Raw genomic sequence first — 114,364 nt, forward strand, 5'->3', positions numbered from 1 at the left:
GCCATCAGGGTGTCGAAGCTGAAGGCGACGTCCTGCGCGGTGACCGTCGTGCCGTCGTGGAACTTCACATCCGGGCGCAGGGTGAAGGTCCAGGTGTTCTTGCCGCTCTCCTCCCAGGACTTCGCGATCCGGGGCTGGGGCTCGTCGTCGTCGGCGAAGACCCGCACCAGGGAGTCGTACACGTTGAACTGGAGGGTGGAGTACTGCTCGTCCAGCGGGTTCATCGACCCGGCGGTGGCGGCGGTGCCCACGGTGATCAGATCGACGGCGGTGCCGCCCTCGGCGGACGAACTGCTGCCGCCCGGACCGCCGCAAGCGGCCAGCGTGGCGAAACCGGCTGCAATGGCACCGAACTGGAGGATACCTCGACGGGACATCTGAATCTGGGCAGGACGGAACGAATCGGGGGACACGGGGGCTCCTGGGGCAGGGAGTGAAAAGGGTGAAGACGCGGGGCAGGGTGGGGCGACGAGTGACTTCAGCGCTGAAGTGCGGCGGCGACCCGGTCGTCGGAGGGCAGCAGTGCCCCCATCACGCGGGCGACCAGAGCTTCGCGCTCACGTCGTAGGACAGCGGCCAGCTCGGCGGCGGGCCGGACATCATCGATCTCGCCCTCCGCCAGGACGCCCTTGGTCGCGAGCAGGTTCTCCAGGACGAGGTTCCGGTCTTTCAGGATCCAGACCTCGGAGGTGAGTTCCAGGACCATCCGGGCCAGGTCGTCGATCCGGGCCTCACCGGTCAGATAGGTGGGACGGGAGGGGACTTCCGGGGCGGTCATGATTTTCCTCTTCCAGGCCGGTGACGTCAGGCCAGTGGTTTACGGGCGCGGGTGATCCACGGGTGAACTCCGTCGAGACCGTAGGACTCGATCTGGGTGAAGCCCGCCGCACGCAGCATCGACACGGCGTCCATGGACATGGCCTCGCGGGCGAAGGGCTCGCCGCGGTTCTCGGTCTCCCAATCCAGGACGACCGCACGGAACGCCGAATGCTGATCAGTGGGTGCGATCTCACCGATCAGGAGATCCCCTCCCGGCTCCAGCAGACGGAACGCCTCGGCGAAGATCTGCCGGCTGGCGGCCACCGGCACCTCGTGGATGAGTGTGTACATCGCCACCAGGTCGAAGGAACCGGCGGGCAGGCCGGTGTCCTCGGCCGGGGCCTGCACGAGCCGGGCCGGGACGCCCTGCTCGGTCAGGAAGGCGCGGCCGTGACGCAGCGCGCTGGCCGACAGCTCCACCGAGGTGATCTGCGCCTCGGGGTAGACCTGGTGCAGCCGGACGGTGAACCGGCCCGTGCTCGAACCCAGTTCGGCGATGTTCCGGTACGAGTCCCGGGAAGCTCCCCGGGCCGCCTTGGTCCGCTGGTCGTTCAGGTTCTGCCCGGTGCGCACGGCCCCCACCCCGCCCGGGGTCAGCACATAGGCGAAGACCAGTTCGTGGATGGCTGTGCCCATCAGATCGTGACCGTCCCAGCCACCCGGCGTGAGGTGGAACCCCTTCTCCCAGTAGGCCGGCGGCTCCAGATCGGGGTTCAGCTCCAGAACGACGGGCGAATCGGTGACCTCCAGCCACTTCTCCACCCGTGGCCGGATCTCCTCGACGGCCGGCAGGGCACGCACGTAGATCTCCTCCGCCACCCACCGGGTGACCAGCCGGTCCATCTGCCAGAGCGCGCTGTCGGCCAGAACGGACTCCACCGACTCCCGCCGGGAGTCCAGATCCGCCGGCGGCTCGGGAACCGCCTTCTCGTACACGGCGGCGGCCGCGGGCTGCAGGGTGCCACCGGCGTAGGCCTGGGCCGAACCCAGGAACTGAAGAGCAGCCCGCGAGCGCTGGCCAAGTGCGACGTCCATCAATACCTCTCCCAGACGATTCCCACATTATGGGAACGCACATTCATATAATGCGAAACTAAAGAGTGCCGCCGGAGCCCGTCAAGCGGGTGCGGCAATGATTAATGAACTGGAAACACGCTCCTGCACAGGGCGTTGCCAGGGGAAACGGTCGACAGCGACCCAAGCCGGACATCTACCCGCCGGGTATTCCACAATTCCCAGATGGTGCGAACAAACGGCCGAACTATCGTGAGTACCGGCGCAGGCTCTCGGTGATCTCCTGGGCCGCCTCGACCATGCACCGGGTCACCTCGGCGCGACGATCGGGCGGAAGCCGGTGCACCGGCCCCGCGGTGCCGATGACCGCGGACACCGCGCCGGAGGGAGCGCGCACGACCGCCGCCGTGCCCCAGATGCCTTCGTCGATCTCCTCGCTGCTGACGGCGAACCCGTCCCTGGCCACCTTGGCCAGTTCCTCCTCGGTGATCTGGGCCGCCTGGGCCGGCGTGAGGGTCGGCTCGATCCGCGCGAGGTATCGCCGACGCTCGGGAGGCGGCATGTGGGACAGCAGCAATCGCGCCATCGACCCCAGGTGCAAGGCCATCGCCTCACCGCGCTGGAACTGCAGCCGCACCGGGTGGCGCGATTCCACCCGGTCGACGCAGTATGCGTACTCCCCGCCGCGGCGGGCGATCAGGACGGTCTCGTCGATCTGGTCGCGGACCCTGAGCATGATCGGCATGGCCACGTCGCGCAGGGCCGACGTGCCGGCGTCCAGCGCCCCCTGGAGCGAGGAGACCTTCTCGGTGACCTGGTACGAGCCCACCGGCCCGGCGGCGTCCAGCAGTCCCATCTCCCGTAGGACCCCCACGTAGCGATACGCCGTGGAGGCCGTCAGCCCGTGCTCGGCCGCCAGTTCGGGAACCGTCCAGACCGGGCGCTCGGAATCGAACGACCAGAGCACCGCGACGAGCTTGCGCCCGCTCTCGATACCTCCGAGACGCCGGGGTGTCGCCTCGCCCACCGCCCCATTGACCACGCCACCGTCTACCATTCCCACATCATGGCATCAGCTTTCGCCAAGGATGCGAATGGGTCGAGGAGATTTCGTCCACGTCAACTTTGAGGTCGGGCCCGCCTGGCCGACCGTGGCACTTCTTGACCGCGAGATTGAATGACCTTACGGTCTTCGCATCTGGTGAGTGAGACATTCCCACCATATGCGAATTCATCTCTTGCGAGGTCTTCCCATGGCGCCCCAGCCCTCTTCTGCGGTCCCCGGAACCATCCGGGTCGCCGCAGCGCAGTTCTTCTCCGGTACCGATGTGCGGGCCAATCTGGAGCTGTGCGCCGGCTACCTGCGCGAGGCCGCGGCAGCCGGTGCCCAGATCCTGGTCACCCCCGAGAACTCCAACCGGGTGCGGGACTTCACCACGCGCGAGGGCGCCTGGGAGCATGCCGAGACCCTGGACGGCGAGTTCGTCACCGGGCTGCGGGCCGTCTGCGCCGAACTCGGGATGTACGCCGTGGTCGGTGTCGACCTGCGCGGGGAGCAGGCCCCTGACGTCCACATCGGGCAGCTCCTCGTCGGCCCCGACGGATCGATCCTGAAAGTGCACCGCAAGCACATCTTCTGGGACTACGAGTACACGCTGTTCGTACCCGGGGACGAACCGATCGAGGTGGTCGACACCGCGATCGGCCGGATCGGGCTGCTGATGTGTGCCGACGGGATCGTTCCCGAGGTCCCCCGGCTGCTCGGGCTGGCCGGCGCGCAGATCCTCTGCAACTCGCTCAACAGCCGTGGTCCCGATGAACTGCGCACCCATGTTCCGTTGCGGGCCATGGAGAACCGGGTCTGGCACATCTCGGCCAACACCGTCGGTGGCCCGGCCGACGCCTACCCCTGGATGGGCGGTTCACAGGTCGTCTCTCCCGGTGGTGAGGTCGTGGCCGTGGCCGGTGAGGCCGGGAACATGATGATCTGGGCCGATATCCAGCCGGTGGAGGCCGACGACAAGTGGGCCTCGTTCGGCGCCGACGTGATCACCTGGCGCCGTCCGGACCTGTACGGTGACCTGGTCCGGCCCGTCGCCGACCTGCCGGTCGCCGCGATGTACGGCCCGGCCGGCGACACACCGTCGAAGCCACTGACCGTTGCCCCGCTGCAGGTGTCCTGGTTCCACAACCAGGACTGGACCGTCACCCGGGCGCTCGGCCAGATCAGCTACGCGGCGACCCGGGGTATCCAGCTCGGCGTCCTTCCGGAACTGTTCTGCTTCGAACGCGACGAGGTGGCCGCCGACCCCGCAGCCGCGGCCAGGATCAGCCTCGATGTGCTCGCCCGCATCGTCGGCGCTGTCGCCGGCGGTTCGCTGCGGGTCGTGGTGAGCCTCGTCGAAGAGTCTGCCGGCCAGTACTTCTCGACGGCCTGGCTGGTCGGGCCGGAGGGGGTCGAAGGCAGTTACCGCAAGGCTCATCTGTCCGGCGCCGAGCGCCGGTGGGCCACCGCCGGTGACCACCTGAGCGTCCTGGACACCCCGATCGGGCGCATCGGGTTCATGATCGGCACCGAGGTCTGGCTGCCGGAGGTGGCCCGGGTCCTGACCGTGCGCGGGGCCGAGGTCATCGTGCACCCCACCGACGCCGACCGCGCCCAGGCCCTGACCGTCGCGGCCGTCGAACGCGCGGAGGAGAACCGCGTACACCTGATCTCCAGCAACCGCCTGGACTCGCCCTCCGGACTCGGCAGCCAGGTGGTCCAGGCCGACGAGTTCGTCCCCGGCCAGCCGATCGCGCTGATGCGGTTCCCCACCGCCTGGACCTGCCGCGGCGGGTTCGAGGAACAGATGCGGGTGGAACTGGACCTGCGCGAATCGCACAGCAAGGTGATGGGACTGCACCTCGACCCGGTGGCCACCCGTCAGCCGCACATCTACTCCCCCTTCGTCACCCTCACCACGGAGCTGTCCGCATGAACGCCCCACTCCCCCATACCGTCACCTCCGAGGTGATCGTGGTCGGTGCCGGTCCGGTCGGCATGGTGGCCGCGCTCGCCCTGGCCCAGCAGGGCGTACAGGTCCTGGTCCTGGAGGCCGGCGAGGATCTGGCGGCCGAGTCCCGGGCCTCCACCTTCCACCCGCCGACGCTGGAGATCCTGCACCGCCTGGGGGTCGGGAAGGAGCTGCACGAGCTCGGGCTGGTGGCCCCGAACTTCCAGTACCGCGACCGGCACGGAACGGTTTTCGCCGACCTTGACCTGGGGTTGCTCTCGGACGACACACCGTTCTCCTACCGCCTGCAGTGCGAGCAGAACAAGCTCACCGAGTTGATCGCCGCGAAGCTTCCCTCCCAGCCCACCGCGACCTTGCGTTTCGGGGCCCGGGTCGAGCGGGTGGAACGTAACGCCGACTCGGTGTCGGTCTACCTGCCCGGCGACGGACGGGATCCCTCCTACCGCGCCGACTGGGTGATCGCCACCGACGGTGCCTCCTCGACCGTGCGCAAGAGCCTGGGTGTGGCCTTCGAGGGGTTCACCCTGCCCGAGCGTTTCCTGGTCGCCTCCACCACGTTCGACCTGACCGAGGCCTTCCCCGGTCTGGCCCTGGTCTCGTACGTCTCCGACCCGGACGAGTGGGGTGTGCTGCTGCGCACCCCCCGGCACTGGCGGGTTCTCATGCCGGTGTCACCGGAAACCCCCGACGACGAAGCCCTCTCGCCCGAGGTGATCGAGAGCCGCCTGCAGAGGCTGTCGGCCCGGCCCGAGCCCTACCCGCTGGACCACGCGTCGATCTACGCCGTGCACCAGCGTGTGGCCGCCACCTTCGCCTCCGGTCGCGTCCTCATCGCCGGTGACGCCGCGCACGCGAACAACCCGCTCGGCGGGATGGGCATGAACTCCGGCATCCACGACGCCGAGGCCGCCGTCGAGGCGATCCTCGCCGCCCGCGCCGGAGCCGACCCCGATGCCTGCGCCGCGGCCTACAGCGACGCCCGGCGCACCGCCACGATCGCTCATGTCCAGGCCACCACGAAGAAGAACTACGCCGACCTGAGCGAGACCGACAGCGCAGCCCGGCACCGGCGCACCGAGGCCCTGGCCGCGCTGGCCGAGGACCCGGTCAAGGCCCGCGCCTACCTGCTCGGCAGCTCGATGATCAGGTCACTGGCCGAGAGCCGGGACCGTCTGCGCGCCGGTCTGCGGGCGGCCCGGGCGGTGCGTCCCGCCTCGGGCCGCCGCCTGGCCGACCTTCTCGGCGCCACCCCCGTGATCGCCCCGGGATGCCATGACGCGATCTCCGCCCGGCTGCTGGAGCAGGCCGGGTTCCGGGCCGGCTATCTCTCCGGGGCCGCGAGTTCCGCGACCGTCCTGGGGGCACCCGACCTCGGCTTCGTCGGGCTGGCGGAGATGACGGAGCAGATTCGCCGCACGGCGGACAACGGGTTTCCCCTGATCGCCGACGGGGACGGCGGCTACGGCGGACCGTTACAGGTGGCACGCACCGTGCGAGCCTACGAGCGGGCCGGGGCCGCCGCCATCCAGCTGGAGGACCAGGAGCACCCCAAACGCACCGCCGGCCAGGCCGGGGTCCGGCTGGTCCCGGTGGAGGACATGGTCGCCAAGGTGCGCGCCGCGGTGGACGCCCGGGAGCAGATGCTGGTGATCGCCCGCACGGACGCGCTGCGGGCGCAGGGCCAGGACGCCGCCCTGGAGCGTGCCCAGGCCTATGCCGAGGCCGGAGCCGACCTGCTGATGGTGGAAAACCTCACCGACCCCAAACTGCTCACCCACCTCAACCGGGGAACCGGGAAGCGTCTGGTGCTGAACCTCTCGGAGGCTCACGGCCAGATCATGGCACCCGACCTGGCCCTGCTCGGCGACTGTGGTGTCGCACTGATCATCTACCCGGTGTCCGGGCTGCTCGCCGCCTCCGGCGCGATGCGTGACATCTACGCGGCGATCGCCGCCGGCCAGATCCCGGCCGGTTCCGGCCCGGCCGTCACCTGGAACGACCTCACTGACCTGCTCGACCTGCCTGCCCAGCTCGCCCTGCTCGGGCAGGAGCAGCACACCACCCCCGCTGAGTCCCGGAGGACCGCATGACCACCGTCACCTCACCGCGCGCCGTGCTGGGCGTCGTCCTCCCCTCGACCAACACCGTGGTCGAGGCCGAGTACAACGACATGCGCCCGCCCGGGGTCTCCTTCCACACCGGCCGGATCTACATCGCCGACGAGAACCTCGGCTCCGACGGGAAGATGGAGTCCTTCCTCGAAGACCTGCGCACCCAGATCGGCACCGCCGTGCGCGATGTCGTCACCTGCAAGCCCGACCGGATCGTGATGGGCATGTCCGCCGAGACGTTCTGGGGCGGCGCGCAGGGCGCGGCCCAGTTCGAGAGCTGGGTGGGCGAGCAGTCCGGGCTGCGCGTCTCCACCGGCGCCGCCGCGTGCAAGGCCGCCCTGGAGGCGTTCGGCGCCCGGCGCATCGGTGTGATCACTCCTTACCAGCCGGTGGGCGACGAGCAGGTGCGGGCCTTCTTCACCGAGATGGGCTTCGAGGTCGCGGCGGTCCGGGGTCTGGCCGTGGACAGCGCCACCGGAATCGCCGACGTCACCCCCGAGCAGATCCGCCAGGCGTTCCTGGCCGTCGACGGCCCGGACGTGGACGCGCTGGTCCAGGCCGGCACCAACCTCGCCGCCGTGGCCACCGCCGCCCAGCTCGAGGCCGAACTCGGCAAGCCCGTGATCGCGATCAACGCGGCCACGGTCTGGCACGCCCTGCGCGCCGAGGGCATCACCGACCGGATGACCGGGTACGGCCGCCTGCTCGCCGAGCACTGATCCCCGCACCGGTGGTCGCGGACCCCTCCCCCGGCCGCGACCACGCTTTCCGAGAACCCAGAAAAGGCAGGCAAAGCACCGTGTTCGAGCACTTCGGCATGCTCCGGCTCAAGCCCGAGGCGACCACCGCCCAGCGCACCGCCATCGTGGACGGGCTGAATGCCCTCACCGACGTCGTCCCGGGCCTGCTGGAGGCCCACGCCGCCCAGGATGCCGGGCTGCGCGACGGCACCGCGGACATCATCTTCCGCATGGTCTTCGCCGACCGCGAGGCCTGGACGGCCTACGGCACGCACCCCGCCCACGTCGCGGTCATCCAGGACCGGATCGCCCCGGTCCTGGCCTCGAAACTGTTCGGCCAGGTCGAGAAGTCCGCCTGATGCACGGGCTGCACCACCACCTGTCCGACGATTTCGCCGCGGCCGGCCTGGCCGGGCAGCTGACCCCCGGCCGGCGCGCGGCCTTCCTGCTGATCGACCCCGCCCGCGCCTACACCGACCCGGCCTCGCCGCTCTACGCCGGGGTCGAGGCCGCCGCCGAGGTCATGCGAACCCTGCTGGGTGCGGCCCGCCGGGCCGCGACACCCGTCGTCGTGACCCGCGTCCTTCATGAATTTCCCACCGACGGCGGCCTGTTCGCCCGCAAGGTGCCGGCCACGGGCCGCTGCTTCACCCCCGGCAATCCCTGGGCCGACTACATCGAGGGCCTCGAACCCGTCTCCGGCGAGTGCGTGGTGACCAAGCAGTACCCCAGTGCCTTCTTCGGCACCGCCCTGGCCGCCACCCTCACGGCCACCGGTGTGGACACCCTGGTGATCGCCGGCCTCAGTACCAGCGGCTGCGTGCGCGCGAGCGCACTCGACGCCCTCCAGCACGGTTTCGCGCCCTTCGTCGTCGCCGATGCCGTCGGCGACCGCGACCACGACGTGCACACCTCGAACCTGCGGGACATCGACGCGAAGATCGGGCAGGTCATCGACGCCACCACCGCCCTGACGCTGATCGAATCCGCCGGCGCCACCACGGACATCTGAAAGAGGCCGCTATGACCGACACCCCCGACTGGAACGCCGAAGTCGCCCGGATCCGCCAGTTGCGCCGCGACCGCACCAAGGTCGGGCCCGGGAGCCGCCCCGCCGTCGTCATCGTCGACTTCCAGAAGGCCTTCACCGAGCACGAGCACGTCGGCCCGTCCACGGCCGTGGCCCTGAAGCACTCCCAGACCCTGCTGGAGGCCGCCCGGGCGGCCGGCGTCCCGGTGATCTACCTGGTCATGATCCTCGACCGTCTCGACGACCGGATGCTGGCCCAGCGGGTGCGCTCCTCGCTCACCGAACGCTGCGAACGCGGCAACCCCTGGACCGAGATCTCCTCCGCGGTACCGGCTCAGCCGGGAGACCACATCGTGGAGAAGACCGTCGCCTCCGGCTTCTACAACACCCGCCTTCACGATCTCCTCCAGGACCTCGGTGTCGACGAGGTCGTGGTGATCGGCACGTCCACCAGCGGCTGTGTGCGGGCCACGGTGACCGACGCCGCCTACCGCAACTACCGGATCAGCATCGTCGAGGAGTGCTGCGACGACTTCCGCACCCTCTCGGGCGAGGTGTCGCTGTGGGACATGCAGGACCGCTTCGGTGACGTCGTCTCCCTCGACTGGATGCTCGGGCGGTTCGGGGCGCCGACATCATGACCGTTCTCAACAACCAGCGCCTGGTCTACCAGCCCTTGCCCCTGCGCCCGCGGGTCACCCTGCCCGGCGACGCGCGGGTGGCCGTCTGGCACGCCCCGAACGTCGAGCACTACGACTACGTACCGCCGGGCCAGGGATCGCCCCAGGGCCGGGTTCCCGCCCCCGACGTGCAGCACTACATGCACCGCGACGCCGGTAACCGCACGGCGTTCTGGCGTCTGCTGCGGGTGGTGGACGAGTTCGAGATCCCCTCCACGGTGAGCCTGAGCCTGTCCGTGCTCGAGGAGATCCCCGAGGTCCGCGATGCGATGAAGGAGCGCGGCTGGGAGGTGATGAGCCACGGAATCTCCAACCTGCGGCCGCTGTACGGCTACGAGGCGCAGGCCGAGCGTGAGTTCTACGCCCAGAACCAGGCCCTGGCGCTGCGCTACTGGGGCAAGGCGATCAAGGGCATGCTCGGGCCCAAGGTCTCGGGGACCGACAACACCTGTGACCTGATGGCCGAGGCCGGCATGACCTACCACGCCGACTGGATCCACGACGAACAACCACGCCCTCTGAGGACGTCCACGGGCGCGCGTCTGGTGTCGGTCCCCTACAGCTACATGCTTAACGACGTGCCGCTGCTGCACGCCAAGCACTACGACGGCGACTATTTCGTGGCCATGGTCAAGGCCCAGGTGACGCGGTTGCTGCGCGACGCCGACCGGGACGGTCAGGCGCGGGTCACCTGTGTGGCCACCCACCCGTTCGTGACCGGTCAGCCCTGGTTCACCCAGTACCTGCGGGAGATCTTCGGCTGGCTGCGCGAACAGGACGGTGTCTGGCTGAGCACGGCCGGCGAGATCACCGACCACTACCTCGAGCACCACTACGACGAGCAGCTGCGCTCCGCTCTCGCGAGCCAGGACCCGACGGCGGCGAGGGCATGAACAGCATCGGCACCGAAACGACGTTCGACGCCCCGATCATCGTCAACCCTGACGACGCAACCGTTTTCGCCCCGGATCTGGCGCGCACCTACGACCCCCACCGGGAACCCTGGACCCTTCCGGCCGGCAAGAAGCTGGTGGTGTCGCTGTTGCTGCACGCGCCGGCCTACCTGGACGACGTGCCGGCGGGCCTGCTCAAGCCGGCCGCGATGCAGGGCGGGGTCGGCCGGGAGACGTCCGAGCCGCGGCACGGGCAGGTGGCCAGGCTCTCACAATGGGACTTCGGCCTGACGGCCGGCATCTGGAGACTGCTCGACATCGCCCAAGCCGCCGGCGTTCCCACCGCAGTAGCACTGGACTCCCAGGGCGTGCGCACCATGCCCGGCCTGGCCGAGCTGGTCGCCCAGCAGGCCGACGAGATCGTGGTGCGCGGGCGGGCCGCCAACGTCATCCTCGGCACGGGCCCGGACGAGGAGGCCGAGCGGGCCTACATCGCCGAGGCCACCGCCGCCGTGCAGGACGCCACCGGACGCACCGCGACCGGCTGGTTCGGGCCCGAGCGCAGCCAGTCCGCCCGCACCACCCGGCTGTTGCGCGAGGCCGGGTACGGCTGGTTCGGCGAGTGGCCGGTCGACGAGCGCCCGGTCGAACTGACCGGTGCATCGGCCGGCCTGGTCGCCGTGCCGCATCCGCTGGAGACCGAGGACATGTTCAGCCTCTACACCCGCGGACTGCCGTTCGCCGCCTACGAGAGGCTTCTGGACGCCACGGTCGACACCCTGATCGAGGACGCCGCTGTCGTGGGTGGCCGGCACCTGGGGCTGAGCTGGTTCGGCTGGGTGCTGGGACAGGCCTGCTTCGCCGACGTGGCCGAGAGCTTCCTGCACCGTCTGGCCGCCCGCCCCGAAGTACTCCTGGCCACCCCGGGAACCGTTGCCGATCGCGTCCGTTCGTGGACGTGACCCTCACCGGCGCACCCGCCCGAACCACCCTCCCGCGGGCCCTGGCCTGGGCCCTGGGCAGCGGCACGGTGCTGCAGGGCCTGAACTCCGCGGTGATCGCCGTGGCGCTGGTACCGATCGCCGACCACTACGGCACCTCCGCGGCGATCCCGTGGCTGATCAGCGGCCTGTACATCGCCTCGGCCGTCGGGTCGCCCACCGGCGGCCGGCTCGCCGACCTGTTCGGGGCCCGGCGGATCTACCTGGCCGGCCTGGTCCTGGTCGTTCTTGCCTCGGTGCTGGGGCCTTTCGCTCCCTCGGCGGGCTGGCTCGTGGCCGACCGGGTGCTGCTGGGGCTCGGGACCTCGGTGCAGTTCCCCGCCGCGATGGCGATCATCCGCCGGGAGGCGGACCGGCGCGCGGCCGAGGTCTCCGGGGCGATCGGCGTCGTGGCGCTGTGCGGGCAGAGCACGGCCGCCCTCGCACCGACGGTCGGCGGGCTGATCGTGGTGGTGTCCGGCTGGCCGGGTATCTTCTGGATCAACCTGCCCCTGGTGGCCAACTGCCTGTTCTGGGTGTGGCGTTGTGTTCCGGCCGACCCGCCCCGCGAGAAACGGGGCGCCCGGGCCGCCCTGCGGGTCATGGACGTGCCGGGTGCGCTGCTGTTCGTGGCCACGCTGTCACTGACCATGACGGTGCTCCTGTCGCTCGAGAACGGCACACAAGGGCGGGACCTCGCCCTGGGTGCGGCCGCCGGTCTGCTGGCCGCACTCCTGGTGCTACGGGAGCGACGGTGTGCCACGCCGTTCCTGGACCTGCGACTGCTGGCCGCCCACCCGGCGATCCTGATGACCTGCGTGCGGGGGACGGTCACGTTCGTGGCCTTCTACACGGTGTTCTACGGAATGCCGCAGTGGCTGGAGGTGGGCCGGGGCCTCGGCCCGGCCGCCGCCGGCCTGCTGATGCTTCCGGTCTTCGGGGTGGGTGTGGTGTCCACCCTGGTCGCCACCCGATGGGCGGCCCGGCTGGGACCGGGCCGGCTGCTGCTGGTGGGTAACGCGGCGTTCGTCGTCTCGGGCCTGGTCCTGGCGCTGACCGCCGGCGTGGAGAGCCCGCTCGCGCTCCTGGTTCTCGTCAATGTTCTCCTCGGCATCCCGACCGGGTTCAACAACCTGGGCAACCAGCTGACGCTGCACCACGCCAGCCCGGCCCGGGCCAGCGGCAGTGCCAGCGGCCTGTACCGCACGGCCCAGTACATCGGTGCGGCGATCTCCGCCGTGCTGCTGACCCACCTGGTCCCGACCGACCGCGCGGCGGGGGCCGCCGCCCTGGACACCGCCGTCCGCGACATCGGGCTCTGCCTGGTGATCATCGGTTTCCTGCTCCTGGCCACCGGACTCACCACACATCGACGACACCACCTATCTGGACAGGCGTCCTCCATCGGAAGGAACACCAAGAATGGCAACAGGTCTTAAACAACGCGGCCGGGCCGACTTCAACTTCCTGGCCGACCTGGCCCGCTGGAGCGGACTGGAACTGCAGGCAGCGGCGGAGAAGGATTTCGGTGACCTGTGCCCGGGCCAGTCCCTGCCGGGCGAGGTCCACGAGCAGATCCGGCACGCCACCCGGCTGCTGGAGGAAGGGTCCCGGGCCTACGGCTGGGACCGTTTCTACACCCGCCTCGTGGCCGAGCACCAGTTCGAAGCCGCCCGCTACGCATACGAGGACGGCAAGGAAGCTGTCACCACCGAGTACGCCGACAACGCGCAGCAGGGCGGCACCATCATCGTGGACGCCTCGCTCCAGACCCCGGACTACTGGTCACAGACCGACTTCCACCTCGCGCCCGGCGGATGGGAGGGGCACGAGCGGATGGGTTTCATGATCCATGACTACGTCTACGACCTGATCTTCTCCACCGGCGGCATCGGAGCGGTCCGGCCGGACCAGAAGTTCACCGATGCCCGGGTCCAGACCGCGCAGGCCGGACTGCGCGATCACTACGACACGATTCTCGAGCTGGGCGTCGGCACCGGCCGGTACGCGGTCTCGCTGCAGACCGTCTACCCCGGGGCCCGGATCACCGGTGTCGATCTGGGCCGGACCGAACTGGAGCACGCCCAGCTGGTGGCGGCCCGCCACGGGTTCGCCTGGGACCTGCACCAGGCCGCTTGCGAACGGCTGCCTTTCGAGGACAACTCCTTCGACCTGGTCACTGCTTTCATCCTGCTGCACGAGGTCCCTCAGCCCTCGGCCCGGCAGATCCTGGCCGAGGCCTACCGGGTGTGCAAGCCCGGTGGGGAGGTCCTCATCGGTGACGTGGCCCCCTACAAGGATCAGGAGTCCTTGTTCCGTTGCGTGATCCTGGACTGGGAGACGGAGAACCGGGCCGAGCCGTTCTGGCGGGGGGCCCTGCTGGCCGATCGCCCGGGTCTGGTGCGCGCGGCCGGGTTCGCCGACGTCACCGAGTTCGGCGCTTCCTACCCCTGGATCACCCGCGGCATCAAGCCGGTTCTGGAAGGAGCCCCCGTATGAGCAGCCCGCACTACCCCACGACGAACGATCCGGCCCCCACGTACCTGGCCGGCACGAGCCCGGACGAGCTGGCGCGCATGGTGGTCGGCCTGACCGAGGAGCTCTGGATCCTTCGCGACCGGGTGATGGTGCTGGAGGAGGTACTTTCGCAGTCCGGGGCGATCAGCAGCGGCACGGTCGACGAGCACACGCCCGGCGAGGAGCTGCACGGGCGGCTCGCACTGGAACGGCAGCGGCTGATCCGGCGGGTGCTGGGCGCCCCCCTGACCGTCGGCCCGTAGGCCGGTTCGGATGTGCGGCACTTCGGCTCGGTCCGGCCCATGAGCAGCACTGCGGGGATCGTGCTGGCCGCCGGTGCCGGCACCCGGATGGGCCGGCCCAAAGGGCTGCTCACCGACGCTGACGCAGTGCCCTGGGTGCAGCGTGCGGTCAGGGCACTGCAGGACGCGGGCTGTCGTCCCGTTCTCGTGGCCACCGGTGCGCGGGCACAGGACGTCGGTCGGCTCGTCCCGGCCTCGGCGACCGTGGTGCCGGTGGCCGGCTGGGAAGAGGGGATGGGCGCTTCACTGCGGGCCGCCCTGCACGCCGTCGCCGGGCTGACGGCCACGGAAGGCGGGGGTGAAGCACCCGACGCCGTGGTCGTCACCCTGGTCGACATGCCCGACGTGACGGGCGCCGTGGTGGCCAGACTCCTGGCCGGTACCGGGTCGGCCGCAACCCCGCAACCGCCCCTGGGCTCACCGTTATCGCATTCGGCGGGGCGGCGACGTCAGGGCGCCCTGGCCCGGGCCAGTTATGACGGTGTCCCCGGTCATCCCGTCCTGCTCGGCCGCGACCACTGGCCGGGCATCCTCGCCACCACGACGGCTGATGCCGGGGCCCGGCACTATCTGCGCGGTCGAGACGACGTCGTGCTGGTCGAGGCCGGTGACCTGGCCTCCGGCGCCGACCTGGACACGCCGGAGGATGTCCGCGTCCAGGACGGGAGAAAAGGTCAGGACGGGCGGAGCCACCCGTCCTGACCCTTCGTGGAGTTACTGGCCGCGCACCAGACCGACGGCGATCGCCGGGTCGAAGACTCCCGCTGCGGCGTTCGGGGCGATGCCGCAGTTGCCGTCCGACTCACCGGGGGTCTTGATCCACAACCGCGCCTCGGGCGTCCTGGCCGTGGGCGTCTTGTTCACGCGCGCGGTGACACCCAGCTTCCGGCCGGCCGGGTTGCACCAGACGCCGTTGCTGCCCAGACCGTTCCGGCTGGTGTCGACGATGTACGGCTTGGTCGCCGAGCCCCGCTTGCGCAGCTGCGCGTTCAGCTTCGTGGCGAACGCGTTCTCCTCCGCCGTGGTGTGGTAATTGGACACGTTCAGGGAGAACCCGCGGATGTTCTTCAGCCCGGACTTCAGCAGCCGGCTCGACATGGCCGTCGCCGTGGCGTAGTTCGAGTTGCCCGCATCCAGGTACACGTACGCGTTGGGGGCGCTCTTGTGGAACTGCTCGGTGGCGTAGGTGAGCAGCTTCTGCCGGGTGGCGGCCTGGGCCGTGGTCAGGCAGTTGAAGTCGGCCAGGGCGTCGGGCTCGAGGACCACCACGGCCCGGCGTTTGCCGACACCGGCAGCGAAGTTCTTGATCCAGGTGCGGTATTCGCTCACCGCCGCGCCGCCCGCCGAGTGCCCGCCACAGGCATCGCGCCCGGGGATGTTGTAGGCCACCAGGATCGGAGCCTTCTTCTTCTTCGCGGCTGCCGTGACGTAGACGTTCACGGCCGGCTTGATGTCGTTGGACCAGCTCCCGAACCACCGGGCCATCGGCTTGGACGACAGGTTCGCCTTGATCGTGGCGGCGCGGCTGTCGCTCTTGTTCTGGGAGACCCAGGTGGCCGGGCCCGACGTCGGGTCGACGTAGAAGGTCATGGTCTTGGGCAGACCCTTGACCGCCGCCGCCGTCACGGTGGTGTCGGCCGCCTGGGTCACCGCGGCCTGGGTCACGGTGGCGGGGGCGGCGTTCTCGGCGTGACCGACCAGGCTCTGCGTCACGGCGCCGGCAACGGCGAGCGAGGCGGCAGCGGCAATGGTCACGGTGGTGCGTCGTTTCACGGGTCCTCTTCGGTCAGGCCTGGGGAGTAGGCGACCTAACCTAGGGAATCCGATGTTATGAGTTCCTTATCCCTTTCCTCATCATCCCCTTCCTCATCGTGCCCGCCGGACGGTCGCGATGCCCACCCCGGCCAGGCACAGCACGCCCCCCACCAGCGCGAGCACCCCCGGCACCTCCCCCAGCAGCGCCCACGACATCAGCACCACCAGGGGCGGTACCACGTAGGTGGAGGCGGCCAGTCGTCCCACGTTCGTCCGCGACAGTGCGTATCCCCAGGCCAGGAAGGCAATTGCGGTGGGGAAGACCCCGAGGTAGAGCAGGCTCAGGGTGGAGGAGAGCGACGCGTCGGCGGCCTGCCGGATCAGGCCGGGCGCGAACGGAAGACAGGCCACGGTGCCGGACAGACAGCCGATCCAGGTGAGGGCCAGGGCGTCGATCCGCGTCAGCAGGCGTTTCTGCGCGGTCGCGGCGGTGGCGTAGAGCACGGCCGAGGCCAGACCGAGCAGAACCCCGACCAGGTCGCCCCGCCCGTCGGAGGTGGTGATCGCGATGAGCGCCACACCGCTGAAGGCCACCGCCATGCCGATCATCAGCCGAACCGGAAAGCCTTCTCCCAGCAGCAGACCCGCGAGCACAGCGATCAGGACCGGCGCCAGGTTGACCAGCAGGGCGGTGGTTCCGGCGTCGAGACTCTGCTCGGCCCGGTTCAGGCTCACGTTGTAGAGGCCGAACCAGGCCACACCCCACAGCATCGCGGCGAACAGGAGCGGGCGTCGGGGTAGCAGAGGACGCGTACTCGCCCCGGTCGCCCGCCTCGCCTTCGCTGCCTGGAAAAGACCGACGGCCGTCAGCGCGACGGAGCCCGCGAGCAGGCGCCCCAAAGCCAGGGGACCGGCCGAGTAGTCATGGCCGGCGGCCCGGATGCCCACGAAGGCCGACGCCCACAGGACGACGGTGACACCAGCCGCACCGAGAGGCAGGAGCGAGGTGCGAGACGGTGCAGGAGGTGGGGCGAGGGCGGTCATGGGGTTCATCGTCGGGGTCGTCGCCGATGAAGCACCAGCACGCGTTACTACCTGACCATTAAGCCGCACTGTAGAGTTGTCCGATGCTGGACCTGCATCGCCTGCGCGTGTTCCGTTCGGTCGTGGCCAGCGGTTCGGTCCAGGCCGCCGCCACCAACCTCGGGTACACGCCCTCCGCGGTCAGTCAGCACATCACGGCGCTGCAGCGGGAGACCGGGCTGCCCCTGCTGGAACGCGTGGGCCGGGGGCTGCGTCCGACCGCGGCCGGGCTGGCGCTGGCGGCCGAGGCGGACGACCTGCTGACCCGGCTCGGCGTCACCGAGGCCCTGGTGGCCGACCTACGGTCGGGGCGCACGGGGTCACTGTCGATCGCCTACTTCGCCTCGGCGGGCGCGATCTGGCTGCCGCCCCTGGTGCACCGGCTGAGTGACGAGTTCCCCGGCCTGCGCATCGATCTGCGGCTGAGCGACGTCCCGCCCGACAACCCCGACGAGCGCGCGGACCTCCATCTCGTCGTGGCCCAGAGCACGTTCACCGCGGGCACCGGCTTCGCCGTGCACCACCTGCTCGACGATCCGTACGTCGTGGTCCTGCACCGCGCCCATCCGCTGGCCGCCCGCGAGGAGATCGAACTGGCCGAACTGGCCGGTGAGCGATGGATCGACAACGACTTCACCCAGGGCTGGTGCCGGCAGAACCTGATGGACGCCTGCGCCGCGGCCGGGATCAGCCCGCCCTTCCACGTCGAGGCTCACGACTACCGCGCCGCCATCGCCTTCGTCGCCGCCGGCATCGGGGTCACCGTGATGCCCGAACTGGGCGCCCTCGCACCGCCCGAGGAGGTGGTGGTCGTCCCGGTGGTCCGCCCCCGTCCGGTGCGCAGCATCCACGCCGTCGTCCGGGACGCGGCCGCCGCCACCCGCCCGGGCGCCCTCGCCCTGGAGCTGCTCCGCACCACGTCCCGGACCCACCGCGCCGCACCCATGCTCAGCCCGGGCTCATGATTTGCTCAGGACGTGCTCATCAGGTCGAGCCCCTCCAGGATCCGGACCTGCTCGTGCTCGACGACGGCGTGCATGCGGGCGATGGCCTCCTGCTGAGCCTCCGTGAACTCCAGGGCGGCGAAAGCCCGGTCGATGTGCCCCGGGTCATCGATGCGCCAGAGGTTCCAGGTCTCGTAGAGAGGGCCGATCTTCGTGATCGCGGCCTGCTCCAGCATGATGCCCTGGCTCTCGAAAAGATCCTTCACGTGCCGCATCCCTTCCTCGTAGGCGGGCAGGTTGATCCAGCTGTAGCGCAACTGGAGCTGGGCGAGCATGAAGTACGTCATGGCAACGACGCTAAGGACGACCCGACTGGACGTGCTAGGCAGTTGAGTCCATGATTCATGACGAATAGTCCACGGCGAGCTGGCGGTCGGGAATGAATGCACTGGATTCGGTCCTTTCGACCGCGCGGACCCACGATGCGCGCTACGAGCTGCTGGTGGGGCGGCGGACGTTTCGGGGCGACCGTCCCGGCAACCAGGCCCTGGTCGTCTGGGTGGCCGCCGGACCGGTCACCGTGGCGGGGTCCGCGCTCGGCGCGACGGCCCCGTCCGACGGGAAGCTCGTCACCGGTGACGTCCTCTTCGTCGGCCCGGACGCCTCCTTCGCCCTCGAAGCGGCCCCGGACGCCGAGGTGCACGTGCTGTCGCTGGACATCGAGCCCTTGTCCGCCGATGCGCTGGGCCGGGCCCTTCCGGAGCTGATCTCCCTGGAGTCGGGCGGTGAGGCGGCCCGATCGGCGGCGGCCGCCATGCTCCTGATCGCGCAGGAGCACGCCGGGGCGCGACCCGGCGCATCCGTGATCACCTCGCGCCTGGCGGATGTCGTCTACGTGACCGTGGTGCGGGCGGCGGCGCTCTGCCTGGCCCAGGGCACGTGGCTGGCCCTGCTCAACGACCCGCGGCTGGCCCGTGCCGTGAGCGCCGCGCATGACGATCTCTCCCGGGGCTGGACCGTGGCGCACCTGGCCGCGGTGGCAGGGATGTCCCGTTCGGCCTTCGCCGCCGCGTTCCGCGCGACATCCGGCCAGGGACCGATGGAGCACCTCACCTGGTGGCGCCTGTACCGGGCCAAATGCCTTCTGCGCACGACCGACCTGGACATCACGCAGATCGCCACGCAGCTGGGCTTCTCCAGCGGCACCGCCCTGAGCCGCGTGTTCCGTCAGCACACGGGGGTCTCGCCCACCCCCTGGCGCCGGGCCCTGGCGGGCGACCCGTCGTGGACCTGATCCGCGCGAGACAAGCCGCTGACGTGACCGCCGATTCCCGGGAGTTCCCCGTGCCCACCGCGTTCCGCCTCGCCGTAGCCGTCCTGGCCACCGGGCTGCTCGTGAGCGGATGCGGCGACGGCGCTTCCCCGGCCACCGCATCGCCGACGACACCGGCGTCCTCCAGCACCCCGTCCTCCAGCACCCCGACCCCGGTGGTGACGACGGCACCGGAGGCGACCACGACGTCCACCATTGACCAGAACCCCACCTGCACGGACTATCTGGTGATCACCGCGCGCGGCACGAGCGAACCGCTGGCCGACTCCAACCTGCTCAGCGGGGTGGCGCGGCAGATCGCGGCGGCCCACCCGGGCCGCACGCGGCACTACGACGTGCCCTACCCGGCCGACGCCGTGTCCCTCAGCGCAACCCCCGGAGACGCGTTCTTCGGCGCGAGCGCCGACGAGGGAGTGCGCCTGATGGTCGGGGAACTCAACGTCGCGGCACGAAAGTGCCCGCAGCAGAGGTCGATCGTGATGGGCTACTCGCAGGGTGCTCTCGTGGCCGCAGACGCTCTGATCAGCGCATCGGTCCGCAACGCCGGGCGCGAGCAGGCCGAACTGACGCCCGCGGCGGCCCAGAACATCGATGCCGTGGTGCTGTACGGCGACCCGCGCTTCGTCGGTGGCGAACCGTTCAACGCGGGCGATTACGACAGCGGCATCGACGGCATGGTGACCGACCCGCGACCGGCCGGTGCCCTGGAGGCGTTCGCCGATCGCCTGCGCGACTACTGCGTGGCCGACGACTTCGTCTGCCAGTCCGGCGGCCGGTTCGCCCCGCACGTGGCCTACTTCACCAACGGGATGCGGGAACAGGGAGCGCAGTTCGCGCTGGCCCGGATGCGGGCCCGGTGACCGGGAGGCCACCGGGCCGGCCGGTCAGCGAACCTGGGTGGCGCTGAACTGCATGCGGGGCGTGGCGTAGAACTCCTGGGCCTGGATGAGCTGGAGCTCGCGCTCGCCGGAGCGGTAGGTCAGGTCGATCAGGTCGAAAACGCTGGAGGCCGTGCGTTCCAGCGCCACGGCCGGCTGACGCGACTGCACATAATGGGCGGTGAACAGGGCCGCGGTGACGTCACCGGAGCCGTTCGCCTTGAAGGGCAGCTGCGGGGTGCGCACGATCCAGGCGCCGCTGTCGTCGACGACCAGCATCTCGACGGTGTCTTGCGGGCGGTCCGGACGCTCCACGCTGGTGACCAGCACAGTCGCCGGGCCCAGCTCGCGGGCCAGGTCGGCCGCAGCCAACGTGGACTCCAGGGACGAGGGCTCGGTGCCGGTCAGCACACCGAGCTCGAACTGGTTCGGGGTGATGATGTCGGCCACCGGCACGACCCGCTCGCGCAGCAGGTCGGGGATCTCGGGGGCGACGAAGCACCCGGACTTGGCGTTGCCCATCACCGGGTCGCAGGCGTACAGCGCCGAGGGGTTCGCGGCCTTGACCCGGCCCACGGCGTCGACGATGACGTCCGCGATGCCCACTCCGCCCTGGTAACCGGACAGCACCGCGTCGACCTGCGGGAACACACCCCGCTCCTCGACTCCGAGGAGAACCTCGGCGACGTCGGCCGGCGGGATCAGCGGGCCGCGCCAGGCCCCGTACCCGGTGTGGTTGGAGAAGTTCACGGTGAGGACGGGGACGACCTCGACACCGATGCGCTGCAGGGGGAAAACTGCCGCGGAGTTCCCGACGTGACCGTGGGCGACCGCGGACTGGATGGAGAGGACCTTCATTCCCCCACCTTAATGCGGTGACCGGTGCCGACTGCGGCCGGCCGGATCCGACCCTGGGCGGACGGATCGTAGACCGGGCAACACGCCCGGTCACCGGGCGTGCGGCGAACGCGGGCCCCTGATTGACCGCGAGCGCCCCGGCAACGCAGGGTCGAACGGGTGTACACCCTGTCCTCACCCACCGTCCTGGCCACGGATGCCGCCGCCCATCCTCACGCCCTGCCGCTCCTGCGAGGGCTGAGCGGTGCGTTCCGGATCAGTGAGGACGGCGCCTACGCCCTGGCCCAGGCCTGGCACGACCGGGACGAGAGTGCCCACGGCGTGGCCTGGGTGCTGGTGGCCCTGCTGGACATGAACGTGCCCACGATGGCCGAGACGCTGAAGAGCGCCGGGGCCACGATGAGCGCCGAGTCCCTGGCCACCGGCCGGTTCGGCACCAGCTCGCAGGTGGCCGCGCTGGTCGCGACCGCGGCGGCCGACTGGCCGGACGCGGCGATCGCGCCGGTGCCGGGCACCGGGTTCGTGCCCGCCTCCGCGGCCGTCGCCGCGGCGGCCGCGGCCGGACTCTGGGCCCGCCCGCAGCTGGAGGCCGAGCAGGTGGCGGCCCTGCGGGCCCCGTTCGAGCAGGCCGCGTCCCGGGCCCCGTTGTACGAGAGCGGCGACTCCCTCTACGGCCCGCGCAGCACCGCTGTACTGGAACTCATCGACCGGGTACGGACCGGCCAGGTCACACCCGCCCAGCTGGCCGGCATCACCTGGCCTGCCGGGGTCTGGGCCCAGGCGATGCACGAGGCGGCCTGGGCCTGTCACCGTGAGAACCGCCTGCGCGAGCAGATGCGCGCGGTGCTCGACGTGACCCTGGAGTTCGTCCAGGCCCATCCCGACCTCTCCCCGGCCGGGATCCGCGAGTGCACGGCCGCGCTGCACGCCATGACCGTCAGCCGGCTGGTCGCCGACGTGGCGGACGAGAAGGCCGTCGGGGACCTGACTCTGGCCGAGTTCGGGATCTGATGCCCTAGGGGCTGAGACCGGCGCGGAAGGTGAACGAGACGAGCTGGGCGCGGTCGCGGGCCCCGACCTTGGTCATGGCCCGCACCGCGTGGGTCTTCACGGTGAACGGCGACACGAACATCTGGGCGGCGATCTCCTCGTTGCTGAGACCTCGCGCGACCTGGACGACGACGTCCCGTTCCCGGGGGGTGAGGGCGTCGAACCGGCGCAGCAGGTCCTTGTCGACCACCGGCGGTGGGTCGGCGGTCATCTGCCCGATGAGCGCGGCCGTCGCGACCGCCGACAGCGCTCCCCCGCCCGCCATCACCTCGGTGATCCCGGCCACCAGCTCGGCCGGGCTCACCGTATTGCCGAGGAAGCCGTTGGCCCCGGCCCGCAGCGCGGCGATGACGATGTCGTCCTGGTCGAACGTGGTCAGCACGATCACCCGGAGCCGCTGGGGCGGGTGCTCGGCACGGATGCGGCGGGTGGCCTCGACCCCGTCGATCCCCGGCATCCGGATATCCATGAGCACCAGGTCGACCGGGTGCTCGCGCAGGAACGGCACGGCCTGGAGCCCGTCGGACAGGTCGCCGACCACCTCCAGCGAGTCGTCGAGCTGGAGCATCGCGCGGATACCGGCGCGGATGTCGTCCTGGTCGTCGACGATCAGCACCCGGGTCATGCGGCCACCTCCCTCACCGGGCTGAACTCGGCCCGCACCCGGAATCTCCCACCGTGGTTGTCGATCGTCAGGCTCCCGTTCGACGACTCGACCCGTTCCCGCATCCCGACCAGGCCGAGCCCACCGCCCGGGGCGCTACCACCTCGCGCGCCGGCGACCCGGTTCTCGACCGTGACGCGGATCCGGCCCTCCTGCTCCCGCACGGATACCTCGGCTGTCCCGGTCCCGTGCCGGTAGGCGTTCGTCAATGCTTCCTGGACCACCCGGAAGACCGTGACCTCGACTCCCGGTTCCACCGACCCCTCGGGAAGTTCCAGACCGGTGGAGACTTTCAGCCCGATCTCCTCGAACGAGGCGACCAGTGCCGGTATCCCGGCCAGAGACGGGGTCGGTCTCAGCGCCTCGTCGCCGGGCGGGGTGTCGCCCCGGCGCAGCAGGGCGAGGATTCGCTGCGTCTCGATGATCACCGTGCGGGCGTTCGAGCGGGCGGACACCAAGGCGCGGCGGGAGTTCTCGGCCTCCGGTGGGAGCCCGATCTCGGCGACTCCCAGGTTCATGCTGAGCATCGCGACCTGGTGACCGATCACGTCGTGAAGGTCGCGGGCGATCCGCAGGCGCTCGGCGCTCACCCGCCGCAAGGCCTCGACCTCGCGGTCGGCGACGGCTTTCTCGGCGCGTTCCTCCAGCATCCACCAGCGGTCGCGGTGATGCCGGAGCGCGGCCCCGGTAGCTCCTCCGGCGATGGCTGAGAAGAGCGCCGCGACAGCGACGTCGGCACCGCCCCGGAATCCGCCCACGGTCATGAACGCCCCCAGGAAGAACACCGCGACCACCGCGATCGCGGGCACCGCGGGCTTGCCCCGGAAGGTGACCGACACCAGGACGAAGACCGCCATCATCCACACCGACAGCGGATCGGTGCCCACCGCGGTGACGGCGAACGCGGCCGCGCTGGTCACGACCAGCCCGGCCCACGGCCTCCACCACGACAGAGCCACCCCGCTGCCGGCCAGCAGCACCGACAGCACGGTGGCCCGGTCCGAGGCGTGGATCACCACCGCCACGATCTGCCCGGTGAACGAGAGCGTGGCCGCCGCGTAGGCCAGTAGGTGCAGGACCCCGGGTCGGCGGATCCACGCCGGGGCCGTGGAGCCGTCGACCCGGTTGTGTTGCCAGACCTCCTTGACCATGCCCCGATTCTGCGGCACATGGGTCCGGCAGATGTACTTCGTTCGAAGTACGCGCCCGTCCCGCAGCCCCCGCAGACTCGCTGCCGACAACCCCCACACCTCTGAGGACGGGACCGCATCATGCCGACCACCACCACCGCACGGGACGCGATCAGCGCCACCTCCCGGCTCTACCTGGCCCGCGCGGTCATCGCCCTGGCCTGGGCCGGTTTGCTGGCCGTGTCGCTGTCGTCGGCCGGCACCCTGACCGCCGACTCCGACCTGCCCCTGCTGGCCGTCGTCCTCCTGATCCTCTACCCCGTCCTCGACGTGGCCGCGTCCGTCCTCGACGCGCGGACCCAGGAAGCGGTCGGCAACCTCGGTGACCGGCGCGCCCAGCTCGTCAACGCGGGTATCAGCACGATCACCGCCGTCGCCCTGATCGTGGCCGTGATCGACGGCCCGGCAACCGTTCTGCGGGTTTTCGGGGTCTGGGCCACGCTCACCGGCCTGATCCAGCTCACCCTCGCGATCATCCGGCTGCGCGCCGGTCTGCCCGGCCAGGTGGCGATGATCATCAGTGGCGGGCTCTCCACGCTGATCGGGCTGATGTTCTTCGCCCAGGCGGCGCGGGAGGAACTGATGCTCACCGGGGTGGCCGGTTACGCCGTCGGCGGGGCGATCCTCTACCTGGTCTCCACCGTCCGGCTGCGTCGCGCGGAAGCGAACCGGGCCTGAGCCGACCCACGACGTCGTGGTCGCCGGAACGTGGGCTCAGTGGGCGGGGCCGGGAGTGTCCGGCACGGCGGCGGCAATGATGTCGTCACGGAACTGCGCGATGACGTCGTCGGGAATGTAACCGTCGACGGCGACCTCGGGGGCGATGGTCAGCCACCAGTCGAGGATCTCCTGCACCTTGGCGCGCGGGATGTCGACGGTGAGACGAGGACCGCTGAGGAACGTCACCGCCACGAAGCCGGGCCGCGGTGGCACCGGTTCGATCTGGAGAACACCGGGGATGACCGCCGGGCCACCCACCTCAGACGGTCCGGCCGTCTTCGCGCAACCACCCGGGCCGCCAGGTCACCAGAACCGTCATGACGAGACAATAGTTCGTGATCCGGCCCGACCGCGAGTGCCACCACCCACGAGCACCGGTCGGCGCTGGAGGAACTCAGCGCCGACCGGTGCTCGTCGTGACCGCGATGGATCGTGCACTGGGCCGATCGGGTGGTCGGCTACTTCACCGTCACCGAGACGGTCTTGAAGTACGAACTGACGGTCGTCTTCAGAGCGGTCTCACGGACGCTGTGTCGCTTGGCGCCCTTGGAGCTCCTCAGGTCGACCTTGCTGACCAGGACGTTGTTCGACGGGACGCTGCGCAGCTGGGCGAGCAGGGCCGTCAGCGAGGTCGGTTCGTTCGTGCCCGGGGCGGCGGTCAGGCTGTCGGCCACGGTGAGCGAACCGGTCCAGCCCTTGCTCTTCTTCGGGACCGCCACCGTCAGCGGCACCGTGACCTTCTTCGTGGAGCGGTAGGCCAGCAGCGTGGCGCGCAGCGGAATGCTGCCGCCGGAGGTGACCTTCTGGGTGCCCTTGAGCGCCACCCACTGGCCGCTCTTCTTCGTCTCCACCTTCGTCACCCGGTAGGGCTTGTAGGTGGTGCTCACCGTTCCGGTGACCTTGACGCCGGTGATGTTGACGTTCTCGAACTCCTGCTGCACGAGCGGGCTGATCGACGCGTAGAGAGCGTCGGCCGTGGCGTAGGCGATGTCGTAGGAGTCGGTGTAGCGGTCGGTGTGGGTCAGCGAGAACTTCTTGCCGCCGGCCCGGGTGCCGGTGACGGTGTAGGTCACCGCGGCCGATCCGGCCCCCTGCGCGCCGTTGGCCTTGACGACCGCGGACTGCAGGTGGGTGGCCGCGATGTCACCGGCGTAGGGCTGGTAGACACCCACGGTCTTGCCGGTGAAGGTTTTACCGGCCGCGTTCTTCAGCGACGTGGTGATCGGGTAGGTGTGCTTCGGGGCCGTGCCCAGGGTGCTGGTCAGGCCGATCGTGCCGTCCTGGGTCACGGTGCCGACCACCCCACCGGGGTTGCCCACCTTGAACGGGCCACCGATCGGGTCGGCCTGCACGTAGACCGCGGTGGCCGGGTGCACGCTGTACTCGGCCGGGCCGACACCGAAGAACGGGTGACCGAAGGCGATCGCGGTCTTGCCGCACACGTAGGTGGTGGTGCCCAGCGCGGTGGCCGCGATGTCGCCGTAGGACAGCGCGGCGGCGTAGTTCGACCCGGCGAAGATCTCACTGGGCGATGACTTGGCGCTCGCGCTCAGTTTCGAGGCGGTCGAGGCACTGGTCCGCACCACCGGCCCACTGTTCTTCTCGATCCTGGAGAGGAAGTGCTGGGTGTTCTTCGGGGCCGCACCGGTGATCGTGACCGGCACCGGCAGCCGCTGGAAGCCCTTGGCGGCGAGCTTCGAGGAGGCCTCCCCCGTGCTGGCGATGCGGGCCGCCTTCGTCGACGAGACCGCGATCTTCGTCGCGCTCTTGGTGCCCGCCTTGAGTGCGAGCAGGTCTGCGGCCGGGGTGATACCGGCGATCTTCGAGGACGCCGCCAGCCCGTAGGAGACCGACCCGATCAGCTTGCCGCCGGAGGTGTAGACCGGGGAGCCGGACATGCCCGCCCACACGCCGCCCGCACGATCGAGAGCGGGCGAGTCGACCTCGGCCATGATCATGTCCACGCCCGGGGCAATGCCGTCGGTGACCCGGCCGAGCACCGTGGCCGTGAATTCTTCGGCTTTGGTGCCCTTCTCGACCGTGTAACCGGTACCGGTCAGGCCGTCGACCGCCTGGGCGGTGGGAAGTGCCGTCGGGCAGTCCGTCGCCGCGGCGAAGGACGACGCCCCGGGAAGGGCGACGAGCACGCCGGAGACCACCGCCGTCGTGATGAAACCAAAGGCCACGTGGGACCTGGTCATGTTTCCCCCTGCTGTTCGAGAACCCCAGGCGCGGCAGACGTTGCCGCGCGGCGCCGGGCCGTTCACCGACCGCCTACGTCGGACGGTGGTGGTGAACCCTCGGCGACTTCGACCATAAGCCGCTTCGGGTGCCTTGTCCGGCTTTTCGGTGGAGATGCGACTATAGGGGTAGGGCGGAGCCCATCCTGGGTCTGACGGGTGGGCGATTTTTCCTCCTGCGGGAGGTTGCTCTCCTGGCCAGTAGCCTGTACATGATCCAATCGCCCCTTCGGGCAGTGACTTTCGTCCCGGTCGAAAGGGAACCCCGGATGACCGGCGCTCCCCTCCACCTACGGACCCGTGGCGCCCACTCTCCCGGTGACCGCCTCGCGCAGATGCTCGCGGAGCAGACCGGTGATGTGGGGCGACCATTCCGGTGGGAAAATGTGACCCAGCGCGGCGATCTCGACCAGCCGGGCGGTGGGGATCGCCGCCGCCAGGGCCCGGCCGTGCTCGCCCGCGGTGTCCCCTCGGTCGCCGTCGACCTGAGCGGTCACGGCCTGTCCAGCCGGTCCCCGCAGGCGCGCTGGGCCAGGCCTTTCAGCGCCGGGCAGTTCGCCACCGAGCCCTCCCCCGTGTCCGGCATCACCACGGCGTCCGCGGTGGCCACGCTGATCGAGCAGATCCGCCTGATCGGCAACGGTGAACCGTGCGTCGTGGTGGCCCACAGCATGGCCGGGGTGGTGGCCACCCAGGCCGCCGAGCTCGCCCCCGAACTGTTCGCCCACCTCGTCCACGTCAGTGCCTACGCCCCGATCACCGGTTCCGTGATCGACTACGCGGCCCTGCCCGAGGCCGCCGACGCGGGCGTGACCGACCTTCTGACCGCCGACCCCGACGTGGTCGGTGCATTGCGCTACGACACCGGTGATCCGTCCCGCCGCAGCGCCTTCCGCGAGGTCTTCTCCGCTGACGTGGACATCGAGACCGCCGACGCGGCCATCGGTCTGCTCAGCAGCGACGCCCCGCTGCTGCCGTCGCTGGACCGGGTGACGGTGACGGCGTCCCGGTACGGAAGCATCCCCCACACCTACGTGGTCTGTACGCAGGACCGCGCGATTCCCGAAGCCCTGCAGCGCCGCTTCGTGCGGGACATCGACGAGGTCTGCGGCGCCGGGACGAACGTCGTCACGCTGGAGACCTCGCACTCGCCGTTCCTGTCGCAGCCGGCGGCACTGGCCGACGCGATCCTCACCTCCTGGTGAAAAGAAGGGGTACCCGCCGTCGGTGACGGCGGGCACCCCTGCACCACGATCAGCTCTGGGCGCTACCGCCCGGCTGGAGGGTGCCGTTCACCGTCAGCGTGTACGGCGCGTACTGCTGGACCTGCTCGGTCGGCTCGTCGTAGGCCACGACGGCCACGACCTGGTCGTACTTCCTGAGCTTCTTGAGGTCCGAGCTCTTCGAGGAGAGGTTGATGCTCGACTTCCCGTCGAAGGTGATCTGGATCGCCCGGTGCTTCTCGGCGTCCAGACCGACCAGGCGAACGTTCCAGTTGTTCACCGTGACCGGCACGATCTCGGTGGGCGAGTCGAACGGCTCCAGGCTGGATCCGTCGCTGATCACCGTGCCACCGACCGAGAGGTCGTCGATGAGCAGGCCGCCCTCGTTGACCCCGCCGTCGCTGACGTAACGGATGCTGACCAGGACGTTCTGGCCGGCGTAGGCCGACAGGTCGTACTCCTGCGCCTCGAACCCGGCAGTGGTGCCGTTCAGGCCCGGGCCCAGCGGCGCGTCGTCCACGGTGTTGCTGCCCGGGAGCGGTGCGCTGTAGGTCTTCCCGCCGTCGGTGGAGACGCTGACGTAGCCGTAGTCGTACGTCGCCTCGGCGCCGTACTTGGCCAAGAACCGCAGCGTCGGGTCGGCGGCCGGAACCGTGACGGGCGTGACGAGCGCGGCATCGGTGTTGTTCTCGTTGCCGGAGAACAGCACCGGGTTACCCGCCCGGTCGGGGTCGTCGTTCACGATCGTCCAGGCCAGCGGGGCCGGCGGCAGGGTCTTGGCGCCGCTGAACGTCAGGGACGTCAGGTCCTTGCCCTTCAGTGCCTTGCCGTTCTTGCCCTCCAGCTCCACGTAGTCGGCACCGTTGGGGGCCGCGCCCGGCTCGGCGTACGACTGCGTGTTCTCCAGGTTGACCGAGGCCTCGAGGCTCTTGCTGGTCACCCTGGACCTCGAGATACCCGAGATCTTCGACTTCTTCGAGGCGTCGAGGAACGCGTCCAGCAGCGTGGAGGACTGGAAGTCGTGCAGTACACGGTAGACGTCCTTGACGCCGACGGCCTTGAGTTCGGCCTCCAGGCTGGCGATGCCCTGCCGCTCGCCGTCACGGTGCAGCGCGGACATGAAGTCCAGGCCGTACCGGTCGTAGAGGAACAGCATCAGCGAGTACGCGTGGCCGTAGTCGGCCAGCACCGCGTTCGGGTTGTCGCTGTCCTCACCCCAGAGGTTGAGGGAGTTCTGCGCACCTCCGCTGTCGCGCGGGTTGGGGTTGTACGGCGAGGGCACCGTGCTGTAGCCCTGGTACGAGATGAGGTGGTTGTCGAAGCCGGGTTCGAAGACGGTCGCCGTGGAGTTGGAGTACCCGGTCAGCGAGATCGCGAAGTCGGACAGGCCTTCGTTGATCCACGTCCCCTCGTTCGGGTCGGCGTAGTACTGCAGCAGGTGCTGCCACTCGTGCCCGAAAACGCCCTCGTACAGCCACGGGCGGGCCGGGCGGCTGGTGCAGGGGTCGCTGGTCGACGCGTCCACCGGGTTCGCGGTGGTGCGGTGCGTCCAGTCGAAGGCGTCGATCGTCATCGTGTTCCGGTCGAACAACTCGTTCAGGTAAGACGAGAAGAAGCCCGCGGTGTAGGTCGGGACCGTCGGGAAGTCGTAGTAGTTGTCGTCGCGGACGTTGTCGACCAGGGTGACGGTCTTCTCGCCCCCGCCGGTGTAGACGCCACCGTTGCCGTTCGCGTCCGGCCCCAGCAGGGCGTTCGAGCCGTCCCGGTCCGGAGGCGTGCTGAAGGCCGCGGTCTCCTTCGGATACATGTTGTCGTCGAACTCGTCGACCAGGCCCTGCACCTGCGCGTCGGTGATCGTGGTGCTGCCCGCGACCGCGTTGCGGCAGTCGCCCTCGGGGAACGCCAGGTCGTTGGCGACCCACACCTCGATGTGGTCACCCACGCCGCGCAGGGTGAAGTCCTTGCGGTAGTAGCCCTCGACGTCGTCGGAGGCGACCCACTGGCGCACCGTCCCGACCGCCGGCGTCGGCTCGGCCGCGGCCGACGTCTTCAGCTTGGCCTTGCTCGGCGCCTGGTAGCTGGTCGGAGCCTTGACCTTCTTGCCGTTCACCAGACGCGGGGCCTTGTTGCCCATGGTGATGTCGGAAGCGGCGCCACCGGGCTTGTCCTGCGTGGTTGCTGCGACACCAGCGGCTGCGGGTAACGCCAGGGTGGTGAGCGGCACGGCGAGCGCGAGAGCGATCGTCGCCGCCAGTCGTTTCCGGACCATCAAATCTCCTTGAAGATGTGGACGGAGGTCACTGCGCGGTGGGCGGCCGGCACGAACGGGGTACGCCCGCGCAGTCACCCACCCGAACCGGAACTCGTGTCCGGGCCGGGTCGTGATGAAAGGTAGTCGAACTTGGCAATAAAAGTCAGGACTTGTCGGACGTCGCGTTATGTCGTCATGCTCGTGGAGGCCGCTCGCCGCCCGACGGGATCGTCGGCCCAGCCGATGTCGATCACCCATTTCCCGGCCCGTCACCCGGGTGCTGCGAACGGCTGGGCCGGTTTCTCGACACGGTTCCAGCTAGGCCGCAGGAGGCCCGTCCGAGCACGGGAACCCCCGCGAGAGGCGGACCGGCCTGCGGTGGAGAGTAAAGCAATTCCCCAAGAGCGTGAGCGCTTTTTGCTGCCCCTGCGGCGGATGTGATTCACACGGGAAAAGAATTTCTCCTGGGGCATTCATGCCGGCCCACGAGCACGTCCTCTCTCGCCGGCCGGGCTCGGCATCATCTATCCCGCAGGCCACAGAATTCCCTGTTCATGGTGTGGTGGGTCACGAACGTCCCCCGCCCATCCAGGATCCTCGCCGCCGAAGGCGCCGACCTTGTCCGACCGTGAAGAAAACCGCTTCAGCGTCCGTGCCGGGCCAGGAGTGCGGTGCCGATCCCACGGTAGGCCGACGGGTCGACCGGCAGCAGCCACTGCCGGGCCTTGGTGAGCGGCCCGACGTCCAGCCGGAGGTCGGTCAGGAGTTCGTCGATGTCGTGCATCGAGAACGGGATCACGCTGGTACCCCGGGCGTGCTTGCCGGCACTGAACTTCTCGATCCAGCGCAGTTTCTCGTCGATGTCGGCCCGCATCTGGGCCGCCGGGGGCGGACGCAGGCCGCCGAGCAGGTAGGCGGCCGTCCAGACCGCGCCGATCTCGGACCCGAGGGGGCAGAAGAACGAGGAGCGGTAGCCGGCGAAACTCAGGGCGGGCACGTCCGGCGGCAGGATCTGCCGGTGCAGCAAGAAGTTTCCGTGCTCGTCCTGCAGCCGGGCGATCACCTCGGGGGCGAGGAAGGGCACCTGCTGATCAAAACCGGTACCGCAGACGACCAGGTCGGCAGGCAGTGTCTCCCCGTCACTGAGCCGGGCGTGCGGGCGTCCTTCCTGTGCCGTCAGCTCGTCGACGGTCACGTCGCGGCGGACCCGCAGGCGACCGTCCGCGGCCCGTTCGTAGAATCCCTCGGTGACGAGACTGACCGTGCTGCGGGCAATCTCACCGAAACTGCCGGGCGGGACCAGGCCGAGCGGCCGGAGTCGGAACTGGCGCACGGCAATGGCCTGCACCCCGGCCAGCATCCCCTTCCCGACCCGGCCACCGGGGCCGGGCAGGATCTTCTCCCGCAGGGAGGGCCGGAAGTACGGGAACAGCGCCTCGCCGACCCGGGTGAGGATCAGGTACTTGTAGTTGAGCACGCCGGCCACCTTGCGGGGCATCTTCCACAGCAGGCGCCGGGCGGCCACGGTGGTACTGCTCGCGACGTCGCTGATGGCCACCGCGAGGTCACAGGCAGACTTGCCGTAGCCGATGACCAGCACGTCGCGACCCCGCGCGTCCTCGAGGTCGAGGAAGTCCGAGGTGGCGACGACCCGGCCCCCGGCCTCCTCGAACTGTGTCCGGCCCGCGAGGACCGGCACGGCCGGACGGGAGAACACCCCGTTGGCGACCACCAGGTGGTCGAACACCTCCTGGGTACTTTCCCCACCGCCGGCCGGACGAAGGGTCAGCGACCAGGCCGGACCGTCGATCAGGTCCGCGGTGACCACCTCGGTGCCCAGCCGCAGCACCGGGCCGAGCCCGAAGTACTCGACGTAGCTCTCCAGGTATTGCTGCACCTGCTCACCGTCGGGCCACTGCGGATAGTGCTCCGGCATGGGTAGTTCGGAGAACGCGTAGGTGCGCTTGTCGTTCTGCGTGCGCAGACCGGGATAGCGCCGGGTCCGGCTCCACACCCCGCCGATATCCGGTGCCCGGTCGTAGACCGTCACCTCGAACCCACAGCGCAGCAGCATGCGGGCGGTACCCAGCCCGGCGTAGCCCGCCCCCACCACGGCAACCTTCATCAGTGACCCCCGGTCGTTCCTGAGCCGCTCCCCACCTTCACCGTAGAACGAGCTCGTTCACGCCGGGCAGATACACCGCACCCGCATCCGGGTGTCCCCCGCCAGGACGGGAGACACCCGGCCGATGCTCAGCGCCAGCCCAGTTCCGGGGCCAGATGCTTCATCACGCTCTCCAGCAGGTGCGCGTTGTACTCGACCCCGAGCTGGTTCGGGATCGTCAGCAGCAGGGTGTCGGCCGCCGCGATCGCCTCGTCGTCGGCCAGCTCCTTGACCAGCTGCTCCGGCTCCCCCGCGTAGGTCTTGCCGAACCGGGCCGCGCCACCGTCGAGATAGCCGACCTGGTCCTGGCCGCCGCGCGCCGAGCCGAAGTACATCCGGTCCAGGTCGCTGACGATCGGGAAGATGCTGCGGCTGACCGAGACCCGAGGCTCACGCGAGTGCCCGGCGGCCTTCCAGGCGTCGCGGAAGCGCTGGATCTGCTCGGCCTGGAGCTGGTGGAACGGAACTCCGGTGTCCTCGCTCAGCAGCGTCGAACTCATCAGGTTCATGCCCTGCTGCGCGGTCCACTCGGCCGTGGCCCGTGTGCCGGCGCCCCACCAGATGCGGTCGGCCAGGCCCGGGGCGTGCGGCTCGACCCGCAGCAGTCCGGGCGGGTTCGGGAACATCGGGCGGGGATTGGGCTGGGCGAAGCCCTCACCCTTGATCACCTCGAGGAACCGCCGGGTGTGCTCCCGGGCCATCTCCGCGTGGTCGGCGTCTTTCGGCTCGTACCCGAAGTAGCTGTACCCGTCGATCACCTGCTCGGGTGATCCCCGGCTGATGCCGAGCTGCAGTCGGCCCCCGGAGATCAGGTCGGCCGCGCCGGCGTCCTCCGCCATGTACAGCGGGTTCTCGTAGCGCATGTCGATGACGCCGGTGCCCAGCTCGATCCGGCTGGTGCGGGCCCCGGCGGCGGCCAGCAACGGGAACGGTGAGGCCAGTTGCTGGGCGAAGTGGTGCACCCGGAAGTACGCGCCGTCGGCGCCGACCTCCTCGGCCGCCACGGCGAGCTCGATCGACTGAAGAAGGGTGTCAGCGGCCGTGCGGGTCTGTGAGTGGGGCGTGTCCGACCAATGGCCGAACGAGAGGAATCCGATCTTCTTCATACCCGGATCCAACACCGGCGGCCGCTCCTTCTTCCCGCCGGGCTGGCGGTTCAGCCCTCGTACAGGGCGAAGTAGAGGTTTCCGACCTCGGTGGCGTGGCTGCCGAGCGCGGACGGGTTGACGATGTTGTGACCAAGATCAAACTCTGCGGGGAACTCGTGGACGGCGGCCTTCAGATCGTTGGCCTGCGCGACGTCGGCCGGGATCGCCGTCGCGGCGTCCAGGTCGATGTACGGGTCCTTCGCCGAGACGGCCACCGCCACGCTGCGCAGCCGGGCATTGACGGGGTCGTCGCGCAGATTGCTCTTGACCCGCAGGTACTGCCCCAGTCCACTCAGGGTGAAATTGGTGTCCCCGACGCGGCGGTCGGGCAGGATCCGGAATCCGTACAGCACCGTCAGCGGACGCAGCACGTACGAGGGCGCCTGGGACGCGGCGGGCTGGTAGAAGGGCGACAGGGCCAGCAGGTGGGTCACGGTGTCGGTGCGGTACTCGGCCAGCCAGGTCGCCAGTACCCCGCCGCCCGACATCCCGATCACGCCGGTCTCGGTGCCCAGTCCGGCCACGACGTTCATCGCATCGTTCGCGTAATCCGCCAGCTCGTCGGTCTTCACCTGGCTCGCCTCGTCGATGTCGGTCAGGCCGTGATGCGGTTCCCGGGGCACGTAGACGTTGTAACCGCGGTCGTAGAACAGCTGGGCCAGGGCCACGTAGTCCTTCGGGCAGCTGGTGTAACCGTGAAGCATGAGAACGGATTTCGCGGTCTTCTCCGGATGTACCCGCAGGATGCTGCGGCACTCGGCCCGCACCTGGCCGTCACCGGTGTCACGCTGCACCGCGGCCGCCCCCACCGCCGAGGCCTCGGCGAACGACAAGGTCTTCACCTCGGGGTGCTGCAGCCGGTCGCTGCCCAGCGGATAGAGGTACAACACACCGACCAGCAGCACCAGCACAGCGAGCAGCACCCCGACGACCAGACCGATCCGGCGCCACACGCTGCGCTTCCCGGCCGGCCGTACGGTCTCTTCCACCCTGGATTCAGCCCCCGACACAACTTCCCCCACCTTGACCCGCTCCACCCCAATGGATCAGGTCATTGTGGGGCTTTTGCCAGCGCTCGTCCCGAGAATAAAAAGATCAGTTCTCGTGCTGGAGATCGAGGCTGCCGATCCCGGAGTCGAGCGCCACCTCGATGCGGTCAGTGGAGTCGGTGGAGTCAGTGGAGTCGGTGGAGTCACCGGACGCCGGTGCCTCCAGAACGGTGCCGGCGCCGAGCCCACCGTGGTGCTCACCGTCCAGGTCCGCCTGACCCGCACCCGCGGAGAACCTCACCTGGGCCGGAACATCCGCGGGGACCAGGAAGCGCACCGCATTGGCCCCGCCGCCGATCCGCGCGCGCAGGGTCCCGTCCGGACGGGGCAGACGCACATCCACGCTCGCCACACCCTGCGTCACGTCCAGGCTGTGCACACGAGCCTGCCCCAGGTCCAGGGCGAGCACGGAGGAGCCGCCGGCGATCTCGATGTCCCAGCGCACGTCGCTCGAGAGCCGGACGGCCAGGTCGACCCCACCGCCCCCGGTCTCGTCCGCTCCCTCGGTCGACAGCCGCACCACACCCGACTCCGGTGCCCGCAGGACCGGGACGGCGCGTTGCCCCTCCGGCGTGCGGGCCCGCACCAGGTCGCCGCCGAGGTCGTCCGCGGTCACCGTCAGCCGGTCCATGCCTCCGGTGACCACCAGCCGCGCCTCGGCCTGCCCCTCGGCGGCCAGGGTCGGGGTGTGATCCACGCGGTCGGTACCCGACCGATCGTCCCCGCGCCGCTCGCCGGTGTAGTGGACCACCAGGAGCACCACCAGGACGGCGACGGCGACCACGGCCACCACCCACCCGCCGGGCCACCCGGCCGCGGGAGAAGATGGCGGCGACTGCTGGGGGGACGACGGCGACGACGTTTGCGGAACGTTGGAGGACACGCCCCGATACTTCAAGGAGCCAGGTCCGGCGGCCACCCGAGATGCCCGCTTTCGCCCCGGACGACGGAACCGGCTCTGCTGTGCCCGGACGGCACGCCAGGGCCCCGCGCGACCGCATCGTGACCCGGTACCGCGGTACCGCTCGAGCGGCCCGCAACCGGCACCGGCAGAGGACGACACAGCGGTGCGGCTTCCGCCAGGCTCGAACCCATGCCGCTCCCCGCCGCCCGGGCCATCGAGCCTCCGGGTCCCCCCGAACACCCGGGCCCCCTGTCCGGGACGTCCGGGACGCTGACCCGCCGATGGCCAGTTCTCGCGTCCCTCATCCCCCACCGTCTCCTCGATCTACCCGATCTACCCGATCTACCCGGTCCCGGGGACGTGGTGACCGCCCTGCTGGTCGCCGGATGCGGATTCTGGCTCGACGACCGGTTCACCGGGCAGTTCCTCCTGCTCTGCTGCTTCCTGCCGCTGGTCAGGCTCGGGCCGGGGTTGCTGGCACCGGTCGTGGCCCTGGCCGGGGGGATCGGCTACTGGTGGTGGCTGGATCGACTGGCCGATCCCTTCGGTCAGTCCGTGATGTGGTGCCTTCCGGTGGCGGTCGCGGGCTGGTACGCGGGACGTCGCCGGGTCGGGGCATGGACCCTGCTGGTCCTGGCCGTCGCGGCGCTGATCGGGACGACCCCGGCCGTGATCGCCCCGGTGCCGACCCTGGCCGTGGCTGCGGGATACGTGGCGGGGCGGATCTGGACGTCCCAGGACCGGATCGGGGCGCTCACCCTGCAACTGGGGCGGGCCCGCGCGGAAGTCACCGCCGTCCGCGACGAGAACCGCACGCTGGAAGAGCGTTCCGCCCTCGCCCGCGAGCTGCACGACGTGGTCGGCCACCACCTCTCCGTCATCTCCCTGGCGGCCGAGGCCGCCACGCTCCGGCCCGAGAGCACCCCCGAGTCGCTGGAACGGATCCGGGCCGCGTCCCACGACGCGATGAGTGAGCTCGACGTGATCCTGCGCTCGCTGCACCGCGACGGTGAGAGCGCGCCGCTGGAGCCGAACAAGGGGCTGGGCGACATCGACGAACTGCTGGAGGCCCTGCGGCAGGCCGGTCTTCACGTCGACTCCTCGATCCTGGTGACCGCGCCGGTGCCCTCGGGCCTGCAGCTGACGGTCTACCGGATCGTCCAGGAGGGGATGACCAACATTCTGCGGCACGCCGGGGCCACCCGCGCGTCCCTCACCGTCGTCGCCCAGGACTCCCTGCTGTCCGTACGCGTCGGCGACGACGGAACCGGCGTCCAGGACGCGGACCTCGGCACCGGCCGGGGCCTGACCGGGATCGCCGAACGCGTGCGCGGTTTCGGCGGCGACTGGTCGGTCGGGGTGTCCCCGTGGGGCGGCACCCAGCTGGACGTGGTGCTGCCGCTGACACCTGACATGCTTCCCGGGTGAGTCACGACATCAAGGTTGCCGTCATCGACGACCAGGAACTCGTGCGCGCCGGGCTGCGAACCGTCCTGGCCTCCGCGCCCGACCTGCACGTGGTCGCGGAGGCCGCGAACGGCCACCAGGCCGTGGCTGTGGCCCGGCAACGCCCGGAACTGGACCTGATGCTGCTGGACATCCGCATGCCCGGCCTGGACGGCCTCACCGCCCTGCCGCAGATCCTGCGCGAGCGCCCGGACCTGCCGGTGCTGATGCTGACCACGTTCCCGGACGACGAGTACGTCACCGCGGCACTCGCCGCCGGGGCCTCGGGGTTCCTGCTCAAGCGCTCGTCCGGCGCCGATCTGATCTCGGCCGTGCGAGCCGGCGCCGCGGGTGAGGCCGTGCTCTCGCCCGGTGTCACGCGGGCGGTGATCCGGCGCAGCACCCGGCCCGGACCGGCCGGTGCCGAGCTCCCGGCCGGGGTCACCGCCCGGGAGCTGGACGTACTGCGCAAGGTCACCGCCGGGGCCAACAACGGGGAGATCGCCCAGCAGCTGCACCTGAGCGAGAGCACGGTGAAGTCGCACGTGTCCCGGGTGATGCAGAAACTTGGCTGCCGCGACCGGGTCCAGCTGGCGCTGCTCGGCCTGCGTCTGGGGCTCGACCAGCACTGACGGGTCCTTCCCGGGGAGGGGAAGGACCCGTCGGGTCGATCAGGCGGTGATCGCCACGGCGCCCTTGGCCGGCACGGTCACCGTGGCCTTGCCGTCGGAGCCGACGGTGATCGTGGTGCCCGAGCACGTGCCGGTGGTGGTGCCGCCGGTGATCAGGTCGCAGTACTTCCCGGCGGCCAGACCGGTCTGGATCGTCTGGGTCTTGGCCGAGGAGCCGTTGTTCAGGGCGGTCCAGCCCTTGGCGCCGCGGGAGAAGGCGATCAGGCTGGCGCCGTCGTCGTACCAGTTGGCCTGCTTGGCGGTGCCGACCGCGTTGCGGAAGGCGATCATGCCCTTCACGCCCTTGTCCCGGTCCAGGCAGTTCCACCGGCCGTCGGAGCAGTTGGTGTTGCTGATCTTCCCGGCCGCGTCGGACGGCGGGGAGTCGCCGCTCTGGCTGTAGGTGAACGACGCGTACACCTGGGCCCGGCCGTAGCCGCCGGCCAGCAGGTACTGGGTGGCGAGCCGGTCGGTGTCGCCGTCCTTGTAGGTCAGCGAGCTGGCGTCGCGCTCGGTGTCGTGGTTCTGCACGAAGGTCAGCGACTTGGCCGAGGCCGGCAGGCCGCTGCTCTCACCGAAGGATTTCAGGGTCGCGATCTTGCCGTTGAAGGCCTTCTTCAGCTGCGCGGGCGGGCCCCAGGTGAGCACGTTCGCGACCTCGGTGAAGGCCGCCGGTGACAGGTCACCGCTACCACCGGTCACTTCCAGCGCCACGTAGGGCTTCTCACCGTCGGCGGTGGTGTTCAGGCCGGCGATGATCGCCAACAGGTCGGCCTTGGCGATGTGCTTGCCGGCGTCCACCCGGAATCCCGAGACGCCGAAACCGATCAGCCGGTTCAGATAGCCGTCGATCGCGCCCCGCACGTAGGTGCTTTCGGTCTTCAGGTCGGACAGCCCGACCAGCTCGCAGAAGTTGACCTGGGTGGCGTTCTCGTAGTCGTTGATCTTGCCGTCGGAGGTGTTGCACTCGGTGCCCTGGTGGTGGAAGTCGTCCTTGGTGTACAGACCCGCGTAGGTGTACTTGTCGAACGTGCCACCACCGTAGGAGGTCCCGCCGCTGCCGGCCATGTGGTTGATCACCGCGTCGACGTAGACCTTCACACCGGCCTTGCGGCAGGCCGTCACCATCGCCTTGAACTGGGCCTCACTGCCCATCCGGCTCTCCAGGCCGTACCCGGCGGGCTGGTACACCTCGTACCACGGGTGGCTGCCGCTGAGCTTGATCGACGTCTGCGGCGGCGCCACCTGCACGCCGCCGTACCCGGCCGGGCCGAGCACGTCGGTGCACTCGCTCGAGACCGACGTCCAGTTCCACTCGAACAGGTTCGCGATCACGTCGCCCCGGGTGGCCGTGCCACCGCCGGTCGCTGCGGTGCCCGCGGAGGACGAGGCGGTCGGGGCCGCCGTCGTCGTCGCTGGGGTGGCGGTGGTGGTCGCCGTCGTCTGAGCAGGGGACGCCGATGTCGTCGACGTGGGGGTGGCGGTGGGTGTGGCGGTGGGGGTGGTGGTCGCCGACACACCCCGTCCCCGGTGGTGGCCCTCGGCCGAGCGGGGCCAGGCCTGCACGGCGGTGGCGGACACACCCACCACCAGAACGGCAGTGGCTCCGGCGATCGTCACGGTGCGGCCCCGGCCGGGCCGCCGTCCTCTGGAAGTCATGGTCGGGGAACATAACAGCGAAGAAGACGCGCAGGAACGGCGAAACCTGCACCATCAAAAGGCTTAACGCATCCGGTCTATCGAATTGACCGGGGACACAGTGAGAACGGCCCACCCATCGCCCGGTCACGTCGATGAGACTTAGGGATGGCTTGGCTTTACGGACGAACGCCGACCGGACCGTACGTGAGCATCGGAACGCCGAGCGTCACCTGGTTCCTTCTCCCGCCTCCACGGCCGCCACGAAAGGCAATGGCCCACCCGAATTCCGGCGACCATCCCTCTGCGATTCCCTCCCTGGGAACCTTTAAGGTTTACCGGTATACTTCGTTCCCACCTTGCCGCCCGCCTACCCAAGGGGTCTGAGGGATGCCGACACTGGACGAGGTGGCCCGCGCGGCGGGCGTCTCGAAGATGACCGTGTCCAACGTGCTGAACGGGCGCCGCGGGCGGGTCTCCCCCACCACCGCGGCCCGGGTGCTGGAGGTCGTCGAGCGGCTCGGGTACGTCCGCAGTGCCACCGCCCGGTCGCTGAGCGCCCAGCGCTCGAACATCGTGGCCCTGGCCTTCCCGGGGCGGGGCGGGCGCGAGGCCGGCGACGTCGTGCCGCTCACCAACCCGCACGACTCGCTGTTCCTCAGCGAGGTCGAGGCGCACATCACCCGGGCCGGGCTCTACCTCATGGTGCACTCGGTCAACAGCGTCGAGGCCACCGCCCAGAACCTGCGCTCGTGGAACGTCGACGGCGCGATCTTCCTGGGCACCCGGGCCGACGAGGTCGCGGCCCTGCACGCCGCCTACCCGGCGCCGATGGTCTTCGTCGACAACCACGGCGCATCGCCCCGCATCAACAATGTCGGCATCGAGGACCGGCTGGGCGGGCAGCTCGCCGGCCGCCGCCTGCTGGTGGCCGGGCACCGGCGCATCGGCTTCGTCGGGCCCCGGTTCGACCGGCCCGGCGTGGTGCGCGAGCGCTACGCGGGCTTCGTCCAGGCCCTGGCCGAGGCCGGGCTGAGTCCCCGGCCCGAGCACGTGGTGCGCTGCGACGCCGGTTTCGATGCGGCCGTCGCCGCGGCGCAGCGGGTGCTGGCGGCGCCGGAGCGGCCCACGGCGGTCTTCGCCACCGCCGACGTCATCGCGGCGGGCCTGCTCAAGGGCTTCGCCCGGGCCGGGGTGAGCGTGCCGGCCCAGATGTCGATCATCGGGTTCGACGGTCTGGAGATCGGCCGTCATGTGACCCCCGAGATCACCACCTTGCGCCAGGACATCCCCGGCAAGGCCCGGGCGGCCGTGGAGGTGCTGCTCGCCCAGTTGTCGGGGTGGCCCACCGTGCGTTCCGAGCGCCGCGTCCTGGGGGTCACCCTGGTCGAGCGCGAGTCTGTCGGGCCCCCGCCGGGACACATCCCCGACCTTTACCGGTAAATGACATTTCCCTTAGGTTTACTAATGCCGTCGCCGGGAATTCAGGGGTTTGTTTCCGGCATATTCCCGGTTATTCTGAATCCGAGGCCGCAATAGCGTCGGCGCTATTGACGCCCCCCGATCAATTCCTTCTCGAACACCTGTATGTCAATGGAGACAACATGTTTCGTAGAATTCTCGCCGCGGCGTCGGCGACCGCGCTGGCCGTGGGCCTGCTCCTGCAGACGGCGCCCGTCGCCTCCGCCGCACCCCCGGCCGGCCAGAACGACACCATCGTGCATCTCTTCGAATGGAACTGGCCCTCCGTCGGGCGTGAGTGCACGTCGAATCTCGGACCCAAAGGTTATGGTGCGGTCCAGGTCTCCCCTCCGCAGGAGCACATCGTGCTGTCCGGCAGCGGCTATCCCTGGTGGCAGGACTACCAGCCGATCAGCTATCAGCTCGTCACCCGCCGGGGTAACCGGGCCGCGTTCGCCGCGATGGTCTCGACCTGTCACGCGGCCGGGGTCAAGGTGTACGTAGACGCCGTGCTCAACCACATGCAGGGCGCCAACCAGTCCGGCACCGGCAGTGCGGGCAACACCTTCTCCAACCTGAACAACCCGGCCGTTCCGTACACCTCGTCCGACTTCCACACCCCCTGCGCGATCAACGACTACAACAGCGTCACGCAGGTGCAGACCTGTCAGCTGTCGTCGCTGACCGACCTGAGGACCGAGTCGGCCTCGGTGCGGGCCAAGGAAGTCGCCTATCTCAACGACCTGATCTCGCTGGGGATCGACGGATTCCGGCTGGACGCCGCCAAACACATGGCGGTGGCCGACATCGCGGCGATCAAGGCCGGTCTGACCAAGCCCTCGTCGTACCTCTACCAGGAGGTGATCGAGGGTGGCGCCAACAGCCCAACCCAGTACACCGGCAACGGTGACGTGACCGACTTCCGCTATGGCGACGTGGTCGGGGCGGCCTTCCAGAGCGCAAGTCCGGCAAGCCTTTCCACGTTGCCCTCGCAGATGCTCCTGGCCACCGGCAAGGCCCAGGTGTTCATCGACAACCACGACACCGAGCGCAACGGCCGCACGAAGCTCAATTACAAGAACGGCGACCGCTACTACCTGGCCGAGGGTTTCATGCTGGCCTACCCGTTCGGCACCCCCGCGGTGATGTCCGGGTACGCCTTCAGCAGTTCCGACGCCGGTCCGCCGGCCGGCAGCAACGGCACCACCACCGACACCTCCTGCGGCAGCGGCTGGACCTGCCAGCACCGCGACCGCCGGATCGCCAACATGGTCGCCCTGCGCAATGCGGCCCGGGGCAGCGCCGTGACCAACTGGTGGAGCAACGGCAGCTCGCAGATCGGTTTCGGCCGGGGGGCGGTCGCTTACACGGCCTTCAACACCGCGGGCAGCTCGGTGACCCGCACCTTCCAGACGAGTCTGCCGGCCGGTACCTACTGCGACGTGATGAGCGGTGACTACTCGGCCGGGTCCTGTTCGGGCACCCGGTACACGGTGGCCGCCAACGGTACGTTCACCGCGACGCTGGCGGCCAACCGGTCACTGGCCCTCTACACCGGCGCCCGGATCTGATGCACGGGGCGGCGGGGCGGTTCGGTCACGCCCCGCCGTCCGACCGGGCCAGGAGGATCTCGCCGACGGCGCGGAAGAGGCCCGGGTCCAGATCGAGGGCCTGCAGCCGCGACAGGCGCACGGACAGCGACGGCGCGGTGGTGATGCACTCCATCACCCGGGCCTTGGTCACGTACTCGATCTGGGCCCGGTCAAGAACGGCGAAAACACGCTGGTGGACGTTGTTGTCACCCAGAAGGGGCCGGTCACCGAGGATGATCCGCACGGTGGCCGAGGAAGGAACGGCCTCGACGACGACGGACGTCCGGGTGCCCTCCCGGACGATCCGGGCCGGCACCGGTACGTCGTCCACCGTGGCGACGGGTTCGATGCCCGGAGCCAGCGCCGGGAACGTGACGGTCCAGCTGCGCACGTCGGGCACCGTCCCGCCTGCCCCCTGCACCGGGCCGATCCTGAGGATGCCGGGGTCCTGGGCGAGGCGGATCGGGGTGCGGGCCACCGGACCCTCCACCGTCCCGTCGTCCTCGAGCAGGTCGAAGGAGCCGTCGGCCCCCACCACGACCAGCAGTTCCAGGTGCCCGGGGTTGACCGGGTCGTTGCCCGGCACCTGCGCGGCGTCCAGCGGGACGAGCGCCCCGGCCGGGGCGAGCACCGGCACGGTCTCGAGGTCACGGTGCAGGTGGATCTCGCGCTCGCCGTCGTAGACCAGGTCGGTGAACACGTCGACCCAGGTGCCGGGCGGCAGCCAGGCCGCGACCGCGGCCAGGCCGGTGGTCCGGTCGGCCGGTTCGGTGACGGGCGCGACGATCAGCTGGGTGCCGAACTGGTACTGGTTGGGCACCTGGTAGGCCGCGTCGGCGTCGGGATGGGCGTAGTAGAGGGGCAGGACCAGCGGCAGGCCGTCGGTGGCGGCGCGGTGGTTCATGGTGTGCAGGTAGGGCACGAGACGATGCCGCAGCCGCAGGAACCGCGTCATGATCGCCTCGATGTGGGCCGGGAAGGTCCACGGTTCCTTGGCGATGAACGGGTTGTTGCCCGAGTGCAGCCGCATGATCGGCGAGAACACGCCGAACTGCAGCCAGCGGGTGGCCAGTTCGTCGTCGCGGGCTCCGAAGAAGTGACCGCCGATGTCGTGGCTCCACCAGCCGTAGCCGATGTTGGCGGCCGTGGCGGTGAAGTAGGGCTGGAAGGCCAGGGACGCCCAGGAGATCACGGTGTCGCCGGAGAAACCGACGGGGTAGCGGTGGTTTCCCGGGCCGGCGTAGCGGGAGAGGGTGAGGGCGCGCCGGTCTGCGCGGGCGTTGTCGAGGAAGTGGAAGTGGTTGAGCATCCACAGCGGGTCGATCCCGGCGATGCGCGAGTACGGCCCGGACTGCCAGTCCAGCCACCAGAAGTCGACGCCGTCACGTTCCAGGCCGCGGTGCAGCACCTGGAAGTAGGCGGCCAGGAAAGCCGGGTCGGTGACGTCGAAAGCGATCGGGTCGCCGTCACCGTCACCGTTTCTGACCTGGCCCAGGGCTGCGGCCATGGCCGGATAGGCGTCCTCGAAGGCCCGCACGCCGTCGGCGGGGTGCACGTTGAGGGTGACGCGCAGGCCCTTCGCGTGCAGGTGGCGCAGGAACTGCGCCGGGTCGGGGAAGAGGTCGCGGTTCCAGGAGTATCCGGTCCAGCCGCTGCCGTGGGCCGGGTCGACGTCGACCAGGTGCCAGTCCATGTCCAGCACGCTGACCGAGAACGGGATGCCCTCGGCCCGGAAGCGGTCCATCAGCTCGAGATAGGAGTCGGCGGTGTAGCGGTAGTACCGGCTCCACCAGTTGCCCAGGGCGTAGCGCGGCAGCACCGGCGTGGGGCCGGAGACGGCGTAGAAGGCCCGCAGGGCGGCGGCGTAGTCGTGACCGTAGGCGAACACGTAAAGGTCGGTGCGGTCGACGTGGTCGGCACTCACCCAGCCGTCCGGCTCGAACAGGAACGAGTGCGAGTCGTCGATCACGGCGTAGCCGTTGCGGGAGACCACGCCGTGCTCCAGGGGAACGGCGCCGTCGCGGTCGTCGAGCGTGCGGGCGGTGCCACCCAGATCGTCCGGGCTCTGCCCGTACCGCCACACCGAGTGGTAGGCGCTGACGCCGCCCAGGACCTCCAGGCTCAGCCCGCTGGTGGTGAACGGGCCCCGGTCGTAGGTCAGACGCAGGCGCTCGGTCACGATCGTCAGATGGGTGCTGGTCTCCATCACGCGAAAGTCCGGCACCGGCAGGTTCCGGTTCACCGCGAAGGTGGAGGCGCGGTCCTCGAAGACGCCGTCGGCGGCGTACTCCAGCCGCAGCAGCCCGGCGTCGAGCACCATGATGCGGTATCGGTCGCCGGTGACCACGGCGGCCGGTGCGGCGGCCGGGCGGGACGCAAGGCGGGGCGGGAACGTCATGTTCATCAGTCCTTGACCGATCCGGAGGTGAGTCCACCGACGATGTACCGCTGCAGGAACTGGAACAGCAGCACCACCGGCAGAGCGGTCAGCAGGGCGCCGGCGGCGAAGACACCCAGGTTGTTCGAGCGGTCGGCCGCGATGATGCCGTAGAGCCCGACGGCGAGGGTCTTGGCCTGGGTGTCGGTGAGGAAGATGGAGGCCATCAGGAACTCACCGATGACGCTGACGAAGGCCAGCAGCCCGGTGACGGCCAGGACCGGGCGGGCCAGCGGCAGGATGATCCGGAAGAAGATCGTGGCGTGGCCGGCGCCGTCCACCACGGCCGCCTCGTCGAGCTGGCGCGGGATGGTGTCGAAGAAGCCCTTGATCAGCCAGACCTGGCCCAGGGATCCGCCCAGGAGCACCAGGCTGTACCCGAGCAGCGTGTTCAGCCCGAGGGCCGGCACCACCTCGCCGATCGCGGTGAACATGCTGTAGAGCGCGATGACGGCGAGGAACTGGGGGAACATCTGGATCAGCAGCAGGCTCAGCTGGCCGCCGCGACGGCCCCGGAACCGCAGGCGGGAGAACGCGTAGGCGGCCAGGGCGCTGCAGAACACCTGCACCCCGGTGACCACCACGCAGACCACGAGCGTGTTCAGCAGCCACCGCGCGAACGGGCGGGCCGGGTCGTCGAAGAGGGCCGCGAAGTTCTCCAGGCTCAGGTGTTTCGGGATGACGCCGGTGGAGGCGACCGTGCCCAGGGGGTTGAAGGCCGCGGAGACCACGTAGGCGACGGGGACGACGGCGAACAGCACGGCCACCAGACCCACACCGTGACGCCACCCGACCTCGCGCCACCATCGTCCTGTGCTCATCTCAGTTCATCTCCTCGAGCCGACGGGTGATGCGGTACTGCGCGGCGGCCATGATCGCGGTGATGGCGAACAACAGCGTGGCGATCGCGGCGGCGAAGCCCAGTTGCGCACCGTTGCCGCCGAAGGCCAGGCGCACCGTGTAGCTGATGAGGATGTCGGTGGCGCCGGCGTCGGGGTTGCCCGGACTGAACGGACCGCCGTGGGTGAGTAGCTCGATCACGTTGTAGTTGTTGAAGTTGAACGCGAACGACGCCACCAGCAGGGGCGTGACCGCCACCAGCAGCAGCGGGAAGGTGATGCGGCGGAAAGCGGTGAACCCACCGGCACCGTCGATGCTGGCCGCCTCCCTCAGATCGGACGGGATGGCCTGCAGGGCCCCGGTCGAGACCAGGAACATGTAGGGGAACCCGAGCCACAGGTTCGTCAGCAGCAGCGCGACCTTGGCCCACAGCGCGCTGCCCAGCCAGTTCACGTGCAGGCCGGTGATCTGGTTGATGAGGCCGAAGTCCTGATTGTAGAAGCCCGACCAGACCAGGATGCTGATGAAGCCGGGGATGGCGTACGGCAGCAGGAGCACCGAGCGGTACACCTTCTGCCCGCGCACCCGGGAGTCGTTCAGCGTCACGGCCAGGCCCAGCCCGACCAGGAAGGTCAGGGCCACCGAGGCCGTCGCGAAGACCACGTTCCAGATGAAGATCCGGGTGAAGCCACTCAGGATGTGCTGGTCGGTGAACGCGCGCCGGTAGTTGGCCAGACCCACGTCCGAGCGCCAGGACTGGTCGGACAGCCGGGTGCCGTCCGGGCCGACGAAATACTCACGGTCGCCCTCGCGCGCGGTGGTGTAGCGCACGCCGGTGACGGTGTTTGTGATCGTGCCGGTGCCCTGGTCGTACTGCAGGGTGCGGCGGCCCTCGTAGGCCTCGTGCAGTCCGCGCTGACGGATCGCGCCGTTGCCGGTGGGCACGGTGAAATCCCGCAGCCGGTCGGCGGCGGCGTTCACCTGCAGCGGGGTGAGGATCGTGTAACCGGTTGCCGCACTGACGAAATTGTCGGTGACCGTGACGGCGGAGCGCTCCAGCGGTGCCAGGCCCGCCTCGGTGCCGGAGTAGAGCGCGCCACTCTTCTGGTCGACGAGAAAGAACGTGATCGGGCCCGAAGCGGGTGAGCCGGTGGTGGCCACACTCAGGTTGAACTTCGGGGAGTCCGGGACCTGGACGACGGAGTTGGCCAGGATGCGCTCGACGGTCTCCTGCCGTGTGGTGCGGGTGCCGTCGCCGTAGTTGGTGGTGGACAGCTGCAGCGTGGACAGCACCGGGACGACGATGAACAGGATCAGCAGCAGGGTGCCGGGGACCAGGTACTTGGCCGGGACCGCGCGGGCCGTGGCGTAGGTGGCCAGGACCACCGCGATGACGGCCCAGACGATGGCCAGGAAGACGTAGTGGCGACCGGCGATCAGCACCGGGGTCAGCGCCGCCGCGGTCCCCACCGCCGTGCCCAGGCAGAGCACCCGGATCACGGCGGTGGCGACGATCGAAGGTGCTTTCACGGGGCCGTGACGGCACTGCGGATCGCGGTGCCGGCCGACGTCATCGTCGCGGCCGGGTCTTCCCCGCCGACGATCGAGGCGAACGCCTGGCTCAGGGCCGGCCAGACCCCGGCCATGAACGGGAAGTCCGGCAGCAGCGAGGCGTTCTTCGCCCCGGCGGCGAGCTTGGCCATGTCCGGGTCCTTCGCCGAGACGGCCTTCAGCACGTCGGTGCGGGCCGGGGGACGCGGGTCCTCGTCGTACATGGCGGTCATCGCCTCGGGGGTGTTCATCGTCTTGGTGACGAATTCCTCGGCGAAGGCCGGGTTCTTGGCGTTCGACAGGGTCCAGAAGGCCTGCACACCGAGGAAGGGCGCCGCGGGCGCCTCACCCTGGAAACCCGGGATCGGGGTGATGTCGTAGGACACCTCGGACTTGCGGATGTCGGCCAGGGCCCAGGGCCCGGACACCAGGTAGGCGGACTTGCCCTCGGTGAACTGGGCGATGGCGTTGGTGCCGTCGATGGAGCGCGAGAGCACCTTGGAGCCCTTCTCGCCCAGGGCGGCGATCTTCTGCGCGGCCTTGACCGAGGCCTCGTCGCCAATGCCCACCTGCTCCGGGTCGTACTGGCCGTCGGGCTTCTTGCCGAACAGGCTGCCGCCGGCCGAACTGAAGAACGCGTACAGATGGTAGGCGTCCCCCTCCTGCCCGACCGGAAGAGCGAGGGCCCGCTTGACCTTTCCCTTGCCGACCGCGGCCTGGCCGGTACCGACCAGGTCCTCGACGGTCGAGGGGGCCTTGGCCACGGCGTCGGTGTTGCGGTAGAGCACCAGGTTCTCCGTGCCGTACGGCAGGGCCCACACCTGGTCGTTGCGGGTCACGGAGGTCACGGCCCCCTCGTCGTACGCCGACAGGTCGTCTGCGGTCAGGGACAGCGGGGCGACCGCGCCGTTCTGCAGGGCGCCGCCCAGGAAGTCGTTGGGCAGGGTGACGATGTCGGGCCCGTTACCGGCCGCGTTCGCGGTGATCGCGTTGGCGGCCAGGTCGGAGGCGATGACCTGGACCGCGACCGAGATCCCGTTCTCCTGGCCGAACTTCTTCGCGATCGGGGTGACCGCCCGGCTGGCCGGTTCCGTCGTCCAGATCACCAGATCGGCGTCCTGGCGCGAGGGAGCGTCGCTCGCGCCGGGCGAGCCGGCCGGGGTCGCGGCGTCCGGGCTGCCCCCGGCGTCCGAGCCGCCCCCGGAGCACGCCACCAGCGCGAACAAGACCACCGTGGCCGCCCCGGCCAGGCCGTGGCGACCCCGGAGGGCACCGCGACGTTCCGGAACACGTTGCCTACGAGTCGACTTCATCGGGACTCCTCCTGTGCGCGGTCACGGTGCCACGTCGTGCCGGGACAGATCCTGATTCCACCCGGCTTGCGTAAGCGCTTACGCGGTCTCAGCGTGGAGCATCAGCAGAAGGCACGTCAACATGTCCGGGTTGACGACTTCCTCAAAGATTTATTAAACCATCGCCGCAGGCCGACGGCCTGATAGCAGGATGCGGCCCATAGCGCGCAAGCGCTTACGCATATACGGTGACGCGGTGGCAAAGAGACCGACGGCGCTCAACATGGCCGACCTGGCTAGCCGTGCCGGGGTGTCCATCGCGACGGTCTCCCGGGCGCTCAGCGGTGCACCCGGGGTGTCGTCCCAGACCCGGCAGCGCATCAAAGACCTGGCCCAGGACCTGTCGTACACGGTCTCTCCCGACGCCGCCCGGCTGGCCCGCGGGTCCAACGGCCGCATCGCGGTGGTGACGCCCGACGTGGCCCACTGGTTCTACGCGGCCATGCTCGGGGGCATCGTGACCGCCCTGCACGGAACCGATCTCGACGTGCTGCTCTACGAGGTCAAGGACGAGCGCGAGCGCCGCCGGTTCTTCGAGGACCTGCCCGCCCGCCGTCAGGTGGACGCCCTGATCCTGGTCGCCCTGCCGATCAGCGACGACGAACGCCGGCGCCTGGACCTGATGGACGTCACCGTCGTGATGGCCGGGGGTGTGCTCGGGGAGCACCCGCACGTGCGCATCGACGACGTGACCGCGGGGCGGCAGGCCGCGACGCAGCTGGTGCGGGCCGGGCACCGGCGCATCGCCATGCTGAACTCGTCGGGCACCTGGAGTCTGGAGTACGCCGCGCCCAGCGCCCGGCTGCAGGGCTTCACGCAGGCTCTGGAGGCGGCCGGCCTCGAGGTGCACCCCGAACTGATCGTCCATCGCCGCTGGGGCAGCCATGGCGGGGTCGAGGGGATGAGCGATCTGCTGAGTCTGCCCGAGCCGCCGACGGCGGTCGTGACCTTCTCCGACGAGGTGGCCTTCGGGGCGCTGCGCACCCTGCGCCGGGCCGGTGTGGCCGTCCCCCACACCCTGTCGGTCGTCGGGATCGACGACCATCATCTGGCCGACATGTTCGACCTCACCACGGTGCATCAGCCCGTGGCGCAGCAGGGCGCCGAGGCCGGGAGGCTGGCCCAGCAGATCCTGCAGCAGGGTGACGTCAGCACGCCGCACATCACGCTGCCCACGCACCTGGTGGCCAGAGGGACGAGCGGCCCGCCTCCGCAATGAGGGCAACGTGAGGCGACGTGGGGCGGAAGGAGGCTGCTGTTCTTCGCCCCTTCACCCGGGGAAGCGTTGCCGGACGCGAAATGCTCCGGTGCCTCTCCGGATTCAGGCTGGTGGAGTCACGGTCCCGCCGGGGTCCGGGTGCGGCTCGACCTTCCGGTACGAGGAGTAACGTCTACGATGCGCGGATGACAGTGCCGACCCGGACCCGGCCGCACCTGGGTGCTCGCCTCGAGAACGCCGTGATGGGCCGGATCGCCGACGTGCTGCGCCGCTTCGGGTGGCACCCGCTGGCCGTGCCGTACACCGGATACGGATCCGCCCCCGCCGACGACCAGGGCTGGGTCCGGGTGCTGATGCGGGTGAAACTCAGCCCACCCCGCACGGACCCTCAGGACGAGAGCTCCGAGGACGACGAGGGCGGCCGCTGGTGGCGGAAGTTCTTCACCGTCGGGCTGGGCGACGTGCCGGTCACGGTACGGGTGGGCGACCGCGTGCACGAGGTCAGCAGCGGGCGGGGCGGATACATCGACGCGGTGCTGGCCAGCGACCTGACTCCCGGCTGGCACGAGGTGCCGGTGCGGGTGGAGGGGCGCCCGGCGGCGACGGCGGACCTGCGGGTGGTCGGGCCCGACGAGCGGCTGGGACTGATCAGCGACATCGACGACACGGTGATGGTCACGGCCCTGCCGCGACCGCTGCTGGCGTTCTGGAACACCTTCGTGGTCAAGGAGACCAGCCGCCGCCCGGTGCCGGGGATGGCAGCGCTGTACGGACGGCTGCGCGAGCCGGAACCGGACGCCCTGGTCGTCTATCTCTCCACCGGCGCCTGGAACGTCGCCCGGGCGATCTCCCGGTTCCTCGAGCGCCACGACTACCCGCGCGGCCCGCTGCTGATGACCGACTGGGGGCCGACGAACGACGGCTGGTTCCGCTCCGGCCGCGACCACAAGCACCGCGAACTGCGCCGCCTGGTCGGCGATCTTCCCCAGCTGCGCTGGGTCCTGGTCGGGGACGACGGACAGCACGACCCGCAGTTGTACGAGGACCTCGCCGGCGAGGTTCCGCAGTCCCTGCGGATGGTCCTGATCCGGCAGCTCTCGGCGGTGGAACAGGTCCTCACCCACGGTTCTCCCCTGCCGCCCCCGAACCAGAGCCAGGCCCTGAACGCTCCCAGTCCCGTGCCATGGCTGCGCGGCACCGACGGTGCCGCACTGACCGCTCAACTCGAGCAGGCGCGTCCTTCATCGGAAAAGCCTTCATCGGGAAAGCCTTCATCGGGAACCTGAGCCGGGACGCGGCCGGACGGCCGATCCCACCTACTGAGCAGACGTCAGTGCTCGCACCATTGCCTCGTGAGCCGGCGTCGGGTGCCCCTCGTCGAACAGGTAGTCGTGGCCCTGCTGCAGGCCACCGTCATCATCGATCCACCAGTCGTAGCGGTCGTCCACGCCCCAGGTGGTGTAGGAGACGCAGGTAGGTGAGCGCAGACAGGTGGCCAGCACGGCGGCGTACTGCTCCGCCTGGGCGTCGGTTCCCCGGTCGTCGGTGACGTCGTTCTCGGAGATGCGCACGTGCAGCCCGGCGCGCTCGAACAGGTCGAGCGTAGCGGTGAGGTCCTCGGTGGAGATGGCGTCGGTCTCCAGGTCGTAGACGTGGGACTGGAGGCCGACGCCGTAGATGTGACCGCCCCGCGCGTTGGTGTCGCGGGCCAGTTCGAGCAGAGCGTCCTGGCGGTCGCCCGGCACGTCAGCCCCGTTCTCGTTGACGAACTGCCGCACGTCAGGGTCGGCGTCGTAGACGGCCCGGGAGACGATCGCCGGGTAGTCGGGCCCGAAGGTCCGGTACCAGATGTTCTCCTGGAGGCTGGTTCCCTGGTCGAGGTCGAACGGCTCGTTGACGACGTCGAGCGAGGCGAGCCGTCCCCTGAAGTGCGTCACCACGGTGGTGACGTAGTCGAGCAGGGCGTCGGCGCTGGCCCGGCGCTCCTCACCGGATGCGGTGGGGAGCTCTTTCATCCAGCGGGGCATGGCTTCGGTGAAGGCGATGGTGTGCCCGTGCACCCTCATGCCCTTGCTCTCGGCCATCGCCAGGAGCGCGTCGGCCTCCTCGAAGGTGTACACGCCCCGCTGCGGGGAGAGGAACTGCGGCTTCATCGCGTTCTCAGGGGTAATGCCACCGAAGTGGCCGACGAACTCCTGCGCGTAGTCCGCGTCCGAGGCGAGCGGACCGAGCGCGACCGCCGCGCCGATCGTGAAGTCCGGACGGGCACGGTCGGCGAGCGCCTGCAGCCCTTGCGCCGACGGCTCGGCCTGCGTGACGGCAGGGCCCGCGGCCCTCAGCGAGGTGCCCTCCGCCGCGGTGGCGGTGAGCGAGCCGACCCGGAAGGAACCCTCATCGCTCGACAACCCCAGCCAGAGCGCTCCCGACGCGAATACCCCGCCGAAAGGCACGGAGGACACGGTGCTCCCGGCGCTGGCGATCTCGAGCGTGTCCCCGGATCGGCGCACCGAGACAGCGGCCTGCGGATCTGGGACGGTCACGTGCTCGTCGTACACCGGTCGGGGGTCGGTCACGTCCTGCTGGGGCGATCCGTCGAAGACGATGACCTCGAGGTCGTCGCCGTTGAGGATGAGCCGCAGACCAGCTGGTTCGATCCGGAACTCGTCGGCGATCACCGGCGGGCTGTCGTAGACGGCCCAGGACGCGTCGGCGGTGACGTCGGTGAAGAGGGCGCTGAGGGAGAAGTCGCCCTCGGTCACCAGGTGCGTGCCGGCCAGGTTGAGCGGCGGGTTCGGCTGACGTCCCCCGTTGTCATGCCCAAGGATGGTCGACGCGGTGGCGCTGACCCGCAACCCGTCGCCGTCGGCCGTCACCCCCGGCACGTGCTGCCAGTCCTGCTGGAGCAGGTCGACGACCTCCTCCTGCGGTTGTTCCGGTGCGGGGGCCTGCGAGGTGCATCCCGCGACGGCGAGCAGAAGGCCTGATACCAGCGCGATCAGCCGGCCCGGATTCTGTGACAAGGGTGCCTGCGCGCCGACCACGCCCGCATCCTAGGGCAGGCCCCTGCACGGTCGTCCTCCCGGGCGTGCTCCAGCCCCCCCGATCAGCCCACTTCCAGGTATCAGCGCAGGTCATCGGTGGCTCTCCTTCCCTGACCAAGGGAGGTCCTATGACCGGTGTGGCCACACATCTGGCGATCGCAGACCTGGTTCTGCAGGCCCGGCGGGCGGGCGGCGAGCCCGTGCTCGCCGACAGCGAACTGCCCTTCTACCGTCTTGGAGCCATCGCCCCGCTGCTGGGCGATTTCCTGCCCACCCGGGCCGAGGCCCCCGACACCGACAACGCCGCCCTGTTTCAGGTGTGGGCGCCGATTCTCGACCTGCTGGCCGGGGTTCCCGGTGCGCCGCCGACCCCCGGCCTGGTCGAGAACCTCCTGAAGATCAAGGACGCCCTGCGCCGCTTCCAGGAGGCGGTCGTCGCGCAGGACAAGTTCGCCCTGCTCGGGATGAAGGACGAACTGCTCGCCCTGTCCGACACGGTCAACGCCCTCACCGCCCAGGTGGCCGGGATCAACGGGTTGCGATCGAGGGTGGTCCGGGCCGTCGCCCAGGCCGCGCCGGTGGTGAAAGACCCTCCCGCGCAGAACTGGCCGCCCCGGCAGGTGCTGAAAGGTCATCGTCCCGGCCGGTTCTGGACCCAACTGAGGCGCCGGTGCGCGGCGTCGCCCGATCCACGCCTGCAGGCGTTCGCCCTCGGCATCCCGGTGGCGATCGCGACCACCCTGGCCGCCAGCTCCTTCGTCAACGGGGTCACCGGCGGCCCGGACCGCAACCACTGGTGGCGCCACCGCTGGATCAGCCAGTACGTGGACGCCTGGGCCTGGGGGTACGTAGCGACCCGCAGTGACCTGCGGGCGGGCGGTGAGGAGATCGTCTTCGAACTCCAGAACCGGCTTCCCAGGCCGCGTTACCGCGCCTGGAAGGACATCGCCGGGGCCGAGCTGCAGGACCTCATCGGGATCGGCGGCATCACCCACACCGCCGTGCTGGACGCCCTGCGCGACGATGTTGCGCTCCCGGCCTTCCTGCCGTCGGAACTGGTGGATGCCTGGGTCGAGGGGTACCGGGACGTGGTGGGCGCGCCGGTGCCCTCGGTCGACGCCGGGGCGCTGCACGGGGCGTACGCCCTGACCTGGCTCACCACCTGGATCGCCAGCTCCGGCCAGCTGCTGGGGACCACCGCGCCCGACCGCATCAACGAGCCCGATGCCTGCGGCGACCGGCCCGCCTGGGCCGCCCCCGACGGCAGCGTCGTGGTCGGCGGAACCCTCTACACCCCGCCGCAGGTCGAGCAGCCCGGCCCGTCGGCCGGGGAGATCGCCAGCGCGATCATCGCCGCCATCCTCGGGCTGGCCGCCTTCGCCACCGGAAACGTCGCGGGCGGGTTCGGTGCGATCGCGGCCGCGGTGCTGCTCATCGACGACGCCACCGATCCGGACTGGCACGCACTGCGCTGCCACGCGGGCTGGCTCCAGGTGTTCGTCGCCCATCTCGACATCGCCTTCCGCGACCTGCTCTCGACCACCGCGCTGGCCCCGCCCTGGGCGGTCCAGCTGGAGCACAACGAGATCCAGTTCGTGGCCACCGGTTCGGTCGAGCCGACCACCGCCGCCCTGAACACCTGCCGAAGCCCTCACCCGGCCGAGGAGGCCTACCCGGCATCGGTCTGGCGCCCGGCTCCCGGGGACTCGAACTGGACCGCCTACCCGAACCAGGCCCCGGAGTCCCCACCGCAGACCTCCTACGCCGAAGGCTCTTGGTGGCCTTCTCATTTCATCGACGGACGACGGTTCACCGACAACGGTCCCACCGCCGTGCCCCGGTACTCCTCCCAGCAGGACAACCCGGTGGCCACCTCACCCACCGGCACCGCGTCCGTCCTCGACCAGAACCTGTGGGACCAGCGGATGGCCGCCGCCGCGAACCTGGCGCCGTTCGGCTTCGCCGGGTTCGGCAACGCCCTCGACGTCGCCCTGACGTTGCAGTCCCGTCCCGATGAGCCCCTGCCCGACTGGGACCTGGACGCCGATCGCGGCCAGGGCTGGCCGGCCTGGTCCCACGTCCCCGGCGCCGGTCCCGGCGTCGTCACCCGCGACTGAGAGGCACCACGATGAACGAGGACGATCAGCACGGCGAGGGCCGTCCCCCGACCTACACCCCGTGGCTCGTGGTGAGGGCCTTCGCCGCCGACGACGGCAGCCGCCCGCTGCCCGGGGGCCTGCCCTTCTGGGCGTCCCCCGACATCGCGGCCCAGCCGGCCGACGCCTGGGGACGGGTGAGGGCCGGCGATCCGGTGGTCGTCTCGGTGACGGTGCAGAACCTCGGGCTGGCCCCGGCCAGTGGGGTACGCGCCCGGTTCTGGTGGTGCGATCCGGGCCTGGGTTCGATCTCCCCGTCCACCGCGACCGTGATCGGCACCTCCGACCGGGTCAGCATCCCGGGCGGGCTGTCCGACGTGCTGGCCTGCACGACGGCCTGGGTGCCACAGTTCCTCAACGGCGGACACGAGTGCCTGGTGGTCGAGGTCTCCTGTGCCGCAGACCCTCTCACCACGTCGTTCCGCCCCGACCGGGACCGCCACGTGGGCCAGCGCAACGTCACCGTCGTGGCGGCGGACGGGCAGGCACCGCCCCTGCGCGTGCTGCTGGCCAATCCCTTCCCCGAGCGGGCCCTGGCCACCCTCCACGTCCGCTCCCGCGAGGTGTTCGGGGCGGCCGCACTGCTGAAGGTCCCGCTGCACGTCTCCCCCGTCGATGCCCTGATGAACCTGGACGACCCGGTGGTCAGTTCGGTCACCGCGGGCCTGGGACTCGAGACCCCGTCGGTGCCGGGGGACGCGGTCGTGCGGGTGGGTGGGGTCGAGCCCGTCGAGGTAGGGACGCGGGCGCTGGACGAGGAGGCCGCCGCGGCGCTGCGGCAGCGCGCGGGCGAGTACGACTTCGGGTTCGCGGTCGCCGAGACGGTGCTGGAGGGTGGGGCCGCCGCCGTGGTCGAGCTCGAGGTGACCCGGCTGGGCACCGCGGACTCGGCCGTCGTGCACCACCTCACCCAGGTGGTCGACGGGGTCGACGTCGGCGGGTACACGGTGGTGGCACCCCCACTGTGAGTGCGGCCTGAGCACGGCGGTAGCTGTCGCCGACGTTGAAGCGACCGTGTTACAGCAGCATTTCGTCGTCGCTGAGGGTCACGACCGTTCGTGATTCGCGCCGCACCGGGCGTCAGATCCGCCGTTCGGCGACGCGAGGTGACATATTCGCGCAATGGCAATCTCGACGCAGGCGCAGACCAGTGCCCGGCACTCCTCGCTCGACGATGTCGATCCCTTCATCGGGACGGAATCCACCGACCTGCCGACCCCCCGCGGCCTGGCGGCGACCTGGTGGTGGCCCAAGCCGCAGGTGGGCAACACGCATCCGGGAGCCACCTCGCCGCTGGGCATGGTCTCGGCCTGTGCCTATTCCGGGGCCTACCCGACCGGGTACGGACGGTACGGGAAGAACACCCAGGGAGTGCCGGAGCAGATCTTCGGCCGGCTGGAGGCCAGCGGCTTCACGCACTTCCAGCAGAGTGGCACCGGCATGATCCGCAAGTACTACAACTACGTGCGGGTCACCCCGATGATCCAGCCGCTGGATGACCTGGGTCAGTCCTGGGCGCTGACCCAGGAGGAGGCCCACCCGGGCTACTACGCGGCCAGTCTCGACACCGGCGTCCGCTGCGAGATCACCGTCGGCGAGAAGGTCGCCGTGCACCGGTACACCTTCCCCGAGAGCCGCAGCGCTCGCGTGGTGGTCGACCTGACCTGTGGCGGGCTGGCCATCGACCGCAGCCGCACCGTCCCGCTGCGGGCGCAGGTCGAGATCACCGGCCGCGGCCAGGCGCAGGGCACCGTGGTGGTCGAGGGCGTGCCGCTGTCGTTCTACCTGGAGGTGGACAGTCCCGGCTGGCGGCAGATGCTCTGGCACGACCGGCGTCTGGTCGACGGCGGCACCCGCCTGGACCTGGACAGCATCCGGCACACCACCCTGCGGCCCTTCGGTCTGGTCTTCCTCGGCCGGGCCACCGCCGGGCAGAGCGTCGAGGTGCGGATCGGCTTCTCCCTGCGCGGCCAGGAGCAGGCCCGCGCGAACCTGGAGCGCGAGTGCGACCTGGGCCGGCAGGCCTTCGACCGGGTCCACATCGCGACCTCCGAGCGCTGGGCCGAGCACCTGGGCCGGATCCAGGTCGAAGGTGGCACCCCGGCGCGGCGCACGGTGTTCAGCACCGCGCTCTACCACTCGCTGATCAAGCCGTGCATCGCCGACGACGAGAGCCCGTTCTGGCCCTACAGCGGGCCGTTCGCCTACGACATCTGCACGATGTGGGACATCTACAAGACCCAGCTGCCGCTGCTGGAGGCGATCGCACCGGACCGGGCGGTGGATCTGATGGAGTCCATGATCCGGGTGTGCGAGGAGGAGGGCAACTTCCCCATCGGGTATCGCATGGCGCGCGGCGCCGACCGGTTCTTCCGGCAGGGTTCCGCGCTGGTGCACACCGCGCTGGCCGATATCCACGCCCTGGGCATCGGCGACCTGGACTGGGCCTGGGCGCTGGTGCACATGGACGACGACCTGCGCCGCCAGTACGGCGAGGACTTCCTCGACAAGGGCGTGGTGCACCCGATCACGCACACGCTCGACCTGGCCTTCGCCCATCACTGCACCGCCCGGATCGCCCGGGCCCTGGCCGACGACGACCTGGGAAAGAGTCTGGACTCGCGCAGCGGTCACTGGGTCAACGCGTTCGAGAAGGACACCGGGTTGCTGCACGACTCGACCTTTTACGAGGGCGGCAAGTGGAACTACTCCTTCCGGCTCATGCATGACATGGCGGCCCGGATCGGCCTGGCCGGCGGGGATGCCGCCTTCATCGGCATGCTCGACGCCTTCTTCGGCCGGGGGGCCGCGCCGGTGCGCCAGCCGGGCCTGGCGCCCTCCCCCGAGGAGATGGCTGCCGGCTACGCCCTGAACCGGTTCGAGGGCCTGAACAACGAACCCGACATGGAAGTGCCCTGGGCCTACCACTGGGCGGGCCGGCCCGACCGCACCGCGGAGGTCGTCCATTCGGCTCTGACCTGGCAGTTCGGCACCGGATCGGGCGGTCTGCCGGGCAACGACGACTCCGGTGGCCTGAGCTCCTGGTACGTCTGGGCCTCGCTCGGGCTGTTCCCGGTCGCGGGACAGAATCTGTTCCTCATCCATCCGCCCGCCTTCTCCCGCAGCGTCATGCAGTTCAGCCAGGGAGAACTCACCGTCGAGACCAGCGGGCACGTCGAGACACCCATCTCCAGCGACGGTATCGACGCCGAGCCGCCCGTGCAGTACGTTCAGTCGGCCACGCTGGACGGGAAACCTTTGAGTGGGCCCCATGTCCCGGCTCATGTCCTGCACCGTGGCGGACGGCTCCACCTCCGGCTCGGTCCGGAACCCACCTCCTGGGGACAGAACGTACGTCCACCGTCACTCTCCGACTAATTTACGAAAAGATAGGTCTCGATGAGTCTTCCGCGCCGCCGTCTCGTCATCGCCGTCCGGGCCGACCCGGTGATCTGCGGCCATTCCGGCGAGGCACGCAACCTGGCCGAGGTCGCCCTGACCCGCGGCTTCGACGACGTGCGCCTGCTCACCTGGCCGATGGAGGTCCTCGAGGCCGCCGGGCTGCCGCTCAAGCCGATGGACGGGCTGCTGCCCTACAGCCCGGGCATCACCGTCGAGCGGCCGGATCCGGTCGGGGACTACCGGGTGCCCGACGGTCGCTACATGGCCGGCCTCACCGGCCGGCTGATCGAGTTGCTGAGCGAGCCGGTGCCGACCGTCTGCCTGTCGATGTACCTGTCGCCCCACACCGACGTGGTGGTCAACGCGGTCACGGCGGCCCGGGCCGCCGGGCTGCGCCCGCAGGTGCGCACGATGGCCAAGGCGGTCGGCTCGGACGTCACCAATGTGATCAGGAATGCCCTGCGGGAGGAGCATTTCGGCGCCGCCATCGCACTGTTCACCACGTTCCTGGCCAATGACGAGCTGATCGCGGTCTCCGAGTACACCCGCGACGAGATCATCGCCTGCGCCGAGGAGGTCGACCACATCGCGGGCACCTCCTTCGCCGGCCAGTGCCGCGAGCGCGTGATCATCGGGTATCCCCCGATCGACACCTCCGCCTACCTGGACCCGGACCCGGCCGCGGTCGAGGCCGCCCTGGCCCGCCGGGGCCTGGAGCGCGACGGCTACATCCTCTTCCTGTCCCGCGTGGCCCGGGCCAAGGGCGTCTACGACCTGGTCACCGCCTTCGCCCAGTCCCGCTGCCGGGACCAGGTGAAGCTGGTGATCGCGGGCAACGGGCCGGCCCTGGAGCACATCCAGGCGATGGCGCTGGAGGACGAGCAGGTGGTTTTCCTCACCGACGTCGACGACGACGAGAAGCCGCTGCTGATGAACGGCTGTGCCGCGTACACCCTGCCGACCAAGCCCGAGCCCGACTTCGTCGAGACCTTCGGCATCGCCCTGGTGGAGAAGATGCTCTCCGGCGGCGGCCCGGTGATCACCACGATCACGGGCGGAACCGGCGAGGCGATCGGTGACACCGCGATCGTGGTCGAGGCCGGCAACGTGAACGCCCTGACCGAGGCGATGGACGAGGCCGTTCTCAACCTGGCTCCGGCCGACCGTGAAGCGATGGCCGTCCGGGCCCGCGAGTTCGCCCTGGCCTTCGACCGCGAGCGCGTGTTCGACGCTCTCTTCCCGCAGAGCGATACGGCGGCGCAGGAGCCCGCGGTGATGTGATCCGGCGGGGTGGGCCGTACCGATGACGGACGATGTCGTCACGTCTGCGGTCCGGCCCACCCACCGTCGGACCGCCGCCCTGCTCGTCACTGCTCGTCACTGCTCGTCCCTGCACCGCACGTCGACAGAATCTCCGGGGCCCGCACGCTGCGGCCTAGGCTGCCGTCGAGGCATTCCTGCACGGATGACAGGAGATGGGCATGTCGACCACCCCCACCGGCAAGGCGCCGCTCGTCCTGGACCCGCACACGTTCTATCTCGTGGGCGAGGACCATGCGGTGAGCAACCGGCGCAGACCCCAGGAAGATGCCTTCGCCCGGCAGGTGTTCGACCCGGCCGGCTCGGCGCCGGAGACCACCTTCTACTGGCAGGAGTTCGACTTCCCCGGTCCGGCGCATCCACCGGCCCGGGTCGACGCGGCGCCGAGGCCGACCGGTTCCCCGAACCTGCACTCCCTTGCCGATCCGGACGCAACCGTTGTCCCGTCCCGGTTCTCGCCGGAAGCCATCGCCGCCCGGCTGGCCCGTAGCCGGGCCCGGCGCGCCCGGGTCTACGACCCGCTGAAATCCGTGCCCGACACTCCGGCCGCCCATGCCCGGGCCGACCTGCTGGTGTTGCGCGCCGCCTACGCCACGGCCTGCACGGTGGTGGAGTTCCTCGGCCTGTCGGAGAAGATCGCACGCGTCGGAACGAACTGGCGCCCCGAGATGACGGCTGGGCTGCAGGCAACGCTCGCCGGACTGAACACCCTCCTCCTGCCTGCGTTCCTCGACGAGCAGGAGTACTACCGCAGCGGCTGGGCACCCACGCAGTTCCCGATCGTGAACGAGGCCGCGGCGTTCGTCGACGTCGAGATCCTGCATCTCCTGACGTGCTATCAGCTGAGCGGTGGCACCACGGAGCAGGAGGTGCGCACGGCCGCCGTCGGGCTGCACGTCAGCGCAGATCTGCAGCTCCAGCAGCCGATCGTCGACCTCGCCCAAGAGACCGGTGTCGCGCTCCCTCCAGGGGCGGACACGCTGGTGAGCGCCGAGCACCTTCGCGACCAGCTGAATCCCCGCCGCACCGTCTCGATGGCCCTGGCCGCGAAATGGCACGCCACTCCTGGTATCTGGAAGGTCGGAAACAATCACGTCGCGCGTCTGACCGGCCCCGGGGCCACCCTCAAGGTCGACCTCCGCACCGTCAACTCCACCCCGGTCCGGATTCTCACCCAGGAGCAGTTCGAAGACGCCTTCGTCTCCGGGCCGCGCTGGCCCGGCTTCTCCCAGGAGGCCGCCGAGCTGCAGGCGCTCACCGAGCTCTGCCGCAGCCGAAGCGCCGAGGCGCAGGCGCTGCTCGCCGTCGCCCAGCACCGCGCCTGAGGCTCTGGAGTCGTCCACCCAGAGAGCCCGGCTGTCAATGCTGCCTGACCCCACCTACGGCGTACGTCCAGACCGTCGCGCCGTCCACCGGCCCGGCGGGCGCGCCCTATGCCGGAACCAAGAACGTCTATCCATCGGGTGATCCGTCCACCGCCCCCGCCCACAAGTGGCGGTTCTGGCACCCCAGCACCCCACCGTCCTGCTCCCCCTGCGGATCCACGCTGTAACCACCTGCCCTGCCCCGTAATCCGGGGCAGGGCAGTGGTCCACCCTCGCACCGGGTCGATTCCAGGGTGGCTGGGTCCGCACCGGAGGCGGACACGACGGCCGGCCGATGCGCCGAAAGCGCCCCTCGCGGTCGCCCTGCCTGCCGAACGGGAACTCTGGGCCGATGAGGAGGGTGGGGACGCCGGGATATTCGACAACCTCCGGGAACGCTGTCGGGGAGGAGCATGACCCACCCTCCTTCGCCGCGGAGCCCGAAGGTCGACTTCGCCCGCAAGAAGAGCGACAAGAAATACAGCCTCATCTCCGGGGGCGAGGTCTGGATGGGCCTGAACCCGGTCGGCCCCGCGAAGGACAGCAACTACCAGATCGTCACCGCGCGGGACTCCGAGGGCGGGAACGTCGACTGCCTGTCCATGAACAGTGCCGGGCAGATCAGCGAGGAATCCTGCGAAGAGGTCGAGAAGCCCGGCGAGATCATCATCGGGCGCGACGTGTTCCACTTCGAGAAGCGCGGCAAGGAATGGGACATCCAGGCGTTCCGCGGGTACCTGGAGGCCCACGGACGCCAAGCGGGCCGCACGAAGGACTGGAACACCAAGACCGCCCAGGGCTTCACCGTCGTGTACGCGCCGGTCGGATAGGCAGGCGTCCCGGTCGGGGGCGGCGGGTGTGATCTGATGTCCGGAATGGACAGCCGACAGCTCAGCGCCGCCACCGACACCTGGGTCCTGGCCTGCCTCGCCACCGGCCGGGGCGGTCTGACCCTGCGCGAGATCCGCGAACGGCTGTGGGACCACATCCCGGCCGACGTCCGCTCCACGTGGCAGGTTCTGGTCGTCGGTGACCAGGTCAGCCGCTCCCTGCACCAGCTGACGCGGGAGGGAACGGTCCGGCACGACCGGCACGCCATGCGCTGGCAGCTCATCACGTCCCAGCCGCAACTGGACGCGCCCCCGACCCGGCCGGTCCCCGCGGGCGAGCAGAGCGAGTTCTCGCTGGAGCACTAAGCCTGGTCAAGCTTGGTCACGCCTGGTCATGATCGCTGCCGGGCACGAAAGGCAGCGACCTTGGCGGCATTACCGCACTCCGCCATCCCGCACCAGCGCCGGTTGCCGGCGCGGGAGGTGTCCACGTACAGGCGGGTGCAGCGATCGTTGGCGCAGTTGCGGATCTGCGGCGCCTGCGGACCGGCCAGTAGTTCGAGACCGTCGCGCACCACGGCGGTGAGCAGGGCGTCGATGTCGGCACTGCGCGACACCCGGCCGTCCTGGTCCAGATGCAGCTCGGGGGCAGGGCCGCGGGCGATCTCGTTCAACTGCGCCACCTCCACCTCGATCAGTTCCTGGCCGTTCTGCGCCGCCGTGATCGCCCGGTAGAGCATCTCGCGTACGTCCCGCACCCTCGCCAGCCCGGCCTCGTCCGTCGCGACCGGCACCCCCAGCGACGAGCCCTGGCTCCAGGTCGCCACGTCGTGCGCGGTGAGCAGGTGTTCTTCGGGGACGTCGCTGCGCCACTTCAGGGTCCCGAGCAGGTCCAGGCTCAGGCGGTTGCTGACGTATACAAACATGTAACCATCTTAACCGGTTACAAACGCCGCGTCTGCCGGTTCAATGGCCGGGACAGCCCGCCACCACCGAGGAAGAGGCAGCCATGACCTCCCCACCGACCTCACCGACCTCACCGACCTCACCGACTCAGCTCCCGGACCTGCACCTCCCGGGCGAGGACTTCGCCTACTTCGCCGAACGAGCCCTCTCCGGCATCCGCGCCGTGATCGGGGAACTCGGCGACGAGCAGGTGAACCGGCGCCCCACCGCGACCGCCAACACCCCGTTCGGCCTGGTCACCCACGTGATCGGGGTGATGACCTACTGGGGTGGGACGGTACTGGCCGGCCGCTCGAGCACGCGTGACCGCAGTGCGGAGTTCACGGCCACCGGATCGGCTCAGGAGCTCTTGACAGCACTCGATGCCGCTCAGACCCAGCTGCGCGCCGACCTGGCCCACCTGACGCCCAGCGCTCCCCCCGCCCTGGCCCCGGACCCGGCCTTCCTCGGCCCGCAGCGTGACCTGACGCAGGACGGCGTTCTGCTGCATCTGTACGAGGAGCTGGCGCAGCACCACGGCCAGCTGGAAGGACTACGCGACGCCCTGCTGAGGACCCCGGCCACCCCGTCGTTCGATCCACCGCTGACCTGGCTGCGCGCCAAGCAGGGGGTGAAGTGGCGTCGTCATCCCGACCTCCTGCCGGCCTGGGTCGCCGACATGGACTTCCCCGTTGCCCCGGTCATCCGGGAGAGCGTGCTCGATGTGCTCGATCGCGGCGATCTCGGATATCCGGACCGCCCGGGCGACCTGGACCCGCTGGCCGAGGTCTTCGCGGGCCGGATGTCGCGGAAATTCGGGTGGGCCGCCGAACCCTCCTGCGTCCGGGGCATCACCGATCTCCTGGCCGGCCTGCAGATCCTGCTGCACCTGAGCACCGAGCCCGGTGACGGGGTCATCATCCAGGAACCCAACTACCCGCCCTTCCGGGCCTGCGTCCCCACGATGGGACGGGTTCCGCTGCCCTTGCCCGTCCTCTTCGACCAGGGCCGATGGACGCACGACACCGACCGGCTGGAGCGCGAACTCACCGAGCGGCCCGCGAAGGTTCTGCTCCTGGTCAATCCTCAGAATCCGACCGGCGCCGTTTTCGCAGAGGACGAACTGGTGCGGCTCGCGGAGCTGGCCGAGCGTCACGACCTGCTGGTGATCAGCGACGAGATCCACGCCGACCTGGTGCACGACCCCCATCGGCACCTCCCGTTCGCCGGTCTGAGTTCCGAGACCGCCGCCCGGACCGTCACTCTCACCTCTGCCACCAAGGCCTTCAACATCGCCGGACTGCGCACGGCCGTCGCTCATATCGGCCCGCCGGCCCTGCGGAAACGGTGGGACGCCGAGCCCCCGGACATTCATGGCATCTCGAACGTTCTGGGGGTCGAGGCGACCCGCGCGGCCTGGGAACGGGGCGACCCGTGGCTGGCTGACGTACGCACCCATCTCCGGAATCAGCGTGACCGGCTGGCCGGCGCGGTGGACCGGATGCCGGGTGTCCACCTGCGGGTTCCGGACGCCACCTACCTGGCCTGGCTGGATTGCTCCGACGCCCTGGCCGGTGCGGACGCCGGTGACTTCTTCCGGCGTGAGGCCGGCGTCTTCACCAGCTCCGGAACGGAATTCGGCGGCCGTCAGGAGTTCACCCGACTGAACTTCGCCACGAGTTGCGCGGTGCTCGACGAGATCACCCATCGAATGGAGGCGGCGCTGCGGGATCGCTGACGGCGTCGGGGTCTGGGCGGGACGACCACCGCGAGAGCCGCGCGCGACCGCGTCCACCATCGACCACAAAAGCCTCGACTCATCAGAGGCTCTGGATGATGCGCGCGACCTCGTCGGCGCAACCCCAGGCCAGGGTGACGCCGGCACCGCCGTGCCCGTAGGTGTGCACCACGTGGGTTCCGGATCGTGGACCGGGGCCCACCTCCAGTCTTATCCCTCCGGTGCGGCCCGGGCGCAGGCCGACCGCCTGGCCCAGGACCCGGGCGTGAGCCAGTTCGGGTACCAGGGCACGGCAGCGTTCCAGGATCGCCGCGGTCACCTCCGGGTCGGGTGTCGTGCCGTACTGGTGGGGTTCGACGGTGCCGCCGAGAACGACGTCGGTGCTGCGCGGGTGCACGTAAGCGTGCCCGGCCGGGTGGTTCTCGTCACGGACCGAGGTCTCGATCCCGGGATTGGACACCAGCACGATCTGACCGCGAATCGCGTGGACCGCGTCGTCGTCGGCCAGAGTTCGGGCGCCCAGGCCGGAGGCGTTGACGACGACCCGGGTGGCCAGTTCATCGAGGGTGCGCACCGGACGCCGCTCCAGGACGCCGCCGCTGCTGCTCACACGCTGGATCAGCCAGCGCAGGTAGGGCCGCATCTCCACCGTCGGCACGGTGAACTGCCATTCCTGGGTGACGCCCGACTGCGCTCCATCGTGTTCGACGAGCCGGAAGTCGGGCACCGCCGCCGACCACCAGGGCGAGGGGGCCGGACGGCGCAACAGCATGCGGGTGCGGCGCATCGTCACGCCGGGCGCGCCGTGGATCACGTCCTGGGCCAGCTGGTCGAAACCACCGCGAGCCCAGTCCAGCGACCGGGCATCGCCGGCCGGGAAGCCGCTGGGGTACCAGACCGCCGCCGCGACGGCCGACACCGTGTCCTCGGGTGCATCGGCGCACCGCACGGTGACTTCCAGACCGGCCTCGAGCAGGCGCACTGCGCAGGACAGGCCGATCACTCCAGCCCCGACGACCGTGACATCAGACATTGTTCCCCCCGGATTTGCTGTCCCTTGAAGCACCCAGCTCACCGGACAGCTACCAGAAACGTCCAATACCGGCTTCCGATGCAGCGATCAGCAATACTGATGCGATGGCCCTGGAGCTGCGGCGGCTGCGGTACTTCGTGATGCTGGCCGAGGAACTCAGCTTCACCCGGGCGGCTGCTCGCCTGCACATCGCCCAGTCGGCCCTGACCCAGCAGATCCAGCTGCTGGAAAAGGAAATCGGGGCCGAGCTGATCGTGCGCCGCCCGGGTGGCTGCGTGCTCACCGGGGTCGGCTCGCTGGTGGAGGCCGAGGGGCGTGACCTGATGGCCCGCGTCGACGCCGCGGACACCCGCATCCGGGCCGCGGTCCAAGGCCAGAGCGGCCGGATCCGGCTGGCCTACACCCGCTCGGCCCGGGGCGGGACCGTCGACGCCCTGGTGGCCGGTTACCGGGCCCGGTTCCCGCACGTCGAGGTCATCGCCGAGACCGGCTGGACCGCCCTGAACGTCAGCGGGCTGCTGAAGAGACGCCTCGACCTGGCCTTCGTCCGCCCACCGATCGAGGAGGCCGGCATCGTCTGCCGATTGATGGCCCCGGAGGAGCTCATGCTCGCCCTGCCGGACGGCCACCCCCTCCTGACCCGGTTCCCGCGGAAGGTTCCCCGCCAGCACCTCGTCGACGAGCCGGTGGTCATGTGGCCCCGCGAGAACGGTCCCGGGATGTACGACCGCACGGTCCAGCAGGTCTGGCCCGACGGTGGCTTCCACCACGCCCGGTACGAACCCGACGACGAGCAGCTGCTGCGCGCGGTCGCCGGCGGCGGTGTCATCGCCGTCGTTCCCGCCGGCCGGGCCCGGGCCCTGCCGATGCCCGGCGTGCGCCTACGGCACTTCACCGGGCCCACCCCGACGGTCGACCTGGCGCTCGCCTACCGTCCCGAGCACCTTCCGGCCCCCGCCCTGGCACTGCTCGCCCTGATGGACGAGATCGACGCCGTCCCGGCCTCCCAAGTCCGAGAAGCCTGAGAAGCCCCGCCGGAACTGGACGCTCAACGATCGGACGTCGTCCACACCCGCCGGTTCCGGTGAGGGAGACCCGTTCAGGGGCACAAGGACCGGTCTGCCTCGCCGGTGACCAGAAAGCTGATGAAGCCAGCCATTTCGTCCGCGACTTCAGTGTTCCAGGTCGGCCGCCGAACAGAGCCTGCGCTGCATCGGGCCACCGGGCCGCAGGCCCTCCGGCCCCGTCGGGAGGGCCGGTCGGGCGGTCGGGTCGGGACCAATGGCCCTGTCCGGCGTGGCCATCCCTCCCGAGAATATCCTCGGTACTGCCTCCGACAGCGATGGGCCGGGATCACGTGAAGGTGTCGCATCGCTCTCCTACGATCCCGATGCAGCGCAGACGCACCATGACTGTCGCTGCTCAACCGTCGTCCAGACCCAGCGCCCCCATCACTGCCTGGCCCCAGGGGTCCGGATTGCCCCTGCACGTCTACGGCACTGTCGAGAAGTGCCGTCTCGTCACGGCCCCGTCGCCCTTCCCGGACAACCCCACCACTTCGGGTCCGGTTCATCTACTGGTGTGCCTGGGGATGCCCAAGCGACCGACCTACCCGTACGAAACCAGCACCGGGCACCTGATGACCGTTCAGCAGGTACTGAACGTCGCGCTCGCCCACCGCAACACCCTGACCCAGGGATCAGTGGTTCTCCAGGGCCGGGAACCCTTGTTCCAGGCCACCTTCGTCAGCGCGCTGCTCCAGGCCTGCGGGGAGTCCGGCCTGCGCACCGAGATGATCACCTCCGGTGCCGGAAGCGGCCGCGTCAACGACCGCATGCTGCGCGAGATCGACCTCACCACCATCAGCCTCCCCGCCCGAGCCGGCTGGTCGAACCCGGACGAGTTGGACGCGCTGAAACTTGCCGACCGGTTACAGAACTTGGGTCGTGCGATACGGCTGCAACTGCCGGTTGTCGACGCGCGGCCCTTCGACCCGGACCACCGGGCGGCGCTGACGCATGCGCTCTCCGGGCGGACCGGTCTTCAGTCGGTCGAGATCTATGACTGTCAGGACCTGGCCGCTGTGCCCCCCTCGGGCCTCCGCCACCGGTACATGGCCTCGGGTGGACCGGTCAGCGCAGCGGCTCTGCAACTGAAGCAGGACCTGCTGAACGCCGGGGTGTGGGTCGAGTAGGTGCGGGCTGCCCTGGACGCCGGCCGATCCTAGGGACTTTCCACACCCGTCTGGCCCAGACGCTATTGCTCCTGAGCTGCACGGACCATGAAACCGGACACGACGGGCCAGGGGAGGCAGCCCTCGTTGATCAGCACTTCCGATCCGGCGAGGTCGCCACTGTCGGCGAACAGGACCGTCATGAGCGCCGGTCCAAGTTTGTTGTCGACCACCTCAGCCAGTTCGATCGCCTGTCGATCGCCCCGCACCGCATCGTGATAAGGCAGCATCCGAAAACGTCGTACCCCATACACGAGCTCCTCGGTCACGAACCAATCCTCAGGACGTTCGGTTCACCCGTCAAGCCTCGGATCGCTGCGGGGCCACCGGCCTACCGATGGACGACTTCAGCCCCCACTTGCTGAAGACCGACGGGCCTGGGCGTTGGCAAACCTGTTGGCCAGCAGGGCAGCCTGGGTTCGATGCTGCACCCCGAGCTTGGCGAACACCTGCGAGACGTAGTTCTTGACCGTCTTCTCGGTCAGGAGAAGTTGCTCGCTGATCTGGCGGTTCGTCAGGCCGTCGGTGATCAGCTCCAGAACGCGTCGCTGCTGCCTCGTGAGCAGGGCCAGCTCGCTGAACTCCTGGCCGATACGAGGACGAAGACGGTCCAGAACCTGCTGCGTGATGCCGGGGTCCAGGAGGGTCTGGCCGGAGGCGACGCGGCGGATGCCATCGACGATGTCGCCGCCTCGCACCTCCTTGAGAACATACCCCGCCGCGCCACCCATGACCGCGTTGAACATCGCCTCGTCTTCCTCGTACGAGGTAAGGATCAACGTCTTGATCGATGGGTCGGCCGAACGAATGTCACGGCAGACATCGATGCCGCTGCCGTCCGGCAGACGGCCGTCAAGAACGGCGACATCGGGCCGCAGAGAAAGAATGTGGTCAACGGCTCCTCTCACCGAGCCGGACTCGCCCACGACCTCAAGATCGCCGGCGCTCTTCAGGAGCGCGACCAGACCACGACGGACCAGTTCGTGATCGTCGAGCAGAAAGACTCTGATCACCTGTCCGTTCATCTCCTTCACCGTGAACTGTCAGACGGGCCTTCTCAAGCGTCGACCCGATGTTCCGTCTGCGCGAGACTTCGGCCCCAGGCCCGCGCACGCTCCAGTTCCCCGTCCACCAGCGGTCCACGGTTTCCCTGGACGTAGAAGGAACAGGTCCCGGGCGCGATGTCACAGCCCAGACGCCGCAGGGCCCGGCGAGCCGGCCGGGAAGCCGAACCCGAGAAGGGGTTGCGCATCTGAGTATCGAAAACTGCGGCCGGCAGCCCTGGCACCAGCGGCGTGGCCTCGAGCCATTCCCGAAGACCCACATCGGTCTCCGGCCGGGGCAGACCGGCTGCTTCAGCCTGCTGGCCGGCCTGCTGTCGGGACGACCGACGGGACAGGCCGAACGCGTGGGTCGGCCCACCGACGACCAGCAGATCCACATCGTTGCCGATCCGCAGGGGGACATCCCTGACCGGAACGACCTCCACGTCAGCCTTCTCGCTCAGCCCTGACCCGATCGCCTCGGCAACGGCACGCGTATTGCCGAACATCGATTCGTAAACGACGAGCGCTCGCATGATCTGCTCCCTCGATCGAAGGTGCCGGCTAGCCCGTTACCGCCCAGCCTGCCGTGAACGTCAGATACCCGGCAGAGGCGAACGTCCCGCTCACCGTCATGAGGCGCGCACCGTCACCGGCCAGGAGGCAGGATCAGGACCAGACAGGGGCAGCTGTCCAGCATGTCGTGAGTCTGAGCATCGATGGCCGGGCCGTCCGCGGCCACGGAAGAGCCACCCAGGACGATCACCCCGGCGTCGGTCATCTGCTGACGGACGGCAGCCAGCGGTGTCTGGTCACTGAGGATGGCGATCCAGTGCGTGTCGGTCGGTACGCCGGCCTGCTCGACCTGGCGGCTGATCTCCTCGGCGGCGTTTTGCCTGGCTTGCGAGGAGGTCTCGCCAGTCTTGGGTTCGAAGGACCGCAGGATCTGCAGTTCCCCTCCCCGACGGCTCATCTCGGCCTCGGCCTCACGGATGATCTCCACGCCGCGATCTCCGGCCGGTACGGCCGCGACCACCGGCCCGTTGTCGTAATCATCGTGCTCCCGCCCTGCTCCAGCGGTTTGCGAGATGAGTTCGCTGCCCGGTACGACCAGGGTAGGACAGTTCACTGCTCTCATCAGCAGGCCACCGGTGGAGTTCGCCCCGAACGGTATTCTCCCGTAACGGTTGGTCCCGCCGAGCACCAGCAGAGTCGCCGACGTGAACGGCTCACCCGAGGGATGGACGTCCCCCTCCCCCAGATAGGTCAGGCTGATGGGAAGGTCGGGATGCTGGGCCCGCACCTTCCGGGCCGCGGCGCGCTGGCTGCGTCGCACCTCGGACGCCGACCATGTCCACCAGTCCTTTTCAGAACCACCGAGACTCAGGAGCTGACTCACATCGCGGAACTGCTCGGGCCTGGCCACGGTCACGATGGACAGTCCGGCCCCCCGCAGCTGCGCTTCCCGGGCCGCGATCCGCAGCAGATGGGGTAGCTGCCAGCCCGCATCGAATCCCAGAACCACCTGCGCGCCCTCGCCCCCGGGTTGGTGCTGCGCGCTGTATCCGTCCCGCGCACGGGGCTCTGTCATGGCCGCGCCTCCAGAGGTTTTTGCCGATCACGAGTCTTCAGCCTGGCACCGTGGAAACAACAGAGCCGGAGGTCCTTCCGGTCAGACGCACCGCTTCCTGGATGTTCTGGTCCGTGCTCCCGGTCGTGGTCAGCGGTGCGGCCTCGGGCCAGGGGTGGAACTCCTTCTCCATCATCCGAGCGATACCCGGGTTCGCGTCGGACGGATCGCGGCCCTTGCGGCGGGAACCGATGCGAGCATCGACCAGCTCCGGCGGGGCGCTGCAGCGCAGTTCCTGCACGCTGCTGAACGTCACCGCGGCCGCCTGCCGGGCCTGGGCCCGTTCTCCGCCGGTGGACCAGCTCGCGTCCAGCACGACGCTCTCGCCGTGACCGAGCAACCGGGCGGCGACCTCGATCAATCGGTCGTAGGTGTCCGTGGTCATCACCGGAGCGTAAAGCCCTTGCTGCCAGGGCTGAGTCGCGTCCTGCTCCGGAGGGATCCCGGCGTTCTCCTTACGGAGCCGGTCCGAGCGCAGCAGGACAGCACCGAGTCGGTCGGCCAGTGCGCCCGCCACCGTCGACTTGCCCGTTCCCGGAGTGCCACCGACGAGGATCAACCGCGGAGCTCCGGCCCGCAGGTGCCGCAGGGCGATCCCGGACAGCTGCTGGGCCTGCTCCAGCGCCTCCGGTTGCCCTTGGGACCATCGCAGGCAAGCGACTTTCATCCGCACCACGGCACGATAGGCGGTGTAGTGGTGGATCAGTGACCCGATCCTCGCCTCACCACTGAACTCGCAGAACCAGTCGATGAAGCGCTGTCCCAGCTCGACAGCGCCCAGCCGCTCGAGGTCCATGGCCAGGCAACCGGCGTCGTCCAGGCCGTCCACCGCGCGCAGATCGTCGTCGAACTCCAGGCAGTCAAGGATCCGGGGCCCGTCGTCCAGACAGAAGATGTCGTCTGCGAGCAGATCCCCGTGACCGTCGCGGATCCGGCCCTGCGCCACCCGGGCATCCAGCAGCGAATGTCTGCCGTCAATGTAATTCTCGGCAAGATCGGCAATTTCGGCCAGGACGTCCGGGGCCAGCACCGACGGCACCCAGGCCCGCAGCGCCACGAGGTTGTCCGACCAGCGTCGCCGCAGCTGCCCTGGCGTTCCCGCGTGGTCGATCCGGGACGACCTGGGCGCCTGGGCATGGTGGACGGCCAATTGCCGGGCCACCTCACGGACATCGTCACTGACGTCGGCACCGGCTGCCATCAGCGACGACAGCCTTCGCTCCTCTGGCATCCGCCGCATCACCACGGCCCAGTCGACCGGGGCGCTGCCCTGGGGACCGATCTCCTCCACCCCGAGGTACACGTCCGGTGCGAACTGGCGGTTGAGCTCGACTTCGCGACGGCAGGCCCGGCGACGCGAGGCCGGGGAGCGGAAGTCGACGAAGCCGAGATCGAGCGGCTTCTTCACCTTGTGCACCCGATCGACGCCGAAGGTGAGTGTCGAGCAGTGGGTCTGGATCATCCGGGTCGGAGGGCCGCCCTCGGTGGTGACCGGCGTGGTGCCGTTCGTCGTCATGTCAGTGCCCGGTGGGCACGCCGTTGGGGGTCGCGACCGGATCGGGCCGGCCGGGCGTCGCGGCCGCAGCCTCGCGTTCGAGGAAGGAGCCCAGTTCGGCGATGGTGGTCATCAGAGGGGCCGGGAAGACCACTGTGGTGTTCTTGTCCACCCCGATCTCCACCAGGCTCTGAAGATTTCGTAGCTGCAGGGCCAGCGGGTGCGCCATCATGACGTCCGAGGCCTCCCCCAGAGCGGTCGCGGCCAGGGACTCCCCCTCGGCGTTGATGATCTTCGCGCGCTTCTCCCGCTCGGCCTCGGCCTGGCGGGCCATCGCCCGCTTCATGCTGTCGGGCAGCTGAATGTCTTTCAGTTCCACCAGGGTGACCTCGACGCCCCACTCCACCGTGGTGACATCCAGGATCGCGCGGATGTCGAGGTTGATGCGATCGGTCTCGGACAACGTCTCGTCCAGGGTGTGCTGCCCCACGACCTTGCGCAGGGTCGTCTGCGCGATCTGGTCGATAGCTGCGTAGACGTTCTGGATCGCCACCACCGACCGGGTCGCGTCCACCACCCGGAAGTAGGCGACCGCCGAGACGTCCACGCTGACGTTGTCCCGGGTGATGATGCCCTGCGACTGGATCGGCATGGTCACGATCCGCAGCGAGACCCGGTGCATGACATCGACGAACGGGATGATCAGCTGCAGCCCGGGACCACGCACCCCGACCACCCGTCCGAGCCGGAAGAGAACACCTTGCTCGTACTGCTTCACGATCCGCACCGCCAGGGCGAGGAGAACGAGCAGTACGGCCAGGACGATCCCGATGACGGATGCCCATGTGGTCATGAAAATCTCCTTCTGAATCAGACGGCTCGTGACGAGTACCGGAGAAACACCTTGCGCAGTTCGTCGAGCCACAGCACGGTGCTGGCCAGGGCCGCACTGACCAGCCAGTGCTCCAGGTCGAGAGAGGCGGTGCCGAAGGCCGTCTGGAGGAAGGGAACCTCGACGACGAGGGCCTGCGCGAGCAGGCCGAATCCGACGGACGCCCAGAGCCAGGGGTTGACGAAGAGCCGGTGGAAGGCACTCGTGGTCTCGGAACGGCAGTTGAAGACGTTGAACAGCTGGGCCAGCACCAGGGTGGTGAAGGCCGCGGTCCGGGCCACCGCGAGAGAGTCGTGCCCTTCCACGAGTCCTCCGGGCAGGAAGATGTCGAGGGCGAACAGGGTGGACGCCGCGATGACCACCCCGATGAACAGGGCGCTCAGCCACATCCGGGTGTCGATGATCCGGTCGCTGCGCCGACGCGGGCGCCGGGCCATCACGTCGTCGGTCTCGGGGTCCATCCCCATGGCCAGGGCGGGGGCCGAATCGGTGATCAGGTTGACCCAGAGGATCTGGGTGGCCAGCAACGGCAGTACGACGGCCGTGTGCGAAGCCTGGGTGAGTCCGAGGGCATCGGCCAGCACCACTCCGCCGAAGACCGTCAGGACCTCTCCCAGGTTGGAGGTCAGGAGGTAGCGCAGGAATTTGCGGATGTTCTCGAAGATGACGCGGCCCTGGCGAACAGCGGAGACGATGGTGGCGAAGTTGTCGTCGGCCAGGATCATGGAGGCCGCTTCCTTGGTGACCTCGGTCCCGGTGATCCCCATGGCGATGCCGATGTCGGCCGACTTCAGGGCCGGGGCGTCGTTGACCCCGTCCCCGGTCATGGCGACGACGTGACCCTGGGCCTGCAGAGCCGCGACGATGCGCAGCTTGTGGGCCGGCGCCACCCGGGCGTAGACCGATGTCGTGGCGGTCGCGGCCCGCAGTCCCTCGGTGTCCAGGGCGTCGATCTGGACACCGGTCAGTGGCTGCTCGCCGACGCCGCCGATCCCCAGGTCCTGGGCGATGCGTGCGGCGGTCGCGGGGTGATCTCCCGTGATCATCAGAACCCGGATACCGGCCCGCGCAGCCTCCTGAACGGCGGGAGCGACCTCAGGCCGGGGCGGGTCCAGGATCCCGACAGTCCCCAGGAGAATCAGGTCGTGTTCCAGCTCACTCCCCGGTATCCCCGGGGATCGACCGGAATCGGCTGCGGGCCCGGCACCGTCGGGCGGCAAGGGTCGGTAGGCGACCGACAGGGTGCGCAGGGCGAGGGCTGGGTGCGCATCTGCTTCGCGGGGAACACCGAGCAGCTGGCCATCGGGCTGAATCGTTTTCCCGCGCCGGCCTGATCCGGAAGCAATCCGGCAGCGAAGTCGTCGAGCTCGGTCCGACGTCCTCGAGCGGGTCAGTCCCTGATCGAGTTGGGATGCCTCGTCAGTGGCCTGACGTCGATCGTCATGTACGGGAACAGCGGCAGGCTCGAGAGGATGTCGTGCAGCTGGGCATTGTCCTGCGCATCGATGACGCTGAGGTTGGCGTACTGCCCGGCGATCCGCCACAGATGGGGCCACCGGCCGGCCTCCTGCTGCGAGCGGCTGTACGCCGCCTCCCGCGCCAGCAGGTCGGCCCGCACGGCGGGATCCAGGTCGGGCGGCAGGTTCACCTGCATGGTCACCGCGAACAGCACGCCGTCCTCCACCTTGTCGTCGTTGCCGAAGAACCTACTGCGGATCCAGCACGAAGTCGTAGCGGACCTCGGCGCCGGAATCCACCGCCACCGGTGAGAGGATCAGTTCGGGCTTGGTGGCCTGGGCGATGTCGGAGTTCACGTGCTCACCACCGGCGAAGTACAGCTGGGTGGTGACCGGCAGGTGGCCGGGTGCCGAGACCTTCAGGTGCAGGTGGGCCGGGCGCCAGGCGTGCCATCCGGCGGCCCGGATCAGCGCGCCGCACGAGCCGTCGGTCGGGATCTGGTAGGGCGCCGGCTGGATGGTGCGGATGCTGAACGAACCGTCCGGGCCGGTGATGAACACCCCTCGCAGGTTCCATTCCGGAATGCCGGGTGCGAACTGGGCGTAGTAGCCGTCATTGTCGGCATGCCAGATGTCGACGGTCGCACCGGGGAGCGGATCTCCCCCGACGTTACGGACCAGTCCGTGAAAGAGCAGCGGCGTGCCCTGCTCGTCCTCACGCATGGGCAGAGCACCCTCAGCGCCCAGCGACGGGGCGCCGGGCACGTAATACGGTCCTTCGATGCTGCCCTTCGAACCCTCGCGGGCAGCGTTGGCGACCTCCTCGACCGCGTGCTCCACCCAGACGTCCAGGAAGAGCGGCCATTCCCCGTCCTCCCCCACCTGGATCATCCACGCCTTGAGCGCGTCGTACTCGGCGTACGAGACCTCGTGCCGGCGGACGATGTCGTGCACAGCGGTCAGGACGGCGGTGGCCAGGAGGTCGACCCGCGCGGGATCGGCCTGCGCGGTGACCTTCTGCCTCTCCTGGAAACTCATCGTCGCGGCGTTGCCGGAACCGGCTGCGCTGGGTGGGAACTCGATGTGGTGGTCGGTGGTGGTCATCTTCAGGCCGTACCTCTCTGTCGGCTGATAACGCTGTGCGGACTGCTCCCGCCGGACTATCGGTCCTGCCGGTAGCGGGTGAGTTTCTCCTCGTCGATCCGGATCCCCAGGCCGGGTCCCTGGCGGACCGCCAGTTCACCGTCCACGATCTGCAGCGGTTCGGTCAGCAGATCGTCGGTCATGTCGAGGAAGTTCGAGAGTTCGCCCGGCCGGCGGGAACTGAGGGCGAACGCGGCGCCGAACGCGGCGCTGCACAGGGAACCGATCTGTCCGTCGATCTGGTTGCCCATCACCACGTCCACTCCCATTCCCTCGCACTGGAACAACACGCGCTGGGAGGTGGTGAAGCCGGTGCGGGCGGTCTTGATGCTGATGCCGTCGGCCGAGCCGCCGAGCAGCTCCCGGGTCACATCAGCCGGCGTGGGGACGCTTTCGTCGGCGAACGTGGGAACGCTCGACTGCCGCACCAGCCACCGACGTCCCAGGACGTCGTCCGCCGGGCAGAGCTCCTCGGCGAAGGACAGATCCAGGTCCTCCATGGCCTTGAGCGCCCTGGCGGCCTCCGACGGGCTCCACCCGCGATTGCCGTCCACGTACAGCTCGACCGTGGAGCCGAACGCCTCCCGCAGGGCCCGGCACACCGCCACGTCCAGCGCGGCCGGGCGGCGGCCGACCTTCACCTTGAAAGTGCTGATGCCGTGCAGTTCCCGGATCCGGGCGGCCTCGTCGACCATGGCCTCCGGCGTGTCGAAGCCGAGCATGTGGGCCACCCGCATCCGGTCGGTGAACCCGCCCAGGAGATCAGTGACGCTGACACCCAGGCTCTGACCCACCAGGTCCCACAGCGCCATGTCGAGGGCGCTCTTGGCCGTCGGGTTGCCCACGGTGCGGGCCATCCGCTGATGGGCCACCTCCCGGGCCAGGGGCGAGAGCCCGAGCACCGCGGGCGCGAAGATGCCGTCGATCACGGCCTTGATCGAGGTCTGCGTCTCACCGTAGGTGAACGGGCGAGGCGGCGCCTCGGCCGTCCCGACCAGCCCGGCATCGGTGTGGACGCGCACCAGCACGTGCTCGGCGGCACTCACCTCACCGCTGGCGAACCGCAACGGCTTGGCATAGGGCACGGAGAACGGAATCGCCTCGACGCCGGTGATCTTCATCGGTCCTCACCGTCCCGAACGGTTCCTGCAGGCTGTTTCGACCGAGTCTCACGGGCCGCGGCGATCGAGGGAAATACATAGTGCACCGGTGATTGAGACCTCCAGGCTCTCAATCGCCCGTGAACAGGGCCTCAGCCCGTTCCAGGACCCGACGCAGAGCAGGACGATCCGGTCCGGCGAGCATCGCGGCGGCGAGCTCCACCCGTCGGGTCGTTCCGGTCAGTGGGCGGTACGCGGCACCCGTGATCTGCAGGTGCCGCACCGACTCCGGCACCAGCGCCACGCCGAGACCAGCGGCCACGAACGAGACCAGTGTCGAGGTCTCCGCCACCTCCTGCAGTTCCCCCGGAACGAAACCGGCCTGGTCACAGGCTTCCAATACCGCCTCGTGAACGGTCGATCGCCGGTGGGACGGATACCCGATGAACGGCTCGTCCCGCAGATCCTTCAACCGCAGGACGCTGCGCCGGGCCAGGGGATGCTGCTCGGGCAGCACGGCAATCAGCGGCTCGCTGCGCAGCACCCGCACCTCCAGCCGGGACTCGCGCACCGGTGGCCGCAGGAAACCCAGGTCCAGCGTCCCCTCCAGCAGCGCCGTCGCCTGGTCCGGCGTCAGCATCTCCCCCTTGAGATCCAGCGTGATCCCAGGAAGGTCTCGACGCAGAGCCCGCGCCAGGGCCGGCAGCACCTCGTACGTGGCCGAGCCGGTGAACCCGATGGCGACATGACCGGCGTCCCCCAGCGACACCATGACCGCCTCGTTCCCGGCCGCCTCGACCGCGGCGAGCACCGCCTGCGCACGTTCCAGATATCGCTCGCCGGCCGCGGTCAGTTCGACCCGGCGGGTGGTGCGCAGGAGGAGCTGTACCCCCAGTTCGGCCTCCAGCCGGCGGATCTGCTGCGACAGGGGCGGCTGGGCGATGTGCAGGCGCGCGGCCGCCCTCCCGAAGTGCCGCTCCTGCGCCACCACGACGAAGTACCGCAGATGACGAAGCTCCATGAGGGCAGACAAGCACGCCGGGGGCCCGGCTCCAAGCACGCCCGGCCCGCGGTGGCCGGTTGTCCACGCCAGATCTGGACCCGACCTGGCCAACGTGTAACACTTCTGACGACGGCGGTCAAAATTCGTTACACCAAACCGATGGTAGTAGCGCACAGTCAATGGCGACGGAGACTTCCATGAAAACCCAGCTGATCATCGACAACGAGAGCCGAGATGCTCGGGGCGGCCGAACGTTCGAGCGCAGGAATCCGCTCACCGGCGACCTGGTGAGCCAGGGCGCGGCCGCCGGCGTGGACGATGCCCTGGACGCCGTTCAGTCCGCGGCCAGGGCCTTCACCAGCTGGTCGGCCACCGGCCCCACCGAGCGCCGGGCCATCATGCTGAAGGCCGCCGACATCATGGAGCGCCGGACCCCGGAGTTCATCGGGACCATGATGGCCGAGGTCGGTGCCGCTCAGTTGTGGGCCGGCTTCAATGCCTTCCTCACCTCGCAGTTGCTGCGCGAGGCAGGCGGTCTGGCGACCCAGATCCAGGGCGAGACGCTGCCGACCGACAAGCCCGGAACGATGTCCATGACCGTTCGGCAGCCCGTCGGCGTGGTGCTGAGCATGGCCCCCTGGAACGGTGCCGGGGTGCTGGCCGCCCGGGCCATCGCCTACCCGATCGTCTGTGGCAACACGGTCGTCTTCCGGGCGTCCGAGACCAGCCCGGCCACGCACCTGCTGATCGCCGAGATCATGCATGAGGCAGGACTTCCGGCCGGCGTGCTGAATTTCGTCACCAGTGCCCCCGAAGACTCCGACCAGGTGGTGGAGGCGATCATCGCGCACCCTGCGGTACGCCGCGTGAACTTCACCGGGTCCACGAAGGTGGGCCGCATCATCGCGGAGAAGTCGGCACGTCATCTGAAACCCGCTCTGCTCGAGCTCGGCGGCAAGGCCCCGTTCGTGGTGCTGGACGACGCGGACCTGGACGGCGCAGTGAATGCCGCGGTGTTCGGGTCTTTCCTCTATCAAGGGCAGATCTGCATGTCCACGGAGCGATTCGTGGTGGACGAGTCGGTCGCGGACGAGTTCGTGGCCCGGTTCGCGGCCCGGGCCACGACGCTCGCCGGCGGCGACCCGGTCGAAGACGCGTCCTGTGTGGTCGGGCCGATGATCCGCGAGGAGTCCGGCGCGAGGATCAACGACCTGATCGACGACGCCGTCGCCAAGGGGGGTCAGGTCGTGGTCGGCGGAAAGGCCGAGGGCGCCGCGATGCCGGCCACGATCGTCGACAGGGTGACCCCGGACATGGCGATCTACGACCAGGAGACCTTCGGCCCGATCACCACCGTGGTCCGGGTCTCCGGCGTGGAACAGGCTGTCGAGGTCGCCAACGACACCGAGTACGGACTGGCCGCAGCGGTCTTCGGCAAGGACAGCGGGCGGGCGCTGCAGGTCGCCCTGCGCATTCAGGCCGGTCACGTGCACGTGAACGGGGCAACGGTGCAGAACGAGGCGCAGGCTCCGTACGGCGGGGTGAAGGCCAGTGGCTACGGCCGTTTCGACGGCCGGGCCGTGATCAACGAATTCACCGACCTGAAATGGGTCACGATCGAGCCGTCCGACCAGCCGTACCCGTTCTGAGACCGCCGGAGGACAGATCATGAGCATGCAGGTCACCGCTGCGGTCGCGCGCGCACCGCACGAGCCGCTGACCATCGAAGACCTCGCGCTGGACGACCTGCGGGCGAACGAGGTCCTGGTCCGGATGGTCGCCAGCGGCGTCTGTCACACCGACGCCATTGTCCGCGACCAGGTCTACCCCACGCCACTGCCGGCGGTTCTGGGACATGAGGGAGCCGGAATCGTGGAGCAGGTGGGCGACGGCGTGACCGGCGTCCGGCCCGGCGACCACGTCCTCCTGGCTGCCGCCTACTGCGGACAGTGCAAACGCTGCCGGTCTGGCCAGATGGCCTACTGCGAAAATCTTTTCGCAGCCGATTTCGGTGGCCGGCGGCCGGACGGGACCACGGCCTTCAGCCGCGACGGGCAGGTCATCTCCTCCCACTTCTTCGGGCAGTCCTCCTTCGCCGGATACTCCAACGTGGTGCAGGAAAGCGTGATCCGGATCGACCCGGACATACCTCTGGAGGTCGTGGCTCCTCTGGGGTGCGGCATCCAGACCGGCGCCGGAACGGTTCTCAACGAACTGAAGCCGTCCCTGAACAGCACCCTGGTCGTGATCGGCGCCGGAGCGGTCGGGTGCGGCGCCCTCATGGCCGCGGGCGTGGCCGGCTGCTCCCAGGTGATCGCGGTGGACATCCATCCTTCGCGCCTGGAGCTGGCCCGGGAGATCGGGGCGACGGCCACGATCAACACCCGGGAAGCCGAACTTTCCGAGGAGGTGATGCGGCTGACGGGCGGCGTCGGGGCCGACTACGTGATCGACACCACGGCGAGACCGGAGCTGCTGCGCCAGGGCGCCGACAGCCTGGGGCTCCGCGGCACCCTGGCCCTGGTCGGTGCGGCCGCCCCCGGTACCGAGGTGAGCTTCGAGATCGGGTTGTCCCTGGTGAAGGGCTGGACTTTCAAGACCGTGATCCAGGGCAGTTCCGTACCGCAGGTATTCATCCCCCAGCTCATCGACCTCTGGCACGCGGGCCGTTTCCCGCTGGACAAGCTGGTCAGGAGCTATCCCCTCAAGGACATCAACCAAGGGTTCGAGGACTCGGCCTCGGGCCGGGTGATCAAGCCCGTGGTGGTCCACTGACGTCTGCTCCTGTCCACGCCGGCGTGGCGCCCCCGGGCCTCACGTCGGCGTGTCCCGCAGAACGGGGCTCAGTTCACGTCGTAGCGCTTGTACATGGCTCCCATCCGGTCCTCGGGATCGAGCCTGACCAGCACAGCATCCAGGATCGTCGTCAGCTGGGCGACCTGTTCCGGCGTGAGCGCGTCGATCACATGCTGCCGGACGGTCGCGACGTGCCCCGGCGCAGCACGAGCGACAGTCTCCTTCCCTGCCTCCGTGAGCCGGGCGTTGGTCGCCCGTCGGTCTTCCGGGCAGGGATGTCGCTCCACCAGGCCACGCTGCTCCAACCGCTGCACCACGTGAGACAGGCGCGCCAGCGTCGAGTTCGTCAGTTGCGCCAGCGATGTCATCCGCAGCGTCGCCTCCGGAGCCTCGGAGAGCATGGCCAGGACGTAGTAGTCGAACTGCGTGATCCCCGCGTCCCGGCGCATCTGCGAGTCCAGCGTGCCCGGCAGCAACTCGACCAGCGCGAACAATCGCACCCAGGCCGCCAGCTGGGCATCGTCCAGCCATGGTGTGTCCGTCATCACGCCTCCTCGATAGTTGTATCTACAAGTAATCTGCTCTAGCTTATTGGTTGTAGCAACAACTAAATCTACCGCAGGATCGAACCGGAGGCTTCACGCCATGGCACACGTCAGCATCATCGGAACCGGGAACATGGGCCAGGCCATCGCCGGGGTCGTGACCAAGGGCGGGCACACCGCCGAGCTGCTCAGCTCCTCGGACACCGCCAAGCCGGCCACGGGCGACATCGTCGTCCTGGCCACGCCCTACGGCGCCGTCGCAGAGATCGCCTCCGCCCGCGCCACCGAACTGGCCGGCAAGGTCGTCGTCGAGATCTCCAACCCCCTGAACTTCGAGACCTTCGACTCCCTGACCGTGCCCGCCGACAGCTCCGCCGCCGCCGAGCTGCAGGCCGCGCTGCCCCAGTCACGCGTGCTCAAGGCCTTCAACACGACCTTCGCCGCAACGCTCAGCTCCGGCACCGTCGGCTCCCAGCCCACGACCGTCCTCATCGCCGGTGACGACCAGGACGCCAAGCAGCTCCTGACGGACGTCGTGACCGCCGCCGGCCTGAAGGCCGTTGACGCCGGCGCCCTCAGCCGCGCCCGCGAGCTGGAGGCCATCGGCTTCCTGCAGCTCACCCTCGCCGTCGGCGAGAAGATCTCCTGGACCGGAGGCTTCGCCACCATCGCCTGAGCAGGTCGGCCAACGGGTGCACCCCGCCATCGCGCACGACGCGAACCCGGTCGAGAGCGGCGTCCAGGGCTCCGCTCTCGACCGCGCACCCGTCCGTGAGCGGCTGGACGATGTGCATCAGCCCTCCTTCAGTACGCTCCGCAGCCACTCCTGCTCAGTGCGACTGGTGGCCGTGGCCACGACGAACATGCCCCGCCGATAGGGATCAACGACCTCGTCCGCCCGGACCGGCCGGTCACCGTCGTAGAAGAAGCTCCCGTCCCCCTCCAGGAAATCCAGGCGCTGCCGCAGCACAGCATGCTGCTCGCCGACGTCCGGCAGCTGCGACAGGAAGGCCAGGATCACCAGGAAACGGGCCATGTTGGTGATGTCGAGGCGCTCAGGATCTCTCAGCCGTTCCTGCAGTCGCTCGCGGCCGGGCGAGGTGATGGTCAGCACGTGCCGTGCAGTGGCACCCGCGCCCGGCATCAGCTCGCGGGCTATCCAGCCGGACTTCACCATGCGCTGGATGGCCGGGTAGAGACTGCCGTCACTCACCGGCCGGGCATATCCGGACAGATGCGCCACCCGCCGGCGCAGTTCGTAACCATGTGTCGGCCCCTCGGCCAGGAACCCCAGAATCGCCAGTTCGAGCACGGTGTTATGGTCCCACGTATCGACATACCTCGAATCGAGGTACCTCGCTACGAGGGTCGCTCCGGACCCCTCCGGGGACGCTCTGCCCACCACCCATTGATTGACGGGAAGACCCATGCGCCATCTGGCCATCCTCGGAACCGGGTTGCTGCTCGCCTCGCTGACGGCCTGCGGTGGCGGTTCCGACCCCCTGTCCGCCGCGAGTGACGACACCTCCTCATCGGGCTCGTCCGTGGTCATCGGTTCGGCCAACTTCCCCGAGAGCCAGCTGCTCGCCGAGATGTACGCCCAGGTTCTGGAGAACGCGGGTGTCGACGTGACGCGCAAGTTCAACATCGGGTCGCGTGAGGTGTACATCGACGCTCTGAAGGATGGTTCGATCGATCTCCTCCCCGAGTACAACGGCGCGCTTCTCTCCTATTTCTCCTCGGGGAAAGAGGTGGACGCCAGCACCGAGGAGGCCGTCACGGCCGGTCTGAACACCAGCCTCCCCAAGGGCCTGGAGCTTCTGGAGCCGGCCTCCGCGCAGGACCGGGACGCCCTGGTGACACGGGCCGAAACTGCCGAAAAGCTTGATCTCGAGAGCATTTCAGACCTTGCACCAGTGGCCGGGCAGATGGCGATCGGGGCCGGTGCGGAATATGCCACCCGACAGCAGGGCCTGCTCGGGCTGAAGTCGGTGTACGGGCTGACGTTCAAGAAGTTCGAGTCCCTCGACGCCGGAGGCGCCCTCACCGTGCAGGCGCTCGCGAAGGACCGGGTCCAGGTGGCGAGCCTTCTGTCCACCGACCCGGCCATCGTCCAGAATGACTTCGTCGTTCTGGACGACTCCAAGAATCTCTTCGGGGTACAGAACGTGGTGCCGCTCATCGCCGGCGCGCAGAACACTCCTGCGATCACCGCTGCCCTGAACACGTTCTCGGCGACCCTCACCACCGAGAAACTGACCGAGGCCGTAGGCCAGGTCACCATCGACCAGAAGGAACCGGACACCGTGGCCCGGGACTACCTGACCGCCAACGGCCTCGACTGAAGCTCGGCCGGTCCACCGAATCCGCCCGCATCAACGGAAAGAAGACACCATGAGTGAGCTCTCCCTGACCCCCTCGACCACCGCCGTGCTGGTGATCGACATGCAGAACGACAACGTCCTCGCCGAAGGTGCTTTCGCGGCGACCGGGGCGGCCGAGCACGCGAGCGCGCAGAACGTCGTGGGTAACGTGCGCACCGTCCTGGATGCCGCCCGGGCCGCCGGAGCGGCCGTCTTCCACAACATCATCGTGGTCTACCCCGGCCGCGACGTGGGTGGCACGAACGCCCCGATCTTCAACATGCTCGGCCCCGAGTCGCTCAAGCGTGGTTCCTGGGGTGCGCAGATCGTCGACGGCCTGGGCGATCTGGGCGACGAGATCGTGCTCGAGCGGATGCGGATGAGCGCCTTCAACGGCAGCAGCCTCGACTTCATGCTGCGTAACCTCGGTATCACCGATGTGGTCGTGGTCGGCGTCTGGACCAACATGGCGGTGGAGCACACCGCTCGCGACGCGGCCGACCACGGTTACCGGGTCACCGTCGTCAGTGACGCCACCTCCAGCATCAACGCCGACTGGCACCAGGCGGCCCTGAGCTTCGCCCTCACCAACATCGTCACCATTGCCGACACCGCTGCGGTGACCAAGGCCCTGGGGAACTGACCGCGGCGCCCACGCACGTTCTGCCGCCTGGCTGACGGCGTGGGCTGAGCACCACCTGGTTCCTGCTCCTCCTCGTCGCGGCCGCGTTCCCTCCTGCTCGCCGTCACCTTCGCCGGTCGCACCTTCATCGGCCGGAGGTGTCATGCCGCAGAGGGACGGGCCGTGGCGTGACCTCCAGATCGAGAACGGGGACGGCCGGACCGCGGCTGATCCCGGGGGGCCGCCCACGGCCCGGAAGGAGTTCGATGTTCGCCGCCTGGTACGACCGGCCCGGTCCGGCCCACGAGGTACTGCAGGTCGGGAAACTGCCCGACCCCCATCCGGGTGCGGGCGAGGTGCGGGTGCGCCTGAGCTATTCCGGCATCAATCCGGGTGACACCAAGAAGCGCTCGGACTGGATGGGGTTCGGCCTGCCGTTTCCTCGCATCATCCCGCACAGTGACGGGGCGGGTGTCGTGGACGAGATCGGTCGCGACGTGGATCCGCATCTGGTGGGGCAGCGGGTATGGGTCTTCGGGGCTCAGTCCTACCGGGCTCTGGGGACGGCTGCGCAATACACCGTGATCCCGGCCGATCGGGTCGTACCTCTGCCCGATGCAGTGGACAGCCGGCTCGGTGCCTGCCTCGGTATTCCCGGAATCACCGCCCACCGAGCCGTCTTCGCCGACGGGCCCGTCCGCGGTCGCACCGTCGTGGTGCAGGGCGTGCTCGGCGCGGTGGGGTCGCTCGCCGCACAGCTGGCACACCGGGCCGGGGCCGAGGTGATCGGCACGGTGCGCCGCACCAGCGACCTGGAGGCGGTGCGGACGGTGGGCAACAGTCCCTGGCTGGCGCACTGCATCGCACTGGATCAGGACCCGGTCGCCGAACTGCGCCGGGTCGCACCCCGCGGGGCGGACCGGATCATCGAGGTGGACCTGGGTGGCAACGCCGGTGTCGACGCTGCCCTGGCTGCACCGGGAGCAGTGGTGGCTGCGTACGCCACCGGGCCGGGCACCACCGAAATTCCCTTTTGGCCGATGCTCTTCGGCAACCTCACCCTCCGGTTCCTGGGCAGCGACGACTTTCCCGCAGCCGAACGCCGCCGGGCGGTGGATGATCTGAGCGCCGCGACCGCCGAGGGAGCTCTGCGCATACCGATCGCCGAACCGCTGCCCCTGGAACGGATTGCCGAGGCCCACGACCGGGTCGACGCCGGATCACGTTCGCGCGTGCTGCTCACGTTCGATCAGCCGTCCTGACATCGGCCGCGATTTGCTTAAGTAACACCTGAGCGTTGCCAAACGCAAAGTTGTTGCACATTATTGGCCGGCTACCTACAGTGGAAGCATGAGCCATATCGGGGCAATGAGGCCCACGACACCGGCAGGGTTACGCAACGTTGCAGTCGTCGGCGGAGGGCCCGGCGGGCTCTTCGTCGCGGCCTTGCTGAAGACCGCCCTCCCTCACCTCCGGCTGACTCTCTTCGAGCGCAATCGGCGTGAAGACGCCTTCGGCTTCGGTGTCGTGTTCTCCGACGCGACCCTGCGCTCCCTCGACGACGCCGATCCCGTCCTGCGTCGCGCCCTGCAGGAGCACGGCACCCACTGGGACCGGATCGATGTGCTCAGTTCCGGCCGTCGTCACAGCTTCAGCGGTAACGGGATGGCCGCCGTTCACCGCCGGGCGCTGCTGGAACTGTTGCAGCAGCAGGCCGAACAGGCCGGGGTGGAGATGCTGTTCGGCGTCACCGCACCACCTCTGGCGCAACTGCGCGCCGGCTACGACCTGGTGATCGGGGCGGACGGAACGAACTCGGCGACCAGGGCGAGCATGGAGGCCGAGGGCACGCTCGGCCACACGGTGGAGACCGCCGCGGCCAAGTTCATCTGGTTCGGCACTCCGCACCGGTTCGAGGGTCTGACCTTCCTGCACCGGGTGAGCCCGCACGGCAACTTCGCCGTGCACGCCTATCCGATCAGCGATGAGCTCAGCACCTTCATCGCCGAGACCGACGCCGACGCCTGGCGGGCGGCCGGCCTGGACGCCTTCGACGTCTCCCAGCCCTCCGGCCCGTCCGACCTGGTGTCACAGGCCTACCTCGAAACCCTTTTCGCCGACGACCTCGTGGGCAGACCGCTGGTTGCCAACAACTCCCGCTGGGGAAATTTCCGGACCCGGCGCACCGAGCAGTGGTGGCGCGACAACGTCGTCCTGCTGGGAGACGCGGTACACACCGCGCACTTCTCCGTCGGGTCCGGAACCAAGATGGCGATGGAAGACGCGGTCGAACTGGCCCGGCGCATCACCGCTCTCGCCCATGGAGAAGGCGATCTGGCCACGGCACTCGATGGCTATCAGCGACAGCGTCAGGCCGGCGTGGCCCGTATCCAGACGGCTGCCCGCCCGAGCCTTTCGTGGTGGGAGAACTTCGGTCTCTACCAGCAGACGCTGGACCCGCTGACCTTCGCCTTCCACTTCTTCTCCCGCAGCATCGGGATCGAGCGCATCGCCCGGCGGGACCCGGCTTTCGTCAGCCAGGTACGCGGTCGTTGGCAAGATGCCCACGGCGCCAGGGCCACCCGAGCCGTCCTGCCGGGCCTGGGCCCGTCACCGCTCGAGCGGACGGTCACGCTCGAGAGCGTTGGCGAATTCACCGCCACCCTCAGGGACTCCCGAGGAGAACGGGCCGACGTACCGGTGCTGAACTCTCCTGGTGAGGAGAAAGACCTCTCCTCGGCCAAAGCCCGGCTCCCCCGCTGCGGTGCCGTGGTGATCGTGGGCGAGCCGACACTGGCACGCACCCTCCTGGCCGAGGAAGCCCGTCTGCGGCGTGGGCTGATCACGGTGGTCGCCGGGCCGGACGTGAACGAGGAGGAGGTCGCCGAGACCATGATTCTTTCCGGCCGCGCCGACGCCGTAGCCACCGGGACCACCCGGATCGGTGCCCGATGACCACCACTGCCCCGGACGTGTCACCGGCCCTGGCCGCGCACACCTTGCGTCCGCTCTTCGCCCCGCGTGCGGTGGCCGTGGTGGGCGCATCCAGCGACCCGGCCAAACTCGGCGGCGTCATGGCGGCCGTGCTGGCCACCTCCGATCTGGAGGTCGCACCGGTCAATCCCCGCTCGCAGGAGATGTTCCCGTCCCTCCAGGCGGCGGTTGCGGGCACCTCGCAACCGCTCGATCTGGCGGTGGTCTGTGTGCCGGCCCCGGCCTGCCCCGACGTCCTGCGCGAGTGTGGCCGGGCCGGAGTCGCAGCCGCCCTGGTCTGTGCCGGAGGCTTCGCGGAGACCGGCGGCGAGGGAACGGCGCATCAGCAAAGCCTGTTGGCCGCCGCTGCCGACACCGGGGTACGCCTGCTCGGTCCCAACACCTCCGGTTTCTTCGTCCCCGGCGCCGGGCCACTGGCCAGTTTCGTTCCGGGAGTCAGCAGCCTGCGGGCCGGCAACGTGGCGATCGTGGCCTCCAGCGGCGGCCTGAACCACGCTCTGGCCTTTGCGCTGGAACGTCAGGGCACGGGTATCAGCCTGGGGGTAGGCATCGGCGCCGGACTCGACGTCGCGGCCCCGGAGGTACTCGACTATCTCACCCACGACGCCGCGACCACAGCCGTCCTGCTGCACCTGGAGGCTGTCTCCGACGGCCCCGGCCTGCTGGCCGCTGTTCGCCGGCTCGCGGCGATCAAGCCGGTGGTGGCGCTGGTGGTCGGCCGCAACGACATCGCTGCTTTCGCGCAGTCACACACCGGGGCGCTGGCCACCTCCTGGCGCACCACCCGGGCCCTGTTGTCCCAGGCCGGCGCGGTGGTGGTGGACGACGCGGACGAACTGGTCGTGGCCGGAAGCGTTCTGGCGCAGGCCCGACTCGTCCCTCATCCCGGTGCCGGTATCGGCCTGGTGACGGCCCAGGCGGGCCCGGGTCTGCTGATCACCGACGCCCTTCACACCGGCGAGGTCTCGGTCCCGAAGCTGTCACCGCACACCCGCGAGCGACTCGCCGGGCTCCTGCCCGCGATGACATTCCAGGCCAACCCCGTCGACACCGGGCGGCCCGGTCCGGCTCACCCCGTGGTGGTGAAGACCGTCAGCGACGACCCCGGCATTCAGGCCGTGGGCGTGTACGCGCTCACCGAACCGGTCGTCGACCTGGTGGCCTCGGCCCTGCCCGTGATAGAGGGAGGCAGCCGGGTGGTCCTGGGGATCGATGGGCCCTCTGCAGAGATCGAGATGGTGCGGCAGCGGGCCCGAGCGGTAGGGGTGCCGATCGTGACCGGGCCCCGGGCCCTGGCCGTCGCTCTCACCGCGCTCAGCACCGACGCCCGTCAGCAGTACCTGCTGAGCCGGCCCGGGCCCGGGCCGGGTCGCGTGGGTACCAGCGGGTCCGTACTCCTGGGAGCGCTGTCGGAGGCGCAGACCAAGGCGCTGCTGGGCGATCTCGGTGTGCCGGTCCCCCGGCACCGGGTGTGCCGGTCGGCCGGGCAGGTCGCCGACGCGCTGTCCGAACTCGGTGGAGCGGTGGTGGTGAAGGTCAGCAGCCCCGGCATCCTGCACAAGAGTGACATCGGCGGGGTGCGCCTGGGAATCCGCGAACAGAGGGACGCGATCGAGGCCTACGCGGCGCTGGCGCCGCTGAGTGATGGTGAGGTGCTGGTCGAGGTCATGGCTGCTCCCGGCCTGGACCTGATCCTCGGGGCCCGCCGCGACCCGGTGTTCGGGCCGGTCGTGGTTGTCGGCATCGGTGGCACCGCCACGGAGGTGTTCCAGGACGTGGCCGTCGCCTCCTATCCCGCCGCCGCACCGGTGCTGGAGGCACTTCCCGCCCGGCTGCAGGCCGGCCGGGCGCTGCGGGGGTTCCGGGGCGGGCCACCGGTCGATCCCCGCCGACTCGCCGAGATCCTCACCGTGCTGGGCGATCTCCTACTGGCACACCCCGAGGTCGAGGAGGTCGAGATCAACCCGCTGCGTGCGACCGGAGCCGATCTGGTGGCCCTGGACGCCGTACTGATCAGCACGCACCCCCGGCCTTGAACAGCACTGACCGCCTCACGAGGGAGTGAACGGACATGAGCAAGCCGACCGCACTCGGGACTGTCCCCTGGCCGGCCGACGTCGCGGCGCGGTTCCGCCGTCTGGGCTGGTGGACCGACGACAGCGTCGGAGCGCTGATCTGGCGCACCGCAGACGCTCGCCCCGGGCAGGTGGCCGTCGTGGACGGCGAGGTCCGCATGACCTACTCCGAACTGACACGGCGCGCCGATGCGGCGGCGGAGCGGTTACTCTCCCTGGGCCTGCGGGCCGACGACCGGGTGCTGGTGCAGCTGCCGAACAGCTGGCAGTTCGTGGCGCTGACCCTGGCCATGATGCGCAGCGGCATCATCCCGGTGATGGCACTGCCGGCCCACCGTCGCCACGAACTGGGCCATCTGGCCCGGCTGTCCCAGTGCCGGGCGATCGCCGTTCCCGACCAGTTACGCGGTTTCGACCACCAGTCGCTGGCCCACGAACTGGCGGCAGAACTCGACGATCTGGAGTTCGTCCTGGTGCTGGGCACGACGGCGCAGGGGTCACTGGACCTGAACGATGTGCTCGAGCCGCCTACCGACCCCGCCGCGGCCCGGGCGCGGATCGATGCGCTGGCACCGCATCCTGACTCCCCCGCCTGCTTCCTGATCTCCGGCGGAACCACCGGTCTGCCGAAACTGATCCCCCGCACCCACAACGACTACGTGTGCAACGTACGGGCCACCGCGCAGGCGCTGGCCCTGACCGCTCAGGACGTCTATCTGGGCACGCTGCCCAGCAGCCACAACTTTCCTCTGGCTTGCCCCGGAATCCTCGGCACCCTCCTGGTGGGCGGACGGGTGGTGATGCTGCCCAGCCCGGAACCCGGGCGCGCGTTCGCCACGATCGCCCGGGAGGGCGTCACCGTCGCCGCGGCTGTCCCGGCCGTCGCCCAACGCTGGATCGAACACCAGAATCAAGCCCAGGGCGAAGATCTGGTCTCCCTGCGCGTCCTCCAGGTCGGCGGTTCACGGCTGCCGGACGAGTATGCCCGGCGGGTCCGCCCGGTCCTGGGCTGCACCCTGCAGCAGGTCTTCGGCATGGCCGAAGGGCTGATCAACACCACCCGGCTGGACGACCCGGACGAGGTCATCTGCTCCACCCAGGGCCGCCCGGTGCACCCGGGCGACGAGGTCCGCGTCCTGGACGCCACCGGCACCGACGTGCCCGACGGTGTCCCCGGATCGCTCTACACCCGCGGTCCCTACACCCCCCGCGGGTACTACGACGCGCCCGAACACAACGCCCGTTCCTTCCTGACCGGCGGCTGGTACGGCAGTGGGGACATCGTCATCCGCCGTCCGGACGGCAATCTCGAGGTCCACGGTCGTGACAAGGACATGATCAACCGCGGCGGCGAGAAGATCAGCGCCGAGGAGATCGAGGGCCTGTGCTATCAGCACCCCGACGCGGAGATGGTGGCCGCCGTAGCCATGCCCGACCACTCCCTCGGCGAGCGCCTGTGTCTGTACGTCGTGACCAGACCGGGTGGCCGAATGACCCTGGACGATGTGCGCGAGCACCTGATCGCGGCCGGAGTGGCCGCTTTCAAGCTTCCGGACCGGCTCGAGGTGATCGAGTCCCTGCCCATGACCAAGGTCGGCAAGATCGACAAGAAGGCCCTGCGTCAGGACATCGCCGACCGCCTGCATTCCCTGCCCCACTGACCTCTCTGGAGGCGACCGTGAGTACTCATGCCACCGATCCGGACCTGGTGGCCGGCGCTGCTGTCCCCCCGGCGCCGACGCCGGAGGAGGAACGCCAGATTGCCCAGCTGTACGAGGATTTCGGCCAGGTGAACCTGATCCCGTTGTGGACCCAGATCGGCGAGCTGATGCCGATGACGCCGCAGCCGCAGGCCGTGCCCCACGTATGGCGCTGGAAGACCCTGCTGCCCCTGGCGGCCCGGGCCGGTGACCTGATCCCGGTCGGGCGCGGCGGGGAGCGCCGGGCCATCGCCCTGGCGAATCCGGGACTCGGCGGCCGGCCCTACGCTACCCCGACCTTGTGGGCAGCGATCCAGTACCTCGGCGGTCAGGAAACGGCACCGGAGCACCGGCACTCGCAGAACGCCTTCCGCTTCGTGGTGGAGGGCGAAGGCGTGTGGACCGTGGTCAACGGTGATCCCGTGGCGATGCGCCGAGGCGACTTCCTGCTCACCCCGGGCTGGAACTTCCACGGCCACCACAACGAGACCGACCGGCCGATGGCCTGGATCGACGGTCTGGACATCCCGTTCGTTCACTACACCGACACCAGCTTCTTCGAGTTCGGCAGCGACCGGGTCACCGATGAGTCCACCCCGTCGGTGTCTCGTTCCGAAAAGCTTTGGTGTCATCCAGGCCTGCGGCCGCTGACCGGGCTCCGGGACACGATCTCGTCGCCGATCGGCGCCTACCGATGGGAGCACACCGAGGCCGCCCTGGAGGACCAGCTGGAACTGGAGAGGGCCGGGCACCCGGCCACGGTCGAGCAGGGTCACGCCGCCGTGCGGTACGTCAACCCGACCAACGGCCGCGATGTCCTGCCCACGATCCGCGCCGAGTTCCACCGGTTACGCCCGGGGGCGCGAACGCCCACGCGCCGCGAGGTCGGTTCCAGCGTGTTCCAGGTCTTCGACGGCGCCGGCGCACTCACCGTCGACGGTGATCGGCACCTCGTGGAGAAGGGCGACATGATCGTCGTCCCCTCCTGGAGCGCTCTGGCTCTGAGTACCGATGACGGCCTGGACCTGTTCCGCTTCGGCGACCAGCCGATCGTCGAATCACTCGGTCTGTCAAGGATTCACCAGGAGGACCCCCGGTCATGAAGCTGGCCACGATACGCACCCCCGACGGCACCCGCGCCGTACGTGTGGAGGATGCCCGGGCCGTGGAGATCGGCGTCGCGGATGTCGGCACCCTGCTGGCCCGACCCGACTGGCGGCAGCTCGCCGAGACTGCCTCCGGCCCCGAGCACACCTGGGACGCAGCCGATACGGCCCCGGTCGTCCCCGGGCCCGGCAAGATCTTCTGCGTCGGCCTGAACTACCGCACCCACATCCTGGAAATGGGACGGGACCTCCCCCGGTACCCGACGCTCTTCGCCAAGTTCACCGAAACTCTCACCGGCCCGGGCGATGACATCGAACTCCCGATCGAGGACCCGCAGATCGACTGGGAGGCGGAACTGGCCGTCGTCATCGGGCACAGCGTCCGCCGGGCGGACGAGAAGGCTGCGGCCCGGGCGATCGCCGGGTACACCCTGGCCAACGACGTCTCGATGCGCGGCTACCAGTTCCGCACCAAGGAATGGCTGCAGGGCAAGATCTGGGAGAGCTCCACCCCGGTGGGCCCGATGCTCGTCACCCCGGACGAGTGGCAGCCGGGTGGCATCATCCGGACCACGCTGAACGGGGAGAAGATGCAGGAGGCCTCCACGGCTGACCTGGTCCACGATCCCGTTTTCCTGGTGCAGTACATCTCCGCCATGCTCACCCTGAACCCCGGGGATCTGATCCTGACCGGCACCCCGGGTGGGGTCGGGCACGCCCGGAATCCGGCGCGTTACATCACCTCGGGCGACGTCGTCGAGGTCTCGGTCGACGGGCTGGGCGAGTTGCGTAACCGGTTCGTCGTGTCACCGTCCACATCCGGTCCCGGTGCCTGAAGCATGCCGGTGCATCCAGATGCCCGCCACGCTGCCCAGATGGTGAACGATCTGGGCCTCGTGCGGCTGGGAACAGCCTTCTTCCGCCGCGCGCTGGATCAGCTCGACGACGCGGAACTCGACGCACCGTCGCTGCTGTCGGGCTGGTCGCGCCGCCACCTGGTCGCCCACGTCGGATACAACGCCCGTGCCGTTGCCCGGCTGGTGTCCTGGGCGGACACCGGCGCCGAGAATCCCATGTACGCCTCGCCCCGGGCCCGTGCCGAGGAGATCGACTTCGGCGCCACTCTCGCCCCTGCAGCACTGCGGCACCTGATCGAGCACTCGGCCATCGATCTGGACGTGCGCTGGCGTGACCTGCCCGCGAATCGCTGGTCATTCGTCGTGCGTACGGCCCAGGGCCGGCAGGTGCCGGTCGCCCAGACCCTGTGGATGCGCACCCGTGAGGTATGGCTGCATGCGGTGGACCTGCGATCAGGAGCACAGGTCGAGCAGGTCCCGGTACCGGTGCTCCGTCGCCTCGTCGGCGACGTGCACGCGGCCTGGACGACGCGAGGCACCGGCACCGGCCTCGTCCTGCAGACCACCGACGGACCGGTGCCGGCAGCGTGGGGAGCAGCAGATCCCGGCAGGCCCGACAGTCTCGACACAGTCACGGTCACCGGGTCGACCCCGGACCTGGCGGCCTGGGCCACCGGGCGGATGGACCCCGCTCGGTGGGAGAAGTACCTGGACTGGTCCGGAGGCGCACCGCGACCTGCACCGCACTGGATCTGAGAGGGACACCACCTCCAAAGTGACATAATGACGTCGCCTGCCCCTTGGATGTTTCATTTTCCGGGAGCTGGGTGCAGACTCGATGGATGCGCCAGGCACGGGAGAGACCGGAACATGGGGGCATGACGTCCGTCGCAGATCTCAAGCCCCGCAGCCTCATTCTCGATCTCTTCGGCGAATACTTGCGTTTCACCAGCACGGGCACCCGTCTGAGCCACCTGACCACGCTGCTGGAGACCTTCGAGGTGGCACCTGCGACCGTACGGGTCACCATCTCCCGGCTCCGGCGGGAGGGTTGGTTCGTGAACGAACGATCCGGCCGAGAGACCCGGTACCAGCTGACCGACGGGATGCGCCGCCTCCTGGAAGAAGGCAGGCAGCGGATCTTCGCGCCACCCCCGACCACCTGGCCGGGCGAATGGACGATGGTCACGTACCAGCTCACCGAGGCCGAGCGGCACGAGCGCGACCAGCTCAAGAAAGACCTGGCCTGGCACGGCTTCGGGCCACTGAGCACGTCCACCTGGCTGGCTCCGGGCGACCGTCGCCCGATCGCCCGGGAACTGCTGCAGAATGTCGGTGCGGAACGTGCCGAGATCCTGCGTTGCCTGTCCGACGGGCTGGATCACGACCGGTCCCTGGCCGCACGCTGCTGGGACCTCACGTCCCTGGCCCTCGAGTATGCGGACTTCAACGCTCGACACGAGCCGCTCATCCGCCGGGCTTCCGGCCTCAAGGGCTCGCAGGCACTCGTGGCCCGCACCTTACTGATCTCGCACTACCGGCATTTTCCTTTCCGCGACCCCCAACTGCCGCCGCCGCTGAAGCCTGACGGATGGCCCGGTGATGACGCGTACCAGATCTTCCGCACCGCACACCGGGCGCTCGGGCCCGCAGCCCGGGACTTCGTCAGCGAGGTCGTCGGTGAACAGGTGACCGACGCAGAAGCAGCTTTCGAACAGGTGCCCGCTTCCCGGCCCTGACCAACATGTCGTCGCCATCGGTGGCATGCGACAGACAGACCGACTCCGCCCGTGCCGCCAGTTCCCGGCCGCGCTGCCGATCGAGGGTCAGCACCTCGATGACTGCCGGTTACGGAAGGGGCCTCAGGCCCGTAGAGTCGCCACCGCCTCGTCAAAAAGTTTTCCCGGATCGGCCTTTCCGCCTGATTCGAACCAGGCGTCGACGGCAGCGTCCAGGCAGGCCAGAGCCGCCGCGACGAACGCGCGCGCCCGCGGGTCGGGAGTTGCCGAAGCGGGCAGGCCCAGGCGCCGCTGAATGTCCGGCGCCAGCAACTCCTGCCAGCGCAGGTGCTTCTCCAGGTGACGCGCTCGCAGGGAGGGCGCGTGATGGTACAGCCGGGCCATCTCGAAGCGCTCGTCGATGCTGCCGTGCTGAGCCTGCAGCTCTTCGAACGCCGCCCGGATGGCGGCCCAGGCGTTCTCATCCTCCGGGCGGGCCTCCAGCGCCGCCTTCACCGACTGCCCCAGGGCCTCGGTGTCACCCATGACCAGGTCTTCCTTACTACCGAAGTAGTGGAAGAACGAGCGCCGGGAGATCCCCGCGGCGGCGGCGATCGCCTCGACCGTGGTGGCGTCGAAGCCGTTCTCCCTGAACAACCGCATCGCGGTACTGGTGATCTCGGCGTGCACCGCCCGGCGCGTGCGCTCGCGGAGCGAAGGAGGTTCGGCCATAGGCCCATCGTACGCCGTACTGCATCCAGTGCACCGCGTTGCACTTGGTGCAAGCTTTTGCCTATGGTGCAGACATGTCTTCCCTCGACTTCTCCAGCCAGACCACGATCGTCACCGGCGCCAGCTCCGGCATCGGGGTGGCCTTCGCCCGCGAGCTCGCCCGCCGTGGCTCACACCTGGTTCTGGTGGCCCGACGCCTCGATCGACTTGAGGCCCTCAGCGCCGAACTGGAAACTGCGTACGGGATCCGGGCCACCGCGATCGCCCTCGACCTGAGCCGGCCGGGAGCCGGCCGCACGCTGGCCACCGAGCTCGCCGAGCGCGCGATCGAGGTCACCGGGCTGGTCAACAACGCCGGCTTCGGCACCGACGGCGCGTTCCACCACGAGGATCCGGCGCAGCTCACCGACATGATCAACGTGGACGTCGCCAACCTGGTCGACCTCACCCGGGCCTTCATCGAGCCACTGCGCGCGGCCGGTACCGGCATCCTGGTCAACGTCGCGAGCATGGCCGCCTACCAGCCGAGCCCGGACATGGCGACCTATTCCGCCTGCAAGGTGTTCGTCCTGCATTTCACCGAGGCGCTCTGGTATGAGTCACGCGGAACCGGCCTGCGCGTCCTGTCCCTGTCCCCCGGCCTGACCCGCACCGAGTTCTTCGACGATCTGGCCGGAGGCGCCTACCACGGCCCGCACCAGACACCGGAGCAGGTCGTGGCCACCGCCATGCACCAGCTCGAGCGCAACCGTCGCCCGAGTGTGCAGTCCGGACGCCTCAACGCCGTCGCCGCCGTCCTGCCCCGCTTCCTCACCCGCCGCGCCACCGTGATGATCAGTGGGGTGATCTCGGCGCGCTCCCGTGGAACGGCGGCGGCGTGAACCACCGCTCCACGACTCCGGTCAGCCCGTCACTTCTCCCGAGGTGAGCGGTGATCACGCCGTTCCCCGGGACGGCCGTGGACACCAGAGGGTCAGCCCTGCTCACGCTCGGGGGTTTCGTTCGCTAACGCAACATTAAAGCTCTACTAAGCGTGGCCGCGGCGGCCGGACGCTGTATCGAAGAGTCACTTCCCTACGGAACAATGGCTTTCGCAGGTTTCACGGTGGCACCGACCGAGTCCACCTTCAGATGCCGACCCATCTGGCGTGCCCGCTACCTGAACGTTCACCAGCTCTGTCCAGCTTCTGAAAGGTCCAGTCATGTCAGCGTCGGCACCTCCCCCTCGACACGGCCAACCCGCACGGCGGCGGGCCGCGGTCCTGGCCGCCGGCATCACCACCACCCTCACCGTAGGTCTGGGCATTGCCTACACACAAACCACCGACTCCGCCGCCGGAATCGGCATGGCTGCCACCACCACGACGACCGCCACCAGCACGACAGCCCAAACCGCAGCCGCAGCAAGCACCTCCACCGGTTGCACCGCCAAGCTGACCCCCGGCAAGACGTGGCCAGACCGCTACAACTCCACCGTCACCATCACGGGCGCCGGCACCTGGACCGCCGTCATCACCATGACCGCACCCCAAAAGGTCTCCACCGTCTGGAACGGCACCGCATCATGGGGTGGTGGCAGCGGCGACATCATGACCGTAAAATCCAACGGCTCCGGCAAGACCTTCGGCTTCACCACCCAGTACAACGGAAACACCACCGCACAACCAAAAATCACCTCCTGCACCGCCACCACCAGTACCAGCACCACGAGCCCGACCACCACCCAGAAACCAGCAACCACCACCACGACACCAGCAGCGGCAGCTGACCTCACGGTGAAGACCGGCACCAAGTATCAGACGATCGACGGTTTCGGCTCCGCCGTCTCGATCTGGGGCAGCGCCTGGTCAGCGGCCGAGACGCAGACCCTGTTCGGAACCGGCGCCCAGCAACTGGGTCAATCGATCGTGCGGACCGGCATTTCGCCGGTCCCCAGTGAATGGGCCAACCAGGTCAGCGCTCTCAAGTCCGCAGAGGCATCCGGATCGAACGTGAAGATTCTCGCGACGCCCTGGACGGCGCCGGCGGCATGGAAGACCAATAACAGCCGGATCAACGGCGGCAAGCTGAAGACCGAGTACTACGACGACTACGCCAATCATCTCAACGACTACGTCTCGTACATGAAGAGCCGGGGTGTGAGTATCGACGTCGTGTCCATTCAGAACGAGCCGGACTGGCACCCGGACTACGACGCGATGGACTGGAGTGCCACCGAGCTGAAGAATTTCGTGCGCGACCAGGGCGCGAAGATCAAGAACACCCAGCTGATGGTGGCCGAGAGCCTGAACATGGACGACAGTCTCACCGACCCGCTGCTCAAGGATGCCACCGCCCGGAACAACATCGGCTACATCGGTGGGCATCTGTACGGCGCCGAGGACGCCGGCCATCTGAAGGCCTACGGGCTGGCCGACCAGTACCAGAAGCCGGTCTGGATGACCGAGTGGAACTATCACAAGGCTGCCAGCGACACCTCCACGGCCTGGAGCCAGCCCGGAAATCAGGCCGTCTGGGACGAGACCCTGGACGACGTCATGCGCACGGTGCACAAGTCGATGGAAGCGAACTGGAGCGCTTACATCTGGTGGTACGGCAAGCGCTACTACTCGTTCATCGGCGACGGCAATGCCGGTACCACGACAGGAGCACCTCTCAAGCGGGGCTACGCGTTCTCGCAGTACGCGAAGTATGTGCGACCCGGTGATCAGCGAGTCGCGGTCTCCCAGAGCTCTAAGGCCTCTGCGCTGGAAGTCACCGCCTACCAGGGCAGCGGGAAGATCAAGCTGGTGATCTTGAATCGCTCGACGAAGGCGATCAGCAACGCCGTGATCCAGGCGCCCCAGACCGTTTCGAAGGCCGAGGACTACCTCACCTCGAGAACGGCCAACGCGGCCAGCCAGACGGCCGGCATCAACGGTCAGCAGGTCACCGTCGATGTTCCCGCCCGCAGCATCTCGACGGTCATCCTCTCCCAGTAGCGGACGACCGCCCGATCCCAGGTCCTGCGCAGGGCGAGGGCTACTCCGGGGCAAGTTCCGGCAACAGTCGCCGGAACGTGCCCCGGACCAGCTCCTGCGGCGAGCGCTCGATGCCCAGGCCCCTGAGCCCCCCGCTGAGAGACAGCACGGCCATGCCGTGCAAGGCGATCCAGACGGCCACGGCCGCCTCCCGGGCGTCGCCCGGCACCATGTGACCCGTCTTCTGGGCTTCGGCGACCGCTTCGAGCAAGGGGACGAAGGTGTCGGTGCCGACCGTCTCGGAGTCCAGTGGGTGGCTCCCGAACATCATCGAGAAGACGTCTCCGTTGTCGACGGAGAACTGGACGTAACGGATCCCCAGCTCGATCACGCGCTGCCCGGCATCGAACGAGGCCGGGAAAGGGCACAGGAGCGCGGTGGACAACTCCCGGTACCCCTCACTGCAGACCGCGGCGAGAAGCGCGTCTTTACTGGCGAAATGGCGGTAGGCCGACGCCGGGCTGACCCCGATCCGGCGGGCCAGCTCATTCAGGCTGAACTTGTCTCCACCGCGCTCGCGCAGCATGACCCGGGCCCCCTCGATGAAGGCACCCCGTAGATCGCCGCGCTGGTAGCGGGTGTACTTCGCCCCGGATGCCGGGGCTTCCCCTGATGAACTCACACCGCTAGTGTACGCCCATCACCAAGTGAACGGCATTAACTTGGTGAACGACGTGAACACGACCCGATCTATGTCATCAGGGAGCACCCATGGACACCATGCGAGCCGCACAGTTCGACGCCTACGGAGACGCGGAGGTCCTGCACGTCTCCACCGTCGAGCGCCCCCGGGCGGACGCGGGCAAGGTGCTGGTGCGGGTGGAGGCCGCGTCGGTGAACCCGCACGACCTGTTCACCCGCTCCGGAGCCCTGCGGTTGATCAGCGGCCGCACGTTCCCCCTGGGAACGGGGCTCGACTTCGCCGGGACGGTGGTCGGGTCGAATCCGGAGTCCGGGTTCGAAACCGGCGCACAGGTGTGGGGTTCGGTGCCGGCCATGAAGTCGCACGCCACCGGCACCATGGCCGAGTACGTGGTGGTCACCCCCGACCGCATCGGCCCGCGCCCGCCGGAGCTGACGCCGGCCGAGGCCGCCGCATTCGTGGTCGCCGGCACCACGGCGATCCGCGCCCTTCAGGATGTCGCCGAACTACAGCCCGGCGAGAAGGTCCTGATCCGTGGAGCGGCCGGCGCGGTCGGGCTGGCCGCCGTCCGGATCGCCGTGGCCCTCGGCGCCTCGGTCACCACACTGTCGAGCCATCGTGACCTCGACCTGCTCCGTGAACTGGGCGCCGAGCACGTGCTCGACTACCGGACCACCGAACCGACCCAGATCGAACGTCAGGACGTCATTTTCGACACCGCCGGAACCGACCTCCTCGCCTTCCGCCGTCGCCTGAACCGGCGAGGAAGAATGGTCACGATCGCCTTCACCTCAGCAGCCGCTTTTGCTGCCATCGGCACCTCGACGGTGTTCGGGTCCCGGCGCATCCGGGCCTTCAGCAGTGACGCCCAGCGCGATCTCCTCGACCGCCTGGCGAAATTCGTCGTCACCGGCGTGCTGCGACCGGATGTGGCCGCGACCTACGACATCGACGACATCGTCAGCGCCCACCTCGCCCAAGAAGGTCGCGGAGCGCGGGGCAAGCACGTCGTCGTCCTGCCGGGTGCCAACGAGAACTGAGACCTGGGAAGATACATCGGTCCTACAAGCTCTGCTCCTTCTGTCAGGAGGCGCGGTGCAGGACGTCGGCCACCCAGTCCGCGATGTAGACGCTCACGTGGGAGAGGTGGTCCAGTCCGATGTGCTCGGCCCCGCCTTCCTCCTGCGTGAAGATCCGCAGCTCCCGGTGAGGGCTGTTGACGGCCTGGTCGTAGGAGCGATGGGCGTACTCCAGCGGGATCTGCCGGTCGTTCTCACCGTGGCAGATCAGGAACGGCACGTCGATGTTCTCCACGACGCCGTCGAGGTGGATCTGGTCGGCGAAGTCGACGAACGGGTCCAGGTCGTCGTACCCCCACACCCACAGCACGTGCTCCCAGTAGTGCGGAACCGGGCGCTCGCCCTCACGTTCCAGGCGGCGTCGCTGCACCGCGCCCCAGTTGTGGTTGGCACCCCAGGCCACGACGAGGGCCAGGCGCTTCTCGAAGGCCGCGGCCCGGGGGGCGTAGTAGCCGCCGAGAGACCAGCCCACCAGGCCGATGCGCGCGGGGTCGACGTCGTCGCGGGTCAGGAGGTAGTCGACACAGGCGGTGGCCCAGGCCTCGGAGTCGACGCGGGCGGTCAGTTCCTGCAGGCGCAGGGCCTCTCCGGAACCGGGGCAGTCGACCATGAGGCAGGAGATACCGCGGGCGGCGAGTTCCTGCCAGTGGCCGCTGGAGTACATGTGCTCCTTGGTCGAGTCCAGCCCGTTGAACATGATCATGACCGGGGCCCGGCCCTCGCCCGGAGCCGCGCTGAAGTAGGCCGGCAGGGTGGTGTCCTCATAGGGCACCAGCACCCGGGTGATGCTGGGGTCCTTCAGGTCAAAGGCCTTCTGCTGGAGTTCGAGCACCCGGCGGTAGCACTCCAGACGGCCCGGGCTGGAAGCACTCTGGAGCCTCTCGGCCTGGGCCAGGTAGTTGGTGGCCCGGGCGTACAGCTGGCCGGCGGTACGGGTGTGCCCGGCCTTCTCGGCGTCCTGGGCCTGGATGACCAACTGGTCGGTGAGCCCGGTCCAGGCGGCCAGGAAGTCGGTGGTGCCGCCGTCCTCCCCCCGCAGCGCGGCTTCGCGGATCGGGCGGCAGGCTCGGTCGACCTCGTCGATCAGGCCCCCGGAGTTCAGGGTGGCCACGACCCCGAGGTTCCAGGGGTAGTTTCCGGAGAAGTACTCGAACACGATGGTTCCTCTCGTACGGGCCGTACAGGTCTCAGCGTCGGCGGTTACGGGGCCGGGCAGCCGGCACGGGTGGTAGCTGGATGCCGGGGACCACCCGGTTGGCGATGCTGCCGATGCCCTCGACGGACATCTCGACCACATCGCCGGGTTTCAGGGGTGCCGGTTCCTGGACGCCCCGACGGCCCCACAGCTCGGCCAGGCAGCCGCCGTTGCCGCAGGTTCCGGAGCCGAGCACGTCGCCGGCACGCACCATCGAGCCGCGGGAGGCGTAGGCGACGAGTTCGGCGAACGGCCAGCCCATGTTCGAGAGCCGGTCCCGCCCCACCGCCTCGCCGTTGACCGAGACCCGCATCGACGAGGACAGGAACCCCTCCTCGTCCCGGAACGGGGCCATCTCGTCCGCGGTGACCAGCCAGGGGCCCAGGGTGGTGGCGAAGTCCTTCCCCTTGGCCGGGCCGAGACTGACCCGCATCTCGCGGCGCTGCAGATCGCGCGCCGACCAGTCGTTCATCACGGTGTACCCGAAAATGGCCTGCTCGGCCTCGGGAACAGTCAGCGATGATCCCGATTCTCCCACCACCGCGGCGACTTCCAGCTCGAAGTCCAGCAGCGAGCAACCCGGTGGAACGGGGACGTCGTCGTGGGCACCGATCAGGGTGTGGGGGTTGGTGAAGTAGAACGTCGGTGCCTGGTACCACTCCGGCACCACGCCCGCATCGCCCCCGACGCTGCGCACCACCCCCTCGACGTGTTCCTCGAAGGCCACGAAGTCACGGACCGACGGTGGCTGCAGGGGAGGGAGCAGACGCACGGTGTTCAGCGGTTCCGGCGGGTTGCGCAGGGTTGCGGCCCCCAGTTCCAGAGCCGCCGGCAGACCTCGGCGGACAAGATCCAGCATCGAGATGCTGTCGGAGAAGGCATGGACGCCGGCGTCACTCACGACGCCCGCGACGGCAGAACCGCCGACGGCCCAGGTGGCGAATCGCATCGTGCCCCCCGGTCAGACCGGCGGGGCCACGAACAGGCCCCGGTCCGGGTCGTTGAACGACCGGCGGGCGACGAACTCGTTCATCGCGTTCGCCGTTCCCCACTGGTCGGACACCCCGGGATCGGTGAAGTCGTAGATGTGCGGGTGCCAGGTGTCCTCGTCGATCTCGTCGAGCTCGGTGGTGTACTCCAGGGTGTTGCCGTGCGGGTCGAGGAAGTAGCTGAAGGTGTTGTTCCCGGCCAGATGCCGGCCCGGTCCCCAGATCTTCTCCACCCCGGCGCGCAGCAGTCGTCCGGTCCCGCGCATGTACTCGTCCAGACCACGCATCTCGAACGAGGCGTGGTGCAGGGAGGGGTGCGGGCCGCGGGCGATGGCCAGACTGTGATGCCAGGCGTTGATCCGCAGGAACCACATCATCTCGCCCCGGTGTGGGTGCATCAGGGTGTCGGTCAGGGCGAAGCCCAGGTGCCTCTCGTAGAACCGGCGGGTGCCGTCGGGGTCGGCGGAATTGAGGACGACGTGGGAGAGACGGACGGGGACGTCCTCACCCGCCTCGATCTTGCGGTGCTCGCGCACCGCGACGTCGGAGCTGACCTCCACGGTCCGGCCCTCGTGGTCGAAGAAGCGGAAACCGTAGCCTCCACCGGGGGTCTGGAGTTCGCGGGGCTCGTGGACCAGCTGTACCCCGTCACCGGCCAGCCGGGTGGCCAGCCGGTCCACGTCGGCGGCCGTCGCGGCACCGAAGGCAATCAGGTCGATTCGTTTGTCCTGAGCCTGACGCAGGCGCACGACGTACTGCTCCGGCGAGCCCTCGGCCGCGAGGAAGGTCAGGTTGCCGTCGCTGTGCTCGGGCCTCAGCCCCCACGCGTCCCGGTAGAACTCCAGTTGGCGGGCGTGGTCCGGCACTGCCAGGTCGACGTGCCGCAGGTGCGTGATCAGTCGTTCGGTCATCGTGGTCGGCTCCTTTGCCGAGAGGCAGAACGATTCAGGCCGCAGGTGTGACGAGGTCGGAAACGGTGCGCATCAGACCGGGAACATCACCCCGCTCGTGGTTCAGCAGCCAGCCGGCGAGCTGGTTGGAAGCCTCGACCACCGTGCGAGCCCGCTCGAACCGGCGGGCGGTGAAGGCGTCCCAGAGCACGTCGTCCACCCGCTCGTGCGTCACCAGCAGGTCGGCCAGCACCGCCGCGTCCTCCAGCGCCATGGCCGCTCCCTGGGCGAGGGTGGGCGGGCACGAATGGGCGGCATCACCGATCAGGACCGCCCGGCCCCGGTTCCACGGGGCCGGCAGCACATGGCTCTCGAACCGCGTGTAATTGATGGTGGACGCGTCGGTCAGGTTCTCGCGGATGTCGTCCCAGGGCCCGTGGTAGGCCTGCGCGAGATGCTTCATCGTGCTCAGCCTCTCCTCCGGGGACAACGCCGATCGGTCCTGGGCGCGCTCCACGATGTAGGCGTAGAGCGAGTTCTCACCGGTCGGGCAGTATCCGGCGATGAAGGAGGGCCCGCCGTAGTAGAGGTCGGTGCGCACCACGCTGTCGGGGCGGGGGCCGAAGGCCCGCCAGATGCCCATGCCGACCGGGGTGACCGTCAGGTCGACGCCGACCAGCCGGCGCACGGTCGACCGGATGCCGTCGGCCCCGATCACCAGGTCGTAGGCCGACACCGATCCGTCGGCGAAGGTCACCTCGACCCCGTCGCGGTCCTGTTCGAGCCCGGTGACGGTCTCCCCGAAGCGGATCTTGACCCCGGCCGCGGCGGTCCGCTCGATCAGGATCCGGGCCAGCTCGGCGCGGGGCATCCCGACGGTCGCGGGCAGGTCCTCACCGCCGGTGCGGGCATCGGGTATCTCGGCCAGCAGCGTGCCCGCGGGATCGGGTGCCCGCAGGCCGAGACTGTCGAAGGCATAGCCCTCGGCGCGCACGCCGTCCCAGACGCCGACCTGCCGTAGAACTCTCAAGGCGTTGCCCTGCAGGGTGATGCCGGATCCGGCGGTGGTGGGCCCGGGGGTCTTCTCGACCAGGTCGACGGCCACTCCGGCCTGCGCGAGCAGGATCGCGACGCCGGTACCGGCGACTCCTGCCCCGACCACGAGCACGTTCTCGACTGCGGGCATGAAACGGGCTCCTTCGTCCACTGTTCTCTACTTGATCGCGATGGGGTTCACCGGTGAGCCGACCGCCCCGGTCACCGGTAGCGGCGCGGCGGTCAGGAGGAAGTCCCAGACGCCGTCGTGTGCGCAGTCGGCCGCCAGGGCGTCCAGGTCCCACATCTCCCCGATGAACAGGCCGATGTGGGGGATGACGACCTGGTGCAGCGGCTGGAAGGCCACCTCGAACTCGTTCGGGCGCACCTCGAAACCCCAGGTGTCGGTGGCGACGGCGGCGATCTCGGTGTCGTGCAGCCAGTCGGCGGTGGTGAAGGACAGTCCGGGGGCCGCTCCCCCGGCGTAGTCGCACCAGCCGCGCCCGGCCGCCAGGTCACGCCGGGCGCGGGTGAGCCGGCCGGTGCGCACGAGCAGGATGTCCCCGCGCCCGACCGAAACCCCCTGCCGGGCGGCTGTCTCGTCCAGGTGCCCGGCGGTGACGGCGAACCCGTCGGTCAGTTCACCGTCCTGCCCGAGGGTCCGGGCGACGTCCAGCAGCACGCCCCGGCCGGCGATCTGTGAGGCAGCCGTCTCGATGCCGGTCACCCGGTCGCCCTCACTGGTGACCACGTCACCCGCAGCTCTCCCGTTCCAGGCCCGGCCGTGATCGAAGATGTGCCCCAGGCCGTCCCACTGCGTGGAGGACTGCAAGGGCATGAAGATCACGTCGTCGGCACCGCCGAGGCCGTGGGGGAAGCCCTGGACGCCGCGTTCGGCGTCGGTCCCGGTGTCCAGCATGGTGTGCACCGGATTGGTCCGGCGTCGCCAGCCGTTCTGCGGGCCGTTCGTGTCGAAGGGCAGTGACAGGGAGAAGCTCACTCCCCGTCGTACCAGCGCCGCGCCCTCACGGCGTTTTTCGTCGTCCAGGAAGTTCAGGGTGCCGATCCGGTCGTCCTCACCCCATCGTCCCCAGTTGGAACACCGTTGTGCCGCGGCGGCAATGGCGCCCTCGGGGTTCTGCGGGTCGGGTGGGTCGGGCGGGCTCAGCGGTGGGGGCATGTCGGGTCCTCCTCGAAGCGACCCGCCCACTCTCTGCCGTGCGTCGTGCCGGTGGGAAGACCGGATGTCTGATGGGGGCTATCCATGCCATTGATGGGTGGGGATACTCGGCGTCATGAATCTGGCCCGGCTGGACCTGAACCTGCTGGTCGCCCTGGATGCGCTGCTGCGTCACCGCAACGTGACCCGGGCGGCGGCCGAAATGGGCCTGAGCCAGCCCGCGCTGTCCGCGTCGCTGGCCCGGTTGCGCCGGCACTTCGGTGACGATCTGCTCACCCGGGTCGGCAACGACTACCAGCTGACTCCCCTGGCCGCCCAGCTGGAGTCGCTGGTCCGGGTGGCGGTGGCCGGCGCCGAGAAGGTCTTCGCGGCTCCGGCCGCGTTCGTCCCGGCGTCCTCCACCCGTGAGTTCTCCCTGCTGATCAGTGACTACGCGGTGTCCGTGCTGGGCGACACCGTGGCGGCGATCCTGGCCGACGAGGCCCCCGGTGTGCGCCTGCGGCTGGCCGGGAACCATCCCGGTGCGGTGGACCGGGCCGACAAGTCCCTGCTCACCACCGATCTGCTGGTCATGCCCCACGGGTTCGTCACCGAACTTTCGCACGCCGATCTGTACCAGGACGAATGGGTCTGCCTGGTGTCCGCCGGCGCACCGGCCGTCCACCGGGGTGGGCTGAACCTCGACGATCTGCGGGAGCTGCCCTGGGTGGTCACCTATCACAGCCCGACGGCCTCCACCCCGGCCGCCCGGCAGATGCGGATGCTCGGCGTCGAGCCGCGCGTCCAGATCGTCACCGAGAGCTTCCTGACCGTCCCGCCCCTGGTCGCAGGCACCAACCGGGTGGCTCTGCTGCAACGCCGCCTGGTCGACCTGCTGCCCCTGAACGCCGGGGTGCGAGCCCTGCCGTGCCCATTCGAGGTGGCTCCGCTGATCGAGGCGATGTGGTGGCACCCGGCCTACGACAACGACGCGGAGCACCTGTATCTGCGCGATGTGGTCCTGCGGGCGGCCCACCGGGCCACCACACCCCCGGCCGGCACCTGAGCCCATCCACGTCATCGATACCTGACGCCCGCCCGGAGAACGAGCAAGTCCCGGGTGCTGGTCAGACGATCAGCCGGGCCTCCTCTCAGCGTCCGGCGGTGCTCTCCCGCACCACGACCGACGGCTCCAGCGTGATGGTCCGGTGCCGGTGGGTCTCGACCGGCTCGGCGAGTTCTTCCAGCAGCAGCTTCATCCCGGCCTCCCCGAGTTCCTGCCCCCGCATGGTCACCGAGGTGAGCGGGATGACGCCACCCCAGGCGACGGAGTTGTGGTCGCAGCCCATGACCGCCACGTCGTCGGGCACGCGCACTCCCGCGGCGGCGAACTCACCGATCACGGCCATGGCCAGCAGGTCGGTGACCGCCAGGACGGCATCGGGACGCCGGCGCCGGGGGGTGGCGACCAGCTGCGCCCCGGCCAGCGTTCCGCTGGGAGGATTCAGGTCGGGGGTGGGGACGTCGTCCACGGAGACTCCCGGTGATTCGGCGACGGCGCGCAGTACTCCCTGCCGGCGCAGGATGACGGGCTGCGCCTGGCTGTTGCCGCCCACGAAGGCGAGGCGCCGGCGGCCCAGGTCGATGAGATGGCGCGCGGCCAGGTAGCCGACCTGCTCGTTGTCGATCAGGGCAGCGCAGCAGTCGTCCTGGTGTGAGCGGTAGTTCACGAGAACGAACGGTTTGCCCCAGTCCCGCAGCAAGGCGATGTCCTCGTGCGGATCCAGACCGGGCGCCAGCAGAACCCCGCCGGTGCGGGCCCGGTGCAGGAACTCCAGATGCCCTCGCTGCTGCTCCGGGTCGTTGTCGCTGTCGGCCAGCTGCAGGTCCAGCCCCTCGGCCCGGGCGGCGCGCTGGGCTCCCCGGGCCATGTCGACGAAGAGGGAGTTCATCAGGTCGGTGACGACCAGTCCCACCGTTCGGGAGACCCCCGACGCCAGAGCACTGGCCGCCCCGTCGCGGGTGAAGCCGAGTTCGGCGATAGCGACGTTGATCCGCTCAAGTGTGGAACCGGCCACCCGATCCGGATGGTTGAGGGCGTTCGAGACGGTGCCCGGTGAGACCCCGGCGCGCGCGGCAACGTCGTGCAGCTTGGGCCGATTTCCGAGTCGTGGTCGTTGCGCCCGAGCTCCCGCCGTCATGCCGAAACTATATCCCGAACTGGTTGAAGCGCTTTAATCCATCAGCTATGGTCGCCGCTTAAAGCGCTTCAATGAAGAGGCCGTTCCCTCCCGAACGGCGGCGCTGCTGCACTTTCAAGGAGGAAACGTGGCAACAGCACATGCACGTCCGCGCCTGGTGGCGGGAGCGATCGCCGTGACCGGCGCCCTGGCCCTGGCCGCGTGCGGGGGAACCGCGTCGGGCGGTGCCGGTGGTGGCGCCGGCAGCTCGGAGTTCTCCTTCGTGGGCCTGACCAGCAACCAGACACCCGCCAAGACCCTGACCGCCCTGAGCACCCAAACGTGCGCCGACGCCAACACGGCGGCACCGCTGAAGGCCGACACGGTCGAGCAGACCTCACAGGACCAGAAGCTGCAACTGCTCGCCGGCCAGGACGCTCTTCCCACGGCGATGATCGCACCGAACACCCCCAGCCTGGTCGGGCAGCTGATCAAGAACAAGCAGCTGGTCGACCTGACCAAGGAACTTGATGCCGCGGGCCTGAGCGACGCGGTCCTGCCGGCCGCCGCCTCGACGATCGAGAAGCTGTACGGGCAGGAGAATCTGTACGCGCTGCCGAACGAGTTCAACATCGAGGGCATCTGGTACAACAAGAAGATCTTCGCCGACAACGGCATTGAGGTGCCCGGCACCTGGGACGAGCTGGTGGCCGCCACCGCCAAGCTGAAATCCGCTGGAGTACAGCCGATCACCGCTGACGGCAAGGACGGTTGGCCGATCACCCGCTGGGTGGGGGCCTATCTGTTCCGGGCCCTGGGCCCGGACGCCCTGCAGAAGGTCGCCGACGGATCAGCCAAGCTCACCGACCCCGACTACGTCAAGGCCGCCGACGCGGTCTCGGCGCTGGGCACGGCGGGCGCGTTCGGGAAGAACGTGGCCTCCAACGACTACAACGGCACCATCAACGATTTCCTCACCGGCAAGTCAGCCATGATCTACATGGGATCCTGGATGCTGTCGAACATCAACGACACCTCCCAGAACAAGATCGGCGAGGAGAACATCGGTTTCATGCCGTTCCCGGCGGTGACCGGTGGCGCCGGCAGCATCGACCAGATACCGGCGAACGTCGGGCAGCCGATCCTGCTGAGCCAGAAGTCCTACGGCACCAACACTGCCGCCTGGCTCAAGTGCATCGTCACCACCTACGGCGACGAGGTCCTCGAGACCTCGGGCGTCATCTCCGGTTTCAAGCTCAGCGAGAAGCACGACCTGCCGCCCGTCACCCAGGTCGTCCAGGACCAGGTCTCCGGCGCCAAGAGCAGCGTGCTGTGGTTCGAGGCGCTGTTCAGCGCCCAGGCCACCACGGTCAGCCAGCAGCAGGGCGGCCTGCTCGGGCGCGGCGACCTCAGTGGCGCCGACTTCATGTCCAAGGTGCAGGCAGCGCTGTAACTCTCGACTCGGGGCGGGTGCTCCGGACCGGCGTCCGGAGCACCCGCGGCAAGGGAGAACCATGAAAGACGTCCTGGGTGACAAGCGCGCCGTCCTGCTGCTGGTCGGTCCGGCCCTGCTGATCTACACCCTCATCACGATCGTGCCGATCGGCTGGTCGCTGGTGTACTCGTTCTACTCCGGCGGACTGCTCAGCGGCATGCAGTTCACCGGTCTCGACAACTTCACGAAGTTCTTCTCCGACACCACTGCGCTGCAGGCACTGTGGTTCACCGTGCGGTATGCCTTCATCGTCACGATCGCGCAGGTAGCCCTGGGCTACCTGCTGGCGCTGCTGTACGTCTTCATGCTGCGGCGGGCCTCGAACCTCATCCGCACCGTGGTGTTCTTCCCCGTGATTCTGCCGACCGTGGCGGTGGCCCTGCTGTTCCAGCAGATGTTCCAGGTCGCCCCGACGACCGGACCGGTCAACGGCGCACTGGAGTGGTTCGGCGGCAGTGGTCAAGATTTCCTGGGCAGCCCCGGCGGTGCGTTCTGGGTGCTGATCGCCATGGACCTGTGGCGTTCCATGGGCTTCTACGCGGTGCTGCTCTACGCGGGACTGCTCGACATCCCGGAAGACATCCTCGAGGCAGCCCGCATCGACGGGGCCGGCACCTTGAACCTGGTGCGGCGCATTGTGCTTCCGCTGTCGCTGCCGGTGCTGCTGTCCTCACTGATCTTCAGCATCAACGGAACCCTGAAGGTGTTCGACTCGATCGTGGCACTGACCAACGGCGGGCCCGGTGGCTCCACGATGCCGTTGACCCTGCACATGTTCCAGACCTCCTTCACCTACGGCGACTACGGCTACGGCTCCACGATCGCGACGATCCTCACGATCTTGTGCCTGATGTTCACGGTCCTCATCTTCCGGTCCACGCGCCGCGACATCGCGAAAGGCTGATCGTGAGCACAACCCTCACCCCGCAGATCGAAAAGCCTCGGACCACGGCACCTCGGCGTCCCGGGCGACCGGGACGTCTGCTGCGTCGCCTACCCGTGTACCTGATCGTGGGCGTCCTGCTGCTGATCGTGGTCTATCCACTCGTGTGGCTGCTGCTGAGCTCCTTCAAGACCCAGGACGAGTTCCTGAACAAGCCGTTCTGGACCCTGCCCGGCCAGTGGAGTCTCAGCAACTACGAAAGCGCCTTCACCCAGGCCCATATGGGCACCTATCTGCTCAACAGCGTCTTGACGGTCTTTCCCGCCCTGTTCATCGCCCTGTTCGTCGGGGTCGCCGCGGCCTTCGGCCTCGAGGTGCTGGTCTGGCGCGGTCGGGGATCGGTACTGCTGTACTTCCTGGCCGGCATCATGGTTCCCGGCCAGATGCTTCTGCTGCCCCTGTTCACCATCTACTTCCACCTGCACCTGACCGGCACCCGCTGGCCGCTGATCATCACCTACACCGCGATGGCCATCCCGCTGACGGTGTTCATGGTCGCCACCTACTTCCGCGCCGTGCCGCGAGAGTTGTTCGAGGCCGCCACGATCGACGGCGCCGGGGTTCTGCGGATGTTCTGGTCGATCGGGATCCCGGTGGTGCGCAACGCCATCATCACCGTCGCGCTCGTGCAGTTCTTCCTGCTGTGGAACGACCTGCTGATCGCGCTGACCTTCACCAACGACGAGAGCCTGCGCACGGTCCAGGTCGGCCTGCTGAACTTCACCGGGCAGTACGGATCCGTGCAGTACGGTCCTCTGTTCGCCGCGATCTCGGTGAGCATCCTCGGTGTCCTCGTCTTCTATCTGTTCCTCAACCAGCGTGTCATGCGTGGCCTGGCCGCCGGATCGGTCAAGGGATGAGCCCGCACCACCACCCCGACGACCCTCACGCCATCTCGGCACGCAGCGAACGGATACACCCCATGGCCCCCCGCCCGAGCGCACCCACTGTCGAGCACCTGAGCGAGCCGCTCGGTATCGGCACCGCCACACCCCGACTCGGATGGACCACCCAGGCCGAGCCCGCCTGGCGCCAGGCAGCTTATGAACTGCAGATCGAACGGGGCCGGCAGACGGGCCATTTCACCGTGGCCGGCGCCGATCAGGTGCTCGTGCCCTGGCCCGACGCACCGCTGGCCTCCCGGGAGCAGGCTCACGTCCGGGTGCGGGTCACCGGTGAGGACGGCAGCGTCTCGCCCTGGTCGCCGGCCACGGTTCTGGAGGCCGGCCTGCTGCACGCCCTGGACTGGAGCGCGGCCGGCGTGCGCCCGGGCTGGACCGAGGACGCCTCGGACTCCGAGCGCCGGCCGCCGCAGTTCCGGCGCGGGTTCTCGCTGCCCGCCGCCGTGACCCGGGCCCGCCTGTACGTGACTGCCCACGGCGTGTACGAGGTCGAGATCAATGGTTCCCGGGTGGGTCGGGAGGCACTCAATCCCGGCTGGACGGTCTACCAGCAGCGGCTGCGCTACCACACCTACGACATCACCGATCAGCTGCGCGAGGGCGAGAACGCGATCGGTGCGTGGATGGGCGACGGCTGGTGGCGTGGGCGTTACGGCTTCCACGGCGGCACGCTCAACATCTACGGCACCGACATCGCCCTGCTGGCCCAGCTGGAGATAGACCTCGCTGACGGCACGAGCCTGCGCATCGGAACCGACGCCGACTGGAGCGCCCACCCCTCCCCCGTCCTGCACAGCAGTCTGTACGTCGGCGAGACGTATGACGCGGCCGCGCTGTCGCCCGGCTGGTCGTCCCCGGGCTTCGACGACTCGGCCTGGAAACCGGTCGCCATCGCCGAGTTCGCGACCGGCACCCTGGTCGCCCCGGACGGGCCCCCGGTGCGCTGCACCGAGGACCTGCGCCCGGTCAGCGTCGGGCGCACCGGCCCGGACACCCTGCTGGTGGACTTCGGCCAGAACTTCGCCGGCCGCGTGCACCTGGCCGCCGACCGGGGCGTCGACCCCGAACTGAGCATCCACCACGCCGAACTGCTCCAGGACGGCGCGCTGTTCACCCGCAACCTGCGGGGCGCCACCTCCGTCGACCGCTACCTCGGTTCGGACGGGTCCATCGACTGGGAGCCGCGCTTCACCATCCACGGCTTCCGGTACGCGGAGATCCGCGGCTACCGCGGTGAGATCGACCAGCTGCGCATCACCGGCCGGGTCTACCACTCGGACATGCGCCGCACCGGCTGGCTCGAGACCTCCCACGACGGCCTGAACCGCCTGCACGAGAACGTGCGGTGGAGCATGCGCAGCAACTTCGTCGACGTGCCGACCGACTGCCCGCAACGGGACGAGCGCCTGGGCTGGACCGGTGATCTCCAGGTCTTCGCCCCCACCGGCAGTTACCTCTACGACCTCTCCGGGTTCGTCACCAGCTGGCTGCGTGACGTCGAGGTGGAGCAGCAGCGTTTCGGCACCGTGCCGTGGTACGTGCCCGTCATCCCGGGCGCGCCCCAGTGGACACCGATCAACCCCGGCGCGGTCTGGGGCGACGTGGCCGTCCTGACCCCGTGGACGCTGTACGAGCGTTTCGGTGACACCGGCGTACTCGAGAACCAGTACGCCAGCGCGCGGGCCTGGGTGGACCAGGTCGAGCGCCTGGCCGGCCCCTCCCGGCTCTGGAACTCCGGCATGCAGCTGGGCGACTGGCTCGATCCGGCGGCGCCACCGGAAGACCCGACGCTCGCCCTGACCGACCCCTATCTGGTGGCCACGGCGTACTTCGCGTGGTCGGCGCAGCGGCTGTCACAGACCGCCGCCGTCCTGGGACGAGGGGACGACGCCGAGCGGTACGGGCGTCTGGCCCGCGAGGTGCGGACCGCGTTCGGGGCCGAATGGGGTCGCAGCGACGGGCTGCTGACGAACGGGACACAGACCGGGTACGCGCTGGCCATTGCCTTCGACCTGCTCGACGACCCGGAGCGGGCCGGCGCCGAACTGGCTGCCCTGGTGCGGGCCCGGGGGAACCGGGTCGGCGCCGGTTTCGCCGGGGTCAACCTGGTCGCCGACGCACTCAGCCGGACCGGGCAGCTGGAAACGGCTTTCGATCTGCTGCTGGAGGAACGGACGCCGTCGTGGCTGTCCATGGTGGGTAAGGGCGCCACCACGATGTGGGAACGCTGGGACAGCCTCCTGGACGACGGCACCGTCAACCCGGGCGAGATGAACTCGTTCAACCACTACGCGCTCGGCTCGATCGCGGACTGGATGCACCGGGTCATCGGCGGGATCGAGCCCCTGGAGCCAGGTTACCGGCGAATCCGCTTCGCACCCGTCCCCGGTGGCGACCTCACCGGTGCCCGGGCCCGTCACGACAGCCCGTACGGGACGATCGAATGCGTGTGGACGCGGGTGGACGGCAGCCTGGACGTGAGTGTCACGCTACCGATCGGCACCACGGGTGTCGTCGAGGTGGCGGGGCTGCAACGGCGTGAGGTGGGACCGGGCACCCACCTCTTCACCATCCCGCAGTAGGAACCGGGAACGGCGCCGGGCTCTTCCGGCGCCGTTCCCGCCACCCGGCCACCAGGCCACTGGGGCGCCGGCGGGTCAGGCCCCGGTCCGGGTCTGGTCGAAATGGCGCTGAGCCGCCAGCACCTCGGGCATCCGCGACTCCAGGAGATCGATCAGCACCGACAACTGCGCCACGGTGTCACGACCCAGGGGCGTCAGCCGGTACTCCACGTGCAAGCCGGCGGTGGGAAGACTCTCCCGATGGACGAACCCGTCGCGCTCGAGCGCCAGAAGCGTCTGGGCAAGCATCTTCTGACTGATCCCCTCGACCCGGCGCAACAGCGCGTTGAACCGCAACGGGCCGGTCTCCAATGCCCCCAGGGTCAGGGTTCCCCAGCGGCCCGTGACGTGTTCCAGGGTGGGACGCGAGGGACAGGAGCCCGAGAAGACGTCGTACTCCACCTCGTCCGTCTCCTGCTGTGTCATGACGCCATGGTACCTCCTAGAAAGTGGTTACCAGGAGGTTGCAGTATCTATTTGAAACTGCAAGTATCGCCGTCATCGGCCGCCGCCCGGGCGACCGACGACCCTGGGAGATGCACCATGCTCGATCGCCGATCCATGCTGCGAACCGGTGGAGCTGCCGCCTTCGGCGCCTTCGCGCTGACGGCCGTCGCCGGGGGGATGACCCCGGCCGAAGCCTCGGCCCTGCACCCTCAGGGCAACGGCCTCCTGCCGGACCCGGCCACCACGCCGGTGCCGAACCCGCCGTTCCCCGCTCACCTCACGCACACCGAGCGCAAGCACCTGGAGACCTTCGACGAGCTCGACTTCGAGGTCTTCACGCACGCGGATTGGAAGCGGCTGGGCCGCAGCCACGCCGAGAACGTTCGCGTGCACTGGCCCGACGGGCACTTCACCGACGGTATCGACAAGCACATCAGCGATCTGGCCGCGCTGTTCGTCTGGGGCCCGGACACGCGGATCCTGTCCCACCCGCTGCGCATCGCCAAGGGCGACATGACCTGTGTCACCGGCGTCATGCAGGGCACCTTCACCCGGCCGATGCCGGACGGGAGCGGCGGCTTCATCAAGCCGACCGGCAAGAAGTACGCCATCAACATGGCGACCGTCGGCCTGTGGAACCGCCACGGTGTGATGGACGAGGAGTTCCTG

102 protein-coding genes and 1 pseudogene (2 of these 103 only partly in view) are annotated in these 114,364 nt (G+C 69.3%); 56 read left to right on the forward strand and 47 right to left on the reverse strand.

What is annotated here, in order from left to right; genetic code table 11:
- From QSK05_RS14730 to QSK05_RS14745, 4 genes are all read right to left on the reverse strand, one after another.
- Positions 1–413, reverse strand: partial view of an ABC transporter substrate-binding protein gene (locus QSK05_RS14730; protein WP_285597749.1) — the 5' end (the start) only. It extends 1,141 nt beyond the left edge of the window; the window shows 413 of its 1,554 coding nt (coding positions 1–413); the start codon lies at positions 411–413; the stop codon falls past the left edge of the window.
- Between the two features lie 65 nt (positions 414–478).
- Positions 479–778 carry a hypothetical protein gene (locus tag QSK05_RS14735; RefSeq protein ID WP_285597750.1) on the reverse strand — a complete coding sequence of 100 codons (300 nt, stop codon included), beginning with the start codon at positions 776–778 and terminating at the stop codon, positions 479–481.
- Between the two features lie 26 nt (positions 779–804).
- Positions 805–1,854 (reverse strand): class I SAM-dependent methyltransferase, encoded by a 1,050-nt coding sequence (locus QSK05_RS14740; RefSeq protein WP_285597751.1) that lies wholly within the window; start codon positions 1,852–1,854, stop codon positions 805–807.
- A gap of 226 nt (positions 1,855–2,080) precedes the next feature.
- On the reverse strand, positions 2,081–2,890 hold the full coding sequence (locus QSK05_RS14745; protein ID WP_285597752.1) for an IclR family transcriptional regulator: 810 nt from the start codon (positions 2,888–2,890) through the stop codon (positions 2,081–2,083).
- A 196-nt stretch (positions 2,891–3,086) separates the two neighbouring features.
- Here QSK05_RS14745 and QSK05_RS14750 point away from each other — a divergent pair, with 196 nt between their 5' ends.
- The 12 genes from QSK05_RS14750 to QSK05_RS14805 all read left to right on the forward strand — a co-directional run bounded on the left by QSK05_RS14750 (position 3,087) and on the right by QSK05_RS14805 (position 14,805).
- Positions 3,087–4,814, forward strand: a complete 1,728-nt coding sequence (locus QSK05_RS14750; protein ID WP_285597753.1) for a carbon-nitrogen hydrolase family protein — start codon at positions 3,087–3,089, stop codon at positions 4,812–4,814.
- Entirely contained in the window at positions 4,811–6,940 is a 2,130-nt protein-coding gene (locus tag QSK05_RS14755) for an FAD-dependent oxidoreductase (RefSeq protein ID WP_285597754.1), read from the forward strand. The genes QSK05_RS14750 and QSK05_RS14755 overlap by 4 nt, the downstream gene beginning before the upstream one ends.
- Positions 6,937–7,680, forward strand: a complete 744-nt coding sequence (locus tag QSK05_RS14760) for a maleate cis-trans isomerase family protein (RefSeq protein ID WP_285597755.1) — start codon at positions 6,937–6,939, stop codon at positions 7,678–7,680. The genes QSK05_RS14755 and QSK05_RS14760 overlap by 4 nt, the downstream gene beginning before the upstream one ends.
- Positions 7,681–7,760: 80 nt before the next feature.
- Positions 7,761–8,060: a Dabb family protein gene (locus tag QSK05_RS14765; RefSeq protein ID WP_285597756.1), complete on the forward strand. Its 300-nt coding sequence runs from the start codon at positions 7,761–7,763 to the stop codon at positions 8,058–8,060.
- Positions 8,060–8,713 (forward strand): isochorismatase family protein, encoded by a 654-nt coding sequence (locus QSK05_RS14770; protein ID WP_285597757.1) that lies wholly within the window; start codon positions 8,060–8,062, stop codon positions 8,711–8,713. Before QSK05_RS14765 ends, QSK05_RS14770 begins: the two co-directional genes overlap by 1 nt.
- Before the next feature lie 11 nt (positions 8,714–8,724).
- Positions 8,725–9,372: a cysteine hydrolase family protein gene (locus tag QSK05_RS14775; protein ID WP_285597758.1), complete on the forward strand. Its 648-nt coding sequence runs from the start codon at positions 8,725–8,727 to the stop codon at positions 9,370–9,372.
- Complete coding sequence (locus tag QSK05_RS14780; protein WP_285597759.1) at positions 9,369–10,304, forward strand: polysaccharide deacetylase family protein; 936 nt, start codon at positions 9,369–9,371, stop codon at positions 10,302–10,304. The genes QSK05_RS14775 and QSK05_RS14780 overlap by 4 nt, the downstream gene beginning before the upstream one ends.
- Entirely contained in the window at positions 10,301–11,266 is a 966-nt protein-coding gene (locus QSK05_RS14785) for a polysaccharide deacetylase family protein (protein WP_285597761.1), read from the forward strand. Before QSK05_RS14780 ends, QSK05_RS14785 begins: the two co-directional genes overlap by 4 nt.
- Positions 11,257–12,723 (forward strand): MFS transporter, encoded by a 1,467-nt coding sequence (locus tag QSK05_RS14790; RefSeq protein WP_285597762.1) that lies wholly within the window; start codon positions 11,257–11,259, stop codon positions 12,721–12,723. Before QSK05_RS14785 ends, QSK05_RS14790 begins: the two co-directional genes overlap by 10 nt.
- On the forward strand, positions 12,707–13,783 hold the full coding sequence (locus tag QSK05_RS14795; protein ID WP_285597763.1) for a class I SAM-dependent methyltransferase: 1,077 nt from the start codon (positions 12,707–12,709) through the stop codon (positions 13,781–13,783). Before QSK05_RS14790 ends, QSK05_RS14795 begins: the two co-directional genes overlap by 17 nt.
- Positions 13,780–14,064: a hypothetical protein gene (locus QSK05_RS14800; protein ID WP_285597764.1), complete on the forward strand. Its 285-nt coding sequence runs from the start codon at positions 13,780–13,782 to the stop codon at positions 14,062–14,064. Before QSK05_RS14795 ends, QSK05_RS14800 begins: the two co-directional genes overlap by 4 nt.
- A gap of 39 nt (positions 14,065–14,103) precedes the next feature.
- On the forward strand, positions 14,104–14,805 hold the full coding sequence (locus tag QSK05_RS14805; protein WP_285597765.1) for a nucleotidyltransferase family protein: 702 nt from the start codon (positions 14,104–14,106) through the stop codon (positions 14,803–14,805).
- Between the two features lie 12 nt (positions 14,806–14,817).
- Here QSK05_RS14805 and QSK05_RS14810 read toward each other — a convergent pair whose 3' ends face one another.
- Both QSK05_RS14810 and QSK05_RS14815 read right to left on the reverse strand, forming a co-directional pair.
- On the reverse strand, positions 14,818–15,876 hold the full coding sequence (locus tag QSK05_RS14810) for a glycoside hydrolase family 6 protein (RefSeq protein WP_285597766.1): 1,059 nt from the start codon (positions 15,874–15,876) through the stop codon (positions 14,818–14,820).
- A gap of 93 nt (positions 15,877–15,969) precedes the next feature.
- The gene (locus QSK05_RS14815) at positions 15,970–16,902 is read right to left on the reverse strand and encodes a DMT family transporter (RefSeq protein WP_285597767.1); all 933 of its coding nucleotides are present in this window, start codon (positions 16,900–16,902) and stop codon (positions 15,970–15,972) included.
- Between the two features lie 83 nt (positions 16,903–16,985).
- Between QSK05_RS14815 and QSK05_RS14820 the strand changes: the two genes are divergently transcribed.
- Positions 16,986–17,906, forward strand: coding sequence for a LysR family transcriptional regulator (locus QSK05_RS14820; protein WP_285597768.1), 921 nt, complete (start codon positions 16,986–16,988; stop codon positions 17,904–17,906).
- Positions 17,907–17,911: 5 nt separating this feature from the next.
- Here QSK05_RS14820 and QSK05_RS14825 read toward each other — a convergent pair whose 3' ends face one another.
- The gene (locus QSK05_RS14825; protein WP_285597769.1) at positions 17,912–18,232 is read right to left on the reverse strand and encodes a hypothetical protein; all 321 of its coding nucleotides are present in this window, start codon (positions 18,230–18,232) and stop codon (positions 17,912–17,914) included.
- 92 nt (positions 18,233–18,324) lie between these two features.
- On the opposite strand from QSK05_RS14825, the gene QSK05_RS14830 reads away from it, so the two are divergent.
- Positions 18,325–19,179 (forward strand): AraC family transcriptional regulator, encoded by an 855-nt coding sequence (locus QSK05_RS14830; RefSeq protein WP_285597770.1) that lies wholly within the window; start codon positions 18,325–18,327, stop codon positions 19,177–19,179.
- 23 nt (positions 19,180–19,202) lie between these two features.
- Positions 19,203–20,078, forward strand: coding sequence for a cutinase family protein (locus tag QSK05_RS14835; RefSeq protein ID WP_285597771.1), 876 nt, complete (start codon positions 19,203–19,205; stop codon positions 20,076–20,078).
- A 24-nt stretch (positions 20,079–20,102) separates the two neighbouring features.
- On the opposite strand, the gene pdxY is transcribed toward QSK05_RS14835, so the two are convergent.
- Positions 20,103–20,954, reverse strand: a complete 852-nt coding sequence (gene pdxY / locus QSK05_RS14840; protein ID WP_285597772.1) for a pyridoxal kinase PdxY — start codon at positions 20,952–20,954, stop codon at positions 20,103–20,105.
- 159 nt (positions 20,955–21,113) lie between these two features.
- Between pdxY and QSK05_RS14845 the strand changes: the two genes are divergently transcribed.
- On the forward strand, positions 21,114–21,965 hold the full coding sequence (locus QSK05_RS14845; RefSeq protein ID WP_285597773.1) for a hypothetical protein: 852 nt from the start codon (positions 21,114–21,116) through the stop codon (positions 21,963–21,965).
- 4 nt (positions 21,966–21,969) lie between these two features.
- Here the strand turns inward: QSK05_RS14845 and QSK05_RS14850 are convergent, their stop codons facing one another.
- Both QSK05_RS14850 and QSK05_RS14855 read right to left on the reverse strand, forming a co-directional pair.
- The gene (locus QSK05_RS14850) at positions 21,970–22,629 is read right to left on the reverse strand and encodes a response regulator transcription factor (RefSeq protein WP_285597774.1); all 660 of its coding nucleotides are present in this window, start codon (positions 22,627–22,629) and stop codon (positions 21,970–21,972) included.
- A complete protein-coding gene (locus tag QSK05_RS14855) occupies positions 22,626–23,819 on the reverse strand; it encodes a sensor histidine kinase (protein ID WP_285597775.1) in 1,194 nt (397 codons plus the stop codon). The genes QSK05_RS14850 and QSK05_RS14855 overlap by 4 nt, the downstream gene beginning before the upstream one ends.
- Before the next feature lie 120 nt (positions 23,820–23,939).
- Here QSK05_RS14855 and QSK05_RS14860 point away from each other — a divergent pair, with 120 nt between their 5' ends.
- Positions 23,940–24,536, forward strand: a complete 597-nt coding sequence (locus tag QSK05_RS14860; RefSeq protein ID WP_285597776.1) for a hypothetical protein — start codon at positions 23,940–23,942, stop codon at positions 24,534–24,536.
- 36 nt (positions 24,537–24,572) lie between these two features.
- Here QSK05_RS14860 and QSK05_RS14865 read toward each other — a convergent pair whose 3' ends face one another.
- Together QSK05_RS14865 and QSK05_RS14870 are read right to left on the reverse strand one after the other, a co-directional pair.
- Positions 24,573–24,836, reverse strand: coding sequence for a hypothetical protein (locus QSK05_RS14865; RefSeq protein WP_285597777.1), 264 nt, complete (start codon positions 24,834–24,836; stop codon positions 24,573–24,575).
- Between the two features lie 200 nt (positions 24,837–25,036).
- The gene (locus tag QSK05_RS14870) at positions 25,037–26,779 is read right to left on the reverse strand and encodes a SpoIVB peptidase S55 domain-containing protein (RefSeq protein ID WP_285597778.1); all 1,743 of its coding nucleotides are present in this window, start codon (positions 26,777–26,779) and stop codon (positions 25,037–25,039) included.
- Between the two features lie 308 nt (positions 26,780–27,087).
- On the opposite strand from QSK05_RS14870, the gene QSK05_RS14875 reads away from it, so the two are divergent.
- On the forward strand, positions 27,088–28,023 hold the full coding sequence (locus QSK05_RS14875) for an alpha/beta fold hydrolase (protein ID WP_285597779.1): 936 nt from the start codon (positions 27,088–27,090) through the stop codon (positions 28,021–28,023).
- A gap of 49 nt (positions 28,024–28,072) precedes the next feature.
- Here QSK05_RS14875 and QSK05_RS14880 read toward each other — a convergent pair whose 3' ends face one another.
- The 5 genes from QSK05_RS14880 to QSK05_RS14900 all read right to left on the reverse strand — a co-directional run bounded on the left by QSK05_RS14880 (position 28,073) and on the right by QSK05_RS14900 (position 35,536).
- Positions 28,073–30,310 carry a choice-of-anchor J domain-containing protein gene (locus tag QSK05_RS14880; RefSeq protein ID WP_285597780.1) on the reverse strand — a complete coding sequence of 746 codons (2,238 nt, stop codon included), beginning with the start codon at positions 30,308–30,310 and terminating at the stop codon, positions 28,073–28,075.
- A gap of 625 nt (positions 30,311–30,935) precedes the next feature.
- On the reverse strand, positions 30,936–32,417 hold the full coding sequence (locus tag QSK05_RS14885) for a flavin-containing monooxygenase (protein ID WP_285597781.1): 1,482 nt from the start codon (positions 32,415–32,417) through the stop codon (positions 30,936–30,938).
- A 128-nt stretch (positions 32,418–32,545) separates the two neighbouring features.
- Complete coding sequence (locus QSK05_RS14890) at positions 32,546–33,562, reverse strand: LLM class flavin-dependent oxidoreductase (RefSeq protein ID WP_285597782.1); 1,017 nt, start codon at positions 33,560–33,562, stop codon at positions 32,546–32,548.
- A 50-nt stretch (positions 33,563–33,612) separates the two neighbouring features.
- A complete protein-coding gene (locus QSK05_RS14895; protein WP_285597783.1) occupies positions 33,613–34,593 on the reverse strand; it encodes an alpha/beta hydrolase in 981 nt (326 codons plus the stop codon).
- Between the two features lie 106 nt (positions 34,594–34,699).
- Positions 34,700–35,536, reverse strand: coding sequence for a toast rack family protein (locus tag QSK05_RS14900; RefSeq protein WP_285597784.1), 837 nt, complete (start codon positions 35,534–35,536; stop codon positions 34,700–34,702).
- Between the two features lie 210 nt (positions 35,537–35,746).
- Between QSK05_RS14900 and QSK05_RS14905 the strand changes: the two genes are divergently transcribed.
- Together QSK05_RS14905 and QSK05_RS14910 are read left to right on the forward strand one after the other, a co-directional pair.
- On the forward strand, positions 35,747–36,985 hold the full coding sequence (locus QSK05_RS14905) for a sensor histidine kinase (protein ID WP_285597785.1): 1,239 nt from the start codon (positions 35,747–35,749) through the stop codon (positions 36,983–36,985).
- Complete coding sequence (locus tag QSK05_RS14910; RefSeq protein WP_285597786.1) at positions 36,982–37,635, forward strand: response regulator; 654 nt, start codon at positions 36,982–36,984, stop codon at positions 37,633–37,635. The genes QSK05_RS14905 and QSK05_RS14910 overlap by 4 nt, the downstream gene beginning before the upstream one ends.
- A 39-nt stretch (positions 37,636–37,674) precedes the next feature.
- On the opposite strand, the gene QSK05_RS14915 is transcribed toward QSK05_RS14910, so the two are convergent.
- Entirely contained in the window at positions 37,675–39,333 is a 1,659-nt protein-coding gene (locus QSK05_RS14915; RefSeq protein WP_285597787.1) for an alpha-amylase, read from the reverse strand.
- A 369-nt stretch (positions 39,334–39,702) separates the two neighbouring features.
- Here QSK05_RS14915 and QSK05_RS14920 point away from each other — a divergent pair, with 369 nt between their 5' ends.
- Together QSK05_RS14920 and QSK05_RS14925 are read left to right on the forward strand one after the other, a co-directional pair.
- Entirely contained in the window at positions 39,703–40,755 is a 1,053-nt protein-coding gene (locus tag QSK05_RS14920) for a LacI family DNA-binding transcriptional regulator (protein ID WP_285597788.1), read from the forward strand.
- A gap of 161 nt (positions 40,756–40,916) precedes the next feature.
- Entirely contained in the window at positions 40,917–42,344 is a 1,428-nt protein-coding gene (locus QSK05_RS14925; protein WP_285597789.1) for an alpha-amylase, read from the forward strand.
- A 25-nt stretch (positions 42,345–42,369) separates the two neighbouring features.
- Here the strand turns inward: QSK05_RS14925 and QSK05_RS14930 are convergent, their stop codons facing one another.
- Genes QSK05_RS14930 through QSK05_RS14945 form a run of 4 tightly spaced genes read right to left on the reverse strand, consistent with a single transcriptional unit; the run spans position 42,370 to position 48,506 of the window.
- Entirely contained in the window at positions 42,370–44,763 is a 2,394-nt protein-coding gene (locus QSK05_RS14930) for a glycoside hydrolase family 31 protein (RefSeq protein WP_285597790.1), read from the reverse strand.
- 5 nt (positions 44,764–44,768) lie between these two features.
- Positions 44,769–45,623 (reverse strand): sugar ABC transporter permease, encoded by an 855-nt coding sequence (locus tag QSK05_RS14935; RefSeq protein WP_285597791.1) that lies wholly within the window; start codon positions 45,621–45,623, stop codon positions 44,769–44,771.
- 1 nt (position 45,624) lies between these two features.
- Positions 45,625–47,172, reverse strand: coding sequence for an ABC transporter permease subunit (locus QSK05_RS14940; protein ID WP_285597792.1), 1,548 nt, complete (start codon positions 47,170–47,172; stop codon positions 45,625–45,627).
- A complete protein-coding gene (locus tag QSK05_RS14945; RefSeq protein ID WP_285597793.1) occupies positions 47,169–48,506 on the reverse strand; it encodes a sugar ABC transporter substrate-binding protein in 1,338 nt (445 codons plus the stop codon). The genes QSK05_RS14940 and QSK05_RS14945 overlap by 4 nt, the downstream gene beginning before the upstream one ends.
- Before the next feature lie 235 nt (positions 48,507–48,741).
- Between QSK05_RS14945 and QSK05_RS14950 the strand changes: the two genes are divergently transcribed.
- Positions 48,742–49,764, forward strand: coding sequence for a LacI family DNA-binding transcriptional regulator (locus QSK05_RS14950; RefSeq protein WP_285597794.1), 1,023 nt, complete (start codon positions 48,742–48,744; stop codon positions 49,762–49,764).
- A 185-nt stretch (positions 49,765–49,949) separates the two neighbouring features.
- A complete protein-coding gene (locus QSK05_RS14955) occupies positions 49,950–51,050 on the forward strand; it encodes an App1 family protein phosphatidate phosphatase (RefSeq protein ID WP_285597795.1) in 1,101 nt (366 codons plus the stop codon).
- A 30-nt stretch (positions 51,051–51,080) separates the two neighbouring features.
- Here QSK05_RS14955 and QSK05_RS14960 read toward each other — a convergent pair whose 3' ends face one another.
- Entirely contained in the window at positions 51,081–52,805 is a 1,725-nt protein-coding gene (locus QSK05_RS14960) for an endo-1,4-beta-xylanase (protein WP_285597796.1), read from the reverse strand.
- Positions 52,806–52,933: 128 nt separating this feature from the next.
- Here QSK05_RS14960 and QSK05_RS14965 point away from each other — a divergent pair, with 128 nt between their 5' ends.
- The 7 genes from QSK05_RS14965 (at position 52,934) to QSK05_RS14995 (ending at position 62,243) form a co-directional block, all read left to right on the forward strand.
- Complete coding sequence (locus tag QSK05_RS14965; RefSeq protein ID WP_285597797.1) at positions 52,934–54,922, forward strand: hypothetical protein; 1,989 nt, start codon at positions 52,934–52,936, stop codon at positions 54,920–54,922.
- A gap of 11 nt (positions 54,923–54,933) precedes the next feature.
- Complete coding sequence (locus QSK05_RS14970) at positions 54,934–55,929, forward strand: hypothetical protein (RefSeq protein ID WP_285597798.1); 996 nt, start codon at positions 54,934–54,936, stop codon at positions 55,927–55,929.
- Between the two features lie 154 nt (positions 55,930–56,083).
- Positions 56,084–58,339, forward strand: coding sequence for a GH92 family glycosyl hydrolase (locus QSK05_RS14975; RefSeq protein ID WP_285597799.1), 2,256 nt, complete (start codon positions 56,084–56,086; stop codon positions 58,337–58,339).
- A gap of 21 nt (positions 58,340–58,360) precedes the next feature.
- A complete protein-coding gene (locus QSK05_RS14980) occupies positions 58,361–59,644 on the forward strand; it encodes a glycosyltransferase (RefSeq protein ID WP_285597800.1) in 1,284 nt (427 codons plus the stop codon).
- Positions 59,645–59,844: 200 nt separating this feature from the next.
- On the forward strand, positions 59,845–61,008 hold the full coding sequence (locus QSK05_RS14985) for a hypothetical protein (protein ID WP_285597801.1): 1,164 nt from the start codon (positions 59,845–59,847) through the stop codon (positions 61,006–61,008).
- A 452-nt stretch (positions 61,009–61,460) separates the two neighbouring features.
- The gene (locus QSK05_RS14990; RefSeq protein WP_285597802.1) at positions 61,461–61,877 is read left to right on the forward strand and encodes a hypothetical protein; all 417 of its coding nucleotides are present in this window, start codon (positions 61,461–61,463) and stop codon (positions 61,875–61,877) included.
- A gap of 45 nt (positions 61,878–61,922) precedes the next feature.
- Entirely contained in the window at positions 61,923–62,243 is a 321-nt protein-coding gene (locus QSK05_RS14995; protein ID WP_285597803.1) for a hypothetical protein, read from the forward strand.
- A gap of 26 nt (positions 62,244–62,269) precedes the next feature.
- On the opposite strand, the gene QSK05_RS15000 is transcribed toward QSK05_RS14995, so the two are convergent.
- The gene (locus QSK05_RS15000) at positions 62,270–62,803 is read right to left on the reverse strand and encodes a CGNR zinc finger domain-containing protein (protein WP_285597804.1); all 534 of its coding nucleotides are present in this window, start codon (positions 62,801–62,803) and stop codon (positions 62,270–62,272) included.
- Positions 62,804–62,886: 83 nt separating this feature from the next.
- Between QSK05_RS15000 and QSK05_RS15005 the strand changes: the two genes are divergently transcribed.
- On the forward strand, positions 62,887–64,560 hold the full coding sequence (locus QSK05_RS15005) for an aminotransferase class I/II-fold pyridoxal phosphate-dependent enzyme (RefSeq protein ID WP_285597805.1): 1,674 nt from the start codon (positions 62,887–62,889) through the stop codon (positions 64,558–64,560).
- A gap of 82 nt (positions 64,561–64,642) precedes the next feature.
- Here the strand turns inward: QSK05_RS15005 and QSK05_RS15010 are convergent, their stop codons facing one another.
- Positions 64,643–65,593 (reverse strand): FAD-dependent oxidoreductase, encoded by a 951-nt coding sequence (locus QSK05_RS15010; protein ID WP_285597806.1) that lies wholly within the window; start codon positions 65,591–65,593, stop codon positions 64,643–64,645.
- A 104-nt stretch (positions 65,594–65,697) separates the two neighbouring features.
- Between QSK05_RS15010 and QSK05_RS15015 the strand changes: the two genes are divergently transcribed.
- Entirely contained in the window at positions 65,698–66,618 is a 921-nt protein-coding gene (locus QSK05_RS15015; RefSeq protein ID WP_285597807.1) for a LysR family transcriptional regulator, read from the forward strand.
- A gap of 566 nt (positions 66,619–67,184) precedes the next feature.
- A complete protein-coding gene (locus tag QSK05_RS15020; RefSeq protein WP_285597808.1) occupies positions 67,185–67,787 on the forward strand; it encodes a radical SAM protein in 603 nt (200 codons plus the stop codon).
- Positions 67,788–67,849: 62 nt separating this feature from the next.
- Here the strand turns inward: QSK05_RS15020 and QSK05_RS15025 are convergent, their stop codons facing one another.
- The 11 genes and pseudogenes from QSK05_RS15025 to QSK05_RS15080 form a co-directional block, all read right to left on the reverse strand.
- Complete coding sequence (locus QSK05_RS15025) at positions 67,850–68,095, reverse strand: hypothetical protein (RefSeq protein ID WP_285597809.1); 246 nt, start codon at positions 68,093–68,095, stop codon at positions 67,850–67,852.
- 78 nt (positions 68,096–68,173) lie between these two features.
- Positions 68,174–68,839, reverse strand: a complete 666-nt coding sequence (locus QSK05_RS15030) for a response regulator (RefSeq protein ID WP_285597810.1) — start codon at positions 68,837–68,839, stop codon at positions 68,174–68,176.
- A gap of 44 nt (positions 68,840–68,883) precedes the next feature.
- Positions 68,884–69,405 carry a flavodoxin family protein gene (locus QSK05_RS15035; RefSeq protein WP_285597811.1) on the reverse strand — a complete coding sequence of 174 codons (522 nt, stop codon included), beginning with the start codon at positions 69,403–69,405 and terminating at the stop codon, positions 68,884–68,886.
- 113 nt (positions 69,406–69,518) lie between these two features.
- A complete protein-coding gene (locus QSK05_RS15040; protein WP_285597812.1) occupies positions 69,519–70,460 on the reverse strand; it encodes an adenine nucleotide alpha hydrolase family protein in 942 nt (313 codons plus the stop codon).
- A gap of 37 nt (positions 70,461–70,497) precedes the next feature.
- Positions 70,498–72,015, reverse strand: a complete 1,518-nt coding sequence (locus QSK05_RS15045; protein WP_285597813.1) for a bifunctional aminoglycoside phosphotransferase/ATP-binding protein — start codon at positions 72,013–72,015, stop codon at positions 70,498–70,500.
- A 1-nt stretch (position 72,016) separates the two neighbouring features.
- A complete protein-coding gene (locus tag QSK05_RS15050) occupies positions 72,017–72,847 on the reverse strand; it encodes a slipin family protein (RefSeq protein WP_285597814.1) in 831 nt (276 codons plus the stop codon).
- A 17-nt stretch (positions 72,848–72,864) separates the two neighbouring features.
- Positions 72,865–74,145: pseudogene (locus QSK05_RS15055) on the reverse strand (cation-translocating P-type ATPase); the annotation flags it as partial.
- Between the two features lie 131 nt (positions 74,146–74,276).
- Entirely contained in the window at positions 74,277–74,558 is a 282-nt protein-coding gene (locus QSK05_RS15065; RefSeq protein ID WP_285597816.1) for a muconolactone Delta-isomerase, read from the reverse strand.
- Between the two features lie 34 nt (positions 74,559–74,592).
- A complete protein-coding gene (catA, locus tag QSK05_RS15070; protein WP_285597817.1) occupies positions 74,593–75,447 on the reverse strand; it encodes a catechol 1,2-dioxygenase in 855 nt (284 codons plus the stop codon).
- 56 nt (positions 75,448–75,503) lie between these two features.
- Positions 75,504–76,607 carry a mandelate racemase/muconate lactonizing enzyme family protein gene (locus QSK05_RS15075; protein ID WP_285597818.1) on the reverse strand — a complete coding sequence of 368 codons (1,104 nt, stop codon included), beginning with the start codon at positions 76,605–76,607 and terminating at the stop codon, positions 75,504–75,506.
- A 109-nt stretch (positions 76,608–76,716) separates the two neighbouring features.
- On the reverse strand, positions 76,717–77,607 hold the full coding sequence (locus QSK05_RS15080; protein WP_285597819.1) for a LysR family transcriptional regulator: 891 nt from the start codon (positions 77,605–77,607) through the stop codon (positions 76,717–76,719).
- 179 nt (positions 77,608–77,786) lie between these two features.
- Here QSK05_RS15080 and QSK05_RS15085 point away from each other — a divergent pair, with 179 nt between their 5' ends.
- Positions 77,787–79,238, forward strand: a complete 1,452-nt coding sequence (locus QSK05_RS15085; protein ID WP_285597820.1) for an aldehyde dehydrogenase — start codon at positions 77,787–77,789, stop codon at positions 79,236–79,238.
- A gap of 25 nt (positions 79,239–79,263) precedes the next feature.
- Entirely contained in the window at positions 79,264–80,364 is a 1,101-nt protein-coding gene (locus QSK05_RS15090; protein WP_352301407.1) for an NAD(P)-dependent alcohol dehydrogenase, read from the forward strand.
- Between the two features lie 68 nt (positions 80,365–80,432).
- Here the strand turns inward: QSK05_RS15090 and QSK05_RS15095 are convergent, their stop codons facing one another.
- Positions 80,433–80,930, reverse strand: coding sequence for a MarR family winged helix-turn-helix transcriptional regulator (locus QSK05_RS15095; RefSeq protein ID WP_285597822.1), 498 nt, complete (start codon positions 80,928–80,930; stop codon positions 80,433–80,435).
- Positions 80,931–81,030: 100 nt separating this feature from the next.
- Here QSK05_RS15095 and QSK05_RS15100 point away from each other — a divergent pair, with 100 nt between their 5' ends.
- On the forward strand, positions 81,031–81,606 hold the full coding sequence (locus QSK05_RS15100) for an NADPH-dependent F420 reductase (protein ID WP_285597823.1): 576 nt from the start codon (positions 81,031–81,033) through the stop codon (positions 81,604–81,606).
- 117 nt (positions 81,607–81,723) lie between these two features.
- Here the strand turns inward: QSK05_RS15100 and QSK05_RS15105 are convergent, their stop codons facing one another.
- Positions 81,724–82,242, reverse strand: coding sequence for a PadR family transcriptional regulator (locus QSK05_RS15105; RefSeq protein WP_285597824.1), 519 nt, complete (start codon positions 82,240–82,242; stop codon positions 81,724–81,726).
- A gap of 115 nt (positions 82,243–82,357) precedes the next feature.
- Between QSK05_RS15105 and QSK05_RS15110 the strand changes: the two genes are divergently transcribed.
- The 10 genes from QSK05_RS15110 (at position 82,358) to QSK05_RS15155 (ending at position 94,386) form a co-directional block, all read left to right on the forward strand.
- The gene (locus tag QSK05_RS15110) at positions 82,358–83,275 is read left to right on the forward strand and encodes an ABC transporter substrate-binding protein (RefSeq protein ID WP_285597825.1); all 918 of its coding nucleotides are present in this window, start codon (positions 82,358–82,360) and stop codon (positions 83,273–83,275) included.
- A gap of 49 nt (positions 83,276–83,324) precedes the next feature.
- A complete protein-coding gene (locus QSK05_RS15115) occupies positions 83,325–83,936 on the forward strand; it encodes a cysteine hydrolase family protein (protein WP_285597826.1) in 612 nt (203 codons plus the stop codon).
- A gap of 245 nt (positions 83,937–84,181) precedes the next feature.
- Positions 84,182–85,177 carry an NADPH:quinone reductase gene (locus QSK05_RS15120; RefSeq protein WP_285597827.1) on the forward strand — a complete coding sequence of 332 codons (996 nt, stop codon included), beginning with the start codon at positions 84,182–84,184 and terminating at the stop codon, positions 85,175–85,177.
- 88 nt (positions 85,178–85,265) lie between these two features.
- Positions 85,266–86,870 carry an FAD-dependent monooxygenase gene (locus tag QSK05_RS15125; RefSeq protein WP_285597828.1) on the forward strand — a complete coding sequence of 535 codons (1,605 nt, stop codon included), beginning with the start codon at positions 85,266–85,268 and terminating at the stop codon, positions 86,868–86,870.
- Positions 86,867–88,945, forward strand: a complete 2,079-nt coding sequence (locus QSK05_RS15130; protein ID WP_285597829.1) for an acetate--CoA ligase family protein — start codon at positions 86,867–86,869, stop codon at positions 88,943–88,945. The genes QSK05_RS15125 and QSK05_RS15130 overlap by 4 nt, the downstream gene beginning before the upstream one ends.
- A 35-nt stretch (positions 88,946–88,980) precedes the next feature.
- The gene (locus QSK05_RS15135) at positions 88,981–90,645 is read left to right on the forward strand and encodes a (2,3-dihydroxybenzoyl)adenylate synthase (RefSeq protein ID WP_285597830.1); all 1,665 of its coding nucleotides are present in this window, start codon (positions 88,981–88,983) and stop codon (positions 90,643–90,645) included.
- 17 nt (positions 90,646–90,662) lie between these two features.
- Positions 90,663–91,787, forward strand: a complete 1,125-nt coding sequence (locus tag QSK05_RS15140; protein ID WP_285597831.1) for a cupin domain-containing protein — start codon at positions 90,663–90,665, stop codon at positions 91,785–91,787.
- Positions 91,784–92,626: a fumarylacetoacetate hydrolase family protein gene (locus QSK05_RS15145; RefSeq protein WP_285597832.1), complete on the forward strand. Its 843-nt coding sequence runs from the start codon at positions 91,784–91,786 to the stop codon at positions 92,624–92,626. The genes QSK05_RS15140 and QSK05_RS15145 overlap by 4 nt, the downstream gene beginning before the upstream one ends.
- A 39-nt stretch (positions 92,627–92,665) precedes the next feature.
- A complete protein-coding gene (locus QSK05_RS15150; protein WP_285597833.1) occupies positions 92,666–93,403 on the forward strand; it encodes a maleylpyruvate isomerase family mycothiol-dependent enzyme in 738 nt (245 codons plus the stop codon).
- Positions 93,404–93,525: 122 nt separating this feature from the next.
- A complete protein-coding gene (locus tag QSK05_RS15155) occupies positions 93,526–94,386 on the forward strand; it encodes a PaaX family transcriptional regulator (RefSeq protein ID WP_285597834.1) in 861 nt (286 codons plus the stop codon).
- A 123-nt stretch (positions 94,387–94,509) separates the two neighbouring features.
- Here the strand turns inward: QSK05_RS15155 and QSK05_RS15160 are convergent, their stop codons facing one another.
- Positions 94,510–95,097, reverse strand: coding sequence for a TetR/AcrR family transcriptional regulator (locus QSK05_RS15160; protein ID WP_285597835.1), 588 nt, complete (start codon positions 95,095–95,097; stop codon positions 94,510–94,512).
- A gap of 74 nt (positions 95,098–95,171) precedes the next feature.
- Between QSK05_RS15160 and QSK05_RS15165 the strand changes: the two genes are divergently transcribed.
- A complete protein-coding gene (locus QSK05_RS15165) occupies positions 95,172–95,978 on the forward strand; it encodes an SDR family NAD(P)-dependent oxidoreductase (protein WP_285597836.1) in 807 nt (268 codons plus the stop codon).
- 321 nt (positions 95,979–96,299) lie between these two features.
- Positions 96,300–98,078: a glycoside hydrolase gene (locus QSK05_RS15170; RefSeq protein WP_285597837.1), complete on the forward strand. Its 1,779-nt coding sequence runs from the start codon at positions 96,300–96,302 to the stop codon at positions 98,076–98,078.
- Positions 98,079–98,118: 40 nt separating this feature from the next.
- On the opposite strand, the gene QSK05_RS15175 is transcribed toward QSK05_RS15170, so the two are convergent.
- A complete protein-coding gene (locus QSK05_RS15175) occupies positions 98,119–98,739 on the reverse strand; it encodes a TetR/AcrR family transcriptional regulator (protein ID WP_285597838.1) in 621 nt (206 codons plus the stop codon).
- 89 nt (positions 98,740–98,828) lie between these two features.
- Here QSK05_RS15175 and QSK05_RS15180 point away from each other — a divergent pair, with 89 nt between their 5' ends.
- Entirely contained in the window at positions 98,829–99,800 is a 972-nt protein-coding gene (locus QSK05_RS15180; RefSeq protein ID WP_285597839.1) for an NAD(P)-dependent alcohol dehydrogenase, read from the forward strand.
- 43 nt (positions 99,801–99,843) lie between these two features.
- Here the strand turns inward: QSK05_RS15180 and QSK05_RS15185 are convergent, their stop codons facing one another.
- From QSK05_RS15185 to QSK05_RS15205, 5 genes are read right to left on the reverse strand one after another with little or no spacing between them, the layout of a single operon-like run.
- Positions 99,844–100,995: an alpha/beta hydrolase family protein gene (locus QSK05_RS15185; RefSeq protein WP_285597840.1), complete on the reverse strand. Its 1,152-nt coding sequence runs from the start codon at positions 100,993–100,995 to the stop codon at positions 99,844–99,846.
- A gap of 31 nt (positions 100,996–101,026) precedes the next feature.
- Positions 101,027–101,983 (reverse strand): fumarylacetoacetate hydrolase family protein, encoded by a 957-nt coding sequence (locus tag QSK05_RS15190; protein ID WP_285597841.1) that lies wholly within the window; start codon positions 101,981–101,983, stop codon positions 101,027–101,029.
- A 12-nt stretch (positions 101,984–101,995) separates the two neighbouring features.
- Positions 101,996–102,934, reverse strand: coding sequence for a VOC family protein (locus QSK05_RS15195; RefSeq protein WP_285597842.1), 939 nt, complete (start codon positions 102,932–102,934; stop codon positions 101,996–101,998).
- Positions 102,935–102,968: 34 nt separating this feature from the next.
- Positions 102,969–104,099 carry an FAD-dependent oxidoreductase gene (locus QSK05_RS15200; protein ID WP_285597843.1) on the reverse strand — a complete coding sequence of 377 codons (1,131 nt, stop codon included), beginning with the start codon at positions 104,097–104,099 and terminating at the stop codon, positions 102,969–102,971.
- Between the two features lie 27 nt (positions 104,100–104,126).
- A complete protein-coding gene (locus QSK05_RS15205; protein ID WP_285597844.1) occupies positions 104,127–105,128 on the reverse strand; it encodes a cyclase family protein in 1,002 nt (333 codons plus the stop codon).
- 115 nt (positions 105,129–105,243) lie between these two features.
- On the opposite strand from QSK05_RS15205, the gene QSK05_RS15210 reads away from it, so the two are divergent.
- Complete coding sequence (locus tag QSK05_RS15210; RefSeq protein WP_285597845.1) at positions 105,244–106,173, forward strand: LysR family transcriptional regulator; 930 nt, start codon at positions 105,244–105,246, stop codon at positions 106,171–106,173.
- Positions 106,174–106,258: 85 nt separating this feature from the next.
- On the opposite strand, the gene QSK05_RS15215 is transcribed toward QSK05_RS15210, so the two are convergent.
- Positions 106,259–107,308, reverse strand: coding sequence for a LacI family DNA-binding transcriptional regulator (locus QSK05_RS15215; RefSeq protein ID WP_285597846.1), 1,050 nt, complete (start codon positions 107,306–107,308; stop codon positions 106,259–106,261).
- A gap of 127 nt (positions 107,309–107,435) precedes the next feature.
- Between QSK05_RS15215 and QSK05_RS15220 the strand changes: the two genes are divergently transcribed.
- The 4 genes from QSK05_RS15220 to QSK05_RS15235 all read left to right on the forward strand — a co-directional run bounded on the left by QSK05_RS15220 (position 107,436) and on the right by QSK05_RS15235 (position 113,209).
- The gene (locus QSK05_RS15220) at positions 107,436–108,740 is read left to right on the forward strand and encodes an ABC transporter substrate-binding protein (RefSeq protein WP_285597847.1); all 1,305 of its coding nucleotides are present in this window, start codon (positions 107,436–107,438) and stop codon (positions 108,738–108,740) included.
- 61 nt (positions 108,741–108,801) lie between these two features.
- Positions 108,802–109,686, forward strand: coding sequence for a carbohydrate ABC transporter permease (locus QSK05_RS15225; RefSeq protein WP_285597848.1), 885 nt, complete (start codon positions 108,802–108,804; stop codon positions 109,684–109,686).
- Between the two features lie 2 nt (positions 109,687–109,688).
- Positions 109,689–110,585: a carbohydrate ABC transporter permease gene (locus tag QSK05_RS15230; RefSeq protein ID WP_285597849.1), complete on the forward strand. Its 897-nt coding sequence runs from the start codon at positions 109,689–109,691 to the stop codon at positions 110,583–110,585.
- Positions 110,586–110,647: 62 nt separating this feature from the next.
- Entirely contained in the window at positions 110,648–113,209 is a 2,562-nt protein-coding gene (locus QSK05_RS15235; protein WP_285597850.1) for a glycoside hydrolase family 78 protein, read from the forward strand.
- Between the two features lie 75 nt (positions 113,210–113,284).
- On the opposite strand, the gene QSK05_RS15240 is transcribed toward QSK05_RS15235, so the two are convergent.
- Positions 113,285–113,674, reverse strand: a complete 390-nt coding sequence (locus tag QSK05_RS15240; protein ID WP_285597851.1) for a winged helix-turn-helix transcriptional regulator — start codon at positions 113,672–113,674, stop codon at positions 113,285–113,287.
- 117 nt (positions 113,675–113,791) lie between these two features.
- On the opposite strand from QSK05_RS15240, the gene QSK05_RS15245 reads away from it, so the two are divergent.
- Positions 113,792–114,364, forward strand: the 5' portion of a protein-coding gene (locus QSK05_RS15245) for an ester cyclase (protein ID WP_285597852.1). Its footprint extends 42 nt past the window's final position; the window shows 573 of its 615 coding nt (coding positions 1–573); its start codon is at positions 113,792–113,794; its stop codon lies off the right edge, out of view.

The organism is Kineosporia sp. NBRC 101731, assembly GCF_030269305.1.
GTDB lineage: Bacteria > Actinomycetota > Actinomycetes > Actinomycetales > Kineosporiaceae > Kineosporia.

Excerpts from the sequence above, each read along its gene's own strand:
- QSK05_RS14735 (WP_285597750.1), bottom strand. The coding sequence starts at position 778 with ATGACCGCCCCGGAAGTCCCCTCCCGTCCCACCTATCTGACCGGTGAG.
- QSK05_RS14740 (WP_285597751.1), bottom strand. The coding sequence starts at position 1,854 with ATGGACGTCGCACTTGGCCAGCGCTCGCGGGCTGCTCTTCAGTTCCTG.
- QSK05_RS14745 (WP_285597752.1), bottom strand. The coding sequence starts at position 2,890 with ATGGTAGACGGTGGCGTGGTCAATGGGGCGGTGGGCGAGGCGACACCC.
- QSK05_RS14750 (WP_285597753.1), top strand. The coding sequence starts at position 3,087 with ATGGCGCCCCAGCCCTCTTCTGCGGTCCCCGGAACCATCCGGGTCGCC.
- QSK05_RS14755 (WP_285597754.1), top strand. The coding sequence starts at position 4,811 with ATGAACGCCCCACTCCCCCATACCGTCACCTCCGAGGTGATCGTGGTC.
- QSK05_RS14760 (WP_285597755.1), top strand. The coding sequence starts at position 6,937 with ATGACCACCGTCACCTCACCGCGCGCCGTGCTGGGCGTCGTCCTCCCC.
- QSK05_RS14770 (WP_285597757.1), top strand. The coding sequence starts at position 8,060 with ATGCACGGGCTGCACCACCACCTGTCCGACGATTTCGCCGCGGCCGGC.
- QSK05_RS14775 (WP_285597758.1), top strand. The coding sequence starts at position 8,725 with ATGACCGACACCCCCGACTGGAACGCCGAAGTCGCCCGGATCCGCCAG.
- QSK05_RS14780 (WP_285597759.1), top strand. The coding sequence starts at position 9,369 with ATGACCGTTCTCAACAACCAGCGCCTGGTCTACCAGCCCTTGCCCCTG.
- QSK05_RS14785 (WP_285597761.1), top strand. The coding sequence starts at position 10,301 with ATGAACAGCATCGGCACCGAAACGACGTTCGACGCCCCGATCATCGTC.
- QSK05_RS14795 (WP_285597763.1), top strand. The coding sequence starts at position 12,707 with ATGGCAACAGGTCTTAAACAACGCGGCCGGGCCGACTTCAACTTCCTG.
- QSK05_RS14800 (WP_285597764.1), top strand. The coding sequence starts at position 13,780 with ATGAGCAGCCCGCACTACCCCACGACGAACGATCCGGCCCCCACGTAC.
- QSK05_RS14805 (WP_285597765.1), top strand. The coding sequence starts at position 14,104 with ATGAGCAGCACTGCGGGGATCGTGCTGGCCGCCGGTGCCGGCACCCGG.
- QSK05_RS14815 (WP_285597767.1), bottom strand. The coding sequence starts at position 16,902 with ATGACCGCCCTCGCCCCACCTCCTGCACCGTCTCGCACCTCGCTCCTG.
- QSK05_RS14820 (WP_285597768.1), top strand. The coding sequence starts at position 16,986 with ATGCTGGACCTGCATCGCCTGCGCGTGTTCCGTTCGGTCGTGGCCAGC.
- QSK05_RS14825 (WP_285597769.1), bottom strand. The coding sequence starts at position 18,232 with ATGACGTACTTCATGCTCGCCCAGCTCCAGTTGCGCTACAGCTGGATC.
- QSK05_RS14830 (WP_285597770.1), top strand. The coding sequence starts at position 18,325 with ATGAATGCACTGGATTCGGTCCTTTCGACCGCGCGGACCCACGATGCG.
- pdxY (WP_285597772.1), bottom strand. The coding sequence starts at position 20,954 with ATGAAGGTCCTCTCCATCCAGTCCGCGGTCGCCCACGGTCACGTCGGG.
- QSK05_RS14850 (WP_285597774.1), bottom strand. The coding sequence starts at position 22,629 with ATGACCCGGGTGCTGATCGTCGACGACCAGGACGACATCCGCGCCGGT.
- QSK05_RS14855 (WP_285597775.1), bottom strand. The coding sequence starts at position 23,819 with ATGGTCAAGGAGGTCTGGCAACACAACCGGGTCGACGGCTCCACGGCC.
- QSK05_RS14860 (WP_285597776.1), top strand. The coding sequence starts at position 23,940 with ATGCCGACCACCACCACCGCACGGGACGCGATCAGCGCCACCTCCCGG.
- QSK05_RS14870 (WP_285597778.1), bottom strand. The coding sequence starts at position 26,779 with ATGACCAGGTCCCACGTGGCCTTTGGTTTCATCACGACGGCGGTGGTC.
- QSK05_RS14875 (WP_285597779.1), top strand. The coding sequence starts at position 27,088 with ATGACCGGCGCTCCCCTCCACCTACGGACCCGTGGCGCCCACTCTCCC.
- QSK05_RS14880 (WP_285597780.1), bottom strand. The coding sequence starts at position 30,310 with ATGGTCCGGAAACGACTGGCGGCGACGATCGCTCTCGCGCTCGCCGTG.
- QSK05_RS14885 (WP_285597781.1), bottom strand. The coding sequence starts at position 32,417 with ATGAAGGTTGCCGTGGTGGGGGCGGGCTACGCCGGGCTGGGTACCGCC.
- QSK05_RS14890 (WP_285597782.1), bottom strand. The coding sequence starts at position 33,562 with ATGAAGAAGATCGGATTCCTCTCGTTCGGCCATTGGTCGGACACGCCC.
- QSK05_RS14905 (WP_285597785.1), top strand. The coding sequence starts at position 35,747 with ATGCCGCTCCCCGCCGCCCGGGCCATCGAGCCTCCGGGTCCCCCCGAA.
- QSK05_RS14915 (WP_285597787.1), bottom strand. The coding sequence starts at position 39,333 with ATGACTTCCAGAGGACGGCGGCCCGGCCGGGGCCGCACCGTGACGATC.
- QSK05_RS14920 (WP_285597788.1), top strand. The coding sequence starts at position 39,703 with ATGCCGACACTGGACGAGGTGGCCCGCGCGGCGGGCGTCTCGAAGATG.
- QSK05_RS14925 (WP_285597789.1), top strand. The coding sequence starts at position 40,917 with ATGTTTCGTAGAATTCTCGCCGCGGCGTCGGCGACCGCGCTGGCCGTG.
- QSK05_RS14930 (WP_285597790.1), bottom strand. The coding sequence starts at position 44,763 with ATGACGTTCCCGCCCCGCCTTGCGTCCCGCCCGGCCGCCGCACCGGCC.
- QSK05_RS14935 (WP_285597791.1), bottom strand. The coding sequence starts at position 45,623 with ATGAGCACAGGACGATGGTGGCGCGAGGTCGGGTGGCGTCACGGTGTG.
- QSK05_RS14945 (WP_285597793.1), bottom strand. The coding sequence starts at position 48,506 with ATGAAGTCGACTCGTAGGCAACGTGTTCCGGAACGTCGCGGTGCCCTC.
- QSK05_RS14955 (WP_285597795.1), top strand. The coding sequence starts at position 49,950 with ATGACAGTGCCGACCCGGACCCGGCCGCACCTGGGTGCTCGCCTCGAG.
- QSK05_RS14965 (WP_285597797.1), top strand. The coding sequence starts at position 52,934 with ATGACCGGTGTGGCCACACATCTGGCGATCGCAGACCTGGTTCTGCAG.
- QSK05_RS14970 (WP_285597798.1), top strand. The coding sequence starts at position 54,934 with ATGAACGAGGACGATCAGCACGGCGAGGGCCGTCCCCCGACCTACACC.
- QSK05_RS14975 (WP_285597799.1), top strand. The coding sequence starts at position 56,084 with ATGGCAATCTCGACGCAGGCGCAGACCAGTGCCCGGCACTCCTCGCTC.
- QSK05_RS14980 (WP_285597800.1), top strand. The coding sequence starts at position 58,361 with ATGAGTCTTCCGCGCCGCCGTCTCGTCATCGCCGTCCGGGCCGACCCG.
- QSK05_RS14985 (WP_285597801.1), top strand. The coding sequence starts at position 59,845 with ATGTCGACCACCCCCACCGGCAAGGCGCCGCTCGTCCTGGACCCGCAC.
- QSK05_RS14990 (WP_285597802.1), top strand. The coding sequence starts at position 61,461 with ATGACCCACCCTCCTTCGCCGCGGAGCCCGAAGGTCGACTTCGCCCGC.
- QSK05_RS14995 (WP_285597803.1), top strand. The coding sequence starts at position 61,923 with ATGGACAGCCGACAGCTCAGCGCCGCCACCGACACCTGGGTCCTGGCC.
- QSK05_RS15000 (WP_285597804.1), bottom strand. The coding sequence starts at position 62,803 with ATGTTTGTATACGTCAGCAACCGCCTGAGCCTGGACCTGCTCGGGACC.
- QSK05_RS15005 (WP_285597805.1), top strand. The coding sequence starts at position 62,887 with ATGACCTCCCCACCGACCTCACCGACCTCACCGACCTCACCGACTCAG.
- QSK05_RS15010 (WP_285597806.1), bottom strand. The coding sequence starts at position 65,593 with ATGTCTGATGTCACGGTCGTCGGGGCTGGAGTGATCGGCCTGTCCTGC.
- QSK05_RS15015 (WP_285597807.1), top strand. The coding sequence starts at position 65,698 with ATGGCCCTGGAGCTGCGGCGGCTGCGGTACTTCGTGATGCTGGCCGAG.
- QSK05_RS15020 (WP_285597808.1), top strand. The coding sequence starts at position 67,185 with ATGCCCAAGCGACCGACCTACCCGTACGAAACCAGCACCGGGCACCTG.
- QSK05_RS15035 (WP_285597811.1), bottom strand. The coding sequence starts at position 69,405 with ATGCGAGCGCTCGTCGTTTACGAATCGATGTTCGGCAATACGCGTGCC.
- QSK05_RS15040 (WP_285597812.1), bottom strand. The coding sequence starts at position 70,460 with ATGACAGAGCCCCGTGCGCGGGACGGATACAGCGCGCAGCACCAACCC.
- QSK05_RS15045 (WP_285597813.1), bottom strand. The coding sequence starts at position 72,015 with ATGACGACGAACGGCACCACGCCGGTCACCACCGAGGGCGGCCCTCCG.
- QSK05_RS15050 (WP_285597814.1), bottom strand. The coding sequence starts at position 72,847 with ATGACCACATGGGCATCCGTCATCGGGATCGTCCTGGCCGTACTGCTC.
- catA (WP_285597817.1), bottom strand. The coding sequence starts at position 75,447 with ATGACCACCACCGACCACCACATCGAGTTCCCACCCAGCGCAGCCGGT.
- QSK05_RS15075 (WP_285597818.1), bottom strand. The coding sequence starts at position 76,607 with ATGAAGATCACCGGCGTCGAGGCGATTCCGTTCTCCGTGCCCTATGCC.
- QSK05_RS15080 (WP_285597819.1), bottom strand. The coding sequence starts at position 77,607 with ATGGAGCTTCGTCATCTGCGGTACTTCGTCGTGGTGGCGCAGGAGCGG.
- QSK05_RS15085 (WP_285597820.1), top strand. The coding sequence starts at position 77,787 with ATGAAAACCCAGCTGATCATCGACAACGAGAGCCGAGATGCTCGGGGC.
- QSK05_RS15090 (WP_352301407.1), top strand. The coding sequence starts at position 79,264 with ATGCAGGTCACCGCTGCGGTCGCGCGCGCACCGCACGAGCCGCTGACC.
- QSK05_RS15095 (WP_285597822.1), bottom strand. The coding sequence starts at position 80,930 with ATGACGGACACACCATGGCTGGACGATGCCCAGCTGGCGGCCTGGGTG.
- QSK05_RS15100 (WP_285597823.1), top strand. The coding sequence starts at position 81,031 with ATGGCACACGTCAGCATCATCGGAACCGGGAACATGGGCCAGGCCATC.
- QSK05_RS15110 (WP_285597825.1), top strand. The coding sequence starts at position 82,358 with ATGCGCCATCTGGCCATCCTCGGAACCGGGTTGCTGCTCGCCTCGCTG.
- QSK05_RS15115 (WP_285597826.1), top strand. The coding sequence starts at position 83,325 with ATGAGTGAGCTCTCCCTGACCCCCTCGACCACCGCCGTGCTGGTGATC.
- QSK05_RS15120 (WP_285597827.1), top strand. The coding sequence starts at position 84,182 with ATGTTCGCCGCCTGGTACGACCGGCCCGGTCCGGCCCACGAGGTACTG.
- QSK05_RS15125 (WP_285597828.1), top strand. The coding sequence starts at position 85,266 with ATGAGCCATATCGGGGCAATGAGGCCCACGACACCGGCAGGGTTACGC.
- QSK05_RS15130 (WP_285597829.1), top strand. The coding sequence starts at position 86,867 with ATGACCACCACTGCCCCGGACGTGTCACCGGCCCTGGCCGCGCACACC.
- QSK05_RS15135 (WP_285597830.1), top strand. The coding sequence starts at position 88,981 with ATGAGCAAGCCGACCGCACTCGGGACTGTCCCCTGGCCGGCCGACGTC.
- QSK05_RS15145 (WP_285597832.1), top strand. The coding sequence starts at position 91,784 with ATGAAGCTGGCCACGATACGCACCCCCGACGGCACCCGCGCCGTACGT.
- QSK05_RS15150 (WP_285597833.1), top strand. The coding sequence starts at position 92,666 with ATGGTGAACGATCTGGGCCTCGTGCGGCTGGGAACAGCCTTCTTCCGC.
- QSK05_RS15155 (WP_285597834.1), top strand. The coding sequence starts at position 93,526 with ATGACGTCCGTCGCAGATCTCAAGCCCCGCAGCCTCATTCTCGATCTC.
- QSK05_RS15160 (WP_285597835.1), bottom strand. The coding sequence starts at position 95,097 with ATGGCCGAACCTCCTTCGCTCCGCGAGCGCACGCGCCGGGCGGTGCAC.
- QSK05_RS15165 (WP_285597836.1), top strand. The coding sequence starts at position 95,172 with ATGTCTTCCCTCGACTTCTCCAGCCAGACCACGATCGTCACCGGCGCC.
- QSK05_RS15170 (WP_285597837.1), top strand. The coding sequence starts at position 96,300 with ATGTCAGCGTCGGCACCTCCCCCTCGACACGGCCAACCCGCACGGCGG.
- QSK05_RS15180 (WP_285597839.1), top strand. The coding sequence starts at position 98,829 with ATGGACACCATGCGAGCCGCACAGTTCGACGCCTACGGAGACGCGGAG.
- QSK05_RS15190 (WP_285597841.1), bottom strand. The coding sequence starts at position 101,983 with ATGCGATTCGCCACCTGGGCCGTCGGCGGTTCTGCCGTCGCGGGCGTC.
- QSK05_RS15195 (WP_285597842.1), bottom strand. The coding sequence starts at position 102,934 with ATGACCGAACGACTGATCACGCACCTGCGGCACGTCGACCTGGCAGTG.
- QSK05_RS15200 (WP_285597843.1), bottom strand. The coding sequence starts at position 104,099 with ATGCCCGCAGTCGAGAACGTGCTCGTGGTCGGGGCAGGAGTCGCCGGT.
- QSK05_RS15205 (WP_285597844.1), bottom strand. The coding sequence starts at position 105,128 with ATGCCCCCACCGCTGAGCCCGCCCGACCCACCCGACCCGCAGAACCCC.
- QSK05_RS15210 (WP_285597845.1), top strand. The coding sequence starts at position 105,244 with ATGAATCTGGCCCGGCTGGACCTGAACCTGCTGGTCGCCCTGGATGCG.
- QSK05_RS15215 (WP_285597846.1), bottom strand. The coding sequence starts at position 107,308 with ATGACGGCGGGAGCTCGGGCGCAACGACCACGACTCGGAAATCGGCCC.
- QSK05_RS15225 (WP_285597848.1), top strand. The coding sequence starts at position 108,802 with ATGAAAGACGTCCTGGGTGACAAGCGCGCCGTCCTGCTGCTGGTCGGT.
- QSK05_RS15235 (WP_285597850.1), top strand. The coding sequence starts at position 110,648 with ATGGCCCCCCGCCCGAGCGCACCCACTGTCGAGCACCTGAGCGAGCCG.
- QSK05_RS15240 (WP_285597851.1), bottom strand. The coding sequence starts at position 113,674 with ATGACACAGCAGGAGACGGACGAGGTGGAGTACGACGTCTTCTCGGGC.